Below are 110,148 nucleotides of genomic sequence, written 5' to 3'. Positions count from 1 at the left end.
TTTTGTTTCAACGCATTGAAATCGATTTGGCTATCTGCGAAAGTCTCTGGATTGCCTGTGGATGAAATCCGGATAATTTTCCCACAAAGGAGGTTTCACCAGATAACTCACAAAGCACCGACAACTTGTTCACAGGATTATCGACAGCCTCACCCTTTCAATACTTGCAGCAATACGTGCAGATCGTGGTTCAACTCGTTTTCCTTGATGCGCAGGCTGTCGATGGTCTTCACCGCATGGATGACCGTCGTGTGGTCGCGGCCGCCGAAGGCATCGCCAATTTCCGGGAAGCTGTGCGAAGTCACTTCGCGACACAGCCACATGGCTGCCTGACGCGGTCGGGCGATGGCCCGCGTCCGCTTCTTGGAGAACAGATCGGCAACCTTGATCTTGTAATAGTCGGCGACGGTCTTCTGGATATTGTCGATGCCGACATTGCGCACCGAGCCGATGACATCTTTCAACGCCTCCTTGGCCAGGTCCAACGCAATGGCGCGGCCATGGAAGGACGAATAGGCCAGCACCTTCTTCAGGGCCCCTTCCAGTTCCCGCACGTTGGAGCGCAGATGCTTGGCAATAAAGAAAGCGACTTCGTCGTCTAGCTGGATGCCTTCCGCCTCGGCCTTCTTTTTCAGGATGGCGACGCGCATTTCCAGTTCCGGCGGCTCGATCTGTACGGTCAAGCCCCAGTCGAAACGGGTGACCAGGCGGTCGTCCAGACCGTTGATGTCCTTCGGATAGGTGTCGCAGGTGATGATGATCTGCTTACGCGCTTCGATCAGCGCGTTGAACAGGAAGAAGAACTCTTCCTGCGAACGGTTCTTGCCGTTGAAGAACTGCACGTCGTCGAGTAGCAGCACATCAAGCGAGCGGTACATGCGCTTGAAGGTGTCGAAGGACTTCTGCTGGTAGGCGCGGACAACGTCGGAGTAATAGTCCTCGGCGTGCACGTAACGGACGACCTTTTCCGGGTTTTCCGCCAGGATGGTATTGCCGATGGCGTGGATCAGGTGGGTCTTGCCTAGGCCGGCGCCGCCATAGATGAATAGCGGGTTGTAGGCGCCGCCCGGATTGTGGGCGACCTGTACGGCCGCCGCCCGGGCCAGGTCGTTGGCCTTGCCGACGACCAGGTTGTCGAAGGTGAAGGTCGGGAACAGGCGCGACTTTTCGTAATTGTTCTTGCGGGCACCCGGTTTTTCCTGGGCGCTGCCTTTGCGTTCGACCGGTCCGCTCGCAGTCGGTTTGGCCGGAGCGTTTTCAGCCGGCTCGACGCTGGCCTCGACCCGCGTTGGGGCCACTTTGCCGGCACCGATGACCAGGGCGATGGTGACGGGTCCGGAGAAAAAGGCGCGGCTGTAATCCTCGATGCGCGATAGGTAACGGTCGCGTACCCATTTCAGGATGAAACCGTTGGGCGCGATCAGGCGCAAGCCATTTTCCAGAGCCGTGGTTTCACCTTCAAGCCGCAGCGGCCTGATCCAGGTATTGAATTGCTGCGCGGGCAATTCCTGCTCGAAGCGTTGCAAACAGGATTCCCAAAAACCGGCCATCGACGAAAACACTCCTCCCCGCGCATTCGAACAACTATTCGATGGCGGTTATTAGATATCTGATTTAAATGCTGTTTTTTGAATTCGTCAAAAGCCGGTCAGCCGCTGACGAATCGGCAATTTTACCTGCCAACCAAAAAGTTATCCACAGCTTTACAAAATAATTGATCTTGACAGAACCCCACCTTACAGAGTCTAATCGCGTGTTTTTCTTAGCACATCAAGGGATTACGACATGAAACGCACGTATCAACCGTCGGTCGTGCGCCGCAAGCGCACCCATGGCTTCCTGGTCCGTTCGCGCACCAAGGGCGGCCGTGCCGTTCTCGCCGCTCGCCGCGCCAAGGGCCGCAAGCGTCTGGCTGTTTAAGCCGGAATACGGCGAGGTGAATCAAAGCTTCGCCAGACGCTATCGTTTAACCAAAACGGATGAATTTTCATCCGTTTTTGGTTTCAGGAGGGCGATTCGTGGCAAGTTGCTGATGTTGCACTATCAGCCGCGGCCCGAAGGCATGACCGAAGCAAGGCTGGGTCTGGTCGTCGGCAAGAAGCTGCTCAAGCATGCGGTTGATCGCAACCGGCTCAAGCGCATCGTGCGCGAACAGTTCCGCTTGCGCCGACCTACCCTGCCGGCGATGGATCTGGTCGTCCGGCTGGCCGTCAAGCCGCTGCCGCTCGATGGCAAGCAAATTGCCGAAGATATCGTCGCCCTGTTCGACAAGCTGCAACGGCCCCGGCCGAAACGGGAAGAATGATGAAACGCCTGCTGGTGGGTCTGGTCCGCATCTATCAATATGCGATCAGTCCTTATCTCGGGCGTCGATGCCGGTATTTTCCCAGTTGTTCGGAATATGCCGTCGAAGCAGTACAGAAGTATGGTGCCTGCAAAGGCGGCTGGCTGGGCGTCAAGCGCCTTTGCCGCTGCCATCCCTGGCATCCTGGCGGGTATGATCCTGTACCCTGACTCTAGAATTTTTTCGTAGGCCGTTCATGGACACTCGACGCCTGATCCTGGTTTTGATCTTCACGTTCTCCAGCTTCATGCTGTGGGAAAACTGGCAGAAACATAACCAGCCGAAGCCCGCTGTGGAAGCCGCGGCTACCAGCCAGACCGCCGGTGGCGCACCGACGCCGTCGGCCGGATTGCAGGGCAAGACCGCTCCGGTGGCACCGACTGCTGCCGCTCCGGCGCCGACCGCCGAAACCTTCACGGTCAGCACTGACCTGCTGAAGGCCAGCATTTCGACGCAAGGTGGCGATCTGGTCAGCCTTGAACTGCTGAAATACAAGGAACAGGATCAGAAGGACAAGAATTTCGTCCTCTTCGATGCCAAGCATCATTACCTGGCCCAGGCCGGCCTGATCGGCGAAGGCCTGCCCACCCACCGCACGACTTTCAAGCACGTTGCCGGTCCGACGGAACTGGCCGAAGGCAGCAACGAGCTGAAGGTTCGCCTCGAAGCCGAGCAGAACGGCGTCAAGGTTGCCAAGATCCTGACTTTCAAGCGCGGCTCCTACCTGATCGATATCAGCTGGGAAATCGCCAACGCCAGCGACAAGGCCATCGCGCCGCACGCCTATGTCCAGCTGCAGCGTGACGACGTGGCGCCGGCCGGCGAAAGCAAGATGGTGTCGACCTTCACCGGTCCGGCCGTCTATACCGAAGCCGACAAGTACCAGAAGGTCGATTTCGGCCACATCGCCGACAACAAGGCAAAATTTGCCAAGACGGCCGACAACGGCTGGCTGGCCATGGTCCAGCACTACTTTGTCGCTGCCCTGGTGCCGAAGGATAAGACCCAGCGCGAGTTCTACATGCGCAAGTTGGACGGCGGCAATATCTTCCAGGCCGGCGTGATCGTGCCGGTTGCCGAAATCGCGCCGGGCGCCAAGGGTGAAACTTCCGTCGCCCTGTACGCCGGTCCGCAGGAACAGGCTACCCTCAAGCAGGTCGCCCCCGGCCTCGACCTAGTGGTCGACTACGGCTGGCTGACAGTCGTCGCCTCGCCGATCTTCTGGGCGCTGGAAGCGATCCACAAGGTGGTCGGCAACTGGGGCTGGGCCATCATCGTCCTGACCATCGCGATCAAGGCCGCGTTCTTCCCGCTGTCCGCCGCTTCCTACAAGTCGATGGCCAAGATGAAGGTACTGACGCCGCGTCTGGCCCAGCTGAAGGAGCGTTTCGGCGACGACAAGCAGCGCCTGAACCAGGAAATGATGAAGCTGTACCAGACCGAGAAGGTCAATCCGCTCGGCGGCTGCCTGCCCATCCTGATCCAGATTCCGGTCTTCATCGCGCTGTACTGGGTGCTGCTCGGCGCCGTCGAAATGCGCGGCGCACCGTGGCTGGGCTGGATTACCGACCTCGCCTCGGCCGACCCCTACTTCATCCTGCCGGTCATCATGATGATCTCGATGTTCGTGCAGACCAAGCTGAACCCGACCCCGCCGGACCCGATCCAGGCCAAGGTCATGATGATGATGCCGCTGATCTTCGGTGTGATGTTCTTCTGGTTCCCGGCCGGTCTGGTCCTCTACTGGGTGGTCAACAACGTGCTGTCCATCGCCCAGCAATGGCAGATCACGCGCATGATCGATGCCGGCGGCAAGGCCGCCAACGATGCGAAAGCCTAAGGTGTGAGTGTTGTAAAACGCGAAGGCACCATCGCCGCCATCGCCACGGCCCCCGGCCGTGGTGGTGTCGGTGTGATCCGCATCTCGGGCAGCAATTTGCTGCCCTTTGCTTTTGCATTGACCGGAAAGACGCCCAAGCCGCGCTACGCGACGCTGGCTGACTTCAAGGCCGCCGACGGCAGCACCATCGACAGCGGCCTGCTGATCTATTTTCCGAATCCGCAGTCCTTCACCGGCGAAGATGTCCTCGAACTGCAGGGCCACGGCGGCCCGGTAGTCATGAAGATGCTGCTCGCCCGCTGCCTCGATCTCGGCGCCCGGCTGGCCGAACCCGGCGAATTCAGCCGCCGCGCCTTCCTCAACGGCAAGATGGACCTTGCCCAGGCCGAGGCCGTCGCCGACCTGATCGACGCCGCCACGGCGAGCGCCGCCCGTTCTGCCGTGCGTTCGCTGCAGGGCGAGTTTTCGCGGGCCATCGGCGAACTGAACGACGAGCTGATTAACCTGCGCATGCTGGTCGAAGCGACGCTGGATTTTCCCGAGGAAGACATCGATTTCCTGCAAGCCGCCAATGCCTTCGGTCGCCTCGAACGCTTGCAACTGAAACTGGCCGAAATCTTCGACCGCGCCGGCCAGGGCAAATTGCTGCAATCCGGCCTCCACGTCGTGCTGGCCGGCCAGCCTAATGTCGGCAAGTCTTCGTTGCTCAATCGCCTAGCTGGCGACGATCTGGCCATCGTGACGCCGATTGCCGGCACCACGCGCGACGCCCTGCGCTCGACCATCCAGATCGAGGGTATCCCGCTGCACATCATTGACACCGCCGGCCTGCGCGAAACGGACGATGAAGTAGAGAAAATCGGTATCGAACGTAGCTGGAAGGAAATCGAACGTTCTGATGTCGTTCTTTTGTTGGTCGACGCTCGAACCGGCGTCAGCGATGCCGACCGGGAAATCCTGTCACGGCTGCCGGAAACGCTGCAGCGCATCACCATCTACAACAAGATTGATCTGGCCGGGCGCGCCGCCGAACGCCACGACGAAAGCGACGGCGTAGCCATTTCCTTGTCGGCCAAGGCCAATCAGGGCATGGACCTGCTCCGCCAGGAACTGTTGCGAATCGCCGGCTGGCATCAGGCGGAAGACGTTTTCATTGCCCGCGAGCGCCATTTGCGGGCGCTGGCGCTCGCTCAGGAGCATGTGGCGGCCGCCCGCAGCGTCGTCGAAGGATTTGTTCCGGCACTCGAACTGTTTGCCGAAGAGCTCCGCCTGGCGCAGCAGGCACTGGGCGAAATCACCGGTGAATTTACCGCCGACGACCTGCTCGGCGTCATTTTCAGCCGTTTCTGTATAGGAAAATAGCCGGTCGACTGCTTGTCGATAAACCTGTGTACAAACTGTCGGCGCAATGTGGGGAAGTCCGGTTTTTTCAAAAACCCCGAAACTGTCCAGATTTCATCCACAGGCTATCCAGAAGGATATCGGACGCCAAAATTGCATTTTAATTAATTGAATTTAAATACAAAACATAAGTTATACACAGAGTTGTTGCTAAGGTATTCTCAGTAGTAACTGTGTACACAGTTTTTATATAGAACTGTGCATAGCCCTGAAAAGTCTTTCAGCTGCAGACTGCCTGGCCATGGTCGGCTTCCAGCCGATTGCGCCGAACGATGGCACTGGCGACTTCCCTGCTCAGCGTATCGGCGTCAGGCAAATCGTTGGGGCGATAGACGATCAGTGGAATGCCCAGGCTTTGCAATGCTTGGCGCTTTTGCTCTTCGGGTGAATTTTCGCTTCCTTCATCGGTGGGCCAGGCCAGTTCGATGGCTGCCACGATGGCAAAATCAGCGCCACAAATCACGAAGTCCACGCCACGGCCAAGCATTTGCTTCAAACGACGGGCTTCCTGACGCCCTCTGAGTTGGGCCAGTTGCGCCACACCGACTTGGGCAAATACCCGCATATTGGGCATGGCCTCGCACAGGCGATGAAAAAGGATTTGCTCGGCATCGTTGAGCAGGCGGTATTGCTTGCGCTTGGCGCTTTCGACAAAGCGGGTCTTGGGCTCCGTCTCGATGGTCGATTGCGCCCATTTCTGGGTTCGGCTACGGGCCATGGGCGGCATCAGTGACTGGCCGCCCTTGCCGCCCGGCGTATACCGGTCGCGACCGCGCACCAGTACGAAAGCGAGGATGGCAGTGGCAAGGAGGATGGCGACAATCAATAGGTCCATTACAGCGATGGCGTGGGTTATCGAGCCATTATGATGGCATAAAAATACCGGGAAAATATGACGAATATTAGGGAGTTACCGTTTTTTGCCGGCTGTCGGCAGGAATGGCCGGCTTCCATGGTTCAGATAGCTCGGATCGATGTCCCGAGCCGCTGATCGACGCCTGGCGATAAAGCTTTATTGAACCGGAGCGAAGGGCAATATTTCTAATAAAATTCGGCACTTCGTCTGGGGAAGATTCATGCGCGTCACGCTTGTCCATCCTGCTGGTTTTAATTTCGTGCCGGGACAGCCGGATTTTTCCGTGCTGGCCAATCGGATGCCGCCCATTGGCATCATGCAGTTGGCGTCGTGGCTGGAGAAGTTTGGCCATAGTGTGCAACTGCATGATTGCCTGGGTCCCTATGCGCCGCCAACGACCGCCGAAAATGCCGAGATCGTATTGGCCACGAATCCGGAAATGGTGGGTTTTTCGGCCACAACCTCCGGTTTCATGGACGCCTTCGAAATTGCCGCCTATATCCGCGAGCGCCGGCCTGAGGTCAAAATCGTCTTCGGTAACGTGCATGTCTCGTCGCTCGGGGCGCCTATTCTGGAAAAATTTCCGGAAATTGACTGTCTGGTCATGGGCGAAGGCGAAGGCGCCATGCTCGAACTGGCCGACGGCAAGCCGATGGCCGGCATCGGTAATCTGATCTGGCGCAACGAAACCGGCCGCATCATCGTCAATCCGCGCCGCGACCGCATTCTCGACCTCGACGAACTGCCCTTCCCGGCCTACGAGAAATTGGCCGGTTTTCCGCACGATTACCATCTGCCGCTGTTCGCCTACGCCAAGAAGCATGGCGCGACGATGATCACGTCGCGCGGCTGTCCCTACACCTGCTCGTTCTGCGACCGCACGGTGTTCGAGCGTCAGTACAAGACCAATTCGCCGCAGTACATCTACGATCACATGAAGTACCTGCGCGACAAGTTCGGCGTCTGGCACATCAACATGTACGACGATTTGTTCACCGCCAAGAAACAGCGCGTCATGGATCTGTGCGAACTGCTGATTGCGAACCCTCTCGGCATGCAGTTCAATTGCGCCATCCGCGCTGGCCATACCTCGGACGAGATGTTGGCCAAGCTGAAGAAGGCCGGAGCGCTGATGGTGTCGATCGGCATCGAATCGGCCGATCCCGACATGATGGAGCGCCACAAGGCCGGGGTCACACTGGAGGCCGTGCGCGAGACGGTGCACCAGATCCACGCCGCCGGTCTGCGCGCCAAGGGACTGTTCATTTTCGGCATGCCGGGCGAGACGCCAGAAACGGTGCGCACGACCAGCGATTTCATTCTGTCGCTGGGGCTCGACGAAATGAACATGACCAAGTTCAGCCCCCTGCACGGCGCGCCGATCTGGGAGGAATGCGTCAACGATCCGACCGGCGACTTCGTCGAGGACTGGCGCCTGATGAATTGCCTGAATTTCGTCTATAAGCCGGAAGGCTTTGAGACGCGGGAAGAAATGGACGCGCTGTACAACTGGCACGTCAAACGCTTCTACGACAGCAAGGGCTATCGCCGCCGCTTCGCCAAACGCCTGTGGCAGCACCGCTGGAGCCTGTGGCACGTGCTCAAGCACCTGCCGGAAACCATCGCTGCCGCCCGTTACTTCAGTTCGAACAAGGAACAGTTGGAAAAGGCCAAGCGCGAATTCAAGCTGCATCCGCGCCAGCCGGTCGGCCTCAAGCCGATGTTGTCGACCGACCTGCAGATCGACAATATCGTTTCGATGTCGCCGATCAAATTGACCCGCCGCGAAGCGGCCAAGCAGATTATTCCAGTCGTATACGAAGCTTCGGCGTGCTGCACGCCGCCGGCCGTTCAGGCGGCGGTATAATCGCCGGTCTTTCGTAGCGGGAAGTAGGGGGCCGGTCATGAAGGAATTTGCCAATTTTGCCGGGGTTCGCCTGCTGGCGGCGGTTTGTTGCGCGGCGGTGGCCCTCGGGGCTTGCAAGAGCAACGACAGCAAGCCGGAGGAAGGAAAACCGGCGGCTGCAGCCGAGGCGAAGAAGGAATCCGGCATCCGCAACGGCTACGCCTGCTGCAACCTGCACTATTCCGGCGACTGGATCAGCGATTCGAACCTGGCCCAACTGCCCTTCATCGCCGCCGGGACGCCGATCAGCGTCAAGAAGATCGACGGCTATCGTGCCTACGTGGAAATCGACGGCAAGCCGATGCGCCTCGGCCACGATTACGGCCGGGCCGAGGAAACGACCGAGCAGTGGGTGAGCAAGATCGTCGTCCTCGAGGACCCCAAGCCGAAGATCGCCAAGTTCGCGCCAGCGGTGCGTAACGCCATCGCCAAGGGCCAGTTGATGAAGGGGATGACCAAGGAGCAGGTCATCACGGCGGTCGGCCATCCGCAGACCAACGAAAACCCGAAGCTGGACGGGCCGTACTGGCGTTACTGGTGGTCGAGTTTCGGCCCGTACTACGTGTATTGGGCCAAGGGCTCGGTCAGCAAGATCGATGGCCACTCGGAAACCGTGGGCTATATGACCTACAAGGGTAAATAAAAATTATCGCCACCGCAGAGATCGATAAAGGGTTGTCATGATGGAACAGCAGGCACAGAAGATTGAGCGTCGGCAATGCGACGTGCTGGTGATTGGCGGCGGACCGGCCGGTTCGACCGTGGCCCCGATGCTGGCCGAACAAGGCCACCAGGTGGTGATGTTGGAAAAGGCGCATCACCCGCGCTTCCACATCGGCGAATCGCTGCTGCCGGCCAACCTGCCGCTGTTCGAGCGCATGGGCATCGCCGATGAAGTGAAAGCCATCGGCATGCATAAACCGGGTGCCGAATTCGTTTCGCCGCATCACGACATGTCGTCGGTGTTCTCCTTCGCCGAAGCCTGGGACAAGTCGATGCCCCACGCCTATCAGGTCAAGCGCGACCAGTTCGATACCATCCTGATCCGCAACGCGGCGCGTAAGGGGGTCGAGGTGCATGAAGGCTGCAAGGCCAAGTCGGTCGAATTCCTGCCCGACGATACGGTGCTGGTGCGTGCCCTGCACGACGACGGCAGCGAAAGCGAATGGCAGGCCCGTTTCCTGGTTGATGCCTCGGGGCGCGACACCTTCCTGGCCAACCGCTTCCAGATCAAGCACCGCAATCCCAAGCACAACAGTTCGGCGATCTACGGCCATTTCACCGGCGCCAAGCGTCATGAAGGCCAGGCCGAAGGCAACATCACCATTTTCTGGTTCGAGCACGGCTGGTTCTGGTTCATCCCGATGCAGAACGACATCACCAGCATCGGCATGGTGACCTGGCCGTACTACATGAAGACCAAGGGCGAGCGCAGCCTCGAACAATTTCTGCGCGATGGTTTTGCTCAGTGCCCGAAGTTGACCGATCGCCTGAGCGAAGCGAAGCTGATCAACGAAGTCGAGGCCACCGGCAACTTCTCCTACGTTTCCGAGCGCAACCACGGCAACAACTACGTGATGCTGGGCGACGCTTATGCTTTCATCGACCCGGTTTTTTCGTCCGGCGTGCTGCTCGCCATGAACAGCGGCGTGGTCGCCGCCGAGGCCATCGACACCTGCCTGAAGACCCCGGCCAAGGCCGCCACCGCGCTGAAGAAGTTCGATGCTGCGATGAAGCATGGGCCGAAGGAATTCTCGTGGTTCATCTACCGGGTGACCAATCCGATCATGCGCGATTTCTTCATGGGGCCGCGCAACCTGTTCCGCACCAAGGAAGCCGTGCTGTCCATGCTGGCCGGCGACATTTTCGGCAAGACGCCGATCTGGTCGTCGATCTGGGCCTTCAAGGTGCTCTATTACATCGCCAACATCACCCAGCCGAAGCGCGCTTTCATGGGCTGGAAACGTCGGAAGTTCAATATCCGCAAAGTTGACGAGAACGTCGTATATAACGCCTAGTGTCCCTGCAATTCGTTTCCTCGCTGTCCGCGGTTTCACGTGAAACCAGCGGCGAATTCGGTGGTGCCCTGCTCGGTGAGCCGGCGAGCGGCGCCCTGCCGCCCTGGCCGGTGCAGCGCATCTTCGCCCCGCTGCTCGGGGCCACCACCGCCGCTTTGCATGAAACCTGGCTGACCACTTTGCCGATGCAGTCCGGCCGCGACGAGGCCATCGCCTGGCAACGCACGGACGGCGTGCTCTATGGCGTGCTCGAACTGAGCGAAGCCGACTTCCCGGCGACGCCGGCCTGCTCTTCCCTGCAGGCGGCCAGCGCGGAAGCCTATCGCCGCATTTTCCGGCTGCTCGACGCCCAGGGCATGCCGCACCTGTGGCGGGTGTGGAACTACCTGGCCGACATCAACCTGGAAATGCAGGGCCTGGAGCGCTATCGGCAATTCAATATCGGCCGCCAGGACGCCTTTCTCGAATACCGGCGCGGAGCGGCCGGTAACGTACCGGCCGCCTGCGCAATCGGCCTGTCGGGCGGGGCGCTGAACATCGCTTTCATGGCCGGCATGACGCCGGCCGTGCCGGTCGAGAATCCGCGCCAGATCAGCGCCTACAACTACCCTGCCGACTACGGTCCGCGCAGCCCGACCTTTTCGCGGGCGGCGCTGGTCTATCCGGCAGGTCAGGAAATCCTCTTCATTTCCGGTACGGCGAGTATCGTCGGCCATCAGACCGTGCATCCGGGCGACGTGGTCGGCCAGTGTCAGGAGTCGATGGCCAATATTGCCACCGTGGTTGATGAGGCCAACCGGCAGTGCCGGTCGTCGGCCTTTGCCTTGAATGAATTGGTCTACCGGGTTTATGTCCGCCACGCCGGCGACTTCCCCAAGGTACGCGCTACCCTGAAACCGCTGATCGGCGAGGCCGAGGTGGTTTATGTGCAGGCAGACATCTGCCGGCATGATTTGTTGCTCGAAATCGAGGCCTTTGCCTCGCACGTGCTGGAGAATTGAGATGGCCGGAATGCGGATGACAGGCAAGCTGGGCTTGGTAGCAACGGCACTACTCGGGACGATGAGCGTTGCCCAGGCGGCCGAGGACCAGCCGCTGTGGGAAGTGGGGGCCGGCGTCGCCGCCTTTAGCTTTCCGTCCTATCGCGGCTCGGACCAGACCAACAATTTCCTGCTGCCGGTGCCACATTTCACCTACCACGGCGATTTCCTCAAGGCCGACCGCCAGGGTGTCCGCGGCAGTTTCTTCGATTCCGACCGTATCGAACTGACAGTGTCGGCCGCCCTGTCGCCACCGGCCAACAGCGATGACATTACCGCCCGTAGCGGCATGCCCGACCTCAAGGCGACTTTCGAAATCGGCCCGCAGATCGACCTCACCTTGTGGCGCTCCGAGAACCGCGCCCGCTTCGTCAAGGTGCTGCTGCCGCTGCGCGCCGCCTTTACTGTCGAGGGATCGCCCAAGGATGTCGGCTGGGTTTTCCATCCCAAGCTCAACATGGACGTTACTGACATCCCCGGCATGGCCGGCTGGAATCTCGGTTTGCTCGCCGGCCCGCTGTTCGGCGACAAGCGCCAGCACGCCTACTATTATTCGGTGGCACCGCAATATGCGACCGCCGCCCGCCCGGCCTATGACGCCGGGGCCGGCTATGCCGGCATGCAGTACCTGGCCGCCCTGTCCAAGCGCTTCCCGAAATACTGGGTCGGCGCTTTCGTGCGTTACGACAACCTGAGTGGCGCGACCTTCGAAAACAGCCCGCTGGTTCGCCAGAAGGATTACTTCGCCGGCGGCATCGCCATCAGCTGGATTCTTGGAGAATCGTCGACCCGCGTTAAGGTCGATGACTGATCGTGGCCCTTCCGGCAATCCGCTGTGGATTGTCTATGAATCGCTTGCCATGGTTGTCGGGCTGGGCACGCTGGCCCTTATCTGTCTCGGCTGGCTACCCTTTGCCCTGCTCTTCAAGCCCTTGTTGCCGCGGCGCTGGGCGCAGTGGGTGGGCCGGGGCTTTATTGCCAACGGTTTCCGCTTCTACCTGGGCATCCTGGAAATCTTCTGCGCCTGCCGCTTTGATTTGCAGGAGCTCGATCAACTGCGCGATTCCGGGCCGCTGATCGTCGCCGCCAACCATCCCTCCCTGCTCGATGCGGTGATGATCGTCTCCCGCCTGCCCAATGCGGTGTGCGTCATGAAGGCGTCGTTGATGGACAACCTGCTGTTCGGCGCTGCCGCCCGGCTGGCCCGCTACATCCGCAACGATGCGCCGCTCGAGATGATCCTCAATTCGCGTGAGGCTCTGCAGGACGGTGCCAAACTGGTCATTTTCCCGGAAGGGACGCGCACTGCGAATTTTCCGCTCGATCCGTGCACGCCGAGCACCGGGCTGGTCGCCAACCGGGCCAAGGTGCCGGTGCAGACCGTGCTGATCGAGTTCTCGACGCCTTACCTGGGCAAGGCCTGGCCGCTGTTCCGCCGCCCGGCCTTGCCGTTGAGCTGCCGGGTCCGGCTGGGCCGGCGTTTCGACCCGCCGACCAATGTCCAGGTGTTTACGGCCGAGATCGAAGCCTATTTCCGGGCCGAACTGGGCGAAAATGGCCGGCCTCCAGTTCACGTTCCCGCCTGAAATCCTTGTCCATGTCTGTCCGTTCATCGACCCATCTCGTCCTGATCCCCAGCTACAACCCCGGTCCCGGCGTGCTGGACACGGTGCGGGCGGCGCGGGCGCAATGGGCGCCGGTGTGGGTGGTGGTCGACGGCAGTACCGACGGAACGGCTGAACAATTGCAGGCGCTGGCTGCCGGCGACGACGACCTGACGGTCATCGTGCTGCCCGAGAATCGTGGCAAGGGCGCGGCGGTGCTCGCTGGCATCACACAGGCAGCAGCGCAGGGTTACACCCATGCCCTGACCATGGATTCCGACGGCCAGCATCCGGCCGACCTGATTCCGACTTTCATGGCCGCTTCGCAGGCGGCGCCGGCGAAGATGGTTCTCGGCAAGCCGGTGTTCGGCCCGGAAGCGCCGGCCCTGCGCGTCAATGGGCGCAAGGTGTCGAACGGCTGGGCCAATCTGGAAACGTTGTGGATGGGCATCGGCGATTCGCTGTACGGTTTCCGTGTCTATCCCATCGTCCCGCTCATCAAGATCATGCGCGGCAATCGTTTCATGCGCCGTTTCGATTTCGATCCGGAGGCCGTGGTGCGCCTGTGCTGGGCCGGCGTGCGGCCGATCAACCTCGATGCGCCGGTGCGCTACCTGTCGGCCGAGGAAGGCGGCGTGTCGCATTTCAAGTACCTGCGCGACAACACGCTGCTGACCTGGATGCACACCCGACTATTCATCGGTTTCCTGCTGCGCCTGCCGCTGCTGCTGGTCCGCTACGTGATGGCCTGAGCCGATGGAAGCCCTGCGCCAGTTCGCCCTCCGCTACCTGATCGCCGACGCCGTGCCGCTGTCGGTGCGCGAACGGCGGATCAGCGCGCTGGCCGGCTGCCTGGGCATCCTGCTCATGCAGGGAATCCTCGCCGTGCTGCCGGCTGGCGGCAATGTCAGTTATCTGCTGGCGCCGCTCGGCGCCAGTACGGTGATCCTGTTCGCCTTGCCGCACAGCCCGCTGGCCCAACCCTGGTCGCTGGCCGGCGGCCTGCTTCTGTCGGCCCTGGTCGGCTACATGGCTGGCCTGTGGGTGCAGCCGGCCTGGCTGGCCATCGGGGTCGCCCTCGGCGTGGCCATCTGGCTGACCGCCCTGCTCCGTTGCATCCATCCGCCGGGCGGGGCGATGGCCGTGGTTTTCGCCATTGCCGCCCAGCAGCACACGGTGTCGCTGCTTACTGCGCTGCTCAATGTCGTCGCCGGGCTGATTGCCGTGCTGGCCATCAACAACCTGATGCCAGGCCGGCGTTACCCGCAGTGCGTGCCGGCTCGCCCGACGACGGTCCGCCCGCCGCGGCGCAGCATTCGCCACGAAGACCTGCAGTACGCGCTGGAGAAGCTCGATACCTATCTCGACGTCAGCGAGGACGACCTGGTCAGCATCTACGACCTGGCGACGGCGCACGCTCATCGCCGCCACGAGCGGCGGACCTGCGGCGAAGTGATGTCGTCGCCCGCCCTGGCGGTGACCTTCGCCACCGAATTGAATGAAGCCTGGGCACTGATGCAGGAACATCACTTGCATGGCCTACCGGTGGTGGACCCGGCGCGCCGGGTGATCGGCGTGCTGACCCTGGAGAACTATCTGCGCCATGTCGCCCCGGACAACGGCCAGAGCATAGGCGAGAACATCCGCCGTCTGCTGCGACCAACCCCGACCGCGTATTCCGACAAGCCGGAGGTGGTCGGCCAGATCATGAGCCAGCGTTTCATCACCGCATCGCTGACGGCGCCGCTCGGCGACATGCTGGCCCTGCTGTCTAGCCAGGATCATCCGGCCATCGTGCCGGTGGTCGATGAAGACCGGCGTCTGGCCGGCGTATTAACCCAGACCGATCTGCTGGCGGCGGTTTACCACCGTCAGGCGGCATCGGCGGCCCGTCATTGAGGATCGAATGAACACAACAGAAATCTTCCTGATCGCGATGACGATCATCTTCACAGTGCCCTACCTTATCTGGCGGCTCGGCAAGACCGACTATCACGCGCCGCTGGTCGTCGTCCAGATCATCACCGGCATCCTGCTCGGGCCGGGCATCCTCGGCAAGATTTTCCCCGACTACTACAGCTTCGTATTCAACCCGGCTGTGATTCAGTCGCTGAACGGCATCGCGTGGTGGGCGGTCATGCTGTTCGTGATGATCGCCGGGGTCGAACTCGATCTTAAGAAAGCCTGGGCGCATCGCCGGGAGAGCGGCATCACGGCCGGCCTGGCGCTCGGCGTGCCGCTGGTCTTCGGTTGCGTGGCGGCAGCATTCATGCTCGGTTTCGAGGGCTGGATGGGGAGCAAGGCGTTGACCTGGCAGTTCGTCGTCGGCGTCGGCATGGCCTGCGCGGTGACCGCCTTGCCCATCCTGATCCTGCTCATGGAAAAGCTCGACGTGCTGCGCCAGCCCATCGGTCAGCGTATCCTGCGCTACGCCAGCCTGGACGACATCGCCATTTGGGGCGTGCTGGCCCTGATCCTGATGGACTGGGAGCGCATCGGCCGGCAAGGCGCCTTCCTATTCGGCTTTGGCGTGGCCGCCTGGCTGTTCCACCATCTGATGATCCGCTTGGCCGAGCGCGATCGCTGGTACGTCGCGCTGATCTGGCTGGCCGCCGTTTCCTTCGGCGCCGACTGGGCCGGGCTGCATTTCATGGTCGGCGCCTTCCTGGCCGGAGCGAGCATGGAAGCCGAGTGGTTCAATCAGGAAAAGATGGACATGCTGCGCCATCACGTCCTGCTCGCCGTGATGCCGGTATTTTTCCTATCCACCGGCCTGCGTACCAACTGGGATGTCGGCGGGGCCGCCGTCTTCCTCGCCGCCGGCCTGCTCCTGCTCGCTTCGATCGGCGGTAAGCTGATCGGCGTGCGCATCGCCGGCCGCATCCTTAAGTGGGCCCCGGGCGAAGCCAGCATCATCGGCTGGCTGCTACAGACCAAGGCGTTGATCATGATCATTTTCGCCAACATCCTGCTCGACAAGCAGATCATCACCAGCGAAACCTTCACGGCTCTGCTGCTGATGGCCATCGCCAGCACCATGCTGACCGTGCCCATCGTCGCGCCCAAGCTGGCGCAGCTCAAGTCGCTGATCCTGCGCGTGGCCTGAGGCGAAGCGTATGGCTTACCTACCGACCTACAGCGAAGATGCCCCGGCGCGGGACGAGATCGACGCCCTGCCCGGGCTCCTCCTGCTTGAATTCGGGACCAACTGGTGCGGCCATTGCCAGGCCGCCCAGCCGGCTATTGCGGCGGCGATGGCGGACTATCCGGCGCTGCGCCACATCAAGGTCGAGGACGGTCCGGGACGCCGCCTGGGGCGCAGTTATCGGGTCAAGCTGTGGCCGACGCTGATTTTCCTGCGCGATGGCCAGGAAATCAGGCGCCTGGTCCGGCCGACCGACAAGGCGGACATCGCCGCCACCCTCGCCCGTCTGGCCACGGCCTGAAGATCAGGCCGGCTGGCGCCGCTTCTGCCAGGCGTCCAGTTCGCCACGGTCGATGAAGGTTTCCAGCCGGTTGATGTTGCCCGGCAACTGCTTGCCTTCCCACTGCTCGGTCGCCCAGCGCTTCACATTGGCGCGCAGTTCGCCATGTTCGATGGCCTGGGCCAGGGCAAACTCGGCGTCGTGCACGGCGTCCGGCGAACTGGCTAGGGAGAGTGCCGCTTCATGCAGATTGAGGGGGCTTATTTCGCTCATGGGGATCTCCGTGATCGGGTCGGTGAGGCTAACTGGCTATTTGGACAGGGCGGCACCCCGTCCGGAGAATTCATCGCTCATCCGGTACAGCGCATCGGCAAACGATGCCTTCGGATTCGCCCGGCAGTAGCGGTCGGCATACTGCTCTATCGTGCCATTCGATACGTCGGTCACCTGCTGGCGCTGATTGGCGTAGTTGTGGCCGCTGAGAAAGCCACGCGCCCAGGCCAGATACGGCTGGCGCTCGTCGGGATTGGCTTTGGTATTAGCCCAGGCCGGGCAGGACATGTCGTCGAGGCCGAGCAGCTTGGGCGGCGCAGCGTCGGCACCGAATGCCAACACGGCGATCAATGCTCCCAAAATCCACTTGCCTGACTGGCGACTGCGCATCTGATGCTCCTGTGACGGGCCTGGCTAACAGAATGCCATAGCCAGCAGGGCCGGGTCATCCAGAAGATTGAGCAGGCAGTACACGGCGAGACGGTTGGCGTACTCCCACAGGCGCGGCGCCACCACGGAAAAGTCGAGACTGAAGCTCAGATCATCCCGCCATTGATCGAAATGATCTGCCCGGAGATGTAGGCGGCGCTGCCCGAGGCGAGGAAGGCGACGAGGTCGGCGACTTCTTCTGGCTGGCCGGCGCGCTTCATCGGCACCAGTTGTTTGATGGTATCGGCGTCGAAGGCGCCGTCGATCATGTCGGTGGCGATGATGCCGGGGGCTACGGCGTTGACCGTGATGCCGCGACTGGCCAGTTCCAGCGCCAGCGATTTGGTCGCCGCATGCAGCGCGCCCTTGGCGGCGGAGTAATTGACCTGGCCACGGTTGCCGGTGATGCCGGCGACCGACGAAATGGTGACGATGCGGCCCCAGCGGGTGCGGATCATCGGCATGGTCAGCGGCTGCGTGACGTTGTAGAAGCCATTCAGCGACACGGCAATGACCGAATCCCACTGCTCGCCGGACATGCCGGGGAACACGGCATCGGCGTGGATGCCGGCGTTGTTGACCAGGATCTGGATGGCACCGGCCTCGAGCAGCTTGTCCAGTGCGGCGGCTGTGGCGGTGCGGTCGGTGACGTCGAAAGCGATGGCCTCGGCGCTGCCGCCGGTTTCCCGGATGGTGGCGACGACGGTTTCGGCCTTGTCCAGGCTGCGGTTGGCGTGCACGATGACGTGGTGACCGTCGGCGGCGAGGCGCCGACAGATGGCGGCACCGATGCCGCCGCTGCCGCCGGTGACGAGGGCCCGTTTCATGACTGTTCCTTGCTCAGGGTGCTGGCATCCAAGACCACGGCGGCGCGGCCTTCGAGCAGGCAGCGGTCGGCGTGGTGGAGGGAAAACTGGTAGAGGATGTTGTTGGCGTCGCCGGACAGGCGCTCGGCGCGGACGAGCAATTCGCCCGGAAGGTCGTCGAGGCGGGCGACATGCAGGGTCACGCCGCGCACGCTGGTCAGATAGCCCTGGCGCGGTTGTCCATCATTGCCTGCGAGCAAGGCGCCGTGAATGGCCATGGCCTGGGCGGCGTATTCGATGCCGTTGGCGGCGCCCAGGCGCCCCCCGGCGCACAGCGGGTTGGCCGGGGCGCTGTGGCTGCTGGCGACGCAGCTTATGGCCTCAGGTGACCAGTCCGTCACGGCATCGAGCAGGCACATGTTGCCCTGATGCGGGATGTGGGCGGCGATCCAGGCGCGGTCTAGCACGGCTGGATGGCGACGCTCAATTGCATCGGCGGCAGGTAGTCGAGGTAGACTTCACCGCCCTCGACCAGCGCCAGCTTGCGCAGCAGCGGCAGGGCGCGCAAGGCCGGGATGGCGGTGCGCAGGGTTTCCGGCCCGTCATCGGCCAGCATGTCGGCATTGGCGGTGCTCGGCGTGACGGTGATCTGCGCCAGCGAGCGTTCGCTGCGCTGCGGCGTCAGGAGCAGGCCGATCCCCGCCACGTCAGGCACCGGGCGCTTGGCGAACAGCGGTTCCGGGTATTCGCTGTCGTAGGCGATGAGCAAGGTCGTTTGTTGGTCCAGAACGACCTGGCCGAGAGCGTCGATCAAACCAGCGCCAAAGCTGGCGTCGTAGGCGCAGAGGACCTGGCACGGGGCCATGGCGCCGGTGGCGATGCCCCAGTAGCCGGCGGCGGCGTTATGTACCGAATTGTGGAAGCGGGTCGGCGAAATCTGGCGGTCCTCGCTGGCCAGCTGCTCGCACAGGGCGTGGCAGTTGTGGCCGTCGGCGCCGGAAGCGGAAAACACCGTAGCCAGCAGGGCGACATCGGCGCCGGCGTGGGTGGCGGCTTCGAGGCCGACGGCCAAGGTCAGTTTGACGACACGGCTAGCGCGGCGGCGTTCGGCCGGCGGCAGGATGGCCGGGGCGGGCAGCACGGAAGGCGCATTTTCATAGGCCTGTTCGCCACGCAGCACGGCACGGGCGGTCGGCCAGTCCGGCAGGCCGGGCGCCAGGAAGCCGATGCCTTCGATCCAGGCGGTCAGTGGTTTGCTCATGGCGCGACTCCGAGGATCAGGCTGCAGTTGCTGCCGCCGAAGCCGAAGGAATTGGTCAGGGCATGGCGTACGGTGCCGGCCCGGCCGTGCAGCAGGTAATCGACCGGGATGGCGGGGTCGAGGCTTTGTGTCCCCGGGCTGCCAGGCAGGAAGCTGTCGGTCAGCGCCAGCGCGCAGATCACCGCTTCGACGGCGCCAGCAGCGCCCAGCGTGTGGCCGGTGGCGCCCTTGGTCGAACTGCACGGCACGCGGTCTCCGAACAGCGCGGCGACGGCCTTGCCCTCGGCGGCATCGTTGGCCGGCGTCGAGGTGCCGTGCAGGTTAATGTAGCCGATGTCAGCCGTGCTCAGGCCGGCCGAGCGCAGCGCGGCCTCCATGGCCAGCTTGGCGCCCAGTCCCTCCGGGTGCGGCGAGGACATGTGGTAGGCGTCGCTCGATTCGCCGGTGCCGAGCAGCAGCATGGCGCCAGGAGGCGGGTGGTCGGCCCGTTCGAGCAGCGCGAAGGCAGCGCCCTCGCCGATCGAGATGCCGTTGCGCTCGCCGTCATAGGGGCGGCACGGCCGAGTCGAGGTCAGTTGCAGCGAGGCGAAGCCATAGAGCGTGGTCAGGCACAGCGTATCGACGCCGCCGACGATGGCTGCGTCTATGGTCCCGAGTTCCAACTGGCGGGCGGCGGCAGCGAAGACCTTGGCGCTCGACGAGCAGGCCGTCGAAATGGCCATGGCCATGCCTGCCAGCCCGAAGTAGTCGCGGGTGAATTCTGCCAGCGAGAAAGAGTTGTGTGTCGTGCGGTAGTGGAAATCGTCGGGCAGTGCACCGGTCTCCGCATCGCGCCGGCGGTAGGCCAGTTCTGTCTGCAGGATGCCGGCCGTACTGGTGCCGAGGAAAACGCCGACCCGCGTCTTGCCGTAGCGGGCGATGGCTTCCCGGACACGGTCGGCGAAGCCGTCGGTTTCCAGGCCCATCTGCGTCAGGCGGTTGTTGCGGCAGTCGTAGGCCGCCAGGGCGGCGGGCAGCGTTTCGGCATCGACGGCCGGTACTTCGCCGATCCAGGTGTCGAGCTGCACCGTCTCGAAGGCGCACGGCGCCAGTCCGCTGCGTCCTGCACGCAAGGCTGCGCGCGTCGCATCGAGGCCCCGTCCGAGACAGGTCGTGGCGGTGTAGGCGGAAAGAAGCAGCGGAGTCACGATGGCACTCAAATTGAATTTTCGCGGATTTTAGCAGAGGGGATGCCTTGCCCGCCGGATGGCAAGGCCCGCACCGTATTCCCTGGCCTTCCGGCGCCCAGCCGTTTTGCTATAGTTTCCGTGACCCATACCCTCGCCATGCACTATCGTTTTTGGGAGTGAGCGTCATGTTCAACATCGACCCCAATTACCTCGGTCCTCTGGTTTCGTCCGTGGCCGCCTGCGCATCCTGGCTGGCGTACTGGTTCAGCCGGCGCATGCAGCCCATCGCCCAGGCGTCGAAGCTGATGGACCGGATGTATGAACTCGATAAACTGGTTCTCCAGTATCCCGGCGAGTTCGCCGCCTTCATGGCCGAGGCAGGCCGGCAGACGCCATATTTCGGGGATATCACCATCCCGCGCGACAAGTGCTATTTCCGCCTGAAAAGCATTGTCTATTTCCATCTGAACGCCTTTGAAGAGATCTACCTGGCCACGCTGGATCCGCAGTTGAACATCCAGTTCGAAGGCGAGCATTGGCACTCCTATATTCTGGGCAGGATGCGGCACCCCTTGCTCAAGGAAATTTTTCGCCGGGAAGGCTATCGGATCTACAAGGGGAAATTCGCCGATTTCATTGAAAAACACGCGGATGAGATAGCCCGACCCTGCGATCCGGATGGCTGGTAGCCCGCTCGAATTGCCTGATATCCTGGTGGGCATGGCGAGGTCCGACCTTTAGGAGAGCCGACATGCGCTACGTTTTCTGCCTTTCGCTGATTATTGCGCTCTTTGGTGGCGCCCAGGCCGCCTGCCCCAGCCCGGAAAGTGTGGCTGCCCTTGCCAGCCAGTGGCGGGACATGCAGCCGATCAGCGGGCTGGACAAGGACATGAGCCCGACCGATGCCGCCTGCGCCCGGCAACTGCTGGTTGGCGAACTGGTCCGGAGCGAGGGCCGGATCGTCGGCTACAAGGCCGGGCTGACCAATGCCGCCGTGCAGAAACGCTTCGGTACTGACGCCCCGGTGCGCGGCATCCTGTTCGAGAAAATGCTGCTCGCCGACGGCGCCGAACTGCCCGCCAAGTTCGGCACCCGGCCGGTGTTCGAAGCCGATCTCGTCGTCGAGGTGAAGGATGAAGGCATCAACCAGGCGCGGACGCCGGCCGAAGTCCTGCCTCACCTCAGCGCGCTCATTCCCTTCATCGAACTGCCAGATCTGCTGCTCGACCCCGGGGAAACCCCCAACAGCGCCACGCTGACCGCCATCAACGCCGGCGCCCGCCTCGGCATTCTCGGCCGGCGGATAGCCCCGATGCCTGCCCACCTCGACACCCTGGCCAGCATGTCGGTCGTTGTCCGCGACGTCGCCGATGGCAACAGGGAACTCGCTCGCGGCCCGGGCAGCGCCATCCTCGAGCACCCGCTGAACGCCGTGATCTGGCTGGCCCGCGACCTTGCCCGCAACGGCCGCCAACTGAAGGCCGGCGACCTGCTCAGCCTGGGCTCTTTCATGCCCCTGATGCCGCCCAAGCCGGGCATGAACATTCGGGTCAGCTATGAAGGGCTACCCGGAATGCCGGGTGTGGGGGTCAAGTTCAAGTAGGCCGAGCGTGGTTTGTCTATGCGAATGAGCTAGACTTGCTCTGGTTGCTTCCCTGTATTTACAACATGATAGAACCCGTCCTGCCGGCCAGTTCAGCAGCATCGTTATTGAAATACCTGCTGCAGTGGCTACGCAGCCTGAGTCGGGCTTCCGACGAAAGGAAGGCCGCTTGCATCCACGCAATCGAAAGCGTGATTACCGGCGTCAGAAGGACTGAGCGGTATTGCCGGGAGCGCGATCAAGGCAAAGTCGATCCAGCCACCGAAGCCGAACTGGCCGCCATGTGGACCGAGTTGGGATTTCAACTTGAAGCGCTCGGTGTGAAGAAACTCGCCAAACGCTGCAACGTCAATGGCCAGTACTGGGCGTCACCGCAGAAATTCTCGGATGAATGGTGGGAGCAGGCGGACATCGGTCTCGAGTCAGTCGACAAACTGGCTCGCCGAATCAAGGCGGAAATCCAGGTAAATGGCGCTCCCCAGCCCTAATACAGGCCAGCAGCGCAGTGGTCCGATTTGTAATTTTGAACGTCGTCTAACTTCAACGCCTAGTCCCATGAACCTCAAAAAATTTCTGCTCACGACCTGCACTCTCCTCGCTACCCTGCCCGCTATCGCCGGCCCCGACGCAGCGGCGCTGACCAGTTGCCTGACAGACAACACCAGTGGCAAGGATCGCAAGGACCTCGCCAAGTGGGTCTTTGCGGCGATGGCGAGCCATCCCGAGATTCGCGAATTCGCCAACGTGGCGGACAAGGTGCGTGATCAGACGTCGAATACCATGGGCGTGCTGGTTACCCGCCTACTCAGCGAGGACTGCGCGAAACAGACGCAGGCGGCGATCAAGAACGAAGGTGCGACGGCCATGCAGACTGCGTTCCGGGCGCTGGGCGGGCTGGCCATGCAGGAATTGATGTCCAATCCGGACGTCAATGCCTCGTTCAGCACCTTCGAGAAATACCTGGACCGCAAGAAGATCGAGGCGGCCATTCCGGCCAAGTGATGGCTGGACCGCGGCGTTGCGGCGCGCTTAGGTGATACCGCGCGCCAGGCAGGTCTTGTAGCGGCCTTCGACCCGGCGGGCGAACCATTCGGTGGTCAGCCTGCGGGTGATCTTCGGGCTTTTCAGGTCGATCTGCGGCATGGCCTGGCGGGGCATGGGCTTGCCCAGCTTGTCGGCCATTTCGAAGACGCGGGTGAACAGCGGACTGCGGCTGAAGGCGGCGGTCTTTTCGAGCAGCAGGTCGCGGCGAATCTGCGGGCGGCTCATGTCCAGCTTGTAGGCAATGCCCAGCGCGGCATCCTCGACGCTGCTGGCGACATTGGCCGGCAGGCCGTTCTCGTAGCGCAGCAGGTCACCGTCCGGCGCCAGCGGTTTGCCGCTGAGCTTGCCGAGCGCCAGCTGGAAGGCGGCATTGCGGCTGCTGTAGCGGCCGGCGTTGAAATCGGCGAAGCGATAGACGATCTGGTCGTAGGGCACTTCGTAGTCGAGCAGGATGGCGCTGCCGAAATAGAGTCCGCCGCGCCGGGTGAATACCTCGTTGCGCAGCTTCCTGGCGATCGGGTACGGGTAGCTGCGTTCCTTGACGTGCTGGGCGGCAAATTCGACGCTGACCTGCATCGGGCCGCCGGTGCGCACCGGGTTGTAGTCGGCAAACAGCTGCCGGCCGAAGGGTAGCTCGCCGATCATGTCCTCGAACAGGTCGTTGAGCTGGGTTTCGGTCTTCAGCGCGTCGATGCGCTCGTTGTAGCTCTTGCCGGTCGGCGAGTTCTTGCTCAGCGCGGCGGTGACGATCAGCGACGGCACGCCGTAACGTCCGGCCCGCATTTCCAGCTCCTTGCGCACGATGTTGGGCAGGCCGGGCACCACCGGGTCGGCCTGGAAGCTCGATTCCTGCTCGATGACGGCCATCGCCGCGCAATAGGTCTGCGTGGCGTGCGGCACTTCCAGCGCCTTGAACGCGGTGTGCAGGTCTTCGGCCCACCCGGCCCTGTCCTTGACGGTGCCGGGCAGCAGGCGGGCGATGCGCTTCCTGACTTCGGTCTCGCCCAACGAAGTCGGCCAGGCGGTGGCCGTCCGGCCGTCGGCACGCCGCGCCATGTCGGGCGGCAGCGCCGGACCTTCGCCCTCGCCTTCCTCGAAAGTCGAACAGCCGGCCAGCAGGACGGCGATCATCAAGGCGGGAAGAACGGTACGGCGCATCGAAACGGGCGGATCAGGCGGCAGCCGGGACGCGGCAGACCAGCATGATGTTGGCGAAAGGCTTGCCTTCGTTCATCGGGTCGGTCTCGACGCTGAAGCCGAGGCTTTGCAGCAAGGCGACCCACTCGGCCAGCGGCCGGCAGTAGAGGCGTGGCAGGCGATGGCCGCGGACGAAGGTGACGGCGTGGTCGACCCAGTTGCACAGGTGGTAGGGCAGCCCGGCCGAGGCGTCGCCGACGCGGGTAAGGAACAGGCCGCCGGGCGGCAGTGCGGCGCGGATACGCTTCAGCACGTCCTTCTGGTGGGCATGGTCGAAATAATGCAGGGCGTCGAGGATGGTGACGACATCGGCCTTGCCGAAATCGGCCTTGGTCATGTCGCCCTGCTCGATACGGACGACCGGGTGGTCGGCCCCGAAGGCGCGGGCGGCACGGTCCACGTCCTTCTGCATCAGTTCGATGCCGTGCAGGTGCTGTGGCTTCGGCGCGGCCGGCCAGTCCTTCGGCCAATGGCCGGCTTCGTACAGCTTGCGGGCGGCGAGCAGCCAGGCGAACAGGCTGCCCTGGCCGCAACCGAGGTCGAGGTAGCGCCCTTCGGCGGGGAACAGGCCGCGCTTGAGGATTTCGCGGAAGATGCTGTCGGAGGACAGCTTGCCGCGTGAATAGTGGTAGGCGAAATGGCCGTTGCCGTTGAAGGGGCGGCTGGCTTCGTCGAGCAGGGAGCGCAGGAAACGCTTGGTCATGATGTGGCGTCGTTCAGCGTGACGGGGTTGAGTTGTTGGTCGCGCAGCGTGGCGAGCAGGCGCGGCAGCACGGCGAGGATGACCGGCTGGCCATCCGCCGTGCGGGCGGCATGGCCGTCGTGCAGGAGCAGGATGTCGCCCGGGCCGAGGTCGCGGCTCAGGCGCTCGAACACCGTGTCCGGGTCGCCGCAGCGCGTGTCGTAGGGGCGGCGCGTCCAGGCGGCGAGCTTGATGCCGAGCCGGTGCAGCACCGGGTCGAGGAAGGGATTGCGCAAGCCGGCGGTGGCGCGGAAGTAGCGCGGCGTGCGGCCGGTGATGTCGGCCAGCGTTGCCTGCCCGGCGGCAATGTCGGTGCGCATGCGGCCGGGACCGAAGAAGGCGAAGACCTTGGAATGGCTGTCGCCGTGGTTCTCCACCTGATGGCCGCGGGCGACGATGTCGCGGCACAGCGCCGGATTTTCGCGGGCCCGCCAGCCGATGCAGAAGAAGGTGGCCTTGGCGCCGGCGGCGTCCAGAATGTCGAGGACTTGCGGCGTGACCTCGGGGTCGGGGCCGTCGTCGATGGTGATTGCCACTTCGCGGTGAGCGATGGCGGCAGCCGGCAGGCGGGTCAGGTTCGGTCCGAGCAGCGTCGAGCGCGGCAGCAGGCCGGCGGTGGTGATCACCGCATGGTTGATGACCAGGGCACCGAGCGCCCACGGCCAGACGGCCGGCGCGAACAGGCAGCCGATGGCGGCGCCGGCGTGGATGGCCAGCGTGGCGCGGATGGCGGGGGTCGGTTTCCAGGGGGTCGGCATGCTCAGGCAGTAAAGTGGCCGCGGTCGAGAAAATCTTCCCACAAATTGCGCCAGGCCGGCCAATCGTGGTCGCCAGCGACAACCTGGCGCGAGCCGGCCGGGAAGCGTTCGGCGATGGCCTGCATGCCGGCGGCGAAACGGTCGTCGCGGCCGTGGCCGACGAAGACCGGCAATTCGGCCGGCGGGGCTTTAAGCCAGCGATAGACACGGAATTCCGGGTCGGTCAATTCCTCGGCCGTCGGTTGCCAGGCGTCGAGGCCACCGGCGCGGGCGATGGCATTGGTGGTCAGCCGACTGCCCGGGTAGGGCGCGATCAGGCACAGGCCATCGATGGCGCCCGGATGGTCGGCGTTCAGGCTGAGCGCCAGCAGGCCGCCAAGCGAAATACCGGCCAGCCAGATGCGCCGGTAGGTGTGGCGGGCCGGCCGGAGAATCTGCTCGACCAAGGCGGGAATCGCCTCGCCGGCGGACACCGCGTCGAGGCCGAGATCGACGGCCAGCAGGTCAAGCGGCAGACCTTCGGCGGCGGGAAAGAAATGCTCGGCGTAGTGCTCGGGCGTCATGTAGGCACCGGGCAGCAGGACGAGCAGCGTGTCGGCGCCGCCTAGCCGGGATGCGGCCTGTGCTACGGTGCGCAGGCTCATGGCGTGGTTCCACGTGAAACGCCGGGGCTCATGTCGGCTGCCCGGCTGGAGCCTTGTTGCCGACGAAACAGGCGGAGAGCAGCAGGGCGAGCACGGCACCCGGCCCAACCGTGGCGCCGACGGCGTGCAGCACCGGCACGTTGGACAGGGCGAGCGTGCCGAAGCCGATGGCGGTGGTCAGGTTGGCGATGGCCATCGAGACCAGCGTCGTGTCGTCCATGTCCACCGCGTTGCCCGGCTGGTCGAAGAACAGGACGTAATTGGAGCCAACGGCGACGATGAGCAGCATGCCGATCAGGTGCAGCAGGTGCAGCTGTTCGCCGGCGAGGTGCAGGCCGGCGATGACCAGAATGACGGCGATGAGCAGCGGCAGCAGCACGGTGCCCAGGCGGCGCAGCGAGCGCCGGGTGACGGCGAGCAGGCCGACGATGGCGACGAAACCGGCCAGCGACAGCACGGTCGCTTCGTGCAGATAGTCGTTGTACAGCGTGTCGAATTCGTTCTTCATGTCGATGAACAAGGCGCCGGAGCCGGCCAGCGCGGCGCGTACCGGTTCGATGGCGATATCGACGCCCTTCTCGCCGCCGGGCGGGCGCAGCGGCAGCAGCACGCTCCAGCCGTTCGGGCGTTGCATCAGCAAGGAATCGACGGCCAGCGCCAGGCCGGTGCCGTTCAGGGATTCGCGGCTGACGCTGCCCTGGGTACGGGTCTTTTCGACATCGGCGAGGAAGCCGGCCAGCTTGTTGGCGGCGAGCGGCGAATCGGCCAGTGCGGCCTGCAGGCGCAGTTGCAGCTCAGCCGTTTCCGGCAGCGCGGCACGGCGGCTGGCCTGCATGGCCTGACTGGGCAGGAAGCGGGCCGGGTTGTCGTAGCCGCCGATGACGCCGGCGGCGATCAGGGCGTCGAGCTTCTGCCCTGCCCGCTCGGCGGCCTGCAGCGCGGCTTCGCGGTCGGGTGCGCTGATCACCGCCATGTAGCGGGCGTCGGGGGCCGAGATGTCGGCGCGCAAGGCCTGGTCGACGGCGCCGTCGGCGGCGCTGACCGTGCTCAGGGCCGACAGGTTGGGATGCCACAGATGATCGCGATTGACCGCGAGCAAGGCGGCCGCCGCCACGGCGAGCAGCAATACCGGCCAGCGCAGGCCTTGGAGCACGGCGATGCAACGTTTGAGGCGGGGCGCCAAATGGCTGAGATCGCGCATGGCGAAATTGTTGCCGGCCAATGGCGGCAGGATGAAACGGGTAACCAGCGCGGCGGCCAGCACGCCGCTCAGCGAATAGAGTCCGAGCTGGGCGAGGCCGGGGAAGCCGGAGAAGAGCAGCGCCGCGAAGCCGCAGGCCGAGGTCAGCACGCCGAGGCGGATGGTCGGCCAGAAACGGTCGCGCCAATGGTCGGCGCCAAGCCGGTTGGCCTGCACGAAGTAGTAGATCGAGTAATCGACCGCCTCGCCGATCAGCGCCGAGCCGAAGCCGACGGTGATGCCGAACACCGTGCCGTAGGCCAGGCTGACGGCGACGACGCCGGCCAGCGCGCCGCTGACCACCGGCAGAAGGCCAAGGGTCATCAGGCGTAGCGAGCGGTAGACGAAGAAGAGGACGGCGACGATGGCGACGGTGCTGATGGTGGACAGGCGGCTGACTTCGCTCTTGATGGTGGCCCGTGCCTTGACCGCGAACAGGCCGGGGCCGGACAGCTGCAGGCTGAGCGTGGCGCCCGGCGCGGCGGCGGCGAATTCGCTACGGATCAGGCCGATGGCCGTTTCCTGGCCGTCGGTGTCGGAACCGAGCGCCGCGGTCTGGATGAGCAGCATGGCCCGTTCGCCGTCGCGCGAAGCCCACACGCCGTCGCGGGCATTGGGCTGGGCGCCGGCGTCGAGGCCGGAAACCAGTTCGACCAGTTCGCCGGTCGGGTCGCGCGGCAGCAGCGGTTTTAGCATCATGCCGGCCGGCGAGGCGAGCAGGTCGATGCTGTTGGCGACGGCCTCGCGCAGGCCATCCACAGCGAAGCGTTCTGGCTTGACGGCCGGGCTGAGCAGATAGCGGTGGTCGAACAGGAAGTCGCGGTCGGCATTCATGCTGCCGGCCTCGCCGTTCTGCACCGAGGCGAACTCGGGCCGTTTTTCCAGCCGGCTGCGCAAGCCGCGCGAGGCGGCGGCGCGCTGGGCCGAATCGCCGCCGGCAATGGCGACCATCAACAGGCGGGAGACGACGCCCTCCTTCAGCTGGTCGACCAGCACCTGCTGCTCGGCGCTCGGCTTGGCCGGCAGGAAGAAGGACATGTCGGCCGCGAAATGGCTGTTCCAGACGACGAGCGCCCCGGCCAGCATGGCGAGCAGCCAGATTGCGAGGGCGCGGCCGGCCTGACGGGTCATTTGCCGTCGACCGGATCGATATTCAGCACCGAGCGGTCGCCGTCGGCCTGCAGATATTCGATGATGCGCACCTGGTTCTTGCTGCCGGTGACCGTGATGCGCTGGACCATGCTGGCGATTTTCTGGTCGCTGGGCAGCAGGGTCAGCACCCACTTGTCCGAATTGCCCGACAGGTAAAGCGCGTAGTTTTTCTCCAGCGCCGCCCGGTTGCCGGACAGCGTGCCGCGGATGCTGTCGACGAAGGCCAGCGCCTCCGGCTGGTTGGCGAGGTTGATCGACAGTTTCTGCTTGTCGCGTTCGATGGACAGGATGTCCTTGTCGAGCAGCAAGGTCTCGACCTTGGGGGTCAAGGTGCGCTTTTCCAGGCGGTCGGGCGGGGTGTAGGTCATTTCGCCGGTGGACACCACCGGCTTGTCGAGGATGGCGAGGTATTTCTTCTCGACGAACTTGGCCTTGCCGCCCTTATGCTGGGCCAGATCGCCCATCAGTTGGCCGATGTCGAAGGCGGCGCTGGCCGGCAGCGTGACGGCGAACAGGAGACAGCCGAGCAGGCGTTTGATCATTTTTTCTGCCAGAAGTCGAAGAAATTGAACCAGTTGTACGGGGCCAGACGGCAATAATGCGTCAGGCGATCGGCATAGTGTTGCATGGCGGCGCGGATCTCCGCATCGCGTTCCTCGCGCGGGGTGTGCGAAAAATCGGCCAGCGGTTCGAAATGCAGCCGGTAGCGGTTGCCGCCGAGGTAGAGCCCGGTCATGAAGAAGACCGGGCGGCGCAGCATGGCGGCCATGCGCCACGGACCGGTCGGAAACGGCGCCATTTCGTCGAGGAAACGGCAATCGACGGTGGCGTCGTCCTTCAGGCTGCGGTCGGCCAGCATGCCCACCGCGTAGCCGGCGTCGAGCATGTCGCGGGCGTGCAGCATCGAATCCATGCGGCCGAGCGGGATGATGTCGCGGCTGGCCGCTGGGTTGATCGCTTCCAGGGTGGTGTTGATCTTGCGGGCGTTTTCCTCGTACATCAGCATGGCCACCTTCAGCCCGGCCTGGCTGCGGCCGACCGCGCGCAGCACTTCGAAACTGCCGAGATGGGCGCCGATCAGCAAGGCGCCGGGATGGCTGCGCGCCGCTTCATTGACCGCCTCGGCGCCGACCACCTCGATGTCGAACAGGTCGAAACGGTCGTTGAGCAGGTAGATGCGGTCGTGGATGGTGCTCGCGAAGCTGAACACATGGCGATAGCCGTCCGACCATTCGGCCCAGCGATCCAGCGCCCGGTGCAGGTAATTGCGGCTGAAGCGGCGGGCCTTGGGCGAAAAGAGCACGAAATAGCCGGCGATGCCGTAGAGGACGAGGCGGCCGATGCTGCGCCCGAAAGTCAGCGAAATCCACACCATCAGCTTGAGGATGGCCAGATTGCTGCGCTCCTGCTGGCGCAGCCAATCGGCTTCCGAGGTTTTTTCCTGGCTCATGGCGCGGGCGGCGTCAGGCTGCCGGCGGCGACTTCGCGCCCTGCCCCGCGTACGGTGAAGGCGATGGCGCCGCTGGGTTTTTGCGCCAAGGAGAAAGTGAGCGTTTCCTCCGGTCCGACCGGGCTGAAGAATTTGGCATTGCCGACCTGCCAGTTCAGCCCCGGACGGCCGAGCATTTCCTCGGCAAACCGGATGGCGCAGTCGAGCAGGACGACGCCGGGCACGATGGGGCGGCCGGGAAAATGGCCGGCAAAAGCCGGATGATCGGCCGGCACGGTCCAGTGAAATTCAGCTTCGGCCATGCCCTACCTTTTCGGCGTACAGCGCCTGCAGGCCGCTGCGCGGTAACTTGCCGGTGCTGTTGCGCGGCAGTGCGTCGAGCAGCACCAGCGGTCGCGGCAGGAAAATGGCTTCGATCCGCTCGCGCAGCGCCACGGTGATCTGGCGGGCAGTCAGGCCAGGCGCGACGACGAAGGCGGTCAGCCGGGTGATGCCGTCCGGGTCTTCCTCGTCGGGCAGGAAGAAGGCGCCATCGACGACGCCGGGCACGGCGCCGAGCTGGTGGTTCAGGTAGGCCAGCGAAGTGCGCTTGCCGGCGATGTTGATCAGGTCGGCGTGGCGGCCGTGCAGCAGGAAGCGCTGGTCTGGCAGCAGTTCGATGATGTCGGACAGCGCGATACGGCCTTCGACATGGCCGTCGCAGGCCACCGTGTCGTCGCCGTCCTGCTCCAGGCGCACGTCGGGCAGCAGGGTCCACGCCGCGCCGTCGGTGGTACGCCGGCTGGCCAGTTGGCCGGACTCGGTCGAGCCGTAGATTTCGAGAACCGGCGCGCCGGTGCGCGCCTCCGCCTCGGCGGCCAGCCCGGTGGACAGCGGCGCGGTGGCCGAGAGCAGGATGTCGATGGCCGGCAGGTCGATGCCGGACGCGAGCAGCGCCGACAGATGGAAAGGGGTGGTGACCAGCAGCCGGGGCTGCGGTACGGTGGCCAGCGCGGCGGCGATGTCCTGCGGGTAGAACGGCTTGCCGGCCCAGAAGGCGCAGCCGCCGTGCAGCGCGAGCAGGAAGGTCGATTCGAAGCCGTAGCTGTGCTGGACCGGGACAGTGCCGACCAGGACGTGCAGCTTGGCGTCCAGCCCGAGCGCGACGGCTTCGGCCCGGCCGTTGCGGACCAGCTTGCCCCAGGTCTTGCGCTGCGCCTGCGGCAGGCCGGTCGACCCGGAGGTGAACAGAATGGCGGCCAGCTGGTCGGCCGGAATGTGCGGAATGGCCGTGCCGGGCGGCGATTTGCGCTGGCCGGTTTGATCGGGGAAATCGAAGCGGTGCAGGTCCAGCGTATCGGCCGTGCCGTCGCACAGGGCGATCAGATCCGGATAGTCGGCCTGCAGGCGGCGGAAGGTTTCCGGCGATTGCGACGACGGCTGCAGGCTGGTCATGCCGCGCAGCAGCCCGGCGGCGAAGCCGACGGCGAAGCGGTAGCGGTCGTGGCACAGGTTGAGCAGGTGGCCGGTGGCCGGCAACTGTTCGGCCAGGGCGTGCACGTCGGCCAGATAGGCGCCGACGCTGACCGGGCCCGTCGGGCGCCAGGCGAAGATGGCGCTCAGGTCGCCATGGGTGAGCAGCGGTATGGTGTTCATGACGGATTGGCCGGCGGTATCTGCTTGCCGTGCATGCGATAGGCCCGGGCGACCTGGGCGATGCTCGGCCTTTCCTCTGGCGGCAGCACGCACCGTCGCCACAGATACTCGGCGACGAACATGCCGATGAGCAGCGGCAGCGACAGCAGGTTGGCGAAAACCGACCAGACCGACTGCGGCGCCAGCAGCCACAGGATGGCCGAAACCAATGCGTTGGCCAGGAAGAACAGCGCCCACGCCAGGGTGGCCTGCTGGGTGTAGCGCCGTTTGCGTTCGGAAATCTTGCCGTGATAAATGGCGCGTGCCATCTGGGTGATCAGCGCCTCGCCGCCGCCGAGCAGGCTGCGCCCGAACAGCGTGGCGAGCGCCAGGTTGGTGCCGAGGTGCTGGATGAAAAAAACCAGCGGCACGTTCTGGCGCAGGGTGGGCCACAGCCAGATCAGGCCGCCGAGCAACAGCAGGTTGCCGCCGCCGGCGAGCAGCGGATGCCGGGTGCGCCACAGCAGCAAGCCGACCGCCGCGATGATGGGCGACACGCCGAGCAGTACCGACAGATCGGGCGAACTGTCGCCGGCGGTGCCGTAATGGGCGAGCAGCGCCCAGGCGACGAGGAAGACGGCCACGGCCAGGCCGCGCAGCAGCTGGGCCAGGCGTCGGGTCATTTGGTTCGCTGGCTGGCGATGTAGGTGGTCAGGGCGCGCAGCGACGCGAAGATGCGGATGTTGTCTTCGTTGTCCGACTTGAGCTGCAGGCCGTAGCGCTTGGAAATGACCAGGGCGATTTCGAGCACGTCGATGGAATCCAGACCGAGTCCTTCGCCGAACAGCGGTGCGCCGGCTTCGATTTCCTGCGGCGCCAGGTCGAGATTGAGGGCCGAAACGATCAGTTCGGCGACTTCCGGCAACAGGGCTTCGATGGCTTGCGACATGACGGGACTTCCGGGGAGTTACGGGGCGACGGCGCGGAAAGCGAGAACCGCATTGCTGCCGCCAAAGGCGAAGGAATTGGACAGCGCGGCACGCAGCGCCTGTTGGCGGCGGCCGGTGGTCACGTGATCGACGCCGGCGCAGTCCGGGTCGAGGTTGGCCTGCAGGTTGGCGGTCGGCGGGACGACCTGCTCGCGCAGGGCGAGCACCGTGGCGATGGCCTCGATGGCGCCGGCGGCGCCGAGCAGATGGCCGTGCATGGACTTGGTGGCGCTGACCGGCAGTTGCCCGGCGCGCTCGCCGAAGACCGCCTTCAGGGCGCCGACCTCGACCGGGTCGCCTTCGGCGGTGGCGGTGCCGTGGGCGTTGATGTAGTCGATGTCGTCGGGCGTCAGGCCGGCATCGGCCAGGGTCAGATGCAGGGCACGGACCTGGCCTTCGACTTCCGGACGGACCAGATGGCTGTGGTCGCAACTGGTGCCGTAGCCGATCATTTCGCCATGGATGCGGGCGCCGCGGGCGACGGCATGCTCCCAGTCCTCGAGGACCAGGGCGGCACCACCCTCGCCCAGCACCAGGCCGCGGCGGTCGGCGGCAAACGGCCGGCAGGCGAAGGGCGAGGTTTCGCCATCGCCGGGGGCCATGACGCGCAGCGCTTCCCAGGCCCGGGCGACGCCGTAGGCCTGCGGCACGTCGGAACCGCCGGTGACCATGATGGTCGCTTCGCCCGAACGGACGCGGCGGAAGGCCTCGCCGATGGCGATGGCCGACGAGGCGCAGGCCACCGTGTGGCTCATGCTGATGCCGCCGAGGCCGAGCTGAATCGAAATGTGGGCGTTGGCCGCGTTGTTCATGCCGAGCACGACGGCCAGCGGCGACAGGCGTTCGCGCCCCTTCTGCCACAGTTCGCGGTAGCCCTTTTCGTAGGCCAGCGTGCCGCCCAGCGCGGTGCCCCACGACACGCCCCAGCTATCGCGCGATTCGCCGTCCGCCTGGCGCGGCAGGCCGGCATCGTCCCAGGCGCCGAAAGCGGCGGCCATGCCGAGCTGGGCGAAGCGGTCCATCATCGAGGCCAGCGGCTTGCCGAGGACGGCATCCGGATTGAAGGCGGGGCAACTGACGAAGGGAATGGACAGCGGACGCGGCAGATCGTCGGTCAGCAGGTAACGGATGGCTGATTCGCCGGCGCTCAGCCGGGCGAAGAAATCGGCCAGGTCGCCGCCATACGGACTGACCAGCCCGAGGCCAGTGATTGCAACCCGCCGCAGACTCATCGCTCAGCTCTTCTGGCTGGCGATCAGCCCATCCATCGTCGACACCATTTCGCCGACGGTCTGGGGGGTTTTCAGGTCGCTGGACAGCTTGATGTTGAAGCGATCTTCGAATTCGAACATCAGTTCAAGCATCATCAGGGAGTCGACGCCGAGGTCAGCCAAAGGCGCTTCCGGGACGACCGTTTCCGGTTCGACGCCAAGGCGGTCTTTGAGAAATTCGCGAATCAGGCCAATGGAATCCATAGGTCGGCGATTTTAGCCGAAAGCCCATGTTTTCCAAAGACTTGCCCGGGCCCCGTTGCATCGGGGCGACGAATATGCGCGGCGGAGGTTCGATTTGCTACCATGTCGCCGCATTTTTCCTTTTCCGTCAGCCGCAGAGCCATCGATGCACCCGTCCCACGAATCGCCCTGGTATCGCCAGATAGCCGCCCGGATGTATACCGTCTGGCCGCTCAAGGCGCTGGGCACGGCGGCGTTCATGATGCTTTTCTTCTCGGCCTATTTCGCGGTCCTGCGCAATCCGCTATTTCCGGTCACCGTGATGCCACTGACCTGGCTCGATCGGGCGATTCCCATCACCTCGCTGGCTTTTCCGTTCTACGCCTCGCTGTGGGTCTATGCCTCACTGCCGGTCGCCTTCATGAAGGATATCCGGGCCATGCTACGGTTCGGGGCCTGGATGGCGGCGATGTGCCTACTTTGTCTGGGTATTTTCTGGTTGCTGCCGACCGGCGTGCCGTCGGCCGGTGTCGATTGGCGGCTGTATCCGGAAATGGCCGTCATCAAGGATGTCGATGCCGGCGGCAATGCCTGCCCTTCCCTGCATGTCGCCTCGGCGCTGTTTGCCGCCATCTGGCTGGCGCGGATTTTCGAACAGATCGGAACCCCGGCGGCAGTGCGCTGGCTGAATTGGCTGCACTGCTTAGCCATCCTGTGGTCCACCGTCGCTACCCGCCAGCATGTGGTGCTCGATGTGCTGGCCGGGGCGACGGTCGGCTTGCTGTTTGGTCTGGCGGGTTTGCGCCACACGCTGCAGCGCACCCCGGAACAGAAGATCTAGCCGGCAGCGCCGGTTTTCTGCAGCGTCTTGGCGAATTGCGCGGCGTCCTGGAAGCCGACGACGCGTACTGACTTGATTTCCTGGCCCTTGGGGTCGAAGAAAATGATGCCGGGCGGGCCGAATAGGCCGAAGCGGGCGAGCAAGGCCTTGTCGTCGGCCGAATTAGCGGTCACGTCGGCCTGCAGCAGCGTGTAAGCGGCCAGCCTGGCCTGGATGCCACGGTCGGCGAAGGTGAATTTTTCCATTTCCTTGCACGACACGCACCAGTCGGCATAGAAATCGAGCATTACCGGCTTGCCGGCTGCAGCGACCTTCGCTTCCAGTTCGGCTACCGATGCCACGCGTTCGAAGGGCAGGCGTTGTGCTTCCGGGGCGGCGGCCGTACCGCGCAGGCCGGCCAGCGGCTGCAGCGGATCGCGGCTGCCGGACAGGGCGCCGATGAGCAAGGCCGCGCCGGTGAGCAGCATGACGATGCCGATGCCTTTCCAGAAGCGCTGCCAGCCCTTGGCATGTGGCGGCAGCGGGTCGAGGGCATGGAGGTAGATGGCCGGCACGATGAGCAGCAGCGCCCAGGCGAGCATGGCGGCGACCGGCGGCACGACCGGCGAGACCAGCCAGACGGCAGTGGCGAGCAGCAGCACGCCGAAGGCTTTCTTGACCCCTTCCATCCACGGCCCAGTCTTCGGCAGCAGCGAGCCGCCAGCCACGCCGACCGCGATCAGCGGGGCGCCCATGCCGAGCGCCATGACGAACAGCGCCGTGCCGCCGAGTACCGCATCGCCGGTCTGGCCGATGTAGAGCAGCGCGCCGGCCAGCGGGGCGGCGACGCAGGGCCCGACGATCAGCGCCGACAGGGCGCCCATCAGGAAGACGCCGATGCCGCGCCCGCCCTGCAGGTGGCCGGATTCCTCCGACAGCTTGCTCTGCAGCGCGATGGGCAATTGCAGTTCGTAGAAACCGAACATCGAAAAGGAGAGGACGACGAAGACCAGCGCGAAACTGCCGAGCACCCAGGAGTTCTGCAGGGCACTGGAGACCAGCGTGCCGGTCAGGCCGGCGGCGACGCCGGCGGCGGCGTAGGTGACCGCCATGCCGAGTACGTAGGCCAGCGCCAGGGCGAAGCCGCGGGCATGCGAAGCCTTGTGCCCCTGGCCGGCGATGATGCCGGACAGGATGGGAATCATCGGGAAGACGCAGGGAGTCAGCGACAGGCCGAGGCCGGCGACGAAGAAGAAGGCGAGAATAGCCCAGAAGCCGGCGTTCTTCAGCGTGGCGGCGATCATGCCGCTTTCGTCGCCCTCGCCTGCGGCCGAGGCGCTCGGCGTGGTCGCCGGGTCGGGCAGCGTGACGCTGACCGGCTGCATCTGTGGCGGATAGCAGACGCCGGCGTCGGCACAGCCCTGGGCCGTGACCTTGAGGTTCAGCGCCAGCGGCCCCGAGGCATTGCGTTCGACCGGCAAGCGGATGGCGACCGACTTGTAATAGACCTCGACCTTGCCGAAGTTGTCGTCGTTCTTTTCCTTGCCCTTGGGGTAGGAGGCCGTGCCCAATGCGACAGCATCACCGTCGACGGCAAAGCGGAACTTGTCGCGGTACAGGTAGTAGCCCTTGGCGATCTCGTAGCTGACTTCGAGGGTCTGGCCATCGAGGGCGCGCACGGATGGCTTAAAGGCAACTGCCGGATCGAGGAATTCGTCGGCGTGGGCGAGCGAAACGAGCAGGGAAAAGAGGAAAAGCAGGATGCGCATGGTCATTGGAGAGTTTCAGCCGCCACCCAGTTCAGGTAGGCCGGCAAGCCGCGGGCGATGGGGAGGGCGATGATTTCGGGCACGTCGTAGGGATGCAGGGCTGCGATCCGGGCCTCGAGGGCAGCGTAATTGCGGCCGGTCGTCTTGATCAGCAGCGGGATTTCGGCCGCCGATTCGACGCTGCCCTGCCAGCGGTAGACGGACTGCACGCGGGGCAGGATATTGACGCAGGCGGCGAGCTTTTCCTCGACGACGGCCAGCGCGATGGCGTTGGCGGTTTCCTCGTCGGGGCAGTTGGTAAGGACGAGCAGGGTTTCCATCAGTGATCTGCTTCGTAATTGGCCGGACAGGATGAAAGCGCCGGATTTTTGTCTCTGGCTAGGCGCGAACCGGAGCGATAGCTGACGCTATCGCGAGGATGAGCAACAACGCCAGGGGCGCAAAGACAAGTTTTCATGTTCGGTTAATTGCGAAGCAGACCACCTGATTCTACTTGAGCAGGCGGCGGCGGGTCAGGTGCAGGGCGATGGCGAAGGCTACGCCGGCGGTCGCGAGCAGCGCCATGATGTGGATCAGGGCATCGGCCGGTACCTCGCCGGCCAGCAAGGGACGGACCAGTGCCACGCCCTGCGCCAGCGGCAGCCAGCCGCCGATCGCCGCCAGCCAGCCGGGCAACTGCTCAGTCGGGAAGAAGACGCCGGAAATCAGCGTCATCGGCGTGATGAACAGCGTGAAGTAGTACATGAAGAAATCGTAGCTGGGCGCCAGCGCATTCCAGATCAGGCCCAGCGCGGCAAAGGCCAGCCCGGTCAGCACGACGGCCGGCAGCGCCCACAGCATCAGCGGCCCGTGCGTCAGGCCCATGCCGGTGATGACGACGAGGATGGCGGCACCGGAAAACAGCGACTTGGTGGCTGCCCAGAACAGTTCGCCGGCGACCACGTCGGTCAGGCCGAGCGGGGTGTTGAGGATGGCGTCCCAAGTCTTCTGCACGTGCATGCGGGAAAAGGCCGAGTACAGCGCCTCGAACGTAGCGGCGTTCATGGTCGAGGCGCACACCGTGCCGGCGGCCAGGAAGGCGACATAGGGCTGGCCGCCGACGCTGGGCAGCATGGCGCCCAAGCCATAGCCGAGGCCGAGCATGTAGATCAGCGGATCGGCCAGGTTGCCGAGGATGGACGGCAAGGCCAACTTGCGCCAGACGAGGAAATTGCGCCGCCACACCGGCAGGAAGCCGGGCCGGTTAAAACGGGAGAGGGAAAGCGTGGCGCTCATGGCGGCAGGAAATTTGGCGGATCGGGATTGAACAGCCATTTTAGAGCCTCTTTGGCGCCGACTGTTCCTGGCGTGTGCGCTGCGGCTGCTACCAAACGGATCAGCTTGGGGAGATCGGGATGATCAAATTTGTGGCCGGCAGACGGTTCGCCGTGGGCGATGGGAAAATCGTGGCTTAGTCGCGCAGTTCGCGACCAGTCAGCTTGATGAACACGTCTTCCAGGTTGGAGGCGCGGTGCACGTAGCGCAGGCCGTCGGCCTCGGCCAGCCGGGCCAGTAGCGGCCGCGGATCGCGGCAGTAGAAGAAGGCAGTTTCGCCGCTGGTTTCGACGCGTTCGGCCAGAGCGCGGTGTGCCTCGACGAAGGGTGCCAGTTGGCCCCGTGTTTCGTCGAAGACTTCGATCACCTGCGGTTCGATCTGCTCGGCGATCAGGGCACGCGGGCTGCCCTCGGCGATCTTGCGCCCATGGTCGATGACGATCAGCGCGTCGCACAGGCGTTCCGCCTCGTCCATGAAGTGGGTGGTCAGGATCAGCGTCTTGCCGGCTGATTTCAGCTGCTTCAGCCGGTCCCAGATCAGGTGCCGGGCCTGCGGGTCGAGGCCGGTGGTCGGCTCGTCGAGAAAGACGATATCCGGGTCGTTGACCAGTGCCCGGGCCAGCGTCAGGCGGCGCTTCATGCCGCCGGACAGCGTCGCGATGCGGGCATCGGCCTTGCTGGCCAGACCGGCAAAGTCGAGCAGCTGCGGGATACGGCTGCGGATGTCGGCATCCGCGATGCCGAAATAGCGGCCGAAGACCAGCAGGTTCTCGGCGCAGGTGAAATCCGGGTCGAGATTGTCGAACTGCGGCACGACGCCGACCCGTGCCCTCGCCTGCTGGGCGGCGGCCGGAATGGCGCAGCCGTTGAGCACGATCGCGCCGCTGTTCGGGGCGGTCAGGCCGAGGCAGAGGCGCAGCGTGGTCGTCTTGCCGGCGCCGTTCGGGCCGAGCAGGCCGAAGCAGGTGCCCGGTTCGACGGCAAAAGACAGGCCGGCGACCACCTCCTGGTCGCCGTAAGTCTTGCGCAGCGCGCTGGCGCTTAGTGTCGCCACGCTCGGGTGATGATGTCGCGGATGACGTGCAGCCGGCGATGGAAGAAATGGTCCGCGCCGGGCACGACGACGACCGGCAGGTCGAGCGGCAGCGCCCAGGCAAAGACATTGCTCATCGGTACCAGCGTGTCGTCCGAGCCATGGATGACGATGGTGTCGTGCGGCACGGCCTCGGTGTCGTAGTGACGGGTGCTTTCGACATAGCCGGCGGCAGTGCCGACCAGGACCAGGCGCTGCGCCGGATGGCCGGCTTCCTGCAGGCGCTTGGCAACGCGGGTCTGGCAATAGGCGCCGAAGGAGAAGCCGGCGAGCACGACCGGGATGTCGCCGCAGCGGCACTTGGCATCGGCCAGCACGGCGAGCAGGTCTTCGGTTTCGCCGACGCCCTCGTCATGCACGCCCTCGGTTTCGCCGACACCACGGAAATTCGGGCGGAAGGCCGCGTAGCCGAGACCGACGAAGCAGCGGGCCAGCGTGTAGGCGACCTTGTTGGTATTGGCGCCGCCGCCGAGCGGATGCGGGTGAGCGATCAGCGCGATGCCTTTCGGGGCATCCGGGCGCTCCATGATGACCTCGATCTTGCCAACCGGGCCGTCGATCAGAATTTTTTCTTCGGGTGCTTTCATGGCCTCAGATCTTCAAGCGTTCGACGATCTTGCCGCCGATCAGGTGTTCCTGAATGATTTCCTCGACGTCTTCCTTGTCGACATAGGTGTACCAGACGGCTTCCGGATAGACGACCATCACCGGGCCCTCATCGCAGCGGTCCAGGCAGCCGGCCTTGTTGATCCGCACCTTGCCCTGTCCCTTCATCTTGAGCTGGCCGATGCGGTCCTTGGCGTAAGCCTGCATTTCGCTGGCGCCCAGGGCGTTGCAGCAAGTTTCACCGGGTTCGCGCTGATTGCAGCAAAAAAAGACGTGGTGTTTGAAATAGCTCATGCGGTTCTCCTGTACAGAAGCGCATTATAGAGGGTGGCGTTTCGCGTGGAACGCCTGACGTCAGGGAGCGGTTCCGGGCGGCTATTACCCGGTTCGGCTAAGCCGCTTCTCCACGCCGACAATCAGCGAACAGAGCAGCGCCACAGCGACGATTTCTTCCCACTCCTCCACCCCAATCGGTGCCGTCTGGAACAGCCGGTTCATCACCGGCAGGTAGGTCATGGCCATCTGCAGGCCGAGCATGAAGCCGGTGCCAGCCCATAGCCACGGATTGGAGAACAGTCCCTGCTTCCAGAACCCCTGGCGCAGCGAGCGGCAGTTGAAGAGGTAGGCGGCCTCCACCATCACGAACACATTGACGGCGACGGTGCGGGCTTCTGCCAGGGTATGGCCCTGTGCCAGTTCACGCAGGAAGAGGCCGAATGAGCCGGCAAGCAGCAGGATGGAGACGAGCACGATGCGGCGGACCAGGGCCGCGTCGAGTACCGGCTGATCGAGCCGGCGGGGTGGACGGCGCATGATGCCGCGCTCGATGGGTTCGAAGGCGAGCGGCAGGCCAAGCAGCACGGCCGTGGTCATGTTGATCCACAGTATCTGCAGCGGCGTGATCGGTAGCGTGGTGCCGGCCAGGATGGCGGCGACGATGACCAGCCCTTCGCCGAAATTGGTTGGCAGCGTCCAGGTGATGAACTTGACCAGGTTGTCCCACACCCCCCTGCCCTCCTCGACCGCCGCCTCGATACTGGCGAAATTGTCATCGGTGAGCACCATGGCCGCCGCTTCCTTGGCTACTTCCGTTCCCGCCAGTCCCATGGCGACGCCGATGTCGGCCTGCTTGAGGGCAGGCGCGTCGTTCACCCCGTCGCCGGTCATGGCCACCACTTCGCCACGGGTTTGCAGGGCACGGACCAGGCGCAGCTTCTGTTCGGGTTCGACGCGGGCGAAGACGTCGGTTGTGTGGGCGATGTCGGCCAGGGCAGCGTCGTCGAGCGCGGCCAGCTCGCGGCCGGTCACTGCCCGACTGGCATCGATGCCGATCTGGTGGGCGATGGCGAGGGCGGTGACGGCGTGGTCGCCGGTGATCATCTTGACCCGGACGCCAGCCGCATGACAGTTGTGGATGGCGCCGATCACCGCCTTGCGCGGCGGGTCGATCATGCCGACCAGGCCAATCAGCGTCAGCCGGTCGACGGCCGCGTCATCCAAGCCGGCATCGCCAGCCAGGTCGCGCCGGGCGACGATGAGGACGCGCATGCCCTGCTCGGCGTAAGCCCGCGCCGCTAGCTCTACCGCAACGGGATCAAGGGGCCAGCTACCGCCATCATCGGCTGTCTGGTCGATGCAGCGCGGCAGCAGTTTTTCCAGAGCGCCTTTGACGTACAGAATATGGCCCCCGTCGGCAGCATGGCTGGTGGCCATGTATTGCCGGCCGGCGTCGAAAGGCAGTTCGTCGCGGCGCGGATAGAGGGCACGCAGCGTGTGCTCGTCCAGCCCGGCTTTGCGGGCGGCGACGAGCAGCGCCGCCTCGGTCGGGTCGCCGGTGATCAGCCAGCAGTCATGTTCCTGACACAGCGAGGCATCGTTGCACAGCGCGCCGGCGAGCAGGCACTCGCGCAGGGCTCCGGCGACGGCGGCCGGCATTTCGTCGTGGCGGATGTCGCCTTCCGGGGCATAACCCTGGCCGCTCACGGCGTAGCCCTCGCCGGCGCACCACAGGACGCGTACGGTCATGGCGTTTTCGGTCAGCGTGCCGGTCTTGTCGGAACAGATCACCGTCGTGCTGCCCAGGGTCTCGACCGCCGGCAGGTGGCGGATGATGGCCTTGCGCTTCGCCATGCGGGCGACGCCGATGGCCAGGGTGACCGTGACGGCGGCAGGCAGGCCCTCCGGGATGGCGCCGACGGCGAGGGCGACGGCCGCCATGAACATGTCGAATGCCGTTTCGCCGCGCGCCAGACCGACGGCGAAGGTCAGTCCGGCCAGCCCGCCAATGGCCCACAGCAGCCAGTTGGAGAAGCGCGCCATCTTGCGCGTCAGCGGCGTGATCAGTTCGGGCGCGGCGGCAATCAGGCCGGCGATGCGCCCGGTTTCCGTTGCATCGCCGGTGGCGACGACCAGCCCGCAGCCCTGCCCCATGACCACTTTGCTGCCCGCCCAGGCCATGTTGGCGCGGTCGGCCGGGGCGGTATCGGCGGGCAAGGGATCGGTGTGCTTGCCGACCGCCTGCGACTCGCCGGTGAGCAGCGAGTCATCGGTATGCAGTTCGCGCTGGTGCAGCAGGCGCAGGTCGGCCGGAATGCGGTCGCCGGCGGCGAGCATGACGATGTCGCCGGGGACCAGCCGGGAAGCGTCGATTTGCCGACGATGGCTGCCGCGACGCACGGTGACCGGTGTTGCCACGCTGCGCGCCAGGGCTGCGAGCGCCCCCTCGGCCTTGGCCTCCTGCCAGTAGCCGATAAGGGCATTGACGAGGACTACGCCGAGGATGACGCCGGCCTCCACCATCTCGCCGAGCATGGCGGTGACCGCACCGGCGGCGATCAGCACGATGACCAGCGGCTGGGCGAGTTGCGCGGCGAAGCGGCGCCAGGCCGGCTTGCCCGGGCGCTCGGTCAACCGATTGGGGCCGTGGCTGTCCAGCCGACGAGCGGCTTCCGCATCGGACAGGCCATCACTGCTGTCGACGTCCAGATGCCGGCTGGCCGACTCCACGCTATGGGCATGCCAGGCAGTTTGACGTGAGGCAGGCGCTGCGGGATCTTGCATCGATGTCTTGTCCACGAAGGTCTCGCTTGCGCTAGTCGCGGCTTAAGTCCTTCGGGCGGTCAGCAGCAGGAAGGGCAAGGTCAGGAAGGGCCATGCCGTGGCGACCAGGCGGGTCAGGCCGTTGAAATTGAGGAAGTGTCCCTGCCGCCAGGTCGCCAGCGCGGCGGCCGAATAGGGGTTGGGTGGGGCCAGATTGACCAGCACCGCGCCGGCCATCAGCGACAGGGCGGCGATCATCAGCCGCGGCGTCGGCGGCAGCGCGATGGCCAGGGCAAGGATGGTCATGCCGACCACCAGGCCGAGGCGGGAACCCGGCGTCAGCCAGGCCAGGGCATCGGCGGGGCTGATCAGGATGGCGGCGGCCAGCGTCGCCACGGTCAGGCTGAGGAGCAGGAAAAGTGGCACGATGGCGTAGGCGACGACCAGCCGGGCGCACAGCATGCGGACGATCAGGCCGACGGCGACCGCATTGAAGGCGGTGATGCTGGCTTCGATCATGACGAAGCTTTCGGCGGCGAACGGCATGGCGCCGGTCAGGCCGAAAATCTGGCGCAGGTCGCCGGCGCCGAACAGCAGGGTTTCCGGTGACAGCGGCACGAGCAGCCACAGGCCGAGCAGGGTCAGACCGAGTTCGGCATGCGGGATGGGGGCGATCAGCCGATGCTCGAGGGCCACGATGCGGGCAAAGATGCGCGGCCCGACTGCCCTGGCCCACACCGCTCCGATGAGGCCGCCCAGGCTGTTGCAGGCGAGATCGAGATTGGACGGCACGCGCGACGGCAGCCAGGTCTGCACGGTTTCCAGGCCGAAGCTGACACTGCCGGCGAGCAGCGTGGCGACGACCATGGCCGTATAGCGTCCCGGCAGGCGGCTCAGGGCCAAGGTCAGAAAGAAGCCGAGCGGCAGATAGACGGCGATATTGACGGCCAGGTCGAAAACGGTCCAGTAGCGCGGCCAGCCGCCTTCGAGAAAAGCAATCGGCGAGACGCCGGTATCCCGCCAGCCGGTGAACGGATGCAGGCTGCCATAGACCACCAGCCCGCACCAGGCGAGGGCCAGATAGCTGGCTAAGCGGAGAGGACCGAGACCGTGTTGGGGCATACCCCATTCTATCCGTTTGCGCCGACCGGCTGGCCGCGCCGTGACATGGGGGAGCGCAGCCGGCGCGGCTGAGCCGAACGGCGCAACGGCATTCGGCATGCCGCAACACGCTGCCTGACGACACTGCGTATCGGGATTTCCGGCAAGGAGACAATCATGGAAGCACTGAAGATAACCGTCACCGTATCGCTGCTGCTCGTCGCGGCGGCAGTACAAGGCGAGCCGGGCAAAGCGCCGAGCGACCAGGCGCTGATCGCCAGTGCACTGTCGGCGGCGCCGCCCGGTGTGGCACGCGGCGCGACCATCGTCGTGTCCGGCGCGGACGGCCAGATGCGTACCCTGCGCAGCGGCAGCAACGGCTTCACCTGCATGCCGGACAACCCGGCGACCCCGGGCAAGGATCCGATGTGCATGGACCGCAATGCGCTGGCCTGGGCCAGCGCCTGGATGGAGCATCGCCCTCCGCCGACCGGCCAGGTCGGCTTCATGTACATGCTGTCCGGCGGCACCGACGCCAGCAATACCGACCCCTACGCCGAACGGCCCGATTCCGGCAATCACTGGATCAAGACCGGCCCGCACGTGATGATCGTCGGGGCCGATGCGGCCTTCTATGCGCTGTACCCGAAGCAGGCTGACCCGGATACCTCGGCACCCTACGTGATGTGGCCGGACACCCCCTATCAGCACCTGATGGCGCCGATCAAATAGGCGGCCGGCCCGGCTTCACGGTTGGTTGGCGTGGTGCGTTTCGGCGGCGGCGCGGTGGTGCAGCGCCTCGTGGATGTCTTCGGCCGGCAGCTTGTGGCCGACCCATTGCGGCAGCAGCGAACCGGCCACCATGCCGACCATGCTGACGGCGAGGCCGATCAGCTGCGGCGGGACCAGGCTGGCCTCGCCGATCAGCGTTTCGACCAGCAGCCACGAAGCCAGTCCGCCGAAAATGGCCGCCAGCGCTCCCTGCGTCGTCGCTCGTTTCCAGAAGGCGCCGAAGAACAGGGGCACGAAGGCGCCGGCCAGCGTCACCTTGTAGGCGTTTTCCACCATCTTGAAGATGCTGGCGTTGGAATACAGCGCGAACCCGAGCACCACGACGGCAAAGCCGACGATGGAGGCACGCATGACCTTGAGGAACTGGTGGTCGCCCATGTGCGGGAAGAAGCCACGCACGATGTTTTCCGAAAAGGCGACCGACGGCGCCAGCAGCGTCGCCGACGAGCAACTCATGATCGCTGACAGCACGGCACCGAAGAAGATGGCCTGGGCGAAGACCGGGGTGTGCTGGAGAACCAGGGTCGGCAGCACCAGTTGCGAGTCGGTTTCGAGCAGGCCCTTGAACAGCTCGGGATCGATCAGGGTCGCCGAGTAGGCGATGAACATCGGCACAAAAGTGAAGCAGAAATAGATCGAGGCACCGAGGATGGAACCCCCCAGCGCGATTTTCTGCGTCTTGGCCGAGGTGATGCGTTGGAAGACGTCCTGCTGCGGGATGGAGCCGAGCATCATGGTGACCCAGGCACCGAGGAAGGTCAGCCATTTCCACGGATCGGCCTCGGGAAAGAAGTCCAGCTTGCCGGCAGCCGAGGCATGCTGGATGACCGTTTCGACGCCACCCGCCGGTACTGCGACGACGCTGGCGATGTACAGCATCCCGCCCATGATGACGCCCATCTGCACGAAATCGAGGATGGCCACCGACAGCATGCCGCCGAAGGTGGTGTAGGTCAGCACGATGGCGGCGCCGAGGATCATGCCGGCCGTCTGGCTGACGAAATCGTTGGTCACGACGTTGAAAACCAGGCCGAGCGCCTTGATCTGGGCCGATACCCAGCCCAGGTAGGAGGCGACAATGCACAGCGTGGTCAGGACTTCGACGCTGCGGCTGTAGCGCAGGCGGAAATAGTCCCCCAGGGTCAGGATGTTCAGCTTGTACAGTTTGCTGGCGAAGAAGAAGCCAGCGATGATCAGGCACATCGACGAGCCGAAGGGATCGGCGACGACGCCGCCCAGGCCCTCCTTGACGAAGGTGGCGGAAACCCCGAACACGGCCTCGGCGCCGAACCAGGTGGCGAACACGGTGGCGGTGACCACCGGCAGCGGCAGATGGCGGCCGGCGACAGCGAAGTCCTTGGCGCTATGCACGCGGGTCGCCGCATAGAGGCCGATGCCGATGGAAACGAGCAGGTAGAGGACGACGAACCAGATCAGCATGGGCGCGCAACCGACGGCTAAGGGGTTGAAATTGCGCGGATTATAAGGTTATTGCGCGTTTTTCGCCGTCAGAACGGCGGCTCGCTGTGAAAATCCATCCGCTCCCCGGTTGCCGGATGCATAAAGCCCAGATCCATCGCGTGCAGCAGCAGGCGATCGGCCATTTTTTCGGCCGGGCCGCCGTACAAGTCGTCGCCGAGGATGGGGTGCTGCAGCGACATCATATGCACCCGCAGTTGGTGCGAGCGGCCGGTGACCGGTTCCAGCGCGACGCGGGTGGTTTGCTTGTCGGTATCGCGGCTGAGCACGCGGAAGCGGGTCTGCGAGGGGCGGCCCTCATCGAAATCGACTTTCTGCCTCGGGCGGTTCGGCCAGTCTACGATCAGCGGCAGGTCCACGCCGCCCTCGTCGTAGGGCAGCAGGCCGGCCAGCACGGCGCAGTAGAGTTTGTCGACCTGGCGGTCCTGGAACATCTTCGACAGCCGGCGGTGCATGTCCGCGCCACGGGCGAAGACGAGCAGGCCGGAGGTCGACATGTCCAGCCGATGCACGGTCAGCGCATCCGGGTATTCCTGTTGTACGCGGCTGAGCAGGCAGTCGGCCTTGTGTTCGCCGCGGCCGGGTACCGACAGCAGGCCACAGGGCTTTTCGGCAATGATCAGGGAGTCGTCGGCAAAGACGACCGGCGAGGCGCCGGGCGGGGGAGGTAGATAGGCGGTCATCATGGTTCGAAGCGAATTCGGCAGCGGGCGTCCTTGAAAGCTACCGGTTCCTGATGCCATCCCGGTCCCGGCGAGGTCTGCCGGCAGATGCGGGCGTCGTCGGTCCGGCTCGCCCACCAGTACCACGGCGCCGGTCCGCCTACGGCAGCGGAGCTGGCGAGCAGCAGCATGATGGCGGGTAAGCATCTGATCGGCATGAAGAATTAGCTTGCCAAGGAATGGTTGGTCAATGTACTGTATTTATACACAGTATCCGGTGGTCGGACGCGGCGAGGAATATACCGCGTTTGGGCCGGGCCGGAGAACCGGCGTTCCAGCAATTTCTATTCCATCTTTGGCCCCTGTGCCATAATCCGCTCAAATTTTCGAGGTCACCCCATGGACGACAACAAGGCAAAGGCACTCGCCGCCGCACTGCAACAAATCGAAAAGCAATTCGGCAAAGGCTCCATCATGAAGATGGGCGATGCCGAAATCGACGAAGGCATCCAGGTCGTGTCGACCGGTTCGCTCGGTCTGGACATCGCCCTCGGCGTCGGCGGCCTGCCGCGTGGCCGCGTCGTCGAAATCTACGGCCCGGAATCGTCCGGCAAGACCACCCTCTGTCTGCAGGTCGTCGCCGAAATGCAGAAGCTGGGCGGTACCGCCGCCTTCATCGACGCCGAACACGCGCTCGATCCGCAGTACGCCCAGAAACTCGGCGTCAATGTCTCGGACCTCTTGATCTCGCAGCCGGATACCGGCGAACAGGCCCTGGAAATCGCCGACATGCTGGTCCGTTCCGGCTCGGTGGACATCATCATCGTCGACTCGGTCGCCGCCCTAACCCCGCGTGCCGAAATCGAAGGCGAAATGGGCGACCAGATGGTCGGCCTGCACGCCCGCCTGATGAGCCAGGCCCTGCGCAAGCTAACCGCCAACATCAAAAAGACCAACACCCTGGTCATCTTCATCAACCAGATCCGCATGAAGATCGGCGTCATGTTCGGCTCGCCGGAAACCACCACCGGCGGCAATGCGCTGAAGTTCTACGCTTCCGTGCGGCTCGACATCCGCCGCATCGGCTCGATCAAGAAGGGCGACGAGGTCATCGGCAGCGAAACCAAGGTCAAGGTCGTCAAGAACAAGGTTTCCCCGCCTTTCCGCGAAGCGATTTTCGACATCCTGTACGGTGAAGGTATTTCCCGCCAGGGTGAAGTGGTCGAAATGGGCGTTGCCCACAAGCTGGTCGACAAGTCCGGTGCCTGGTATGCCTACAAGGGCGAGAAGATTGGCCAGGGCAAGGACAACGCCCGCGAATTCCTCAAGGCCAATCCGGAAATCGCCGCCGAAATCGAAGCCGGCATCCGTGAGGCGGCCAGCACCACCGTTATCAAGCCGACCAAAGCCAAGGCTGATGCCTGATCAGTATGGCTGATCTGCGCGTGCGAGCCCTGCAACTGCTGACCCGGCGTGACTACAGCCGGGTCGAGCTGAAAGGCAAGCTCGCCGCGCATGCCGAATCCGAGGAAGAACTCGACGCCGTGCTCGATACCCTGCAAAGCGAACGCCTGTTGTCCGATGAACGCTACGCCGCCCAGCGCGTCGTGGCGCGCGCCGGGCGTTACGGCAATGCGCGGCTGAAGCAGGAGTTGCGGCAAAAAGGCGTCGCCGACGACGACATCGCTGCCGCCCTGCCCGAAGGCGGTGACGAGACCGAACGCTGCCGCAGCGTATGGCAACGCAAGTTCAGGGAATTGCCGCAATCGCCGGAAGAGCGTGCCAAACAGCAGCGTTTCCTGCAATATCGCGGTTTTTCCAGTGAAGCCATCCGTCGCGTCCTGCGCGGAGTCGAGCAATGAATACACCTGCCGCCAAACTGACTGCCAATAACCTGAAGAAGCGCTACAAGGCGCGGACTGTGGTCGAGGATGTTTCCTTCGAGGTCAAGTCCGGCGAGGTGGTCGGCCTGCTCGGCCCGAACGGCGCTGGCAAGACGACCTGCTTCTACATGATCGTCGGCCTGGTGGCGGCCGATGGCGGCGAAGTCCACATCGACGACACCCGCCTGACCCATCAGCCGATGCATAGCCGGGCCCGCCTCGGCCTGTCCTACCTGCCGCAGGAAGCTTCCGTCTTTCGCAAGCTGAACGTCGAAGAAAACATCCGCGCCGTCCTTGAACTGCAAAAGCTGCCCGAGGCCGAACTGAACGACCGGCTGGAGGGCTTGCTCAAGGAATTGCACGTCGACCATGTGCGCCACGTCAATGCGGCTGCGTTGTCCGGCGGCGAGCGGCGCCGCGTCGAAATCGCCCGGGCGCTGGCCACCAGCCCGCGCTTCATCCTGCTCGACGAACCCTTCGCCGGCGTCGATCCGATTGCCGTGCTGGAAATCCAGAAAATCATCCGCTTCTTGAAGGAACGCGGTATCGGCGTGCTGATCACCGATCACAATGTGCGCGAAACGTTGGGCATCTGCGACCACGCCTACATCATCAATGCCGGGAATGTACTTGCTGCTGGACGGCCGGCCGAAATCGTGGAGAATGAAAGCGTGCGCAGGGTTTATCTTGGCGAGCATTTCAAGCTCTGACCTCATGGCGCCCGATCCGAACCGATGAAGCCGGCACTCCAACTAAAACTATCCCAGCATCTGGCGCTGACGCCACAGCTCCAGCAGTCGATCAAGCTGCTGCAGTTGTCGACCATCGAAATGCAGCAGGAAATCGAGCGGTACCTGCTCGAAAATCCCATGCTCGAACGCGAGGACGAGGGGCCGGAATCGTTTGCCAATGCGCAGCAATTTGATTCGCCGCGCAACGAGGAATCGCGCAGCGAAAGCAATGAAGAGCGCGAGCCGCGCGAGGAACGCGAAGGCGAACTGCCCTCCTCGCCCTCCGAAGTCGATGACGATCGCTGGACTTCCGATGCCGGCACCTTCACCGGCGCGGGGCGAGATGAAGATGACGACAGCGACAGCCACGACATTCACGCCGCCAACGTCAGCCTGCGCGAGCATCTCGGCTGGCAACTGGGCATGACCCAACTGAGCGAGCGCGACCGCAGCTTGGTCCGCTTCCTGATCGAGGCGCTCGACGACGACGGTTACCTGTCCGCACCGCTGCAGGAACTATGGGAAACCCTGCCGCCGGAATACGAAATCGAGCTGGAAGAGCTCGAAATCGCCCTGCGCCACATCCAGAATTTCGACCCGACCGGTATCGGCGCGCGCAATCTGCAGGAATGCCTGTGTCTGCAATTGAAGGCCATGGACGATGAGTATGACCGCAACGTCGCCTTGCTCATTGTGGAAAAGCACCTCGAATTGCTGGCTGCCCGCGATTTTGCCAAGCTGCGTCGCGTCACCGGCTACGACGACGAAGACCTGAAGGCCGCGCAATCCCTGATCACCAGCCTGAATCCGCGTCCGGCCGCCGGTTATGCGCAGATCGAAGCCCGCTACATCACGCCCGACGTGATCGTGAAGAAGCTCAAGGGCAAGTGGACCGCCTACATCAATCCAGACGCCTACCCGCGCCTGCGCATCAATCGCCTGTATGCCGAGATTCTCGCCAAGCAGCGGCGCGGCAACGGCAACCTGTCTACCCAGTTGCAGGAAGCGCGCTGGCTGATCAAGAACGTCCAGCAGCGTTTCGACACCATTCATCGCGTCACGCAGGCCATCGTCGATCGCCAGCGCCAGTTCTTCGAGCATGGCGAAGTCGCCATGCGGCCGCTCGTGCTGCGCGAAATCGCCGACATCCTCGGCCTGCACGAATCGACTGTGTCGCGCGTCACCAGCCAGAAATACATGGCTACGCCGCGTGGCATTTTCGAACTGAAATACTTCTTCGGCAGCCATGTCGCCACCGATACCGGTGGGGCCTGTTCTGCCACGGCCATCCGTGCCTTGATCAAGCAATTGATCGGAGCCGAGGACGGCAAGAAGCCCTTGTCGGATAGCCAATTATCCGAAATACTAGGCCAGCAGGGAATCGTAGTTGCCCGACGCACGGTAGCCAAATACCGCGAGTCGCTTAACATCCCACCGGTCAATTTACGTAAGACCCTGTAGAAAGAGGAGAAAAAAGTGAATCTGCAGATCAGTGGTCACCATATCGAAGTTACTCCCGCCCTGCGTGAATACGTCGAAAACAAGCTCGATCCTGTTGTCCGCCATTTCGACAAAGTGACCGGCGTCAACGTAGTTCTGTCGGTCGAAAAGCTTAAGCAGATGGCTGAAGTCACCATTCACGTTCCGGGCAAGGATATCCATGTCGAAGAATCCGGCGATGACCTCTACGCCGCCATCGATGCGATGTTCGACAAGCTGGACCGCCAGGTTCAGAAATACAAGCAGAAGGTCCAGGATCACCACCGCGGTGAAAAGCCCGGCCTGCATGCCGCCGAATAAGCGCTGACTGGCCGCGGCTCAGGCCGCGGCCTTGTTTTACCCATCCCTATGAACCCTCTCAACAATCTTCTCAGCGTCGACCAGGTGTCGCTCAACCTGGAAGCCAGCAGCAAGAAACGTGTTTTCGAGCAAGCCGGCATACTTTTCGAGACCCGCCTCGGATTGGCCCGCTCGACTATTTTCGACAGTCTCTTCGCCCGCGAAAAACTCGGTTCCACCGGTTTGGGGCAAGGCGTCGCCATTCCGCATGGCCGCATCAAGGGACTCAAGCAGGCTGCCGGTGCCTTCATGCGGCTGACCACTCCGGTCCCCTTCGACTCTCCCGACGGCCGGCCTGTGGACCTGTTGTTCGTGCTGCTCGTTCCCGAGCAGGCGACCGAACAACATTTGCAGATTCTGTCCGAGCTTGCCCAGCGTTTTTCCGATCGTGCCTTCCGTGAAAAACTGCAGACCGCCAGCGACCCCGCCGCGATTGTCAGCCTTTTTCAGTCCTGAGTTCCTGCCGTGCGCCACGTAAACCTGGTTCGGCTTTACGAGGACAACCGCGAAAAGCTGCTCTTGAACTGGCACATTGGCCAGGATGCCGACCGCCGCATCGAAATCAAGGGATCGAACAGCTACGGCGCCGACCTCGTCGGCCACATCAACATCATTCACCCCGAGCGGCTGCAGGTGCTCGGCCTGGCTGAAAACGAATGGGCGATGCGCATCGGCGAGCGCCGCTTCGCCCAGATGTTTGCCGACCTGCTCAATGCGCAGCCGCCGGCCGTGATCCTCGCCGACGGTCTGGCGCCGCCGCCGCAGGTGGCTGAAACCTGCGCCCAGACCGGCACGCCACTGATTTTTTCGCCCAAGCCCTGTTCCGCCATCATCGATCTGCTGCGTATCTATCTATCGGCCCGGCTGGCCGATACGATCAGCCTGCACGGTGTGTTTATGGACGTCCTCGGCATGGGCGTGCTGATCACCGGCGATTCCGGGGTCGGCAAATCCGAACTGGCGCTCGAACTGATTTCCCGGGGCCATGGTCTGGTCGCCGACGACGTGGTCGAAATGGCCCGCATCGCGCCGACCACCATCGAAGGGCGCTGTCCCGGCATGCTGCGCGATTTCCTCGAGGTGCGCGGCCTCGGTTTACTCAATATCCGGACCATTTTCGGCGAAACCGCATCGCGCCGCAAAATGAAGCTCAAGCTGATCGTCCATTTGCAGAAAACGGCTGCCGCCACCGATGCGCCGCGCCTGCCGCTCGATGCCCAGACCCAGGAAGTGCTCGGCGTGCCGGTGCGCAAGGTGGTCATTCCGGTAGCTGCCGGCCGCAACCTTGCCGTCCTGCTCGAGGCGGCGGTACGCAATACCATCCTGCAATTGCGCGGCATCGACAGCCTGCAGGACTTCATGGATCGTCAGCAGCGCATGATGCTTGACGATGACGCATGAATGGCTGATAGTGGCTGAGCGTTTTTTCCCATGGAGATATTCCCAATGAAGAAATTGATCGCTCTGCTCCTCGTCGCCTTTTCAGCCAATGCCGTTTATGCCGCTGACGATTGCGCCGCCCGTGCCGCCGAGAAAAAGCTGGCCGGCGCCGCCAAGAACAGCTTCATGAAAAAGTGCCAGGCCGATTCCGGTGCAGCCCCGGAAAACGCCGAGTGCGCCATGAAGGCCAAGGAAAAGAAGCTGGCTGGTGCGGCCAAGAACAGCTTCATGAAGAAGTGTTCGGCTGACGCCGCCGCCAAGTAAGACGGCTTTAGTTGACGCAGATCGGCCATCCGCGGATGGCCGATTGTCGTTTACAACTGCTCGAAATCCGCCAGGTCGGACTGCGGGTCGTTGCTCGAGGTGCCGAAACTGACCCGGCCTTTGCCGTCGAGTTGCATTTCGTGGCGGCGGACCATCACCTCCTGACGGCCGGACAGCGTGATGAAAGTCCCGTTGGTGCTGGTGTCGACCAGATAAAACCCGTCGTTGCGGCGTTCGACCCGGGCGTGCTGGCGGGAAGCCTTGCGATCGTCGATGGTCAGCTTGCAACCGAGGTCGCGGCCAATGGTCAGGACGGGGGTCTTCTCATCGACCAGAAAGGCCTTGCCGCGATAACGCACGCACAGCCGTTCGATGGGTTGCGGCAGATGGCTTTGCGGCCCGAAGGTCGAATTCGGGTACGAAGCCCCGCCCTGCGAGCTGGGCCAGTGGATCTGGAACAGCGAAAAATCGACGCCGTTTTCGGCCACCGTGCCGAGCTTGGGCATGGCATCCGCCGTGATGATGCCGGGTTGGGGCAACTCGTCGACCAGTTCGGAACTGCACAGTATCTGGTCGCGCCGGGCAATACCGGCGATGCGGGCGGCGGTATTGACGGCCGGCCCGCTCAGCTTGTCTTCGCCTTCCGAGACGACGCCGCTGTGCAGGCCGATCCGGATGGTCAGCTTAAGCCCGGAAACCGGCGGCAGGTCGGCGATGCGCTGCTGCATGTCGATGGCCGCCTGACAGGCTTCTTCGGCCGTCTCGAAGCTGGCGAGCAATTCGTCGCCGACGATCTGCACCGTCTTGCCCTTGTAGCCGTCGATTGAACGGTTCATGCGCTTCAGGCAGCGCTCGACGGCATGCATGGCTTCGCGGTCGCCCAGTTTTTCGAAAAGCGCCGTACTGCCGGAAACGTCGGCGAACATGACGGTCAATCTACGTTGCGTGGCGCTCATCGGCTAGCAAAAACCAGAAATAGATAAGTGGCGAAACCCGATTATATGCTGACCAGTCGGCATTACGCATTATGCTTTTAGGCTTACCGGGATGGTGCCGGTCATCATTAGTTCGGGCTCATCGAAGGCGATGTCGCCTTCATCGACCGGCGTGTCGAGCGTCAGGCCGCGGAAGTCGAACAGATCGAGGTCGGCCAAGTGCGAGGGGACGACGTTCTGCATGGCGGTGAACACCGATTCGGTGCGGCCGGGGTAGCGCTTGTCCCAATCCTGCATCATTTCGCGGATTTTCTGCCGCTGCATGTTGTCCTGCGAGCCGCACAGGTTGCACGGGATGATCGGGAATTCCATGCCGCGGGCGAACTTGGCGATATCGGCTTCCGCGCAATAGGCTAGCGGCCGGATGACGACGTGGGCCTTGTCGTCGGTCACTAGCTTGGGCGGCATGGCCTTGATCTTGCCGCCGAACAGCAGGTTCAGGAACAGCGTATGGACCATGTCGTCGCGATGGTGGCCGAGGGCGATCTTGTTGGCACCCAATTCCTTGGCGGTGCGGTAGATGATGCCCCGGCGCAGGCGCGAGCACAGCGAACAGGTCGTCTTGCCCTCGGGGATCTTGTCCTTGACGATGGAGTAGGTGTCCGACTCGATGATGTGGTGCTCAATGCCGATGGACTTAAAGTAGTTGGGCAGCACCTCGGCCGGGAAGCCGGGCTGTTTCTGGTCGAGGTTCATCGCGATCAGGCGGAACTTGACCGGCGCGCGCTGCTGCAGAGCCATCAGCATGGCGAGCAGGGTGTAGGAATCCTTGCCGCCGGAAACGCAGACGAGCACCGTATCGCCATCCTCGATCATGTTGTAGTCGATGATGGCCTTACCGGTACGGCCTTCGAGGAATTTGCGGAGCTTTTGCAGGTTGTTCGAGCTGTTCATGGTCGGTGACGGCCGACGGCCATCTCGCTGATCGGAAAACCCGCAAGTTTACCCTGTGCCGCCCTCCCCGGGCGTACAATTTTCGGCGTTGAATCAGGCAGTTCTGGCGTATGTGGCGAGTTTGGCCTGCAGCTCCCCGGCCTGGATCGGCTTGGCCAGATAGTCGTCCATGCCGGCCGCCAGGCAGGCCTCGCGGTCGCCTTGCATGGCGGCGGCCGTCATGGCGACGATAGGCGTGCGCGGCAGTTGCCGCTGGCGCTCGCCGGCCCTGATCTGTCGGGTGGCCTCGATGCCGCCCATGACCGGCATCTGCATGTCCATCAGGATCAGGTCGAAGCTGCTGGCCTGCAGGATATCGAGCGCTTCCCGGCCATTCCGGGCCAGCGTCGCGTCATGTCCCCATTTATCAAGCAGACCGAGAGTCAGCTTCTGGTTGGTCGGATGGTCTTCGACCAGCAAAATCTTCAATGCCAGCCGGGACTCGCGCAGAGAATGACGGGTCACCAGCGAAACTCCGTCCACGACCGGCTTGGCGGCCGGCGCTGCGAACAGTCGACCCAGCGCGGCGAGCAGTTCGTCGCCGGAGATCGGCTTGGCAAAGAAGCCGCCGATGCCGAGCTCCTCGCAACGTAGCGCGTCGCCGCGCAGGGCACCGGAAGACAGCATCAGCATCGGCGGCAGGTCGGCATGTTCGGCCCGCAGGCGTTGTGCCAGTTCGTAACCGTCCATCCCCGGCATCTGGGCATCGAGCAGGATGCAGTCGAAGCGTTCATGGCCGGCCCGCATCACGGTCAGGGCCGTCTCGGCGCAATCGGCGCCGGTGGAACTGACGTGCAGGGTGGCGAGTACGCCCTGCAGCGTGCGGCGATTGGTGGCGTTGTCGTCGACGATCAGGAGATGCCGGCCGGCGATGTCGGCGAGCGGCGGCGCCGCCGGCTGCGTTCTTTCCGCCAGTTGCAGCGGCAGCGAGAAATGGAAGGTGCTTCCCTTGCCGAGTTCGCTGTGCAGCCACATGCTGCCGCCCATCAGGGCGATCAGGCGGCGGCAGATCGACAGCCCGAGGCCGGTGCCGCCGTACTTGCGGGTGGTGGACGAATCTTCCTGGGCGAAGGCCTCGAAAATCAGTTCCCGTTTGTCGGGCGCGATGCCGATGCCGGTGTCGCTCACGGCGAAATGGAGCGTCGCCAGTCCCTTCTGCACCTGCGTCACGTCGACGTGCAGGGCGATTTCGCCGTGGGCGGTGAACTTGATGGCGTTGCCAATCAGATTGACCAGGATCTGCCGTATTCGCCCCGGATCGCCGCGCACGAAGCGCGGCATGTCCGGTGGCAGGTCGGTGCGCAGCTTGAGATGGCTGGCGTGGGCGCGTACGGCAAGGGGCTTGAGCGTGTCGGAAATCAGGCGCCGCAGATCGAAGGGAATGTCTTCGACCAGCAATTTGCCGGCTTCGATTTTCGAAAAATCGAGAATGTCGTTGATGATGGTCAGCAAGGATTCGGCCGACGACTTGACGATGGTCAGGTATTCGCTCTGCTCGGCACTGAGGTCGGTTTCCAGCGCGAGGTCGGTCATGCCGATGACGCCGTTCATCGGCGTGCGGATTTCATGGCTCATATTGGCCAGAAAATCGCTTTTGGCCCGGTTGGCGGCTTCAGCCGCCTCCTTGGCGCGTATCGTTTCGATTTCGGCCCGCTTGCGGTCGGTGATATCGACGATGGTGCCGAGCAGGCCGAAGACGCTGCCGTCGCGGCGAGTCAGTATGGCCTTGTGGTAAAGCGTGTCATAGGCCCGGCCATCGCGACTATGGACGGTTGCTTCGTACGACTGGGTACCTTTGCGGGCGAACAGTTCGCTATCCCGGTCGGCATGTATCCGTACATCTTCCGGCGGCAGCAGCTCCTGCAGGGTCGCACCGAGTATGCCGTCGCGCTGGACCTGGAAAAAGCTCTCAAAGGCGCGGTTCAGGCGTACATAGTGGCCCGCCGTGTCCTTCAGATAGACCGGCAGCGGAATGGTCTCGATCAACTCCTCGACCAGGTGCAGCTGGTCGGAAAGCTGGGCCTCCATGCGTTTGCGATCGGAAATATCGGTACGGATGGCAATGTAGCGCTCCGGCTTGCCCTGGACGTCGAGCAGCGGGACGATAGTGGCATTGACCCAGTAGGTCCGGCCGTCGCGGGCCTGGTTGCAAATTTCGCCCCGCCAGACCTGCCCGCCGGCGAGGGTTTCCCACATCTCCCGGAAAAAGGCGGGAGAATGGACGCCCGAACTGATGATGCGGTGATTCTGTCCGATCAACTCCTCGTGCCGGAAGCCGTTGATGTCGCAGAAACGGTCGTTGGCATAGAGTATGGTGCCTTCGGTATCGGTAATGCTAACGATGGCGTGCTGGTCGAGCGCAAATTTCTGATTGCTCAGTTCGCGCCGCCCCCCTTCGTTTTCCGCAACGATGGAGGCAATGCGCTGCGACAAGGCGGCGATATCTTCATCGGCCGGCCGCTCGGCCTCACCTTCCGGTGCATCGGGCAGCAGGTCGCGCATCGTGGCACGCAGGGAGCGTAGTGCATTTTCGCGGCCGGCCAGGGACTGGCGCAGCTTGTCGTTGGCGGTGGACAGCTCGGACGACGAGATGTCGAGGCTGCGTGTACGCAGTTCCAGATCGCGTTCGTATTGTTCGTAACTGGCGTCGATGCTGGCCAGCAGCTTGCCAAAGCCCGTGAGCAGTGGCTGCAGCGTCGGATCGGCCTGGGGGGCGGCGGCCTGCAGGTCGTCCAGCAGGGTGGCCAATTCGCTTTCGTCGCTGACGCCGAGACTGCGTTTGAGCTGGCGCAGAAGTAGTTTTTGCATGGGCGCAGTACTCAGGCTTCGCCGAGACAGGTAATGGTCATGGTCTGGTTGTGCAACTTGCACGACGCGCCGGGCGTGAAAGGGCTGATTTCGCCGTAGGAATAGAAGCCGGTGAGAACCTCCTGGTGATTGAATACCTCACCCACGGCTTCGACCTCCTCGTCGACCCGGTCGCCCATCACCAGCTTGCGGCCGACGCAGCTGACCAGCAGGGCGAGCGTTTGGCCGGGCGACTGGAACATTCCGCTGGCCGCCGCGGCGGCCGCCTCGGCGCCATTGACCAGTTTGTCCGTACTGGCGTGCATCAGGCGCAGATAGCCGTCGGGATCGATTTCACCGGCCAGGATCAGGCTCCCTTCGGCCTCGTCGACGCCGAGGATGGTACGGATCAGCCCGCCGGCATTGGAGCCCTCGCCAAGCATAGCAAACGGGAAAAGCAGGCCGGAGGCCGGAAGATTCCGGGCATGGTCGCCGAGGTAGCGCTTGTAGATGTCGAGTGCCGGTTCGCCATCCAGCTCGTAAAGGATATTGCCTTGGCTGCGCGTCACCTTGCGGGCCGGACCGAAAGGCGCCCAGCCACCGAAGGAGCCGTGGCCGAAGCGCAGGCTGTCGCCGTACAGCCCGACGGCGACGACCGTGTTGTTGGCAATGCCGTCCTGGCCGAGGGTAAAAGTCTCGCGAAAGGCGCCGCCATCACCGGCCAGTCCGCCGGTAATCGGGATATCGTTGCCGATGGCGCTGCTGATGCCGTCCACCAGCGCGCTGCCATTGATGCGGACGCCGGGACCGAAGACCAGGACCGCCTTCAGGTCGCGTCCCGCCAACTGCTGCCCGAGGCGCCCGCCGGCCGCGAAGGAGTCATCCATGCCGCGCAGCACGGTGCTGGCCGGGCGCAGGCCGACCTTGCCGAATTCAATGGCGGTGAGCGTGCAGCTTCCATCATCGACCCCGTCGGGCGTGATTTCGCCGGCCGTCGAACAACCCAGCCGGACGACGCCGGGAGGAAGCTGATCGAGCGCTGCAGCCAGTTGCGGCCCGGTGAAGTGATCAATACTGCCGAAGACCAGCAGCAAGCCGTTCTGCATCCCGTGCAGCGAGGCGACGGCAGGCTCCAGCTCGGCTGGTTGGCGGGTGATGGTTTGCGTGATGCGCAAGACGGTCGTTCTCCTAGCGATTCAGCGGAAAAATAGCATACGACGCCGCGCTTGCATGGCCTTGGTCGTAAAATCCCTACTTTTTGCGCCTGCGATGAATAATCTACCGCCTCCTTCGTCCGAAGCGCTCGCCCATAGCGAGCGCCTGCAACAGGCCATCGCCCAGTACATTGCGGCCGCCGGAGGCTGGATTTCGTTCGCCCGCTTCATGGAGCAGGTGCTGTATCGCCCGGGTTTGGGCTATTACGCTGCCGGCGCCCGCAAGTTCGGGGCGGCCGGCGATTTTGTCACCGCTCCGGAATTGACTCCCCTGTTCGGCCGGGCGCTGTCCCGCCAGGTCGCCCAAGTGATGGCGGCATCGGCGCCGACCGTGCTCGAGGTGGGGGCAGGTTCCGGGCGGCTAGCCGCCGATCTGCTACTCGAACTGGAAGGGCTCGGCTGCCTACCCGAGCGCTATTTCATCCTCGACTTGTCGGCCGATCTGCGCGAACGCCAGCAGCAGACTATCGCCGCCGCCGCACCTCATCTGCTCGATCGCGTCGCCTGGCTCGACCGCCTGCCGGAAAGTTTTTCCGGTGCCGTGGTCGCCAATGAATTGCTCGATGCCATGCCGGCGCACATCGTTGCCTGGCGCGAGGACGGCGTCGCCGAGCGGGGCGTCGGGCTGGATGCGGCCGGCGGCTTTGCGTGGAACGAACGGCCGGCGAGTGGTGCGGTGCTCGGTGCGGCCGAGGAAATCGGCCGCCAATGCCAGTTGCCGCCGGGATTCGAGAGCGAAATCAGCCTGGCGGTACGGGCCTGGGCGGCCGAGTGGGGGCGCATCCTGCAGCAGGGCGCCCTCTTACTGATTGACTACGGTTTTCCCCGCCGCGAGTTCTATCACCAGCAACGCGGCCGCGGTACCTTGATGTGCCATTACCGCCATCATGCCCATCCCGATCCCTTCTACCTGCCCGGCCTGCAGGACGTGACGGTGCATGTCGATTTCACGGCGGTGATCGCCGCCGCGCACGGTGCCGGCCTTGACCTGCTGGGCTACACCAGTCAGGGCCAGTTCCTGCTCAACTGCGGCATCCTCGACCTGCTGGCCGCCATTCCCAACGGCACGGCGGACTACATACGGGCGACCGGGGCGGTCAACACCCTGCTGATGCCGCACGAAATGGGCGAACTGTTCAAGGTCATCGCCGTCGGTCGCGGCATCGATGATCCTTTGTCTGGCTTCGTCAGCGGCGATCAGGGCTGGCGACTGTAGAAAGCACTGACACATGCTTCTGGCGTTGTTGTGTCGCCTGGCCGTACTGGCGTACTGTCTGCGGCGACACGCCTAGCCAGGACCGCTGCGCTTCATGTTGTCCGCGCTTTCTAATTAACGCTTGGCCAGTTCCCGGAAACGGTTGGGCTGGCCGAGGACGAGGCGGCCGAAATCGTCGAGCAGGGCCTGATCGATGGCCCGCGGCCGCAAGGTATGCAGGGCGCTGCCCAGGCGTTCCAGATTGCGGGTTTCGAGCGCAATGGTGCCCTGGGCGAAATCGGCCCGCCAGCGCGCACTGACGCTGACTTCGGCACGGATGTCGAATTCGGCGCGTTCGACGTACTGGCGCTCGTTCTTGAATTCCTTGCAGGTGAAGGGCAGGCCGTAATCGAACAGCGTGGTGCGGAAGCGCTCGACCGTGGCGCCGTCGCGCTCGATCAGCAAGGAACCCTTGCCCTTCAGGTGGTAGGAGAAGGTCACCAGTTCGACCAGGGCGCCGGCGCTCTGGCTCTGGGTCCGGTAATCGGCAAAGCCTTCCTGCCAGTCCAGGCAGTTGAGCAGATGCTGCTCGCTCAGCACGTAGTCGCGCGGAATCCCCGGTTTGACGATATTCAGTTGCTGCACCAGTTCGTGCAGGAAAAAGAAAATATGTTTGAGAGCCTGGTCGACGGCTTCGTTGATTGCCGTCCGCTCGGTCAGGGCGCTGTGGATTTCGCGCTGGCGGATTTCGGCTTGCCGGCGCAATTGATCGAGCAGTCCGAGGCTGCCGATTTCCGGCAACGGCACCTCGGCAGCGGCCGGCTCGGGTGCGACCAACTCAGGGACAGGCGGTGGCTCCGGCGTTCTTTCCGCCAGTGGCGCGGCGGGCCGCTGCGGAACGATTTCGGGAAAGACCAGTTCGGGGTCGGCCATGCCGGCCCCGGTATTGGCCAGGTATTCGCGGCGGGCGCGCCGTTCGGCGGCATCCAGGTCGAAGGCCTCGATGTCAGCGATCAGCGCGGCTTCCAAGGCGTCGATGTCCTCGCGCAGGGCGGTGCCCTTGCGTTCGCGCTTGGCGCGTATGGCTTGGCTGATGGCGGAAATCTGGCCGGTCTTCTCGGAATCACTCATTGAACTTGCCGCTGCGTCGACTACACTGACACCATAATGTGTCCGAAACGGAGCGAACGCAAGATGGACATTACCTCGATGGGCAGCCTGAGCGCCGTCCTGGCGCAAACCCAGGCGTCCGACGCCGTCGGTATCGCCGTGCTCAAGAAGGCGCTGGATATTCAGGAACAGACGGCGATGCAGTTGATCCAGGCACTGCCGCAGCCATCCAGCAATCCGCCCAACCTCGGCAACAACGTCGACGTCAAAGCCTGAGGTCTTCCAGCCAGTCGCGCAAGGTGGCCGCCACGAGCGGCCATTCCTTTTCGTGGGTCACGGCATGCCCCATGTGGCGGAAGATGTGGGCATGCAAACCGTAGGTGTTGGCCGTCGTCTGGACCAGGAAGGCGGGAACCAGAACGTCCTCCTCGGCGCCGAGCAGCAGCATCGGTGGCCGGTGCATGGTGAACAGGTTGGGCAGGTTGAACATCGTCATGTCCAGCAGCGCTCGATGCGACTCGTTCTGCATGCGGGTCAGCCAGGCGGCCAGCATGGTTTCGTCCGCCTCACCGGCGAACAGCGCTTCGCGCAAGGTGGCCGTGTCGGTGTATTCGCCGCTCAGGATGCGGTTGAGTTCGAGAAACAGGTGCGGCTTGCTGAGCAGCAGATGGAACTGCGCGGCGATCAGGCCCTGCGGCGGCACCGAACAGACCAGCGCGACGGCGGGTGCCGGCCGGTGTTCGAGGTATTTTTGCACGACAAAGCCACCCATCGAGTGGCCAATCAAGACGGGCGGCGTCTCCAGCCAATCGACCACGGTTTTGACGTCATCGACGTAATCGGCGATGGAGTGCCAGTCCATGTGCTCGTGCCCGGCACTGCCGCCGTGGCCGCGCAGCGACAGCGCGTAGCACGGGTAGCCGGCTTCGGCGAGGAAGGGCATGAAGGTTTCGGTCCACATCCAGCCGCCGGCGAAGGCACCGTGCACGAACAGCAGCGCCGGCTTGCCGCTCTTGCGGCTGGGCAGACAGGAAAAGACTTCGAGACCGGCGATGATTTCGGTTTTTAGCATGGGGTCGGTTGGGGCCGTGTTCTAATGCGGTTTTTGGGGCGAAGCTGGGCAATATGCTGAAGTGGCTATTAACGCTGGTGGTGGCGATTTTTCTGTTGGGCATCATTGCCCCCCATTTGGCTCGCTTCATTCGCTTCGGCCAGTTGCCGGGCGACTTTGCCTTTCGCTTTCGCGGCCGGAATTATGTGTTTCCGGTGGCGACGACGATCATTTTCTCAGTGCTGCTCTGGCTCCTCTCCCGGCTCATTTAAGGCCTGCTTGACGGCGCGGACCCGGGCGGCATGGATGCGCTCCGGGATCTTGCCCGGGTCGGTGCAGGCAGCGGCGATCTCTCCTCCCCTGACGGCATTGACTGCGGCGAGCGCGGTGAGCAGGCGCTGCGGACTGTCGTAGGCCTTGTTTTCCCAGCCCAGGCGGCCGGTGTAGTCGCACAGGCAGGCGTCGAGCAGTTGCCGGAAGCGTTCCGGCCGGCGCAGGGCATCGGTTTTTTCGAACAGCGTGACGACGGTGCTCGCCTTCAGGTCGGCAGCCCGGTGCACATTGCCGTGGTAGCGGGCGGTGAGCAGGGCCAGGTCGCGGCAGTCGTTGGGGACGCGCAGACGCGCACTGAGTTGTTCGGTCAGCCGCACGCTGCGTTCTTCGTGACCGAGGTGGCGTGGCAGGATGTCGGCCGGCGTCTCTCCCTTGCCGAGGTCGTGGGTCAGCGCCGAGAAGCGGACCGGCAGCGGAAAGTTGTGCCGCGCCGACTGGTCGATGACCATCAGGGTATGGATCCCGGTATCGACTTCCGGGTGATAGTCGGCCCGTTGCGGTACGCCGAACAGTTTGTCCACCTCGGGCAGCAGGCGGGCCAACGCGCCGCAGTCGCGCAGGACTTCCAACATGCGCGACGGCCGGTTTTCCATCAAGCCCTTGGCCAGTTCCTGCCAGACGCGCTCGGCAACCAGATGGTCGGCTTCGCCACTGGCCACCATATCGCACATCAGGGCCTGGGTTTCCGGCGCCACCGAAAAATCGCTGAAGCGGGCGGCAAAGCGGGCGATGCGCAGGATGCGTACCGGGTCTTCGGCAAAGGCCGGGCCGACGTGGCGCAGGATTTTGACCTGCAGGTCGTGTTGGCCGTGAAAAGGGTCGATCAGGCTGCCGTCGGCGGCCCGGGCCATGGCGTTGATGGTCAGGTCGCGGCGGGCGAGATCGTCGTCGAGGGTGACATCGGGGGCGGCGTGGAAGGCGAAGCCGTGATAGCCGCGGCCGGTTTTGCGCTCGGTGCGGGCCAGCGCATATTCCTCCTGCGTTTGCGGATGCAGGAAGACCGGGAAATCCTTGCCCACCGGCCGGAAACCCTGCGCCAGCATGGCTTCCGGGGTGGCGCCGACGACCACGTAGTCGCGGTCGTCGTTGGGCCGGCCGAGCAGTTCATCGCGGACGGCGCCGCCGACGACGAAGATCTGCACGGCGGGCGGTGTGGTTTTAGCGGCCGGCGTGATAGCGGAAGCTGTCCAGCTTGCCCTTCGGCGTCTGCAGCGCGATGTAGGTCGGGGCAACGGCTTCCAGCGCGGTCGGGCGCCAGTTGGCCGGCACGTTGCAGCTGCCTGCGCAGATGCTGTCCTTTTCCATCGAGCGCAGATTGTCTGGCGACAGCATCGGTTGCGGTGCCAGCCACATCAGGCCGGCTTGCAGGTAGGCCCAGCCTTCGGACAGCGGGACGATGGTGGCGTCGCTGCCGGTCAGTTCCTTGGCGTAATCGACCAGTTCGCGCAGGGTGTAGATTTTCGGGCCGGCCAATTCATAGGCCTGGCCGTAGGTGTTTACATCGCCCAGGCTATCGACGAAGGCATCTGCCACATCGGCAGCCCATACCGGCTGGAAGCGGGCATGGCCGAAACCGAGCGGGAAGAAGGGCATCTTCTTCAGAACCTTGGCGAACATCGACAGGAAGGAGTCACCCAGACCAAAGATGACCGACGGACGGAAGACGGTGACGTCCAGGTCGCCCTGGGCGGCGAGCACGATGGCTTCGCCGTCGCCCTTGGAGCGCAGGTATTCGGACGGGCCATTGGAATCGGCATTCAGGGCGCTCATATGCACCAGACGGCGAACGCCGGTGGCCTTGCAGGCGGCGATGATCTTTTTCGGCAGTTCGACGTGGGCCTGGGCGAAATCGCGGCTGTAGGGCAGGACGACGTCGCGGCTGTGCAGGATGCCGACCAGGTTGATCACGGCATCGTGGCCGCGCATCAGTTCGGTCAGGGTTTCCTGGCAGTTGATGTCGGCTTCCGGCATCTCGACGCCCGGCTGGATGATCAGCGCCTTGTTGCGTTCGCGGCGGCGTGTCGGGATGGTAAGTTCGATGCCGCGTTGCGACAAGCGATTGGCGATGTAGGTACCGACGAAACCGCTACCCCCCAGCAGCAAGACCTTTTTGATGTCCATTTGGAACCCCGGAAACTTGAATCGTAAAAGTCAGATTTTAAGGCAATTTGGCCGTTTCCGGGCGGCCGAATGGCCGTTGGCTATGTCGATCTCCGGTCGGCTCTTCGTTTGCGTCGTTGGCGCGTTCAGGGAAGGTCGGCATCCTTCGGCGCATCGGCGGTGCGGGCGCCGATGGTGCCGAGACGGGCTTTCAGCGAATCGGGCTTGCCGTTGAAGATGGCCGAATAATAGACCGAGTTGCTCATCACTTTCTTGACGTAGTCGCGAGTTTCGCTGAACGGGATGGTTTCGGCGTAGATGGCGCCTTCCAGCGGGCGGTCGGCACGCCACTTCTTGGCCCGGCCGGGGCCGGCGTTGTAGGCGGCGGAAGCGAGCACCGGATGGTTGTCGAGGTTTTCCATGACCAAGCGCATGTAGGTGGTGCCGAGCAGGACATTGGTTTCGGTATCGTGCACCTTGCCCTGGTGGAAATCGCGCAGGCCGACCTTCTTGGCCACCCACTTGGCGGTGGCCGGCATCAACTGCATCAGTCCGGAGGCGCCGACGTTGGACTTGGCGCTGGTGATGAAGCGGCTTTCCTGGCGCATCAGGCCGTACACCCAGGCATCGTCGAGCGACTGATTGAGGGCGGCCGGACGCACCGTCTCGCCGTAGGGGGCGAGGAAGCGCAACGTGTAGTCGTGTTCGTTCTTGGTCTTGTCCGCCGTGTTGATGGCACGATCCCAGATCTGGTTGCGTTTGGCCAGGTCGGCGGCGGCGAGCAGTTCGCGGTCGTCCATGCCGCGCAGCGACCAGTTCCACTCCTTGACCGCCTCGGTGCGCAGATCGGCGCGGAAAAAGGCCAGCGAACGACGGATTCCCGGATTGTCGCGGGCGGCCTTCTGCTCTTCGGCTGTCGGCGGCTTGGCTTTGGGCGGGGGCACGATCTGGCGGCCCATTTCCTCGTCGGCCAGGTTGCCGTAGAAGTTGGGTTGGCCGGCGATCCTTTCGAACAGGGCGTTTGCTTCCGTGGTCTTGCCGCCCGCTTGCTGGGCACGGCCCAACCAGTAGATCCACTCCGGCAAGGCGGCGAGCCCCGGCGGCATGGCCTGGATGGTGTCGCGGACGACGCCCCATTCTTGGGCGCGCAGCGCGGCGCGCACCTTCCACTGGTAGCCGTCGTCGGACAACAGTGCCTTGCCGGCCCGGGCATACCAGTCGACGCTTTCCGCAAAGTGCTTCTTGGCGCCCTGCAGGGCGATCTGGCTCCACGCCCACTGGCGTTCGCTGTCCTGCAGCTTGCCCTTGATCTTGTCCAGTTCGTCGGCGGCGACGCGCGGGTCGTTGACCGCCAGGCGCTGGATGGCGAAGGCGGCCAGTTCGCGCCCGGCCCGGCCGTTGCCGGTGCCCTGCTTGACCAGATAGCTCATGGCGTTGTTCAGCGCGCTATCGAAGGTGCGGCCGTCCGGGATCTGGCTGTCCGGCAGGTAATTCAGCGTGGTCTTCGCCCAGCCCGGACGGTTGGCCTCGACTTGGCGGCGAACGCGGGCCCAGACATCGTCAGTGCCCATTTTCTGGCTGCTCACCAGCATATCGAGGATGGGACGGCAGGACTCGGGCGGCTCCAGCATGCTCAGCCACATCTTTTCGGCTTCAGCCAGCACGCTGCGATCGTCGCGGGCCAGCCGGGCCTGCTGGCTGTAGCAGGTGATGTCCGCCTCGGGAGCGATCATTTTCGGGAATTCGGCGTCGATTTCATTCCACGCCGAGCGCTTGCCGAGCCAGCGTATCCAGTCGGCGCGCAGTTTTTCGGCGATGTAGCTGCCGTCGTAGCGTTGCAGGAAGTCGCGCAGGCTGCCCGAATCGCCCCGGTCCATCCACATGCGCAAGCGGTAGCTCTCGGCATACGGCGCCAGTTCGTGGTTGCCGAGCTGGCCGATGGCCCGTTCCAGCTTGTTGATGTCGCCGACCCGGAAGGCATCGCGCGCGGTCAGGAAAACGGTATCGCCATCCTGGGCGAAGACGGACAGCGACAGCGCGAGGCCGAGCGCCAAAGGGGCAAAGCGGGCGTGAAACTTCATGCTAGATTACGGTGATGCTAGAAGCGAACGAGAATAACACGGCTTGGCGCCGGGCATTGCGGCGCGATATGGTGGTCCGACGAGCGGCGCTGAGCGATGCCGAGCATGCCGCCTTGTCGGCGCGTATCGTCAGCCATCTGCTGGCTGCCCTACCCGCCCCGCGCATCGTCGCCTTTTGCTGGCCGATCAAGCACGAGCCGGACGTACGCGGCGTGCTTCCCCGCTGGGCCGAAAGTGGCGTGCTGGCGGCCCTGCCGGTGGTGATCGAGGAAAATGCCCCGCTCGCTTTCCGGCTATGGACGCCCGACACGCCGCTGACCGCGGACCGTTATGGCATTCCGACCCCGGTGACCGGCGAATTCGTGCAGCCCGACATGCTGCTGCTGCCGCTCAACGGTTTTGATGGCGACGGTTATCGCCTGGGTTATGGCGGCGGCTATTTCGACCGCACCCTGGCGGCGCTTTCGCCGCGTCCCTTAGCCATCGGCGTCGGTTTCGAGACCAATCGCCTGCCCACCATCCGGCCGGAAAGCCACGACCAGCGCCTGGACTGGCTGGTCACCGAAGCCGGGGCGCTCAGGCTTCCCAGCGCCTGAAACCGTGGATGGCGAAGGCCATCAACAGCGCGGCCAGACCGATCAGCACGGCCTGGCGCAAGTCGTACAGCCCGGTGCGCATCGCCAGTTCGAGCGCGTAGCCGTCGTGCAGGGCGATGAGCATGGTGGCGCCTGCCACCGCCAGCCAGGTGCGGCGCAGTCTGCGATGCTGCTTGGCGCGCAGCACGGCCTCGATGGCCAGTGCGCTGCCCCATATTTGCAGGATGGACGCGACAAGGAGGATGCCGAGGGTCAGCGAGTAGCTGTTCATGCCGCGTGACAAGCTCTGGCAAAACGCTGCAAAGCCGCATCGAGCGTTGCCCGTGGGCAGCCGAAATTGAGGCGCAGCCAGCCCGGAGCGCCGAAATCGGCGCCGTCGGACAGGCCGAGGCCATGCGCTTCGAAATGGGCGGCCGGTTTGGCCAGCTTCAATGCGCGGACATCCAGCCAGGCCAGATAAGTCGCTTCGACGGGCGCCATAGACACGCCGGACAGGCCGGCGACGACTTCGGCCAGCCGGGCGCGGTTGCCGGCCAGGTAGGCGAGCAGTTCGCGGTGCCAGTCGCCGCTGTCGCGATAGGCCGCCTCGCAGGCAGCAAGGCCGAGCACATTCACATGCGGCACGATGCCATGCATGGCCTGTTCGAAGCGGCGGCGCAGGGCGGGGTTAGCGATGACCGCGAAGGCGCAGCCGAGGCCGGGGATGTTGAAGGTTTTCGACGGCGCCATCAGCGTGATGGTGCGCTGGGCGATTTCCGGCGACAGGCTGGCGAAGGGGATGTGGCGCTTGTCGGCGTCGAGGATCAGGCCGCAATGGATTTCGTCGGAGCAGACGACGAGGTCGTTGGCCTCGGCATGTTCGGCCAGGGCGAGCAGTTCGTCGCGATTCCAGCAGCGGCCGACCGGGTTGTGCGGGTGGCAGAGCAGGAACAGTTTGGTCGCGGCACTGGTCGCTTGCTGTAGCGCGCCCATATCCCACTGCCAGCGGTTATCTGTGCAGCTCAGGGCGACGCGGTTGAGCTTGCGGCCGGAGAAATGCGGCGCGGACAGAAAGGGTGGGTAGATCGGCGTCGCCGTCAGCACCTCGCCGTCGACGGCCCGGCATGCGACGTTCAGGCCGCTGACCAGCCCCGGCAGCCAGACCAGCCATTCCGGGGCGATGGTCCAGCCGTATTCGCTTTCAAGGTGAGCGAGTACTGACTCCGTCAGCGACGGCCAGGGGCCGCCGTAGCCGAAGACGCCGTGCTCGATACGGCGGTGCAGCGCGGCGAGCACCGCCGGGGGCGCCGCGAAATCCATGTCGGCGACCCACAGCGGCAGGATGTCGCGGCCGGCGTACTTGCCCCACTTGATGGAGTCAGAGTCGCGCCGGTCGATTGCTGCGGCGAAGAGGCTCACACCTCGAGGTGTTGGTACAGCGCGGTGGACAGGTAGCGCTCGCCGAAGGACGGGATGACGACGACGATCAGCTTGCCGGCGTTTTCCGGCCGCTTGGCCAGTTCGAGCGCCGCCCAGGTCGCGGCACCGGAGGAAATGCCGACCAGCAGGCCCTCTTCCGTCGCCATCCGGCGGGCGACGGCGAAGGCGTCGTCGTTCTTGACGCGGATCACTTCGTCGTAGATGCCGGTATTCAGCACGCCCGGCACGAAGCCGGCACCGATGCCCTGGATCGGGTGCGGCCCCTTCTGGCCACCGGACAGCACCGGCGAGGCATCCGGCTCGACGGCGACGATCTTGACGCCCGGCTTGCGCGCCTTCAGCACTTCGCCGACCCCGGTCACCGTGCCGCCGGTACCGACGCCGGCAACGAAGATGTCGACCTGGCCGTCGGTGTCGCGCCAGACTTCCTCGGCGGTGGTGTTGCGGTGGACTTCCGGATTGGCCGGATTTTCGAACTGCTGCGGGACGAAGTATTTGACGTCGCTTTCGGCCAGCGCCTTGGCCTTGGCGATGGCGCCGCCCATGCCTTCCGGCCCCGGCGTCAGGATCAGGTCGGCGCCGTAGGCCTTGAGCAGCAGCTTGCGCTCGCGGCTCATGGTTTCCGGCATGGTGAACGCGCACTTGATGCCGCGGGCGGCGCAGACCATGGCCAGACCGATACCGGTATTGCCCGAAGTCGGCTCGAGGACGACGGTATCCGGGCCGATTTTGCCGGCGGCCTGGGCGGCGTCGAGCATGGCGACCGCGATGCGGTCCTTGACGCTGTGGCCGGGATTGAAAAATTCCAGTTTGGCGACGACGGTGGCGCCGCTGCCGGCGGTGACGCGGTTGAGCTTGACCAGCGGCGTGTTGCCGACCAGTTCGGTAACGTTATTGGCTATTTTCATGGTGGGCTCCGGAACGGTGACGGTGCATTGTAGGCGACTCTGCCCTTGCCGTGTGTGGGGCGGCAATCGGCCTGCCGCAAGCCGAAAAGGTCGCCCTGCCCCAATACGATGCCGGCAGCGATCGCCTGCTGGTAACTCAGACCGCTGTCTATGCCGACGAGTTCGATGCTGACGCCATCGTCCTGCCAGGCTGCGAGGTGGGCGCAATCGTGGCTCGACGAGACCTGCGCGATGTCTGGAACGAAAGAGGGCGGCCAATTTGCGGATGTGCCATCGGGAGCGCTCAGCGCCAGACGATAGCCGCGCAGGCGGTAGTTGACCAGCGCTTTTCCGAGGCTGGCAGCATCATCCGGCGAATGGCTACCGATGTGCAGCACTATATCCTGTGGCGCCAATCCACAGCGCTTCAGGATGGCTTCATACACCAGGCCGTGCTGATTGAGGATGGCCTGCACGTGACGCGGATGCACTGCCATTTGCAGGTAGCCACCGGCATGACGCTGCTGGGTGAGAAAATTCAGGGCGTGCAGGGTGCGGCACAGGCGGTCGAAATGGACCACCGCTGCCGTCGATTCGCAGGTGGCGTAGGCTTCGGCCGCCCCGAGCGGACGGCCGTCGGCCAGGCTGGCGACGAGTAGCGCCTGGTGGCCGACGATGCGTTCGTCGCGCAGATTGACTATGGGGCGAAAGTGCGACCCCAGGCGCAGCCCGCGATGCCAGGCGGCGGCTCGCCCCTTTTCCTGGTACAGCGTGCTGTCGCCGTCCTGGTCGGCCATATTGAAATAACGGATCAAATCGGTCAGTGGCATGGTGTTTCTTACTTTTTCGGGGAGCCGGTCATTTGGCGGATGAGTGCACTCTAGAGAGACGTGAATATTCCGAAAAAGAATATATTTTCAGATGGATATAAGCATGTGGCACTTGAGACATTGCGGTGATTGTGCTCGGCTCGGGATGAGCATCGGTGCGACCGGCGGGGCGACACGGAACCGCGGTATCGCCTAGGCCGGCCCGGCATTGAGGCGGCTAGCTTGCGTTCAGCCGCCGCGCAGGCAATCGTCGAACAGATCGCACAGTTCCGGATAACCGGCCAGTTCGGCCAGCACCGTGGTGCGGAGCGGACGTATCATGGCGGTCATGGCCGATGGGGCGCGTTCCCAGGCAGTGAGCAGCGCCCACGGATCGTGGTCGATCAGCGCAGCGCCCAGCGCCAGGGACAGCTGGCGTTCCCTCGCCGCCTGTGCCGGCAGGCGGCCGGGTTGGCTGCTCAGGAACAGCGTGTGCCAGACCAGGCGCGCCGCCTGCGGCAGCAGTACCGGGATGCAATGGCCGCCGGCGAGCACGGCGCCGGATTCGGGCGATTCGAGCAGAAATTCATGGAAGGGTTCGCTGCGGGCCGACCACATATCACCGCCAACCCCCACGTCGTTGCCCGCAGCGTCGGCCGGAACCCCGAATTCGATACGCAAGTCGCGCACCCCGGCGAGCCGGGCGACCGTCGTGGTAGCCGGCTCGCTGGCTACCCGGGCAAAAGGCAGCGTGTTGGCCACCGGCGATTGCAGCCAGGCGCGGGATGCCCCGAATTCCAGACCCGGCTGCCGGGCACGCGGCTTGGCTGCTTCCCGGCGCGCCCGGACCTCGATGCCCAGCTCGTTGTGCCATGCCATATGGCCCAAGGTGCCGACCACCACCAGGCCGGCCGAGAAGGCACCCAGATTGTGCAACTCGACGAGAACGCGGGCGCAGGCTTTGTCGGCTACCGAAAAACCCAGTTTGCGCAAGGCGACGACCTGTCGGCCGCTCCATGCCGAGAAGGCAATGCGCTGACGCATGACCGTTTCGGCCGTGCTGTCGTCGTGGCGGCCAACCAGCGTTTCTGCCTGCTTGCCTGGCGTCGGGTAATAGACGCGGTACCAGTAAGCGTAGCCCGTCCCCTGTCGCCTGTGCAGGGTGCCTGGAGCCCCTGGCAGCAAGGCGCCGGCGGTGAGTGTCCGCTCTTTCAATTCCCCGTATTGGGTGCAAAAAGCGGTCTCGTGGCGGCGATATAAGGGGATGGCCTTCATGATTTACCCAATTAAATTGAGTTATATTGGGTAATGATAGCCTGCCTGAATTCATTACCCAATATTATTTTATATCATTGGGTAACAGCGTCGGAATGCTGGTTGCAAGCCGTTTCGGCTAGCATGGCGCTTTGCTTCTTTCCCCGTGGCCCATGGTCGAAGACTCTCCGCGTAGCGAATTCCTGGCCGGTGTGCGCGCCGAGCTGCCCTTGCTGCTCGGGGTGGTTCCCTTCGGCCTGATCTTCGGGGTGCTCGGCTTGGCGGTCGGCATTCCGGACTGGGCGGTGGTGCTCAGTTCCTCGCTGATTTTTGGCGGCTCCTCCCAGGTGGTTTTTGCCCAGCTGTGGGGGGCGGCGACGCCGGCGCCGGTCACGGTGGCCACCGTCGGCGTGGTCAATCTGCGCCATCTGCTGTACAGCGCGGCGGTCGCCGAATACCTGCGCGCTCTGCCCTGGCGCTGGAAATTGCTGCTCGCCTATCTGTTGACCGACGAGGCTTTCGCCGCGGCGATCAAGCGCCTGCGCGACGGGCCGGCGACGCCGCATCGCCACTATTTCCTGCTCGGCACCGGCGCCACGCTATGGACCGGCTGGCAACTGTCCACGCTGGCGGGCGTCCTGGTCGGGGAGGCGATTCCACCGACGTGGTCATTGGATTTCTCGATCGCCCTGACTTTCATTGCCCTGCTCGTGCTGTCGGTCCATCGGCGCAGCGATGCCTGGGCAGCGGTCGCCGCGGCCGGCGCCGTGATCCCGGCGCTGATCCTGCCGCACAAGTTGGGTTTGCTGGCGGCAGCGGCGGTCGGCATCGCCTGCGGCCTGTTCATGGCGCGCTTCGACGGCAAGCCGCAATGAGCACGACCGTCCTGCTGCTGACCATGGCCGCCTGCGGGCTGGCCACCTTCCTGATCCGGCTGTCGTTCATCGCCTTCGGCCATCACCTGCCGGACGGTCCGCGCATTGCGGCGGTGCTGCGCTATGTGCCGCCGGCCATCCTCGGTGCCCTGATCGCGCCGGAAATATTGTCCATAGACGGCGGTATCAGCTTGACGCCGGCCAACCCCCGCCTGTGGGCGGCGCTGGTCGCCCTGGTCGTCGCCCGGCTGACGCGCAGCGTGCTGGCGACCATCGCCGCCGGCATGCTGGCGCTGTGGGCGGTGCAGGCCTGGATGGGTTGAAACGGGCCGGCCGGTCAGCCGAGAAACAACTTGTAGACCGGGTTGTTGCTTTCGTCCCAGTGGGCGTAGCCGAGGTTTTTCAGGAAGGCCTTGAACTCGGTCATTTCGGCTGGCGGCACCTGCATGCCGACCAGCACGCGACCGTAGTCGGCACCGTGGTTGCGGTAGTGGAACAGGCTGATGTTCCAGCCGGCGCTCATCTGGGTCAGGAAATTCATCAGCGCACCCGGCCGCTCCGGGAACTCGAAGCGGTAGATCATTTCGCTCATGCCGTTGTTGCAGACGTGCGGGGCATGGCCGCCGACCATGTGACGGATGTGGTTCTTGGCCATTTCGTCGTCGGTCAGGTCTAGCGTCGGATAGCCATGCTTCTGCAGGCTGTCCACCAGTTTCAGCGACTCCTTGCGATCGGCGACCTGCACGCCGACATAGACGTGGGCTTCGCGCTCGGTGTGATAGCGGTAGTTGAATTCGGTGACGTTGCGGTTGCCGATCAGGGCCAGGAACTTCTTGTAGGCGCCCGGTTTCTCCGGCAGCGTGACGGCGAAGACCGCTTCGCGCCGTTCACCGAATTCGGCGCGCTCGGAAACGAAGCGCAGGCGATCGAAATTCATGTTGGCGCCGGAGGTCACGGCGACCAGGTTCTTGTCCTTCAGCTTGTGCTGGCGGGCGTATTCCTTGGCCCCGGCGACGGCCAGCGCACCCGAAGGTTCGAGGATGGAGCGGGTGTCCTCGAAAACGTCCTTGATCGCGGCGCAGATGGCGTCGGTATCGACCAGGATGACCTCGTCCAGGTACTCCTTGCACAGGCGGAAAGTCTCCTCGCCGACGAACTTGACGGCGGTGCCGTCGGCGAACAGGCCGACCTGGTTGAGGCGTACGCGCTTGCCGGCGGCCAGCGACTGCTTCATCGCATCGGCGTCGAAGGTCTCGACCCCGATGACCTTGATTTCCGGACGCAGGCGCTTGATGTAGGCGGCCACCCCGGCAGCCAGCCCGCCGCCGCCGATGGCGCAGAACACGGCATGGATCGGGCCGTCGTGGCGCGAGTGCTGGCGCAGGATTTCCATCGCCACCGTGCCCTGACCGGCGATCACGTCCGGATCGTCGAAGGGATGGACGAAGGTCAGCTTCTCCGCTTTTTCAAGTTCCAGCGCCTTGGCGTAGGCGTCGTCGTAGGACGAGCCGGCAAGCACCACCTCGCCACCGCGGCGGCGCACCGCGTCGATCTTGATACCCGGCGTCGATTCCGGCATGACGATGACCGCCCGGCAGCCCAGCCTGGCCGCCGACAGGGCGACGCCTTGCGCATGGTTGCCGGCCGAGGCGCAGATCACGCCGCGTTTGAGCTTCTCCGGCGACAGGCTGGCGATCTTGTTGTAGGCGCCGCGCAGCTTGAAGGAAAACACCGGCTGCATGTCCTCGCGCTTGAGCAGTATTCTGTTGCCGACCCGGGTGGAAAGGTTGCCGGCCAGGTCGAGCGGCGTTTCGACGGCCACGTCATAAACCTGTGCGGTGAGAACTTTTTCGAGATAATCCGGGTGCATTGGGCGCAACTCATTCAAGCAAAAGGGAGATTCTACGGGTGGAGTGGCTAAACGTCACGGCGGAAAGCGGCCTGTGGGGCCTGCTGGCTGCCAGTTTTTTGTCGGCGACAGTGCTGCCCGGCGGTTCGGAAGCCCTTCTGTGGGGCTTTCTCAAGCTGCATCCCGGCGAATACGGCCCGGCGCTGGCCTTGGCTACCCTGGGCAATACGGCCGGCGGCATGACCTCATGGTGGTGTGGCTATGCCCTGCCCCGCTGGCGCAAGCTGGAAAACCTGCCGCACAAGGACAAGCTGGAGCGCTGGGGCAGCCCGGCCCTGCTGCTCGCCTGGACGCCCGTCGTCGGTGATGCGCTGTGCCTTGCCGCCGGCTGGCTGCGCCTGCACTGGCTGCCCTGTTGCCTGTTCATGGCGCTCGGAAAATTTGCCCGCTATTGGCTGGTGGCGCAAAGCGCCTTTCCCAACTGAACCCAAGCCCCTGTTTACGGTCTACCGGCCCCGCGTGTTGCGCCGCAATACGCTAAAATCCACTTTTTGATAGACCCCGGCTGCTTCCATGACTGCCCGCCTGCGCGAAATCCCCTATAACTACACCTCGTTTTCCGATCGCGAGATCGTCATTCGCCTGCTTGGCGCCGACAACTGGGCGGTGCTCGACGAACTGCGGGCCGAACGTGTCACCGGCCGCTCGGCGCGCATGTTGTATGAGGTGCTGGGTGATATCTGGGTCGTGCAGCGCAATCCGTATCTGGAAGACGACCTGCTCGACAACCGCGAACGGCGCGATGCGCTGGTCAATGCCCTGCGCCATCGCCTGACCGAAGTCGAAAAGCGTCGCGCCGAAAGCGAGAAGGAAGATCCGGAGCGTTCGGCCAAGGTCAAGCGCCTGGTCGAGGCAGCCCACTTGGCTGTCGACCGTTTTGCCGAGCACTTCGGTGAGACCATCGATCTGCGGCGCAAGGTGCAAAAGATTCTCGGCAAGCACACGCGCAAGGACAATATCGCCTTCGACGGTCTGGCCCGCGTGTCGCACGTCACCGACGCCACCGACTGGCGCGTTGAATACCCCTTCGTCGTCCTCTATCCGGACACCGAGGAGGAAATCGGCCACCTCGTGCGCGGTTGTTTCGAAGCCGGCCTGACCATCATTCCGCGTGGCGGCGGCACCGGCTACACCGGCGGCGCCGTGCCGTTGACCCCGTATTCGGCGGTGATCAATACTGAAAAGCTGATCGATCTGGGGTCGGTCGAGGAAATCGTCCTCCCCGGTCATACCGAACCCTACGCCACCATCCGCACCGGCGCCGGCGTCGTTACCGACCGCGTATCCGAAGCCGCCTCACTGGCCGGCCGCGTCTTCGCCGTCGACCCGACTTCGGCCTCGGCGTCGTGCATCGGCGGCAACATCGCGATGAACGCCGGCGGCAAGAAGGCTGTGCTGTGGGGCACCGCGCTCGACAACCTGGCCTGGTGGAAGATGGTCGACCCGGATGGCAACTGGCTGGAAGTCGAACGCCTGAACCACAATTACGGCAAGATCCACGAGCAGGAAAAGGTCGAGTTCCGCTTGAAGCGCTTCGATCCGAGCGGCAAGAAGCTGCTTGCCGAGGAAATCCTCAGAATGCCGGGTGCCGCCTGCCGCAAGGTCGGCCTCGGCAAGGACGTCACGGACAAGTTCCTCGGCGGCGTACCGGGCGTGCAGAAGGAAGGCACCGACGGCATCATCGTCGCCGCGCGCTGGGTGCTGCACAAGATGCCGCCGATTTCGCGCACCGTCTGTCTGGAGTTTTTTGGCCAGGTCCGCGAAGCCGTGCCGGCCATCGTCGAGATCACCGACTATTTCAAGCCGGGTGGTGCCGGCCACGCCGCGGGCGTCCTGCTCGCCGGCCTCGAGCACCTCGACGAGCGCTATGTGAAGGCCGTCGGCTACGCGACCAAGGCCAAGCGCCATGGGCGGCCGAAGATGGTGCTGATCGGCGACATCGTCGGCCATGACGAGAAGGCGGTGATGGCCGCCGCCTCCGAAGTGGTGCGCATGTGCAACCTGCGCGCCGCCGAGGGTTTCATCGCCGTCGATGCCGAAACGCGCAAGAAATTCTGGCTCGACCGCTCGCGCACCGCGGCCATTTCACGCCATACCAACGCCTTCAAGGTTAACGAAGACGTGGTCATCCCGCTGCCGCGCATGGGTGAATACTGCGACGGCATCGAGCGCATCAACATCGAGCTGTCCACGCAGAACAAGCTGGCCCTGTGCGACGCCTTGAGCGAATTCCTGCAGGGCGAACTGCCGCTGCATGCCGGCGACGCCAACGTCGACAAGGACGTGCTGATCGGCGACCGCCGCCAGGCCGCGCTCGATTACGTGGCAGCTGTCCGCCTGCGCTGGGAATGGCTGCTCGACAACCTCGACCTGCCGCTGGCCGAAGCCGAATCGCGCTTTGCTTCTTATGGCGTGGTGGCGGGCGAGCTGACCAACAAGGCGGCGAATCCGAAACTGTTCCACCGCCTGCAGGACTATTCCGTGCGCACGTCGTGGAAGCAGGAGTTGAAGGCCCGCCTGGCCAAGATTTTCGACGGCGGCGTCTATCGTCCGATCCTCGAACGCATCGAAGGCATCCACAGCGAAGTGCTGCGCGGCCGCGTTTTCGTCGCCCTGCACATGCACGCCGGCGACGGCAACGTGCACACCAACATCCCGGTCAATTCCGACAATTACGAGATGCTGCAGACGGCGCACAAGGCGGTCGAACGCATCATGCACCTCGCCCGCGGCCTGGACGGCGTGATTTCGGGCGAACACGGCATCGGCATCACCAAGCTCGAATTCCTGTCCGACGAGGAAATCGGCCCCTTCCGCGCCTACAAACAGAAGGTGGACCCGGAAGGCCGCTTCAACAAGGGCAAGCTGATGCCGGGCGGCGACATGGGCAATGCCTATACGCCGTCGTTCAGCCTGCTCGGCACCGAATCGCTGATCATGGAACAGTCCGAAATCGGCAAGATTTCGGACATGATCAAGAACTGCCTGCGCTGCGGCAAATGCAAACCCGTGTGCTCGACCCACGTGCCGCGCGCCAACCTGCTCTACAGCCCGCGCAACAAGATTCTCGGCACCTCGTTGCTGGTCGAAGCCTTCCTGTACGAAGAACAGACCCGGCGTGGCATTTCGCTCAAGCACTTCGACGAATTCAACGACGTCGCCGACCACTGCACCATCTGCCACCGCTGCGTGAAACCCTGTCCGGTCGATATCGACTTCGGCGACGTTTCGGTGGCCATGCGCAATTTCCTGCGCAAGCAGAACAAGAAGCGCACCAGCCCCGGCACGCTGGCGGCGATGACCTACCTGAACCTGAAGGACCCGGCGACCATCAAGCTGATGCGGGGCGTCATGATGGACTTCGGCTTCAAGGCGCAGCGCCTGGCCCACAAGGCGGCCAAGGCCGTCGGCCTGATCCAGGACAGCCGGGCACATCCGCCGGCCACCGTCGGTGCGCCGACGGTGAAGACCCAGGTCATTCATTTCCTGAACCGGCCGATGCCGGGCAACCTGCCCAAGCGCACGTCGCGTGCCCTGCTCGACATCGAGGACGACAAGGTCATCCCGGTCATCCGCAATCCGAAGAAGACGACCGAGGAATCGGATGCCGTCTTCTATTTCCCGGGCTGCGGTTCCGAACGCCTGTTCTCGCAGGTCGGCCTGGCCACCCAGGCCATGCTCTACGACATCGGCGCCACCACCGTGCTGCCGCCGGGCTACCTGTGCTGCGGCTACCCGCAGACTGCCTCCGGCGACGACGAGAAGGGCCAGAAGATCACGACCGACAACCGCGTGCTGTTCCACCGCGTGGCGAATACGCTGAACTATCTCGACATCAAGACGGTGATCGTTTCCTGCGGAACCTGCATGGATCAGCTGCAGAAATACCAGTTTGAGAAGATTTTCCCGGGCTGCCGCTTGCTCGACATCCATGAATACCTGATGGAAAAGGGCGTCAAGCTGGAAGGCGTGAGCGGGACGCGCTACATGTACCACGACCCCTGCCACACGCCGATGAAGGCCTACGCCCCGCTGGCCGTGACCAAGACCCTGATGGGCCAAGACGTGCCGCTGACCGACCGCTGCTGCGGAGATTCGGGCTCCTTCGCCTATTCGCGGCCGGATATCGCCACTCAGGTCAAATTCCGCAAGCAGCAGGATATAGAGCAGCGGGCCGAGAAGCTGCGTGCCGATGGCTTCAAGGGTGACGTCAAGATCCTGACTTCCTGCCCGGCCTGCCTGCAGGGCCTGTCGCGCTACGATGACGACGCCGATACCCAGGCCGACTACATCGTCGTCGAACTGGCCAAGCACCTGCTCGGCGACAACTGGATGGCCGATTACGTCGGCAAGGCCAATACCGGCGGCATCGAGCGCGTCCTGCTGTAAACGCTGATCCCGCGGCCATCGGCCGCCGACCGTGAAATAGTTCTTTCGTTTGCGGCGGCGGCCCATGGTATTACACTCCGTGTAGGCCCTTTTTGCTTACCGGAGCGTGATAGCGTGGAAAACGGCAGTCAAACCTGCGAACTGTGTACCCAATCGGGTGGAGCGATACTCTGGCAATCGGCCCGCTGCCGCGTCATTCGGGTTGCCGATCCGCATTATCCTGGTTTCTGCCGCGTGATCTGGACCGCTCATGTGCGCGAAATGACCGACCTCGACTCCGCTTCGAGAAATTACCTGATGCAGGTCGTGTTCGCGGTCGAGAGCGTGGTTCGCCGACTATTTTCCCCCGACAAGATCAATCTGGCCAGCTTCGGCAATGTCGTCCCGCATGTCCATTGGCACGTCATTCCGCGCTGGCAGGATGACCGGCATTTTCCCGAGCCGGTGTGGGGTAGCGTTCGCCGCGAAGGTGACGGACAGCGTCCGTTGGTGAGCGATACGGAGCTGGCGCAAGCTTTGCGCCACGCCCTGGCCGATCTGGGAGGATAGCCATGAATGCCGCCGTTACCGACCTGCCTCTGGTGATTGCTGATTTGCGCAGCGGGACGGACTATCTGGCCCAGCTTCCGCTGACCAATCCGGTATTGGCCGAGCGGCAGCTGATGCATTTTCTCGACAGCCTGCTCGCCGCGCCGCCGGACCCGGCGGTACTGCTCGCCCTGCTCGAGCAGGCGCGCGCCCCGCTCTGCTACGCCGAGGAGGAAATGGCCCGCCGTTATCACAACCGGGCCTTACCGCTGGTCAACGAGGAAGAAGACCACTTCCAGCAAGTCGTTGCCGCCTGGCGCAAGATGGGCAAGGCTTACTCCCTGTGTGCCCGCCTGCAACAGCCGGATGCCGAGAATCCCCAGTACCGGACAATGGTGGCGACCGTCCTGCACCGTTGCCTCTATTACTGCGGGATGGTCATCCTCGAACATTACCGCGCTCGGCGCGAACTGCCGCCGGGAATCTGGCTGGACATGCACGGTTTCTACGAGAGCGCCGAAGAGTGGGGCGTCGCCTATACGCCGGTCGAGGATGTGCTGGAAAGCAGCCTGCAGGCGACGCATTGTGCAGCGGCCTACACCACCCTGCTGCTGGTCGAAATCGCCAGCCCGTATAGCAACAGCGTGCGCAACCTGAATCTGATCCGGCGCTGGGCCGGCATGTGGGCACCGCTCCTGTCCATCCACAAGCTGAACAACGATCTGGAAATGCCGCCCTACATCGTCGAGCTGATGAAGGACGTGCCCTTGCATCCGTCGGCCTGCGCCGAGGAGCCAGGCGAGGACGCCCGCCGCCTCGATACTTCGCGCCTGGCCCTGCAGATCAGTCACATGCTCGGCCAGTTGCGGCAACGCATCACCCCATCGCAACTGGGGCTGGGCGAAGAAACCACGACCCATGTCGTCGCTTTGCTCGAACACCTGTCGCGACCGTGGAGTCAGGCCGCCTCGCCGCGGCGTTTCCGCCGCTTTACTACGGAAGGCATCGCCCATGTGGCCATCGGTTTCGATGCCATGCACTTCTGCGTCACCGGCCGCGAACTCAGCCAGCCGGATTCGGCCGCCGCTTATTCGCGCGGCGAGTTCGAAGAATTGTTCACTTTCCGCGATCAGGTCGAACCGGGCCATGCGCTGAACATCAGACCGCTGGTCAGTTTTCCGGTCGACGAATGGACGGTGATCAATCATTCGGCCAACGGCTTCCGGCTGGCGCGCAGTTGCGCCGGACAGCGGATATTGCACAGCCAGCTGATGGCTGTCCGTCCGCATGACGGGCAGCACTTCCTGCTCGTCCAGGCGACCTGGCTGATGCAGGAGGAGTCCGGCGGGCTGGTCGTCGGGGTGGCGACGCTGCCCGGCATGCCGATCGGCATCGGCGTGCGTATCGCCACGTCCGTGGCCTGTAGCGCCGAGCGTTACGGTGCAGGTTTCCTGCTGCCGGCCGTGCCCTCCATCGGTGAGGAAGCATCGGTAGTGCTGCCGTCCGGGATGTATCACGCCAGTCGCCTGCTCGATTTCTTCATCGACGGCGAGCCTCCCGGTCAGCTGCGTATGAACCATGTCCTGCAGCGTGGAGCCGATTTCGATCGCGTCAGTTATCAGCTAGTTTGACCTGTCTTCGCGCTGCGATCGGGGGAGTGCGCTAAACTATCGCTCTTATTCCCGGAGGACACCATGGCGGGTATAGACCGCGATACGCCGATACCGAGCGAAATCAAGCTGCACCAAAAATCCCGGCGCCTGGAACTGATCTACGACGGAGGCGAGGCGTATTCCCTCGACTTCGAATACCTGCGCGTCTACACCCCTTCAGCCGAGGCCCGCGGCCACGGCCCCGGCCAGGAGACCCTGCAGACCGGCAAACGCAACGTCGACATCGAACGCATCGAGCCGGTCGGCACCTACGCCCTGCGTCTGGTCTTTTCCGACGGCCACGACAGCGGTCTGTATTCGTGGGACCTGCTCTACAACCTGGGCAAGCACCACGACGAACTGTGGCAGGAATACCTGGCGCAGCTCGAGAAACAGGGCCTGTCCCGCGATATCGACACCACCTCACGTCCGGCTGCCGGTGGCAGCTGCGGCCACCACCATTGATGCCATGACCAACGAAAAGACACATTTCGGCTACGAAACCGTTGCCGAGCAGGAAAAAGCCCGGCGCGTCGCCGACGTATTCGATTCCGTCGCCAGCCGCTACGATCTGATGAACGACCTGATGTCGGGCGGCATGCACCGGTTGTGGAAGGCGTTCACCATCCAGCGCAGCGGCGTCCGCGAAGGCTCACGGGTGCTCGACGTGGCCGGCGGTACCGGCGACCTGTCCCTGGCCTTCGCCAAGAAGGTCGGCAAGAGCGGCCAGGTGTGGCTGACGGACATCAACAACGCCATGCTGGCCCATGGCCGCGATCGCCTGCTCGACAAGGGCTACATGCTGCCGGTGGCGCAATGCGATGCCGAAAAGCTGCCCTTCCCCGACAACTGGTTCGATTGCGTTACAGTGGCCTTCGGTCTGCGCAACATGACGCACAAGGATGCAGCGCTGGCCGAAATGCGCCGCGTGCTGCGCCCGGGTGGCCGTTTGCTGGTGCTGGAATTCTCCCAGATCTGGAAGCCGCTGGCCCCGCTCTACGACTTCTATTCTTTCCAGGTCATCCCGCGTGTCGGCAAGCTGGTCACCAACGACGCTGACAGCTACCGCTATCTGTCCGAGTCGATCCGCGTCCATCCCGGTCAGGAAGAGCTGAAATCGATGATGGAGCAAGCCGGTCTGGAAAAGGTCGAATACTTCAACCTGGCCCTCGGCGTGGTCGCCCTGCATCGCGGTTACAAGTTCTAGGGTTTCCGGACGCGATGGACGCCATCAAGCAGGTCGGTGTACGCGGTCTCAATCATCTTGTCCGCAGCGAGAGTTGGGCCCATGAACGTCTTCTCAAGCATTCCGGGGCGCACGTACGGGTCGATGCCGGCCTGTTCAGCCTTGGCCTCGGCATCGATCAGCACGGCTTGTTTCAGCTGGCTGCCGGTGAGCGCAGCCCGGACGTGACGTTGAGCTTGCCGCCGGACTTTGCCGTCCGTGCCCTCTTCGATCGCAGCAAGCTGTTTGCCACCGTCAAGCTGGACGGTTCGGTCGATGTGGCGGAAAGCCTGGCCTTTGTCTTCCGCAATCTGCGCTGGGATGCCGAGGCCGACCTCGCCGGCGTGATCGGCGATATCGCCGCCCACCGGCTGGTCAGGATCGGCCAGTCGCTAGCCAGTGCCCTAAGTAACAGTTTGCGCAATACGGCGGCGAATATTCAGGAATACGTGGTTGAAGAATCCGGAATACTTCCCTCGCCCCGCGAACTGGGTAGTTTTGGCGAGGCAGTCGGTCGTCTGCGCGACGACGTGGCCAGCCTGGAAAAACGCCTGGCGAAGCTGTAACCCGGTTTTTCCGCAGCACAAAATGAAAAAGGCAGCCGAGGCTGCCTTTTTTGTCCGTTGTTTCCGGATCAGTGCGTGTGCTTGCGCAGACGCTGAATTGCTTGCAACTGAGCGACGGCTTGCGCCAGCTCGGCTTCGGCCGCCGCGTAGTCCATTTCGGCGTTCCGGTTGGCCAGAGCCTCCTCGGCACGCTTCTTGGCTTCGAGTGCCTTGGCTTCGTCGAGGTCGTGGGCGCGGATCGCGGTGTCAGCCAACACGGTAATCATGTCGGGCTGAACCTCGAGCATGCCGCCGGACACATACACCAGCTCGAACTCGCTCTGGTCAGGCACCTTCAGACGAATGGTGCCCGGCTTGATGCGGGTCAGCAGCGGCGTGTGACGCGGCAGGATGCCGAGTTCCCCGGATTCCCCGGGGAACACTGCGATTTCCACCAGGCCGGAGAAGATCGATTCTTCGGCACTGACGACATCACAATGAACAGTAATAGGCATTACCAGCTCCTATGCGGACGTTGCTTATTGCAGCGTCTTGGCCTTTTCGATGACTTCCTCGATACCGCCGACCATGTAGAACGCTTGTTCCGGCAGGTGATCGAATTCGCCGGCGCAAATGCCCTTGAAGCCCTTGATCGTGTCCTTGAGGGAAACGAACTTGCCCGGCGAGCCGGTGAAGACTTCAGCAACGTGGAACGGTTGCGAGAGGAAACGCTGGATCTTACGAGCGCGGGACACGGCCAGCTTGTCTTCCGGAGACAGTTCGTCCATACCCAGAATCGCGATGATGTCACGCAGTTCCTTGTAGCGCTGCAGGTTCATCTGCACGGCACGGGCAACGGAGTAGTGCTCTTCACCGACGATCTGCGGGTCGAGCTGGCGGGAGGTGGAGTCGAGCGGATCGACGGCCGGGTAGATACCCAGCGAGGCGATGTCACGCGACAGCACGACCGTGGAGTCCAAGTGCAGGAAGGTGGTGGCGGGAGACGGGTCGGTCAAGTCGTCGGCAGGCACATAAACGGCCTGGATCGAGGTGATCGAGCCAACCTTCGTCGAGGTGATACGCTCTTGCAGACGGCCCATTTCTTCGGCCAGCGTCGGCTGGTAGCCCACGGCGGACGGCATACGGCCCAGCAGTGCGGACACTTCGGTACCGGCCAGGGTGTAACGGTAGATGTTGTCGACGAAGAACAGGATGTCACGACCGTCGTCACGGAAACGCTCGGCCATGGTCAGGCCGGTCAGGGCGACGCGCAGACGGTTGCCCGGCGGCTCGTTCATCTGACCGAACACCATCGCAACCTTGTCGAGAACGTTGGAGTCCTTCATTTCGTGGTAGAAGTCGTTACCTTCACGGGTGCGCTCGCCCACGCCGGCAAACACGGACAGACCGGAGTGCTGCTTCGCGATGTTGTTGATCAGTTCCATCATGTTGACGGTCTTGCCGACGCCGGCGCCACCGAACAGACCGACCTTGCCGCCCTTGGCGAACGGGCAGATCAGGTCGATAACCTTGATGCCGGTTTCCAGCAGGTCGACGGAGGAAGACAGTTCGTCGAACTTCGGAGCCGGCTGGTGAATCACGCGCAGCTCGTTGGAATCGATCGGACCAGCTTCGTCGATCGGGCGACCGAGCACGTCCATGATGCGGCCCAGGGTGCCCATACCGACCGGCACGGAGATGCCGGCGCCGGTGTTGTTCACCTTCATGCCACGACGCAGACCGTCGGAGGAGCCCATGGCGATGGTACGAACGACGCCATCACCCAGTTGTTGTTGCACTTCGAAGGTCAGGCCGTCTTCTGCCATGCCGTTTGCTTCGGAAGCATCCAGCTTGAGGGCGTCGTAGACCTTCGGCATCGCGTCGCGCGGGAAGTGGATGTCCACAACGGCGCCGATACACTGAACGATTGAACCTTGACTCATATTCAAATCCCCAAAAATAAAAATCTACGCGTCACACCGCGGCAGCGCCGCTGACGATTTCCGAGAGTTCCTTGGTAATCGCAGCCTGACGGGCCTTGTTGTAAACCAGCTTCAAATCGCCGATTACGGTCTTGGCGTTGTCCGAAGCAGACTTCATGGCAACCATCCGGGCGGACTGCTCGGAGGCCATGTTTTCTGCGACGGCTTGATAAATCAATGCTTCGACATAGCGGATCAGCAGATCGTCGATGACCGACTTGGCTTCCGGTTCGTACACATAGTCCCACTTGTGCTGGGCACTGCCGACGGAATCGCCGGCCAGCGGGAGCAGTTGTTCGAACACCGGCTCCTGCTTCATCGTGTTGATGAAGCGGGTGTAGCCAATGTACAGCGCGTCAATCTCGCCCTTCATGTAGGCGTCGAGCTGTACCTTGACCGGTCCGATCAGCTTTTCCAGATGGGGCGTGTCGCCCAGGCCGGTCACGTGCGAGACGATCTTGGCGCCGGTGCGCTGCATGAAGCCGAAGCCCTTGTTGCCGATGCAGGTGGCCTGCAGTTTCTTGCCCTGAGACTCGAATTCCTTCATCTTCGCCACGGCGACACGCAGAAGGTTGGAGTTCAGACCGCCGCACAGACCCTTGTCCGAGGTGACCAGGATCAGACCAACGGAGGTCTGTTCGCGGTTCACCAGGAACGGGTGACGGTATTCGGTCAGAGCATGAGACAGGTTGCCTGCAACGCGCCGGATCTTCTCGCCATAGGGACGGGCAGCCCGCATCCGGTCCTGCGCCTTGCGCATTTTGGATGCGGCCACCATTTCCATGGCCTTGGTGATCTTGCGCGTATTTTCGACGCTCTTGATCTTGTTGCGAATTTCCTTGCCGCTAGGCATGGCGTTCTCCTAGATCAGACCCAGCTGCTCTTGAAAGCCTGGATGCCGGCAGCAAGTGCCTTCTCGGAATCGGCGCTCAGATCAGCGGTCGACTCCATGGTCTTCATGAGGTCGGCACAGTTGGTCTTCAGGTAACCGATCATGGCCTTTTCGCATTCCAGAGCACGCTTGACTTCGACATCGTCGAAGTAGCCCTTGTCAGCTGCGTAGAGCGTGACGGCCATTTCGGAGATGCTCATCGGCGAGTACTGCGGCTGCTTCATCAGCTCGGTAACCAGACGGCCACGTTCCAGCTGCTTGCGGGTCGCTTCGTCGAGGTCGGAAGCGAACTGGGCGAAAGCGGCAAGTTCGCGGTACTGGGCGAGGGCCAGACGGACACCGCCGCCGAGCTTCTTGATCAGCTTGGTCTGGGCAGCGCCACCGACGCGGGACACCGAGATACCGGCGTTGATCGCGGGACGGATACCGGCGTTGAAGAGGTCGGTTTCCAGGAAGATCTGGCCGTCGGTGATGGAGATCACGTTGGTCGGAACGAAGGCCGAAACGTCACCGGCTTGGGTTTCGATAACCGGCAGGGCGGTCAGCGAACCGGTCTTGCCCTTGATGGCGCCATTGCTGAGCTTCTCGACCCAGGCGGCGGAGACGCGAGCGGCGCGCTCCAGCAGACGGGAGTGGAGATAGAACACGTCGCCCGGGTAGGCTTCACGGCCCGGCGGACGGCGAAGCAGCAGGGAAACCTGACGGTAGCCCCAAGCTTGCTTGGTCAAGTCGTCGTAAATGATCAGGGCGTCTTCACCGGTGTCGCGGAAGTATTCGCCCATCGTGCAGCCGGCGTAAGGAGCCAGGTACTGCAGAGCGGCGGATTCCGAAGCCGGAGCGGCGACGACGATGGTGTATTCCATCGCGCCATGCTCTTCGAGCTTGCGAACGACGTTGGCGATGGTGGAAGCCTTCTGGCCGATAGCGACATAAACGCAGAACAGGCCTTTGCCCTTCTGGTTGATGATGGCGTCGACGGCGACGGCGGTCTTGCCGGTCTGGCGGTCGCCAATGATCAGCTCGCGCTGGCCACGACCGACCGGAACCATGGAGTCCACACACTTCAGACCGGTTTGCACCGGTTGGGAAACGGACTGACGCCAAATAACGCCCGGCGCGACCTTTTCGATCTTGTCGGTCAGCTTGGCATTGATCGGGCCCTTGCCGTCGATCGGCTGGCCGAGGGAGTTGACCACGCGACCCAGCAGTTCCGGGCCGACGGGGACTTCCAGAATGCGACCGGTGGTCTTGACCACGTCGCCTTCGGAAATGTGCTCGTATTCACCAAGAACAACGGCGCCGACGGAGTCACGCTCGAGGTTGAGCGCCATACCGAAGGTGTTGCCGGGGAATTCCAGCATTTCGCCCTGCATAACGTCTTGCAGGCCGTGCACACGGCAGATACCGTCGGTGACGGACACCACCGTGCCCTGCGTGCGCACTTCCGATGCGCCTTGCAGGTTCTGGATCTTGCTCTTGATCAGTTCAGAAATTTCGGAAGGATTCAACTGCATGAAATTCTCCTAGTTGTTCAGCGCCGTAGCCATGGCGTCAAGCTTGCCGCGGACTGAAGCATCCAGCATCTGGTCGCCAACGATCACCTTGATACCGCCGATCAGGGTCGGGTCAACCGACACTGCGGCTTCGAGCTTGGTCTTGAAGACGGCTTCGAGTTGCGGTACCAGGGCTTTCACCTGGTTATCATCGATCGGGAAGGCCGAAACGATTTCGGCCTGCTTGGTGCCTTCCTCAGCCTGCTTGTAGCTTTCGTACAAGCCGGCGATTTCCGGCAACAGCCCCAGACGGTCGTTGTTGGACAGCAGCTGGATGAAGTTCGCCAGCTCCGTACCTACCGCCGTACCACAGGCAGACCGGAAAAGGTCGACCAGTTGCGGGGCTGCCACGTTCGGATCGCCGACGGCCGCACGGGCTTCGGGATTGGCAGCCACCTGTCCCAGCAGGGCGACCTGCTCGGACCACTTGGCCAGATTGCCGCTTTCCTTGGCTGCGCGGAACAGCGCTTCGGCGTAAGGACGGGCGATAGTGACGGATTCAGCCATTGCTTACAGGTCCTGTTTCAGGGCGCCCAGCATTTCTGCATGTGCGGACGCATTGATTTCCTTGCGCAGGATCTTCTCGGCACCGGCAACCGCCAGTTCGGCGACGCGCTCACGCAATTGCTGCTTGGCACGTTCGACTTCCTGTTCGATTTCTGCCTTGGCGCCGGCGACGATTTTGTCAGCCTCAACCTTGGCATTGCCCTTGGCTTCTTCGACGATCTGTTGCGCACGCTTTTCGGCTTGAGCCACGAATTCCGCGGATTTCTCCTTGGCTTCACGCAGCGCATCAGCGGAACGCTTGGCAGCGAGTTCTTGCTCGTGCTTACCACGTTCGGCTGCAGCCAGGCCTTCAGCGATCTGTGCCTGACGGTCCGCCATTGCTTTTTGCAGCGGCGGCCAGACGTACTTCATCGTGATCCAGATGAAGAGGGCAAACCAGATTGCCTGGCCAATCAGTGTAGCGTTAATGTTCACGCCAACCTCCTGGTTATGAGAGTTTCAGGCGAGATTATTAGTGCAGCAGGGCCAGGAACGGATTGGCGAAGAGCAGGAACAGAGCGATACCAACACCGATCATGGTCACGGCGTCGAGCAGACCGGCGACGATGAACATCTTGACTTGCAGGGTGGGGATCATTTCCGGCTGACGGGCAGCGCCTTCCAGGAAGCGGCCGCCGAGGATACCGAAGCCGATAGCGGTGCCGAGAGCGCCGGCGCCGATCAGGATGGCCACAGCGATAGCGGTGTTGGAGAGAACGGTTGCGAGTTCCATGTTTACTCCTCAGTAGGGTAGGTTTATTGCAGGGTTAAAGTTAAAAACTACGGAAAAACAAAAACTACTTAGTGCGACTCTGCGGCCATCGACATGTACACGATGGTCAGCATCATGAACACGAAGGCTTGCAGGGTAATGATCAGGATGTGGAACAGTTCCCAGGGCAAAGCCAGCGGCAACTGATACAGACCCAGCAGAGCGATCAGGATGAACACCATTTCGCCGGCATACATGTTGCCGAACAGACGCAGAGACAGCGAAATCGGACGGGCGATTTCTTCGACGACGCGGAACAGGAAGTTGACCGGGGCGAGCTTGGCGCCGAACGGGACGGTGAACACTTCGTGCATGAAATGGCCGAGACCCTTGACCTTCAGACCCATGAACAGGGAGATGAAGAAGACGCTGATCGACATGCCGAAGGTCAGGTTGGGGTCGGTGGTCGGCACGAACTTGAACGGCAGGTGCTCGTTGCCGGTAACCTTTTGGGCGACGAAGGGCAGGAAATCGACCGGGATCAAGTCCATGGCGTTCATCACGAACACCCAGACGAAGATGGTGATGGCCAGCGGGGTAACCAGGGCGCTGCGGCCGTGGAAGGTGTCGCGCACCTGCTGGTCGACGAGGCCGACGACCATTTCGACGAAATTCTGACCCTTGGACGGGATGCCGGCGCTGGCCTTGCTGGCCAGCATGGCCATCAGGCCGAAGACGACCAGACCGAGAACCCCGGACACCAGAAGGGTGTCCAGATGGAAGGACCAGAAGCCCTTGCACACACCGTCAACCTTGGCGCTGTCAGCGCAGACGACGAGGTTGGTGAGGTGGTGTTGTATGTAACCTGCGGTACCGCCTTCAGCGCTCATGATTTCTCCAGACCTAGCGTTGCTTCAAGAGTGCCATCCAGAAGATGACCAATGTTGATGCGTAACCAAGGAAGAGCGGAAATACCGACACTTCCTTGAACTTCAAAAACACAAGAGCGAAGCCAATGAGCGTGAGTAGAAACTTGAACCCCTCGCCCGCTGTCTGCGCCCGGTAAGCCTTTACCGGGTCAAGACCGACATTCATCCGCATGGCTCTCAGTACGTAGCCAAGGTTTGCGATGATGCCGATTGATCCCCCGATCAGAACCGAGATACCTGCAATTTCACTAAACATCAGCCATGCCGCGAGGGCGAGAATGATGGTCAATGCCGCCTGGCGACTGAGAATCCAGCTTACCTGCGGGTGCAAGGAATACCTCGATCAAAAACCCCGAGAGTGTAACCAAGTCTTACATAAGAGTCAATTTCTGCGGCGCACAAATTAAGGGTTTTCCCGTAAAGACAGGTGGTTGTGATTAGTGGAATCAATTAAACGGTGAACCGGGAAATCAGGCCGTCGAGCTGTTCCAGGCTGCCGAATTCGATGGTCACCTTGCCGGCCCCCTTCTTGTTGGTGCTGATCAGGACATTGGCCCCGAGGCCGTCGGCGAGTTCTTCCTGCAGGCGCAGCAGATCGCGGTCGACCGGCTTGGCCGCCGGTTTTTTCGGCGGGTTGGTGATCTGCTGGACGAGGCGCTCGGCCTCGCGTACCGACAGGCCATGCTGAACGATGCGCTGGGCGATGGCGACCTGCTGGGCGCCGTTGAGCGGCAGCAGGGCGCGGGCGTGGCCCATGTCCAGCTTGCCTGTCATCAACAGTTCCTGGACCGGGGCGCTCAGCTGCAACAGGCGCAGCAGGTTGCTGGCAGCGGGGCGCGAGCGGCCGACGGCATCGGCGGCCTGCTGGTGGGTCAGGCCGAATTCGTCGATCAGGCGCTGCAGGCCTTGGGCTTCCTCGAGCGGATTGAGGTTCTCGCGCTGGATATTCTCGATCAGCGCCATGGCCAACGCCTGCTCGTCCGGAATGCTGCGCACGAGGACCGGCACTTCGGCGAGGCCGGCCAGCTGTGCGGCGCGCCAGCGACGTTCGCCGGCGACGATTTCGTAGCGCTCGGCGCCCGGCGTGCCGCTGACGGCACGGACGAGGATGGGTTGCATGACGCCCTGGGCCTTGATCGAGGCAGCGAGCTCGGCCAGGGATTCCTGATCCATGTGGGTGCGCGGCTGGTACTTGCCGGGCTTCAGGCGTTCGACCGGCAGGTTGCGCAGTTCGTCGTCGGCCTTGGCGTCGCTGCCGGCGAGCAGGGCGTCGAGGCCGCGGCCGAGTCCTTTCATCTTGATCATGCGGCGCTCCTTTCGAGAATTTCCTTGGCGAGGGCGCTGTAGGCCTGGGCGCCCCTCGAGTTCTTGTCGAAGGCGATTACGGGCTTGCCGTAGGACGGGGCTTCGGCCAGGCGGACATTGCGCGGCACGATGGTCTGGTAGACCTTGTCGCCGAAGTGGCTTTCCAGTTCGTTCGAGACCTGCTGGGTCAGCGTGCTCTGGCCGTTGTACATGGTGCGCAGCAGGCCCTCGATTTCGAGGCGCGAATTGAGGTGATGGCGCACCTTGCGCAAGGTCTCGACCAAGTCGGACAGGCCTTCAAGCGCGTAGTACTCGCACTGCATCGGGATCAACACCGAATCGGCGGCGACCAGCGCATTGACGGTGAGCATGTTGAGTGCCGGCGGACAGTCGATGAGGACGAAGTCGTACTCGGCGTGATTCTGCTGCAGGGCCTGCTTGAGGCGATATTCGCGCTTGTCCAGTTCGATCAGCTCGACCTCGGCGCCGGCCAGTTCGCGGTTGGCGGGCAGCACGTCGAAGGCGAAATCGGTGTTGATGCAGACTTCGACCAGCGTCGCGGCACCGATCAGCAACTGGTAGACGGTGGGCAGCGCTTCCTTCTTGGTGATCCCGGCGCCGGTCGTGGCGTTGCCCTGCGGGTCCATGTCGATGAGCAGGACGCGCTTGCCTTCGGCACCCAGCGAGGCGGCGAGATTGACGGCTGTCGTGGTCTTGCCGACACCGCCTTTCTGGTTGGTAATGGCGAGTACTTTCATGAGCCCGCTTTCAGGATGATGAGATGTCTTTCGGCGTCGAGGCAGGGAACGTGCAGCGGAATGACGGATTCCACGCTGACGTCGGCCGGCAGGGCAGCGATTTCTTCGTCCGGTCGAATGCCCTTCATGGCCAGCCAGCGGCCGCCGGGCGCCAGCAGATGGCGGGTCAGGCTGACGAACAAGCCGATTTCGGCGAAGGCGCGCGAGCTGATCTGGGCGTACTGGCCGCTCATTTCCTCGACGCGGGCATGATGGGCCGTGACGTTTTTCAGGCCCAGCTCGATGGCCGCCTGCTGCAGGAAGGTGGCTTTTTTCTGCACGGTATCGACCATGCTGACGGACAGTTCGGGCTTGGCGATAGCCAGCGGAATGCCGGGCAGGCCGCCGCCGCTGCCGACGTCGAGCAGCGGGCCATCACCGACGTGCGGCAGGATGGCCAGCGAGTCGAGCAGGTGGTGCGAGACGGCCTGGGCCGGATCGCGCAGGGCGGTCAGGTTGTAGGTCTTGTTCCACTTGAGCAGCAGGTCGCGGAAGGCGAGCAGCTTGTGCTGCGCCGCGGCGGGCAACTCGATTCCGAGGTCGGCGAGGCCGGCGGCGAGGGCGTCCTGGCTCATGCGGCAGACCACAGGTTGTAGCGCTTCAGGTGGATCAGCAGCAGCGAAATGGCGGCCGGCGTGATGCCCTGGATGCGCGACGCCTGGCCTATGGTCTGCGGCTTGTGCTGGGTCAGTTTCTGCTTGACCTCGTTGGACAGGCCGGCGACGCTGCCGTAGTCGAGATCGGCCGGCAGCACGGTGTTCTCGTAGCTGGCCGACTTGGCGACTTCCTCAGCCTGGCGGTCGATGTAGCCCTGGTACTTGGCGGAGATTTCCAGTTGCTCGACGACCAGCGGATCGTTTTGCGCCTCGCCGGCGCCGGGCAGGGTGAGCAACTGGGCGTACGACACTTCCGGGCGGCGGAGCAGTTCGAACAGGTTGTATTCGTGCTCGATGGCCTTGCCCAGCACGCGGATGCAGTCTTCGGCCGGGGTGATCTTGGGATTGACCCAGGTCGATTTCAGGCGTTCCTGTTCGCCGGCGATGGCGTCGCGCTTGCGGCAGAAGGCATCCCAGTGGGCATCGTCGACTAGGCCAAGTTGGCGGCCCTGTTCGGTCAGACGCAGGTCGGCGTTGTCTTCGCGCAGGGAGAGGCGGTATTCGGCGCGGCTGGTGAACATCCGGTAGGGATCGGCGACGCCGCGCGTGATCAGGTCGTCGACCAGCACGCCGAGGTAGGCCTCGTTGCGCTTCGGGCACCAGCCGCCCTCGCCGCGCACGTAGCGCACGGCGTTGATGCCGGCGAGCAGACCCTGGGCGGCGGCTTCCTCGTAACCGGTGGTGCCGTTGATCTGGCCGGCGAAGAACAGGCCGTGGATGGCCTTGGTCTCCAGCGTGTCCTTCAGGCCACGGGGGTCGTAGAAGTCGTATTCGATGGCGTAGCCGGGGCGCAGGATGTGCACGTTTTCCATGCCGCGGATGGAGCGCACCAGCGCCAGCTGGATGTCGAAGGGCAGGCTGGTGGACACGCCGTTCGGGTAAATCTCATGCGTGGTCAGGCCTTCCGGTTCGAGGAAGACGTTGTGCTGGTTCTTGTTGGCGAAACGGTGGATCTTGTCTTCGATCGACGGGCAGTAGCGCGGACCGACGCCTTCGATGACGCCGGTGTACATCGGCGAACGGTCCAGCCCGCTGCGGATGATGTCGTGCGTGCGCTCGTTGGTTTCGGTGATCCAGCACGGCAGCTGCTTCGGGTGCTGGGCGGCGTTGCCGAGGAAGGAGAACACCGGCAGCGGGTCGTCCGAGTGCTGCTCTTCCATGACTGAGAAATCGATGGTCTTGCCGTCCAAGCGCGGCGGCGTGCCGGTTTTCAGGCGGCCCTGCGGCAGGTTCAGTTCCTTCAGGCGGGCGGCCAGCGATACCGAGGGTGGATCGCCCATGCGGCCACCGGTGTAGTTTTCCAGCCCGACGTGGATCTTGCCGTTCAGGAAGGTGCCAGCGGTCAGCACCACGGCGTCGGCCATGAAGCGGATGCCGAGCTGGGTCACCGCGCCGCAGACCTTGTCGCCTTCGACGATCAGGTCGTCGCAGGCCTGGGCGAAAATGGTCAGCTTGGGCTGGTTTTCCAGCCGCATGCGGATGGCCTGCTTGTACAGCACGCGGTCGGCCTGGGCGCGGGTGGCGCGAACGGCCGGGCCTTTCGAGGCGTTGAGGATGCGGAACTGGATGCCCGATTCGTCGGTCGCCGCCGCCATGGCGCCGCCCAGCGCATCGACCTCGCGCACCAGATGGCCCTTGCCGATGCCGCCGATCGATGGGTTGCAGCTCATCGCCCCCAGGGTGTCGAGGTTGTGTGTCAGCAACAGCGTGTTTGCACCCGCCCGCGCTGCGGCAAGCGCAGCCTCGGTGCCGGCGTGACCGCCGCCGACGACGATGACATCGAAACGGGTGGGATAGAGCATGGAAGTGGCTTTGTTGCAGCGCAGTAGCGGACCGCGGATTTTACGTCAGGTCGCTGAAAAATCACAGGTTTGCGCTGTCTCTGGCATGCCGTGAACAGCCTGGCGCCACCCCACCGCACGTCGCCGCCGGGCAATACTGCTATCCTGACGGCCCGCATAGCCGGGTGTTCTTCAGGTCTGATAGCGTTCCGCCCTGAAAGTGCATGCCTTATCCACAAAGACCGAAGCGAAGTAGCCCTGCTTTGGCCGCAACAAGTCGTGACCGCCATGCCCCACTGCCCCGCTTTACTCATTGCTGCCCCGGCCTCTGGCCAGGGCAAGACAACCATTACCGCAGCTTTGGCCCGCCTGCATGCCCGCCAGGGCCGCCGGGTCACCGTCTTCAAATGCGGCCCGGATTTTCTCGATCCGCAAATCCACGCCTTCGCCTCGGGGCGCCCCTGCCAGAACCTCGACCTCGGCATGTGTGGCGAGGCCGACGCCCGCTGGCGGCTGGCGCAGGCATCGGCTGATTCCGACCTGATCCTGATCGAAGGCGTCATGGGCCTGTTCGACGGCCAGCCGTCGGCGGCCGACATCGCCGAGCGTTTCGCCATTCCGGTCATGGCCCTGATCGATGCCGGCAAGATGGCGCAGACCTTTGGCGCCGTCGCCCATGGTCTAGCCAGCTACCGGCCCGGCCTGCCCTTCGCTGGTGTGTTGGCCAACCGGGTCGGCAGCCCGCGCCACGCCGACATGCTGAAGGACAGCCTGCCGGCCGGCATGGGTTGGTTCGGCGCCCTGCCCAAAAGCGACGACAGCCTGCCTGAGCGCCACCTCGGTTTGCTGCAGGCGGCGGAAATCGACGATCTCGGCGCACGCCTCGACAAGCTGGCCGATGCGCTGGCCGCCAGCGCCAGCGTCGATCTGCCGGCGGCGGTCGATTTCCCCGCCGCTGACGCGCCGTCCGTGGCGCCGCTGCTCGCTGGCAAAACGGTGGCCATCGCCCACGATGCCGCCTACGGCTTCATCTACCCGGCCAATGTCGACGCCCTGCGCCGTCTCGGCGCCGACCTCGCCTTCTTCTCGCCGGTCGCCGGCGATGCGCTGCCGGCGTGCGATGCGGTATGGCTGCCGGGCGGCTATCCGGAACTGCATGCCGCGGTGATCGGCGACAACCGTGCGCTGTGGCAGCAGTTGCACGCCCACGTTGATGCCGGCAAGCCGCTGCTCGCCGAGTGCGGCGGCATGATGAGCCTGTTCGACGAGGTGGTGGACAAGGCCGGTACCGCCCATCGCTTCGGCGGCCTGCTGCCCGGCCGCTCGGTCATGCAGCAGCGCCTGGCAGCGCTCGGTACGCAGTTCGTCGACCTGCCCGAGGGCCGGCTGTTCGGCCACACCTTTCATTACTCGAAAAGCGAGTCGCCGCTGCAACCGTTGGCCCGGGCACAAACGGCCGATGGGCGCGACGGCGAGGCGATCTTCCGGCGGAACCGGCTGACCGCTTCCTATGTCCACTTTTACTTCCCGTCCAATCCGCTTGCCGTCGCCGGCTTGCTCGGCTGATTCTTCGAAAATACCGAAGAATAACAACTGATATGCCTGTTAATTTTGATCGTGGACTGCGGTTACACTACGCCGGTCGATTCCCACAGATAGGAGACAAAGGATGAAAAACTTCATGATGATGGCCGCGGCGCTGGTGCTCGGTCTTACCCTGCATATCAACGATGCCGAGGCCAAGCGCCTGGGCGGCGGCACCTCGTCGGGCATGCAGCGCCAGTCGGTAGCGCCGAGCAACACGACGCGTCAGGCCACCCCGGCCCAGACGCCGCAACAACAGGCGGCGCCCGCTCCGGCGGCTGCCGGTCAGCCCGCTGCGCAGCCCAAGCGTTCGTGGATGGGCCCGCTCGCCGGCCTGGCCGCCGGTATCGGCCTCGCCGCGCTGGCTTCGCACTTCGGCTTCGGCGCCGAACTGGCCAATTTCATGATGATGGCTCTGCTCGCCATGGTCGTCATCGGCGTGATCGGTTTCTTCATGCGCAAGAAGGCGGCAGCGCAGGGTAACGGCATGCAGTACGCCGGGGCCGGTGCGCCGTATGGCGGCAACGCCCAACAAGACTTCACGCCGGCCGGTGGTTCCGCTGCCGCCTCGACCGCTGCCAACATCCCGGCCGGTTTCGATGTCGAAGGCTTTGTCCGCAACGCCAAGGTCAATTTCATCCGTCTGCAGGCTTCCAACGACGCCGGCAATCTGGACGACATCCGCGAATTCACGTCGCCGGAAATGTTCGCCGAGATCAAGATGGGCATGGCCGAGCGTGGCAACGCCAAGCAGGAAACCGACGTCGTCCAGCTCAACGCCGAAGTGCTCGACGTCGCCGAGGAAACCAATCGCTACATCGTCAGCGTCCGCTTCAACGGCCTGATTCGCGAGGAGAAGGATGCGGCGGCCGCCCCGTTCGACGAAATCTGGCACATGACCAAGCCGACAGACAACAGCCGCGGCTGGGTGCTGGCCGGTATCCAGCAAGTCCAGTAAGCGCACTAGCGCAAACTATCGAAAGCCGGCGGCAAACATCCGCCGGCTTTTTTTCGCCCGGAATTCGGTCAATCGGCGAATTGCCGGGTTCGCTTTGCCCGCTTTTCCCGGAAAGTCAGGCCATGCAAGCACTCGCCCTCGCCGCAATCCGCTTCTATCAGCGGCACCTTTCGCCGCGCAAAGGCTACTGTTGCGCCTATCGCCACCATACTGGCCGGGCCAGCTGCTCCCAGCTCGGCTATCGCGCCATCCGGCGCCTCGGTCTGTGGCGCGGGTTGGCCGCCCTCCGCGTCCGTCTCGGTCACTGCGGCATTGCCCATCGCCGCTACTCACGCCGCGGATTGGCCGTGGGCAGGCAGGCCGGCTTCGGCGATTGTGCCTGCGACCTGCCGTGCGATCTGGATGCCGGCACCGCCTGCGATCTGGCCGGCAACCTGCCTTGCGACTGCGGGCTGGACTGGCCGGGGTCGGAGAAACGGAAGGAAGGCGAGCAGCATGTCCACATCCCGCCAGCTACCGGCCAGGATGCGGTTCACGAGCGGGTGGCGGACGACGGTCGGGTCAGCTCGAACAGCTGACTTCCAGGCCGTTCGCCCAGTCCGGCGGCAGGGCGGCGTAAGCGGCGTATTCCGGCTGTTCGTCGTAGGGCTGGCGCAGGCAGGCGAGCAGGCGCTGCACCTCGGTATAGTCGCCGCTCCGCGCCTTGCGGATAGCGACTTCGGCCAACCAGTTGCGCAGCACGTACTTGGGGTTGGCGGCGCGCATGGCGGCTTGCCGCTCGGCGTCGTCCCACGGCGTCCGGGCCAGGCGTGCCCGCCAGTTCTCCAGCCAGGCATCGCAGGCGGCGCGGTCGACAAACATGTCGCGCAGGGCGGCATCGTTGGCATTCGCCGTGCCCGACAAGCCGGACAGGGTGCGGAAGAACAGCGTGAAATCGGGCCGGTGCTGCTGCAGGAAGCCAAAGGTTTCGCCGATGAAGGTTTCGTCGTCCGGCTGCCCGTCGCGCAGGCCGAGCTTGGCCCTCATCAGCCGCTCGAAGCTGGCCTCGAAGGCGTCGCCGAAGGTTTCATCGATCGCCTGGCGCGCCGGCAAGGCGCCGCCGACTAGGCTGTGCAGCGCGTCGGCCAGGCAATACAGGTTCCATTGCGCGACATGTGGCTGGTTGCGATAGGTGTAGCGGCCGCGATGGTCGGAGTGGTTGCAGATGTGGCCGGCGTCGAAGGCTTCCATGAAACCGAAGGGACCGTAGTCGAGCGTCAGGCCGAGGATGGACATGTTGTCGGTATTCATCACGCCATGCATGAAGCCGACCGCCATCCACTGCGCGATCAGTTCGCCGGTACGCCGGGACACGTCGCGCAGCAGGGCGTCGTACGGGTTGGCCGCGGTTCGGCATTCCGGGCGGAAGGTGTCGATGACGTAGTCGGCCAGCTGGCGGAGTTCGACATCCCGGTCGCGCGACGACCAGTGCTCGAAGGAGCCGAAACGGACGAAGCCCTGGGCGACGCGGGTCACCACGGCGGCGGTCTCGACTTCCTCGCGATAGACCGGATGATCGGCACCGATCACGCACAGGGCCCGCGTCGTCGGAATGCCGAGGCCAGCCATCGCCTCGGAACACAGGAATTCGCGGATCGACGAGCGCAAGACCGCTCGCCCGTCGGCGCCGCGCGAATACGGGGTGCGCCCGGCGCCCTTGAGCTGGATTTCCCAGTGGCCGAGTTCGTTGCGCAGGCCGCCGAGCAGGTGCGCCCGGCCATCGCCGAGTTGCCCGGCCCAGACCCCGAACTGGTGGCCGGAATAGACGGCGGCCAGCGGATCGCTGCCCGGCAGCAGGCGGTTGCCGACAAAAATCTCGGCGAATTGCGGGCTGTCCAAGAGTTCCGCAGGCAGGCCGAGCAGGGCGGCGACATCGTTGCTGACTGCAACGACATAGGGCTCAGGCAATGGGTGCGGCGCCAGGCGGGTGTAGAAGGCGCCGGGTAGGGCGGCAAAGCTGTTGTCGAAGACAGGAAGTTCCGGCAGCGGGGATTCGGGGGCGTTCATTGGGCCTTTGTCGGTTATGCATCACAGGTGAGCATTTCGACAGGGCGCAACAAAAAACGTGCCCGTAAAAAGCAGCTTAAGCTTGACGCGCTACACTGTCGCCATGCGCCACTACCCCGCTTCCTTCCTGATCCTCTCCGGGCTCGGCATCCTGTGCGCCATTCCCGGCGCAATCAGCCTCGCCGGCTTCGGTGCCGCCATTCACCCGGTTCTCGACGATCCGATGGCCGGATTGGCCTTCATCGTCTCGGCCATCGCCCTGATCGGCTCCGGCGCCTTTCCGCTGGTCCTCGAGAAACTGAAGGAAAACGAGGGCGCCTGAACGCCCGCCGACCGACTGTCGCCCGGTCGCTCAGGCTTGGCGCAGCAGCCGCCAGTACTGAAATTTGAGCATGGCCGCGGCCCCGGCGACGATCGCTGCGAAGGTGATGATGGAACCCAACGCCAGGGTCGAGAAGCCGGAGATACCCTGGCCGACCGTGCAGCCCATGGCGACGACGCCACCGAAGCCCATCAGCGCGGCGCCGATCAAGTGGCTGGCGGTATCCTCGACGCTGGCGAAGCCTTCCCAGCGGAAATTTCCGGTCGCGATGCTCCACACGAAGGAGCCGGCCACGACGCCGAGCGCAGTGGCGATGCCGAAACTCACCGTGCGGCTGGTGTCCGACCACAGCATCAGCAATTCCAGCGTATAGGCCAGCGGCGCGACGAAGGAGAGCGCTTCCATGCGCCCGCTGTTGGTGGCGATGAAGGCTTCTTCCAGGGTTTCCGGATGCTCGGCGACGTAACCGATGTGGCCGCTGACATACCAGGCGGCAACCACCAGCAGGCCGGTGCCGAGGCCGCCGAGCAGGCGGTCGAAAGTCCAGAATTCGCGGTTGGCCAGGCAGAAAGCAGTCAGGCCGCCGCCGATGCCGAGCACGGCCAGCCAGAAGGCGGTCTGCGGGGCCAGGCCGGCACCGGTCAGCAAAGCCGGGATGTCCTGGCCGTCAGGCAGGAAGATGGCTGCCTTTTCCAACACATTGACCCGGAAGACGCCGAAGATGCCGCGCAGGGTCATATAGGCGACGAGGCCCAGGGTCAGGAAGACCACCACCGATTTGAGGCTGCCACCGCCGATGCGGATCAGCGTTTTCGAGCCACAGCCCGACGCCAGCACCATGCCGATGCCGAAACAGAAACCGCCGACCAGGTAGGACAGCCAGGTGAAGTTAGGCGTGCGGTAGATGGACTTGGCAAGGTCGATCTGGCCGGTTGCATGCAAGGAGCCGGCGCCCAGAATGGCGATGCCGATGGCCAGCAGCCACATGCGCATGCGGCCCCAGTCGCCCATGTTGACGATGTCGGACACCGCGCCCATGGTGCAGAAACAGGTCTTGCGGCCGATGGCGCCGAACACGAAGGCGACGGCGAAGGCCAGCCACAGCACGGTGTTGGCCGACACGCTCGCCATGCTCAGGCGCGGTACAGGGTGGGGTCGGCCACGCCGGCGGCGGCAAAGCCCTCGGCGCGCAGGCGGCAGGAATCGCAGGCGCCGCAGGCACGGCCCTCGCTGTCGGCCTGGTAGCACGACACGGTGAGGCCGTAATCGACGCCGAGCGCCGTACCGGTGCGGATGATGTCGGCCTTGGACAAGTCGATCAGCGGGGCGTGGATGGTCAGCTTGTGGCCCTCGACACCGAACTTGGTGGCAAGGTTGGCCATTTTTTCGAAGGCGGCGATGTATTCGGGGCGGCAGTCCGGGTAGCCGGAGTAATCGACGGCATTGACCCCGACGAAAATGTCCATGCTGCCCAGCACTTCGGCCCAGGCCAGGGCCAGCGACAGCATGATGGTGTTGCGGGCCGGCACGTAGGTGACCGGGATGCCCGGCTGCACGCCTTCGGTGGGCACGGCGATCGAGGTATCGGTCAGGGCCGAACCGCCGAACTGGGCGAGGCCCAGGCTCAGCACGCGGTGTTCGCGGGCGCCCAGCGCCTGGACCACGCGTTCGGCCGCCTTCAGCTCGGCGTTGTGGCGCTGGCCGTAGTCGAAGGACAGGCAATAGGCATCGAAGCCCTGGCTGCGGGCGATGGCGAGGCAGGTGGCGGAATCGAGACCACCGGAAAGGAGTACGACGGCTGGCTTCATCATGGGGCGCGAATATACCCGAAAATGACTAGAGACCGCGACGGTATCTGCTTGTTCCTGCGCTACAATTTGCCGCTTTAGCCCACCAGCCCGGAGATTTCGATGATGCCTCGCCTGACTGCCCTAGCTGCTGCCCTGCTGCTGGCCGGTTCCGTCCACGCCGCCGACAAGATCAAGGTCGGCCTGGTATCCACCCTGTCCGGCCCCGGCGCCGGTCTCGGCGTCGATATCCGCGACGGTTTCCAGCTCGGCATCAAGCACCTGAACGGCAAGCTGGGCAACCTGCCGGCCGAAGTGATCGTCGCCGACGACCAGCAGAATCCGGACATCGCCAAGCAGGCCGCCGACAAGATGCTGAAGAAGGACAAGGTCGATTTCATGACCGGCATCGTCTTCTCCAACATCATGCTCGCCGTCGGGCCGGCCGTCTTCCAGAACCAGACCTTCTACATTTCGGCCAATGCCGGCCCGTCGCAATACGCCGGCGAGCAGTGCAATCCCTTCTTCTTCAACGTCGCCTGGCAGAACGACAACCTGCACGAGGCGGTAGGCAAGATCGTGCAGGACAAGGGCTACAAGAACGTCGTGATCGTCACGCCAAACTACCCGGGCGGCAAGGATGCGGTGTCCGGCTTCCGTCGCTACTACAAGGGCAACGTCACCGAAGAGATTTACACCAAGCTCGGCCAGCTCGACTACGCCGCTGAACTGGCGCAGATTCGCAGCATCAAGCCGGACGCCCTGTTCTTCTTCCTGCCGGGCGGCATGGGCATCAACTTCGTCAAGCAGTTCGTCTCGGCCGGCCTGTCGCGTGACACTCAGCTCTTCGCTCCCGGCTTCTCGGCCGATGAGGACGTGATCAAGGCGGTCGGCGGCTCGATGCTCGGCATGTTCAACTCGTCGCACTGGGCGCACGACATGGACAATCCGGAGAACAAGCGCTTCGTCGCCGACTTCCAGAAGGAATACGGCCGCCTGCCCTCGCTCTACGCTTCGCAAGGCTACGACGCGGCGCTGATGATGGACGGCGCAGTGCGCGACGTGAAGGGCCATGTCGAAGACAAGAAGGCCCTGCAGAAGGCGCTCGAAGCCAAGCACTTCAAATCGGTGCGCGGCGACTTCAAGTTCAACACCAATCACTACCCGGTGCAGAACTACTATCTGCGCGCCATCGGCAAGGATGCCGGCGGCCGCGTGACCAACAAGACCATGGGCACCATCTTCACCAATCACGCCGATGCCTACGTGGCGCAGTGCAAGATGAAGTAAGCCTGACGGCAGCCGGGCAACCGGCTGCCGCCGTTTGATGACGCAACTGATCCTCGAACAGGCCCTCAACGGCCTGCAACTCGGCCTCATGCTGTTCCTGCTCGCCGCCGGGCTGACGCTCGTCTTCGGCATCATGGACTGCATCAATCTGGCCCACGGCTCGCTGTACATGGTGGGCGCCTATTTCGTCGCCGCCGCCACGCAGGCAGCCGATTCGTTCTGGATCGGGCTGGGTGTCGGCGTCGCCGGAGCGGCCGTGCTCGGCCTGCTGCTTGAACTGGCCCTCTTCCGCCGCCTGTACCAGCGCGACCACCTGTCGCAGGTACTCGCCACCTTCGCGCTGATCCTGATCGCCAACGAGGCAGTGCGCGCCATCTGGGGGCCGGCGGCGCTGATGCTCAATCCGCCCGAGGCGCTGGCCGGGCCGGTCGAGCTGTCGCTTTTCGGCGGCGACTTCTTCTACCCGGCCTACCGGCTGGTCATCATCGCCTTCGGCATCGCCATCGCCGTGGCCCTCTACCTGCTCGTCGCCAAGAGCCGGGTCGGCATGTGGGTGCGCGCCGGCGCCGCCAATCGCGAAATGACCGAAGCGCTGGGCATCAATGTGCGCCGCCTGTTCACCGCCGTTTTTGTCTTCGGCGCCGCCCTCTGCGCGCTGGCTGGCGGCCTGCTCGGCCCGCTGCTCGCCGTCCAGGTCGGCATGGGGGAAAGCGTGCTGATCCTCGCTTTCGTGGTCATCATCATCGGCGGCATCGGCTCGATCCGCGGCGCGCTGGTCGGCAGCCTGATCGTCGGCACGGTCGATACCCTGGGCCGTGCCCTGCTCCCCACTCTGCTGCGCGCCACCCTGCCGGCCGATGCCGCATCGACGCTGGGCCCGGCGCTGGCTTCCATCCTGATCTACCTGCTGATGGCCGGCATCCTGTTCTTCAAGCCGCAAGGCCTGTTTCCGGCGAGGGCATAAATGGCTTTCTATCGTCCCGCCGCCTGGCAGAAGCCGCTTTCGTTTGTGCTGGTCGGCGCCGCGCTGGCCTTGCCGACGGTACTCACCGCCTGCGGACAGGAGTTCTACATCGGGTTCGCCACCCGCGTGCTGATCTTCGCGCTGGCCGCCTCCAGCCTCAACCTGATCCTCGGTTTCGGCGGCATGGTGTCGCTCGGCCACGCCGCCTTCCTCGGTGCCGGCGCCTATGTCGCAGCCATCTGCCAGCAGGCCGGGATCAACGAGGCTTTGATCGCTTTCCCGCTGGCCATGGGCGTCGCCGGGATGTTCGCGCTGGTGGTTGGCGCTATCAGCCTGCGCACGCGCGGCGTCTATTTCATCATGATCACCCTGGCCTTCGCCCAGATGGCCTACTACCTATTCATCTCGGCACGTAGCTGGGGTGGCGACGACGGCCTGCCGCTCAACGGGCGGATGACGCTGGCCGGTTTCGCCCTGGCCGACGATGCCGCCCTGTTCTACGCCGCTCTCGGCCTGCTGGCCGGCACCATGCTGCTCTTCGGCCGGGCGGCCGATTCGCGCTTCGGACGGACCATCCAGGCCATACGCGAAAACGAGACGCGCATGGAAGCGCTCGGCTACCCGGTCTTTCGTTACCGGCTGGTCGCCTTCGCCCTCGGCGGTGCCTTCGCCGGGCTGGCCGGCGCCCTGCTCGCCAACCTGACCGGGCTGGCCAGCCCCAACCTGCTGCAATGGACGCAGTCCGGCACCCTGCTCGTCATGGTCATCATCGGCGGCGTCGGCTACCTGTACGGCGGCGTGCTGGGGGCGGCCGTCCTGCTCCTGCTCGAAGAGACGCTGGTCGGCGTCACCGCGCACTGGCATATCGTGCTCGGCCTGCTCCTGCTCGGCGTGGTGCTCTTCGCGCCGAAGGGTGTCGCCGCCCTGTTCGACCGACCGCGCGAGGCCGATCATGGCTGACGCCCTGCTCGACGTTCGCCAGCTGTCGCGCCGTTTCGCCGCGCTCGATGCGCTGAAAGAGGTCGATTTCCGCGTCGAGGCCGGCGAAATCCACGCCCTGATCGGCCCCAACGGTGCCGGCAAGACGACCTTCATCCACCACGTCTCCGGCGCCCTGCAGCCGGACAGCGGCAGCGTGCATTTCGCCGGCCGCGACGTGACGAAACTAGCCATGCACCAGCGCGTCGCGGCCGGCATGGCGCGCTCCTACCAGATCACCAACGTCTTCCTCGGCCTGTCGGCGCTCGATAACGTGGCGCTGGCCGTACAAGGGCGCAGCGACGCCGGCAGCAGTTTCCGTTTCTGGCGGCCGGTGCGTCGGGAAAAGGCGCTCTTCGACGAGGCGCGGACTTATCTCGAACAGGTCGGTCTGCACGCCAAGAGCGGCGCGCTCGCCGGCACGCTGTCGCACGGCGAACAGCGCGCCCTGGAACTGGCCATGGCGCTGGCCACCCGGCCGCAATTGCTACTCCTCGACGAACCGATGGCCGGCACCGGCCCGGAGGAGTCGGCGCGCATGGTGGACCTGATCGAACACCTGGCCCGCCACGTCACCATCCTGCTCGTCGAACACGACATGAATGCGGTTTTCCGTCTGGCCGACCGCATTTCGGTCCTGGTCAACGGCCAGTTGATCTGCACCGGCACGCCGGACGAGGTGAAGAACGACGCCAGCGTGCGCCGCGCCTACCTGGGAGACCACCTGTGAGCGCCTTGCTCGAAGTGTCCGACCTCGAAGTCGCCTACGGTCCGAGCCAGGTGTTGTTCGGCCTAAACTTCAGCCTGGCCGACGGCGAAGCGGCCACCCTGCTTGGCCGCAACGGCATGGGCAAGACCACCACGCTGCGCGCCATCTGCGGCCTGGAGCCGGTCAAGGCCGGGCGCATCCGCTTTGCCGGCGAGGATATCGCCGGCTGGCGCCCCGACCGCATAGGGCGGGCCGGCATCGCCTTGGTTCCCGAGGGCCGGCAATGCTTCCCCAATCTGACGGTTGATGAACATTTGGTGGCCTTCTTCGCCAATCGCCGCCAGCGTTCCGCGGCGTGGACGCCGGCCCGGGTCTACGAGTTGTTTCCCCGCCTGCTCGAGCGCAAGAAAAACCTCGGCAACCAGCTTTCCGGCGGCGAACAGCAAATGCTGGCCATCGGCCGCGCCCTGGTCACCAATCCGCGCCTGCTCATCCTCGACGAGGCGACGGAAGGTCTGGCGCCGCTCATTCGCGACGAAATCTGGGCCTGCCTGGCCCGGCTGCGCAGCGAAGGGCAGAGTGTGCTGGTCATCGACAAGTACGTGGAAAAGCTGATCGGACTAGCCGACCGCCACACCATCATCGAACGCGGGCACGTGGTCTGGCAGGGCAGTTCAGCACAGCTCGATGCCGATCACGGCATCTGGCACCGCTATCTGGGCATTTAACCCCCAAAGGGGTATCTCCGGCAGTACGACCCCCTGCTGGGGTGCGAACTAACCCGCGAATTTCCCCGGGTGTTGTCTGGGGATTAGTGATGCGCCAGCAGGGCGAATTCGCGTTCGGCGAGCGCTTCGTCGCCGAGGTTCAGGGCGACCAGGCGGCGCAGGTGGGTCACGCTGTCCAGATCGATTTCACGGCAGGCCAGGCCATAGCTGTCGTCGGCCATGTGGTGCACCACCGTTACGCCCATGCGTATGCAGGTTTCGGCGTCGTCGAGACGGATTTTCAGGACGCCGTTGTTGCCCATCGTTACGTACATCGGCCCGGTCGGCGCGATCAGCGCGCCCTGCAGCGACAGGTCGAGCACCGCGACGGCGTGTTCGCCGTCGGGTAGGAACAGGGTGGCTTGGCTTTGGAAAGGTATGCGGGAAAATCTGCGACGATTGGTGTTCACCTGGGTCTCCGTCTTCTATTTTCCCTGCATGTTACCCCAAAGCAGTTTGTGCAGTTGCAGCTGGAAGCGCACGTTCAGGCCGTCCTTGAGGATCCACTCGGCCAGCGACTGCGGTTCGATTAGCCCTTGAGCCGGCGAAAACAGCACCGGGCAGATGCGGTCGAGTTGCCGCTCGCGCAGCACGTCGCGCGCCCACTCGTAGTCGCTGCGCGAGGCGATGACGATCTTGATCTCGTCGCGCGGATTGAGCTGCACCAGGTTTTCCCACAGGTTACGGGCCAGTTCGCCGGAGTCCGGCGCCTTGAGGTCCATGATGCGCGAGACACGCGGATCGACCCCGGCGACGTCGAGGGCGCCCGAGGTTTCCAGCGACACGTCGTAGCCGGCATCGCACAGCGCCGTCAGCAGAGGCAGGCAATCCTTCTGCGACAAGGGCTCGCCGCCGGTCACACAGACCTGGCGGGCCGGATATTTCGCCACTTCGGCGAGCACCGATTCCACCGTGGCTGCTTCGCCGCCGGTGAAGCTGTAGGTGGTGTCGCACCAGGTGCAGCGCAACGGGCAACCGGTCAGGCGGACGAAAACCGTCGGCAAGCCGGCGCGCGAGGCCTCGCCTTGCAGCGAGTAGAAAACTTCGGTGATGCGTAGAGCCAATTATTTCTTCTTCAGTCTTTCGCGGGCCACGTCGGCGGCCGGGGAGCTCGGGTACTTGGCGACGACCGTTTCCAGGGAGCGCTTGGCCCCGTTGGCATTGCCCATTTCCTGCTGGCAGGTAGCCATCGCCAGCCAGGCATCGGCCGCTTTCGGGCTGTCGGCGTACTTGGTGGTTACCACGCTCTGCGCTTCGATGGCGCGCTTGCAGTCGCGCTGGGCATACCAGGCATTACCCAGCCAGTACTGGGCATTGGGCGCCAGCGAGCTGTCCGGGTATTTCTGTACGAAGGCGCCGAAGCCGGCTGCGGCATCCTTGTACTTGGCGGCCTTGAACTGGTTCAGGGCCGATTCGTATTCCTGGCTTTCCTTGGCCGGGTCGCCGGTCGGTTTGGCCGGGGCCGCTGCGGCGGCCGGATCGGCGGTGCCGTTGGCAGCCACCGGGGTCTCGAACTTGCGTAGACGCGTATCGAGGTCGAGGTAGAAATCCTGCTGGCGCTTCTTGGCCGTTTCAAGCTCGTAGCTCAGCGTTTCGATCTGCCCGCGCAGGCGGGCGATCTCTTCGGCCTGGCGCTGGATCTGCGCGGACAGATCCAGCTGGGCCTTGGCCTGCTGGTCGAATCGCGCCTCGGCCTTGATCCGTTGGTCGGCGATCTGGCGACGCGCTTCGTCGTCGTCGAAAACGCCGGCCTGGGCCTGTGCGGCGCCCAGGGCAGCGATCAGGAGGGCGATTCGAACCGGGCGCATGGCTTAGAACTCGCCGCGGCCGTCCGGGGCCTTGTACAGGATGTCGGCGCGACGGTTTTCGGCCCAGGCGGCTTCGTCGTGACCGGCATTCTTCGGCTTCTCTTCGCCCAGGCTGACTGATTCGATCTGGTCATCCTTGACGCCGAGCAGGGTCAGCGAACGCTTGACGGCTTCGGCACGCTTCTGGCCGAGCGACAGGTTGTATTCGCGGCTGCCGCGCTCGTCGGTGTTGCCCTGGAGCAGAACCTTGAAGCCCTTGTTGGCGGTCAGGTACTTGGCGTGGGCGGCGACCAGATCCTTGTACTCGTCCTTGACTTCGTACTTGTCGAGGTCGAAGTAGATGCTGCGCTGCGACAGTTTGCTCTTCGGGTCGGTCAGCTCGCGTGGCAGACCGCTGGCGTCGACGCCGCCGGCGGTCACCGGGGCGACGCCGGTGGAGGACGAGCCGCTACGCGATTCGACCGGGGCGCCGCTGTCTTCCGGCAGCGGGGTGGTGGAACAGGCAGCCAGCAGAGCGGACAGCAGGGCAGGGATCAGCAGTTTTTTCACAAAGTTCTCCGATGTGGATTATTGGTAGTAAGGGCCCCAGGCCGGCTCGCGGACATCGCCGGCAGCAACCGTGAGGCGTTGTTTGATCCTGCCATCGCTGGACACAGCCGATAGTACGCCGCGACCGCCAATTTCAGTGGCAATCAGGATCATGCGGCTGTTTGGTGCGAAACTGGGGGATTCGTCCTTGTTGGAATCGCTCAGCACCTGGACCTGGCGGCTGGCCAGATCCATCACGGCGAGCTGGAAGCGGCCTTCGCGGCGGCTGATGAAGGCCAGGCTCTTGCCGTCCGGCGAGGGACGAGCCGACACGTTGTAGCTGCCTTCGAAGGTGACGCGGCGGGCGTCGCCGCCACCGACACCGACCTGATAGACCTGCGGGCTGCCGCCGCGGTCGGAGGTGAAGTAGATGCTGCTGCCGTCGGCCGAATAGCGCGGCTCGGTATCGATGCCGGAGGACTGGGTGACGCGCTGCAGGCCGCTGCCGTCGGCATTGACCGTGTAAATCTGCGAATTGCCGTCCTTGGACAGCACGACCGCCAGCTTGCGGCCATCCGGCGACCAGGCCGGCGCCGAGTTGGAACCCTTGAAGTTGGCGACGATGATGCGCTGGCCGGAGGACAGCGAATGCACGTAGATCACCGGCTTCTTCTTCTCGAAGGAAACATAGGCCAGCTTGTTGCCGTCCGGCGACCAGACCGGCGAGATGATCGGCTCGGTCGAGGTCAGCGCGGTGGCCGCATTCTGGCCGTCGGAATCAGCGATCTGCAGCAGGAACTGGCCGCGCGCCTTGACGACGTAGGCGATGCGCGTCGAGAAGACGCCCTTTTCGCCGGTCAGCTTTTCGTAGATGTAGTCGGCGATGCGATGCCCGGCGGCGCGCAGTTGGGTATTGCTAGTGACGTACGCGGCACCGCCCAGTGCCACGCCCTTTTGCGTATCGTAAAGGCGGAAACGGGCTTCCATGCGGCCATCGGCGCTGCGCGCGATGCTGCCGGCGGCCAGGGCGTCGGCCCCCTTGCTCTTCCAGTCGGCGTGATTGATCGCGGCGTTCTCGTCGAAGGACAGGCCGTTGTGATCGATCAGCTTGAACAGGCCGCTGCGCTCCAGGTCGCTGCGTACCGTCGTGGTGATGACGCGGGAAGCCGCGAAATCGCCGGGGAAGTCGACGATAGCCACTGGAATGCGGTTGGCGCCGGCGCCGGTGATCTCGATGGACAGTTGCGCCTGGGCCAGACCGGTAGCGAGCACGGCAAAAGCCAGGAAGACACGACGGGAAATTCGGGACATTGCGTTCATTTTCAAAACTTTCGCGCGATTTTACTCTTCAAATGGCCGGTATTTGATTTCCAGAGTCCGTTCGAACAGCGACGGATCATCCGGTTTGGGCAGCGGTGAGGATTTGCGGATTGCTCGCTCGATGGCGGCATCGAGGGCCGGGTTGCCGCTCGAGCGCTTGAGGCGGACTTCAAGGACTTCGCCTGTCGGCAATTGATCCACCACGAAGACAGCTTCCGGATTGCCCTGGATGCTGGGCGGCAAGATGATATTGCCGCGAATCTTGCCGCGGATCTTGTTGGCGTAATCGGCCTTGCCGCGTTTGTTCGACGAGGCCCGCTGTTCCGATTCCGCTGCCGCCGCATTGGCCATCTGCTGCGCCGTGGCAGCCGACTTGGCCGAGGATTTCAGCTGACGCTCTTCGCGCTCCAGCATTTCCTTGAACGGATCGACCTTGGGCTGGGGCTTGGCTTCCGGCTTCGGCGGCTCCGGCTTTTTCGGTTCGGGTTTGGGCGGTTCCGGTTTCTTGGGCTCCGGCTTGGGCGGCTCGGGCTTTTTCTTCTCTTCCTTGACCGCAATGTCCGGCTTCTTCGGGGGCGGCGGCTCGACCTTTGGTTCCGGCTTGGGTTCGGGCTTGGGTTGCGGCTTCACCACCGGTTCAGGCGGGGGCGGCGGCGGTTGGACGACCTGTGCCGGCCGCGGCGTCGGCGACCACAGTTCGACCTCGTAGACCTCCGGCTTGCTGCGCTTCCATTGCACGCCGAAGAACAGGAAGGCGAGCAGCAGCGCATGCACCAGCACGGTGAGCGCTAGCGCATATTTCTTGCCGGGTTCTTCGGGGCGTTCGAGGATCATTGCTTACTTGCTGCTGGTTTCCAGGCCGACCCGCTCGAAACGCATTTTCTTGACCTCATCGAGTACCTCGATGACGTTCTTGTACTGGGTTTCCTTGTCGCCGGCGACCAGCACCGGCATCT

120 protein-coding genes (1 of these 120 running past the window's edge) are annotated in these 110,148 nt (G+C 63.9%); 51 read left to right on the top strand and 69 right to left on the bottom strand.

Translation table 11 applies throughout. The features are described 5' to 3' along the window. Positions 1-149: 149 nt before the first annotated feature. The gene (gene dnaA, locus LZ012_RS02235; RefSeq protein ID WP_275707111.1) at positions 150-1,550 is read right to left on the bottom strand and encodes a chromosomal replication initiator protein DnaA; all 1,401 of its coding nucleotides are present in this window, start codon (positions 1,548-1,550) and stop codon (positions 150-152) included. Between the two features lie 235 nt (positions 1,551-1,785). Here dnaA and rpmH point away from each other — a divergent pair, with 235 nt between their 5' ends. Genes rpmH through mnmE form a run of 5 tightly spaced genes read left to right on the top strand, consistent with a single transcriptional unit; the run spans position 1,786 to position 5,546 of the window. Further along, the gene (gene rpmH, locus LZ012_RS02230) at positions 1,786-1,920 is read left to right on the top strand and encodes a 50S ribosomal protein L34 (protein WP_027457001.1); all 135 of its coding nucleotides are present in this window, start codon (positions 1,786-1,788) and stop codon (positions 1,918-1,920) included. Further along, positions 1,868-2,305 (top strand): ribonuclease P protein component, encoded by a 438-nt coding sequence (gene rnpA / locus LZ012_RS02225; protein ID WP_275707109.1) that lies wholly within the window; start codon positions 1,868-1,870, stop codon positions 2,303-2,305. Before rpmH ends, rnpA begins: the two co-directional genes overlap by 53 nt. Then, positions 2,305-2,514, top strand: coding sequence for a membrane protein insertion efficiency factor YidD (gene yidD, locus LZ012_RS02220; protein ID WP_275707107.1), 210 nt, complete (start codon positions 2,305-2,307; stop codon positions 2,512-2,514). The genes rnpA and yidD (LZ012_RS02220) overlap by 1 nt, the downstream gene beginning before the upstream one ends. 26 nt (positions 2,515-2,540) lie before the next feature. Further along, positions 2,541-4,184 carry a membrane protein insertase YidC gene (gene yidC / locus LZ012_RS02215; RefSeq protein WP_275707104.1) on the top strand — a complete coding sequence of 548 codons (1,644 nt, stop codon included), beginning with the start codon at positions 2,541-2,543 and terminating at the stop codon, positions 4,182-4,184. A gap of 3 nt (positions 4,185-4,187) precedes the next feature. Next, a complete protein-coding gene (gene mnmE / locus LZ012_RS02210) occupies positions 4,188-5,546 on the top strand; it encodes a tRNA uridine-5-carboxymethylaminomethyl(34) synthesis GTPase MnmE (protein WP_275707102.1) in 1,359 nt (452 codons plus the stop codon). Positions 5,547-5,805: 259 nt separating this feature from the next. On the opposite strand, the gene LZ012_RS02205 is transcribed toward mnmE, so the two are convergent. Further along, positions 5,806-6,420: a DUF2726 domain-containing protein gene (locus LZ012_RS02205; RefSeq protein ID WP_275707100.1), complete on the bottom strand. Its 615-nt coding sequence runs from the start codon at positions 6,418-6,420 to the stop codon at positions 5,806-5,808. A gap of 241 nt (positions 6,421-6,661) precedes the next feature. Between LZ012_RS02205 and LZ012_RS02200 the strand changes: the two genes are divergently transcribed. From LZ012_RS02200 to LZ012_RS02155, 10 genes are read left to right on the top strand one after another with little or no spacing between them, the layout of a single operon-like run. Further along, positions 6,662-8,308: a B12-binding domain-containing radical SAM protein gene (locus tag LZ012_RS02200; RefSeq protein ID WP_275707098.1), complete on the top strand. Its 1,647-nt coding sequence runs from the start codon at positions 6,662-6,664 to the stop codon at positions 8,306-8,308. A 37-nt stretch (positions 8,309-8,345) separates the two neighbouring features. Next, entirely contained in the window at positions 8,346-8,990 is a 645-nt protein-coding gene (locus tag LZ012_RS02195; RefSeq protein WP_275707096.1) for a hypothetical protein, read from the top strand. Positions 8,991-9,027: 37 nt separating this feature from the next. Beyond that, positions 9,028-10,365, top strand: a complete 1,338-nt coding sequence (locus tag LZ012_RS02190) for an NAD(P)/FAD-dependent oxidoreductase (protein WP_275707094.1) — start codon at positions 9,028-9,030, stop codon at positions 10,363-10,365. Beyond that, entirely contained in the window at positions 10,365-11,366 is a 1,002-nt protein-coding gene (locus tag LZ012_RS02185) for a chorismate transformation FkbO/Hyg5 family protein (RefSeq protein WP_275707092.1), read from the top strand. The genes LZ012_RS02190 and LZ012_RS02185 overlap by 1 nt, the downstream gene beginning before the upstream one ends. A 16-nt stretch (positions 11,367-11,382) precedes the next feature. Continuing rightward, entirely contained in the window at positions 11,383-12,216 is an 834-nt protein-coding gene (locus LZ012_RS02180) for a MipA/OmpV family protein (RefSeq protein WP_275707090.1), read from the top strand. Beyond that, on the top strand, positions 12,209-12,991 hold the full coding sequence (locus tag LZ012_RS02175) for a lysophospholipid acyltransferase family protein (protein WP_275707088.1): 783 nt from the start codon (positions 12,209-12,211) through the stop codon (positions 12,989-12,991). Before LZ012_RS02180 ends, LZ012_RS02175 begins: the two co-directional genes overlap by 8 nt. Before the next feature lie 11 nt (positions 12,992-13,002). Next, positions 13,003-13,761, top strand: a complete 759-nt coding sequence (locus LZ012_RS02170; RefSeq protein WP_275707086.1) for a glycosyltransferase family 2 protein — start codon at positions 13,003-13,005, stop codon at positions 13,759-13,761. A gap of 4 nt (positions 13,762-13,765) precedes the next feature. Continuing rightward, positions 13,766-14,908: an HPP family protein gene (locus LZ012_RS02165; protein ID WP_275707084.1), complete on the top strand. Its 1,143-nt coding sequence runs from the start codon at positions 13,766-13,768 to the stop codon at positions 14,906-14,908. 7 nt (positions 14,909-14,915) lie between these two features. Next, a complete protein-coding gene (locus LZ012_RS02160; protein WP_275707081.1) occupies positions 14,916-16,115 on the top strand; it encodes a cation:proton antiporter in 1,200 nt (399 codons plus the stop codon). A gap of 10 nt (positions 16,116-16,125) precedes the next feature. Then, positions 16,126-16,455, top strand: a complete 330-nt coding sequence (locus LZ012_RS02155; RefSeq protein WP_275707078.1) for a thioredoxin family protein — start codon at positions 16,126-16,128, stop codon at positions 16,453-16,455. A gap of 3 nt (positions 16,456-16,458) precedes the next feature. On the opposite strand, the gene LZ012_RS02150 is transcribed toward LZ012_RS02155, so the two are convergent. The 6 genes from LZ012_RS02150 to LZ012_RS02125 all read right to left on the bottom strand — a co-directional run bounded on the left by LZ012_RS02150 (position 16,459) and on the right by LZ012_RS02125 (position 20,390). Next, complete coding sequence (locus tag LZ012_RS02150; protein WP_275707075.1) at positions 16,459-16,707, bottom strand: hypothetical protein; 249 nt, start codon at positions 16,705-16,707, stop codon at positions 16,459-16,461. A gap of 36 nt (positions 16,708-16,743) precedes the next feature. Continuing rightward, entirely contained in the window at positions 16,744-17,097 is a 354-nt protein-coding gene (locus LZ012_RS02145; RefSeq protein ID WP_275707072.1) for an HdeA/HdeB family chaperone, read from the bottom strand. 146 nt (positions 17,098-17,243) lie between these two features. Continuing rightward, on the bottom strand, positions 17,244-17,963 hold the full coding sequence (fabG, locus tag LZ012_RS02140) for a 3-oxoacyl-ACP reductase FabG (RefSeq protein WP_275707070.1): 720 nt from the start codon (positions 17,961-17,963) through the stop codon (positions 17,244-17,246). Beyond that, entirely contained in the window at positions 17,960-18,409 is a 450-nt protein-coding gene (locus tag LZ012_RS02135; RefSeq protein ID WP_275707067.1) for a hotdog family protein, read from the bottom strand. The genes fabG and LZ012_RS02135 overlap by 4 nt, the downstream gene beginning before the upstream one ends. After that, on the bottom strand, positions 18,403-19,203 hold the full coding sequence (locus tag LZ012_RS02130; RefSeq protein WP_275707063.1) for a beta-ketoacyl synthase chain length factor: 801 nt from the start codon (positions 19,201-19,203) through the stop codon (positions 18,403-18,405). Before LZ012_RS02130 ends, LZ012_RS02135 begins: the two co-directional genes overlap by 7 nt. Beyond that, entirely contained in the window at positions 19,200-20,390 is a 1,191-nt protein-coding gene (locus LZ012_RS02125; protein WP_275707060.1) for a beta-ketoacyl-[acyl-carrier-protein] synthase family protein, read from the bottom strand. The genes LZ012_RS02130 and LZ012_RS02125 overlap by 4 nt, the downstream gene beginning before the upstream one ends. A gap of 47 nt (positions 20,391-20,437) precedes the next feature. Between LZ012_RS02125 and LZ012_RS02120 the strand changes: the two genes are divergently transcribed. The 4 genes from LZ012_RS02120 (at position 20,438) to LZ012_RS02105 (ending at position 22,977) form a co-directional block, all read left to right on the top strand. After that, on the top strand, positions 20,438-21,061 hold the full coding sequence (locus tag LZ012_RS02120; protein ID WP_275707057.1) for a hypothetical protein: 624 nt from the start codon (positions 20,438-20,440) through the stop codon (positions 21,059-21,061). 62 nt (positions 21,062-21,123) lie between these two features. Continuing rightward, positions 21,124-21,975, top strand: coding sequence for a 2-keto-4-pentenoate hydratase (locus tag LZ012_RS02115; RefSeq protein WP_275707055.1), 852 nt, complete (start codon positions 21,124-21,126; stop codon positions 21,973-21,975). 65 nt (positions 21,976-22,040) lie between these two features. Further along, positions 22,041-22,463, top strand: a complete 423-nt coding sequence (locus LZ012_RS02110; RefSeq protein ID WP_275707052.1) for a hypothetical protein — start codon at positions 22,041-22,043, stop codon at positions 22,461-22,463. 67 nt (positions 22,464-22,530) lie between these two features. Then, a complete protein-coding gene (locus LZ012_RS02105) occupies positions 22,531-22,977 on the top strand; it encodes a hypothetical protein (protein ID WP_275707050.1) in 447 nt (148 codons plus the stop codon). 27 nt (positions 22,978-23,004) lie between these two features. On the opposite strand, the gene LZ012_RS02100 is transcribed toward LZ012_RS02105, so the two are convergent. Genes LZ012_RS02100 through LZ012_RS02040 form a run of 13 tightly spaced genes read right to left on the bottom strand, consistent with a single transcriptional unit; the run spans position 23,005 to position 34,280 of the window. Then, on the bottom strand, positions 23,005-24,177 hold the full coding sequence (locus LZ012_RS02100; RefSeq protein ID WP_275707048.1) for a DUF1615 domain-containing protein: 1,173 nt from the start codon (positions 24,175-24,177) through the stop codon (positions 23,005-23,007). A 13-nt stretch (positions 24,178-24,190) separates the two neighbouring features. Then, positions 24,191-24,919 carry a class I SAM-dependent methyltransferase gene (locus LZ012_RS02095; protein WP_275707046.1) on the bottom strand — a complete coding sequence of 243 codons (729 nt, stop codon included), beginning with the start codon at positions 24,917-24,919 and terminating at the stop codon, positions 24,191-24,193. Further along, positions 24,916-25,716 carry a polysaccharide deacetylase family protein gene (locus tag LZ012_RS02090; protein WP_275707043.1) on the bottom strand — a complete coding sequence of 267 codons (801 nt, stop codon included), beginning with the start codon at positions 25,714-25,716 and terminating at the stop codon, positions 24,916-24,918. Before LZ012_RS02090 ends, LZ012_RS02095 begins: the two co-directional genes overlap by 4 nt. 2 nt (positions 25,717-25,718) lie before the next feature. Further along, positions 25,719-26,360 (bottom strand): hypothetical protein, encoded by a 642-nt coding sequence (locus tag LZ012_RS02085; RefSeq protein WP_275707040.1) that lies wholly within the window; start codon positions 26,358-26,360, stop codon positions 25,719-25,721. A 28-nt stretch (positions 26,361-26,388) separates the two neighbouring features. After that, positions 26,389-28,731, bottom strand: a complete 2,343-nt coding sequence (locus LZ012_RS02080) for an MMPL family transporter (RefSeq protein WP_275707038.1) — start codon at positions 28,729-28,731, stop codon at positions 26,389-26,391. After that, the gene (locus LZ012_RS02075; protein WP_275707036.1) at positions 28,728-29,294 is read right to left on the bottom strand and encodes a LolA-related protein; all 567 of its coding nucleotides are present in this window, start codon (positions 29,292-29,294) and stop codon (positions 28,728-28,730) included. Before LZ012_RS02075 ends, LZ012_RS02080 begins: the two co-directional genes overlap by 4 nt. Beyond that, positions 29,291-30,202, bottom strand: a complete 912-nt coding sequence (locus LZ012_RS02070) for an LpxL/LpxP family acyltransferase (protein ID WP_275707034.1) — start codon at positions 30,200-30,202, stop codon at positions 29,291-29,293. The genes LZ012_RS02075 and LZ012_RS02070 overlap by 4 nt, the downstream gene beginning before the upstream one ends. Continuing rightward, positions 30,199-30,504 carry an ApeI family dehydratase gene (locus LZ012_RS02065; RefSeq protein ID WP_275707032.1) on the bottom strand — a complete coding sequence of 102 codons (306 nt, stop codon included), beginning with the start codon at positions 30,502-30,504 and terminating at the stop codon, positions 30,199-30,201. Before LZ012_RS02065 ends, LZ012_RS02070 begins: the two co-directional genes overlap by 4 nt. Then, a complete protein-coding gene (locus tag LZ012_RS02060; RefSeq protein ID WP_275707030.1) occupies positions 30,491-31,837 on the bottom strand; it encodes an AMP-binding protein in 1,347 nt (448 codons plus the stop codon). Before LZ012_RS02060 ends, LZ012_RS02065 begins: the two co-directional genes overlap by 14 nt. Beyond that, positions 31,834-32,499: a COG4648 family protein gene (locus tag LZ012_RS02055; RefSeq protein ID WP_275707027.1), complete on the bottom strand. Its 666-nt coding sequence runs from the start codon at positions 32,497-32,499 to the stop codon at positions 31,834-31,836. Before LZ012_RS02055 ends, LZ012_RS02060 begins: the two co-directional genes overlap by 4 nt. Next, a complete protein-coding gene (locus tag LZ012_RS02050) occupies positions 32,496-32,765 on the bottom strand; it encodes a phosphopantetheine-binding protein (protein WP_275707024.1) in 270 nt (89 codons plus the stop codon). The genes LZ012_RS02055 and LZ012_RS02050 overlap by 4 nt, the downstream gene beginning before the upstream one ends. 18 nt (positions 32,766-32,783) lie before the next feature. Then, on the bottom strand, positions 32,784-34,037 hold the full coding sequence (locus LZ012_RS02045; protein WP_275707022.1) for a beta-ketoacyl-[acyl-carrier-protein] synthase family protein: 1,254 nt from the start codon (positions 34,035-34,037) through the stop codon (positions 32,784-32,786). A gap of 3 nt (positions 34,038-34,040) precedes the next feature. Next, positions 34,041-34,280: an acyl carrier protein gene (locus LZ012_RS02040; RefSeq protein ID WP_275707020.1), complete on the bottom strand. Its 240-nt coding sequence runs from the start codon at positions 34,278-34,280 to the stop codon at positions 34,041-34,043. 145 nt (positions 34,281-34,425) lie between these two features. Here LZ012_RS02040 and LZ012_RS02035 point away from each other — a divergent pair, with 145 nt between their 5' ends. After that, the gene (locus LZ012_RS02035; protein ID WP_275707018.1) at positions 34,426-35,100 is read left to right on the top strand and encodes a phosphatase PAP2 family protein; all 675 of its coding nucleotides are present in this window, start codon (positions 34,426-34,428) and stop codon (positions 35,098-35,100) included. Here LZ012_RS02035 and dsbD read toward each other — a convergent pair. The 8 genes from dsbD to LZ012_RS01995 form a co-directional block, all read right to left on the bottom strand. After that, positions 35,097-36,848, bottom strand: coding sequence for a protein-disulfide reductase DsbD (dsbD, locus tag LZ012_RS02030; RefSeq protein WP_275709601.1), 1,752 nt, complete (start codon positions 36,846-36,848; stop codon positions 35,097-35,099). The genes LZ012_RS02035 and dsbD overlap by 4 nt on opposite strands. Before the next feature lie 2 nt (positions 36,849-36,850). Beyond that, positions 36,851-37,168, bottom strand: a complete 318-nt coding sequence (gene cutA / locus LZ012_RS02025; RefSeq protein WP_275707015.1) for a divalent-cation tolerance protein CutA — start codon at positions 37,166-37,168, stop codon at positions 36,851-36,853. A gap of 169 nt (positions 37,169-37,337) precedes the next feature. Next, positions 37,338-38,162, bottom strand: coding sequence for an ABC transporter permease (locus LZ012_RS02020; protein WP_338033130.1), 825 nt, complete (start codon positions 38,160-38,162; stop codon positions 37,338-37,340). Positions 38,163-38,298: 136 nt separating this feature from the next. Continuing rightward, positions 38,299-39,216: an ATP-binding cassette domain-containing protein gene (locus LZ012_RS02015; RefSeq protein ID WP_275707012.1), complete on the bottom strand. Its 918-nt coding sequence runs from the start codon at positions 39,214-39,216 to the stop codon at positions 38,299-38,301. Then, positions 39,204-39,842, bottom strand: a complete 639-nt coding sequence (locus LZ012_RS02010) for an alpha/beta hydrolase (RefSeq protein ID WP_275707010.1) — start codon at positions 39,840-39,842, stop codon at positions 39,204-39,206. Before LZ012_RS02010 ends, LZ012_RS02015 begins: the two co-directional genes overlap by 13 nt. Positions 39,843-39,846: 4 nt before the next feature. Next, positions 39,847-40,155 (bottom strand): (2Fe-2S) ferredoxin domain-containing protein, encoded by a 309-nt coding sequence (locus LZ012_RS02005; RefSeq protein WP_275707008.1) that lies wholly within the window; start codon positions 40,153-40,155, stop codon positions 39,847-39,849. A gap of 84 nt (positions 40,156-40,239) precedes the next feature. Beyond that, positions 40,240-42,921: a cation-translocating P-type ATPase gene (locus LZ012_RS02000; protein WP_275707006.1), complete on the bottom strand. Its 2,682-nt coding sequence runs from the start codon at positions 42,919-42,921 to the stop codon at positions 40,240-40,242. 42 nt (positions 42,922-42,963) lie between these two features. Beyond that, on the bottom strand, positions 42,964-44,022 hold the full coding sequence (locus tag LZ012_RS01995) for a VanZ family protein (RefSeq protein ID WP_275707004.1): 1,059 nt from the start codon (positions 44,020-44,022) through the stop codon (positions 42,964-42,966). A gap of 156 nt (positions 44,023-44,178) precedes the next feature. On the opposite strand from LZ012_RS01995, the gene LZ012_RS01990 reads away from it, so the two are divergent. Next, on the top strand, positions 44,179-44,733 hold the full coding sequence (locus tag LZ012_RS01990; protein WP_275707002.1) for a hypothetical protein: 555 nt from the start codon (positions 44,179-44,181) through the stop codon (positions 44,731-44,733). A gap of 15 nt (positions 44,734-44,748) precedes the next feature. Here LZ012_RS01990 and LZ012_RS01985 read toward each other — a convergent pair whose 3' ends face one another. Together LZ012_RS01985 and LZ012_RS01980 are read right to left on the bottom strand one after the other, a co-directional pair. Further along, entirely contained in the window at positions 44,749-46,233 is a 1,485-nt protein-coding gene (locus LZ012_RS01985; RefSeq protein ID WP_275707000.1) for a high affinity choline transporter 1, read from the bottom strand. Positions 46,234-46,301: 68 nt separating this feature from the next. Next, a complete protein-coding gene (locus tag LZ012_RS01980; RefSeq protein WP_275706998.1) occupies positions 46,302-46,958 on the bottom strand; it encodes an RluA family pseudouridine synthase in 657 nt (218 codons plus the stop codon). 375 nt (positions 46,959-47,333) lie between these two features. Between LZ012_RS01980 and recA the strand changes: the two genes are divergently transcribed. Genes recA through LZ012_RS01940 form a run of 8 tightly spaced genes read left to right on the top strand, consistent with a single transcriptional unit; the run spans position 47,334 to position 53,091 of the window. After that, entirely contained in the window at positions 47,334-48,359 is a 1,026-nt protein-coding gene (recA, locus tag LZ012_RS01975) for a recombinase RecA (RefSeq protein WP_150428393.1), read from the top strand. Between the two features lie 5 nt (positions 48,360-48,364). Continuing rightward, entirely contained in the window at positions 48,365-48,796 is a 432-nt protein-coding gene (gene recX, locus LZ012_RS01970) for a recombination regulator RecX (RefSeq protein ID WP_275706996.1), read from the top strand. Next, positions 48,793-49,527 (top strand): LPS export ABC transporter ATP-binding protein, encoded by a 735-nt coding sequence (gene lptB, locus LZ012_RS01965; protein ID WP_275706993.1) that lies wholly within the window; start codon positions 48,793-48,795, stop codon positions 49,525-49,527. The genes recX and lptB overlap by 4 nt, the downstream gene beginning before the upstream one ends. A gap of 24 nt (positions 49,528-49,551) precedes the next feature. Further along, positions 49,552-51,009 carry an RNA polymerase factor sigma-54 gene (locus LZ012_RS01960; RefSeq protein WP_275706991.1) on the top strand — a complete coding sequence of 486 codons (1,458 nt, stop codon included), beginning with the start codon at positions 49,552-49,554 and terminating at the stop codon, positions 51,007-51,009. Positions 51,010-51,024: 15 nt separating this feature from the next. Continuing rightward, on the top strand, positions 51,025-51,348 hold the full coding sequence (gene hpf, locus LZ012_RS01955; protein ID WP_275706989.1) for a ribosome hibernation-promoting factor, HPF/YfiA family: 324 nt from the start codon (positions 51,025-51,027) through the stop codon (positions 51,346-51,348). A gap of 48 nt (positions 51,349-51,396) precedes the next feature. Further along, positions 51,397-51,843, top strand: coding sequence for a PTS IIA-like nitrogen regulatory protein PtsN (ptsN, locus tag LZ012_RS01950; protein WP_275706987.1), 447 nt, complete (start codon positions 51,397-51,399; stop codon positions 51,841-51,843). Positions 51,844-51,852: 9 nt separating this feature from the next. Then, complete coding sequence (gene hprK, locus LZ012_RS01945) at positions 51,853-52,788, top strand: HPr(Ser) kinase/phosphatase (protein ID WP_275706985.1); 936 nt, start codon at positions 51,853-51,855, stop codon at positions 52,786-52,788. Positions 52,789-52,833: 45 nt separating this feature from the next. Further along, positions 52,834-53,091: a hypothetical protein gene (locus LZ012_RS01940; protein ID WP_275706983.1), complete on the top strand. Its 258-nt coding sequence runs from the start codon at positions 52,834-52,836 to the stop codon at positions 53,089-53,091. Positions 53,092-53,141: 50 nt separating this feature from the next. Here LZ012_RS01940 and LZ012_RS01935 read toward each other — a convergent pair whose 3' ends face one another. The 4 genes from LZ012_RS01935 to LZ012_RS01920 form a co-directional block, all read right to left on the bottom strand. Further along, positions 53,142-54,047 carry an adenylate/guanylate cyclase domain-containing protein gene (locus tag LZ012_RS01935; protein ID WP_275706980.1) on the bottom strand — a complete coding sequence of 302 codons (906 nt, stop codon included), beginning with the start codon at positions 54,045-54,047 and terminating at the stop codon, positions 53,142-53,144. 69 nt (positions 54,048-54,116) lie between these two features. Next, a complete protein-coding gene (gene ttcA / locus LZ012_RS01930) occupies positions 54,117-54,980 on the bottom strand; it encodes a tRNA 2-thiocytidine(32) synthetase TtcA (RefSeq protein WP_275706977.1) in 864 nt (287 codons plus the stop codon). A gap of 93 nt (positions 54,981-55,073) precedes the next feature. Beyond that, the gene (locus tag LZ012_RS01925) at positions 55,074-57,827 is read right to left on the bottom strand and encodes a response regulator (RefSeq protein ID WP_275706975.1); all 2,754 of its coding nucleotides are present in this window, start codon (positions 57,825-57,827) and stop codon (positions 55,074-55,076) included. 11 nt (positions 57,828-57,838) lie between these two features. Then, entirely contained in the window at positions 57,839-58,981 is a 1,143-nt protein-coding gene (locus LZ012_RS01920) for an FIST signal transduction protein (RefSeq protein ID WP_275706973.1), read from the bottom strand. Positions 58,982-59,075: 94 nt separating this feature from the next. Between LZ012_RS01920 and LZ012_RS01915 the strand changes: the two genes are divergently transcribed. Continuing rightward, positions 59,076-60,236, top strand: coding sequence for a class I SAM-dependent methyltransferase (locus LZ012_RS01915; protein WP_275706971.1), 1,161 nt, complete (start codon positions 59,076-59,078; stop codon positions 60,234-60,236). Between the two features lie 114 nt (positions 60,237-60,350). On the opposite strand, the gene LZ012_RS01910 is transcribed toward LZ012_RS01915, so the two are convergent. After that, the gene (locus LZ012_RS01910) at positions 60,351-61,346 is read right to left on the bottom strand and encodes a hypothetical protein (protein ID WP_275706969.1); all 996 of its coding nucleotides are present in this window, start codon (positions 61,344-61,346) and stop codon (positions 60,351-60,353) included. 36 nt (positions 61,347-61,382) lie between these two features. Between LZ012_RS01910 and LZ012_RS01905 the strand changes: the two genes are divergently transcribed. Beyond that, positions 61,383-61,601, top strand: a complete 219-nt coding sequence (locus LZ012_RS01905; RefSeq protein ID WP_275706967.1) for a YjfB family protein — start codon at positions 61,383-61,385, stop codon at positions 61,599-61,601. Here the strand turns inward: LZ012_RS01905 and LZ012_RS01900 are convergent. After that, a complete protein-coding gene (locus tag LZ012_RS01900) occupies positions 61,591-62,397 on the bottom strand; it encodes an alpha/beta hydrolase (RefSeq protein ID WP_275706964.1) in 807 nt (268 codons plus the stop codon). The genes LZ012_RS01905 and LZ012_RS01900 overlap by 11 nt on opposite strands. A 53-nt stretch (positions 62,398-62,450) precedes the next feature. Between LZ012_RS01900 and LZ012_RS01895 the strand changes: the two genes are divergently transcribed. Continuing rightward, entirely contained in the window at positions 62,451-62,648 is a 198-nt protein-coding gene (locus tag LZ012_RS01895) for a DUF2905 domain-containing protein (RefSeq protein ID WP_275706962.1), read from the top strand. Here LZ012_RS01895 and LZ012_RS01890 read toward each other — a convergent pair. The 3 genes from LZ012_RS01890 to LZ012_RS01880 form a co-directional block, all read right to left on the bottom strand. Continuing rightward, positions 62,613-63,851 carry a multifunctional CCA addition/repair protein gene (locus LZ012_RS01890; RefSeq protein ID WP_275706960.1) on the bottom strand — a complete coding sequence of 413 codons (1,239 nt, stop codon included), beginning with the start codon at positions 63,849-63,851 and terminating at the stop codon, positions 62,613-62,615. The genes LZ012_RS01895 and LZ012_RS01890 overlap by 36 nt on opposite strands. A gap of 16 nt (positions 63,852-63,867) precedes the next feature. Further along, positions 63,868-64,830, bottom strand: a complete 963-nt coding sequence (locus LZ012_RS01885; RefSeq protein ID WP_275706958.1) for a complex I NDUFA9 subunit family protein — start codon at positions 64,828-64,830, stop codon at positions 63,868-63,870. Between the two features lie 125 nt (positions 64,831-64,955). After that, positions 64,956-66,890, bottom strand: coding sequence for a lytic transglycosylase domain-containing protein (locus tag LZ012_RS01880; RefSeq protein ID WP_275706956.1), 1,935 nt, complete (start codon positions 66,888-66,890; stop codon positions 64,956-64,958). Between the two features lie 14 nt (positions 66,891-66,904). Between LZ012_RS01880 and LZ012_RS01875 the strand changes: the two genes are divergently transcribed. Then, on the top strand, positions 66,905-67,486 hold the full coding sequence (locus LZ012_RS01875) for a 5-formyltetrahydrofolate cyclo-ligase (RefSeq protein WP_275706954.1): 582 nt from the start codon (positions 66,905-66,907) through the stop codon (positions 67,484-67,486). Here the strand turns inward: LZ012_RS01875 and LZ012_RS01870 are convergent. The 5 genes from LZ012_RS01870 to LZ012_RS01850 all read right to left on the bottom strand — a co-directional run bounded on the left by LZ012_RS01870 (position 67,467) and on the right by LZ012_RS01850 (position 71,876). Further along, positions 67,467-67,757 (bottom strand): hypothetical protein, encoded by a 291-nt coding sequence (locus tag LZ012_RS01870; RefSeq protein WP_275706952.1) that lies wholly within the window; start codon positions 67,755-67,757, stop codon positions 67,467-67,469. The genes LZ012_RS01875 and LZ012_RS01870 overlap by 20 nt on opposite strands. Then, positions 67,754-68,884, bottom strand: coding sequence for a MalY/PatB family protein (locus LZ012_RS01865; RefSeq protein WP_275706950.1), 1,131 nt, complete (start codon positions 68,882-68,884; stop codon positions 67,754-67,756). The genes LZ012_RS01870 and LZ012_RS01865 overlap by 4 nt, the downstream gene beginning before the upstream one ends. Then, positions 68,881-69,813, bottom strand: coding sequence for a cysteine synthase A (cysK, locus tag LZ012_RS01860; RefSeq protein WP_275706948.1), 933 nt, complete (start codon positions 69,811-69,813; stop codon positions 68,881-68,883). The genes LZ012_RS01865 and cysK overlap by 4 nt, the downstream gene beginning before the upstream one ends. Next, positions 69,810-70,622, bottom strand: a complete 813-nt coding sequence (locus LZ012_RS01855) for an EAL domain-containing protein (RefSeq protein WP_275706945.1) — start codon at positions 70,620-70,622, stop codon at positions 69,810-69,812. The genes cysK and LZ012_RS01855 overlap by 4 nt, the downstream gene beginning before the upstream one ends. 228 nt (positions 70,623-70,850) lie before the next feature. Then, complete coding sequence (locus LZ012_RS01850; RefSeq protein WP_275706942.1) at positions 70,851-71,876, bottom strand: nucleotidyltransferase family protein; 1,026 nt, start codon at positions 71,874-71,876, stop codon at positions 70,851-70,853. A 152-nt stretch (positions 71,877-72,028) separates the two neighbouring features. Here LZ012_RS01850 and LZ012_RS01845 point away from each other — a divergent pair, with 152 nt between their 5' ends. Together LZ012_RS01845 and LZ012_RS01840 are read left to right on the top strand one after the other, a co-directional pair. Beyond that, complete coding sequence (locus LZ012_RS01845; protein WP_275706940.1) at positions 72,029-72,730, top strand: AzlC family ABC transporter permease; 702 nt, start codon at positions 72,029-72,031, stop codon at positions 72,728-72,730. Next, positions 72,727-73,053 carry an AzlD domain-containing protein gene (locus LZ012_RS01840; RefSeq protein ID WP_275706938.1) on the top strand — a complete coding sequence of 109 codons (327 nt, stop codon included), beginning with the start codon at positions 72,727-72,729 and terminating at the stop codon, positions 73,051-73,053. Before LZ012_RS01845 ends, LZ012_RS01840 begins: the two co-directional genes overlap by 4 nt. 14 nt (positions 73,054-73,067) lie before the next feature. Here LZ012_RS01840 and ilvA read toward each other — a convergent pair whose 3' ends face one another. Next, a complete protein-coding gene (gene ilvA / locus LZ012_RS01835; protein ID WP_275706936.1) occupies positions 73,068-74,600 on the bottom strand; it encodes a threonine ammonia-lyase, biosynthetic in 1,533 nt (510 codons plus the stop codon). A 38-nt stretch (positions 74,601-74,638) separates the two neighbouring features. Between ilvA and LZ012_RS01830 the strand changes: the two genes are divergently transcribed. From LZ012_RS01830 to LZ012_RS01800, 7 genes are all read left to right on the top strand, one after another. Further along, positions 74,639-75,064, top strand: a complete 426-nt coding sequence (locus tag LZ012_RS01830; RefSeq protein ID WP_275706934.1) for a YqaA family protein — start codon at positions 74,639-74,641, stop codon at positions 75,062-75,064. An 88-nt stretch (positions 75,065-75,152) separates the two neighbouring features. Further along, positions 75,153-79,028 (top strand): DUF3683 domain-containing protein, encoded by a 3,876-nt coding sequence (locus LZ012_RS01825; protein WP_275706932.1) that lies wholly within the window; start codon positions 75,153-75,155, stop codon positions 79,026-79,028. A gap of 114 nt (positions 79,029-79,142) precedes the next feature. After that, on the top strand, positions 79,143-79,577 hold the full coding sequence (locus LZ012_RS01820) for an HIT family protein (protein ID WP_275706930.1): 435 nt from the start codon (positions 79,143-79,145) through the stop codon (positions 79,575-79,577). Positions 79,578-79,579: 2 nt separating this feature from the next. Beyond that, positions 79,580-81,187, top strand: coding sequence for a hypothetical protein (locus LZ012_RS01815; RefSeq protein ID WP_275706927.1), 1,608 nt, complete (start codon positions 79,580-79,582; stop codon positions 81,185-81,187). A 63-nt stretch (positions 81,188-81,250) separates the two neighbouring features. Continuing rightward, positions 81,251-81,673, top strand: a complete 423-nt coding sequence (locus LZ012_RS01810; RefSeq protein WP_275706925.1) for a gamma-butyrobetaine hydroxylase family protein — start codon at positions 81,251-81,253, stop codon at positions 81,671-81,673. Between the two features lie 4 nt (positions 81,674-81,677). Then, positions 81,678-82,415: a bifunctional demethylmenaquinone methyltransferase/2-methoxy-6-polyprenyl-1,4-benzoquinol methylase UbiE gene (ubiE, locus tag LZ012_RS01805; RefSeq protein WP_338033127.1), complete on the top strand. Its 738-nt coding sequence runs from the start codon at positions 81,678-81,680 to the stop codon at positions 82,413-82,415. A 14-nt stretch (positions 82,416-82,429) separates the two neighbouring features. Next, positions 82,430-82,999 carry a ubiquinone biosynthesis accessory factor UbiJ gene (locus LZ012_RS01800; protein ID WP_275706923.1) on the top strand — a complete coding sequence of 190 codons (570 nt, stop codon included), beginning with the start codon at positions 82,430-82,432 and terminating at the stop codon, positions 82,997-82,999. A 68-nt stretch (positions 83,000-83,067) separates the two neighbouring features. On the opposite strand, the gene LZ012_RS01795 is transcribed toward LZ012_RS01800, so the two are convergent. The 13 genes from LZ012_RS01795 to mnmG all read right to left on the bottom strand — a co-directional run bounded on the left by LZ012_RS01795 (position 83,068) and on the right by mnmG (position 94,152). After that, on the bottom strand, positions 83,068-83,493 hold the full coding sequence (locus LZ012_RS01795) for a F0F1 ATP synthase subunit epsilon (RefSeq protein WP_275706921.1): 426 nt from the start codon (positions 83,491-83,493) through the stop codon (positions 83,068-83,070). 24 nt (positions 83,494-83,517) lie between these two features. Next, the gene (atpD, locus tag LZ012_RS01790) at positions 83,518-84,921 is read right to left on the bottom strand and encodes a F0F1 ATP synthase subunit beta (RefSeq protein WP_275706919.1); all 1,404 of its coding nucleotides are present in this window, start codon (positions 84,919-84,921) and stop codon (positions 83,518-83,520) included. Between the two features lie 31 nt (positions 84,922-84,952). Continuing rightward, positions 84,953-85,813, bottom strand: coding sequence for a F0F1 ATP synthase subunit gamma (gene atpG, locus LZ012_RS01785; RefSeq protein ID WP_275706917.1), 861 nt, complete (start codon positions 85,811-85,813; stop codon positions 84,953-84,955). Positions 85,814-85,827: 14 nt separating this feature from the next. Further along, positions 85,828-87,366 carry a F0F1 ATP synthase subunit alpha gene (gene atpA / locus LZ012_RS01780; protein WP_150428351.1) on the bottom strand — a complete coding sequence of 513 codons (1,539 nt, stop codon included), beginning with the start codon at positions 87,364-87,366 and terminating at the stop codon, positions 85,828-85,830. A gap of 9 nt (positions 87,367-87,375) precedes the next feature. After that, the gene (locus tag LZ012_RS01775) at positions 87,376-87,912 is read right to left on the bottom strand and encodes a F0F1 ATP synthase subunit delta (RefSeq protein ID WP_275706915.1); all 537 of its coding nucleotides are present in this window, start codon (positions 87,910-87,912) and stop codon (positions 87,376-87,378) included. 3 nt (positions 87,913-87,915) lie between these two features. Further along, complete coding sequence (locus LZ012_RS01770) at positions 87,916-88,386, bottom strand: F0F1 ATP synthase subunit B (protein WP_275706913.1); 471 nt, start codon at positions 88,384-88,386, stop codon at positions 87,916-87,918. A gap of 37 nt (positions 88,387-88,423) precedes the next feature. Then, the gene (atpE, locus tag LZ012_RS01765; protein WP_011289829.1) at positions 88,424-88,684 is read right to left on the bottom strand and encodes a F0F1 ATP synthase subunit C; all 261 of its coding nucleotides are present in this window, start codon (positions 88,682-88,684) and stop codon (positions 88,424-88,426) included. 68 nt (positions 88,685-88,752) lie between these two features. Further along, positions 88,753-89,553: a F0F1 ATP synthase subunit A gene (gene atpB, locus LZ012_RS01760; RefSeq protein ID WP_275706911.1), complete on the bottom strand. Its 801-nt coding sequence runs from the start codon at positions 89,551-89,553 to the stop codon at positions 88,753-88,755. Between the two features lie 13 nt (positions 89,554-89,566). Next, the gene (locus tag LZ012_RS01755) at positions 89,567-89,923 is read right to left on the bottom strand and encodes an ATP synthase subunit I (protein ID WP_275706908.1); all 357 of its coding nucleotides are present in this window, start codon (positions 89,921-89,923) and stop codon (positions 89,567-89,569) included. A 119-nt stretch (positions 89,924-90,042) separates the two neighbouring features. Further along, complete coding sequence (locus tag LZ012_RS01750; protein WP_275706906.1) at positions 90,043-90,897, bottom strand: ParB/RepB/Spo0J family partition protein; 855 nt, start codon at positions 90,895-90,897, stop codon at positions 90,043-90,045. Then, complete coding sequence (locus LZ012_RS01745; protein ID WP_275706904.1) at positions 90,894-91,655, bottom strand: ParA family protein; 762 nt, start codon at positions 91,653-91,655, stop codon at positions 90,894-90,896. Before LZ012_RS01745 ends, LZ012_RS01750 begins: the two co-directional genes overlap by 4 nt. Beyond that, positions 91,652-92,269, bottom strand: coding sequence for a 16S rRNA (guanine(527)-N(7))-methyltransferase RsmG (gene rsmG / locus LZ012_RS01740; protein WP_275706902.1), 618 nt, complete (start codon positions 92,267-92,269; stop codon positions 91,652-91,654). The genes LZ012_RS01745 and rsmG overlap by 4 nt, the downstream gene beginning before the upstream one ends. Continuing rightward, on the bottom strand, positions 92,266-94,152 hold the full coding sequence (gene mnmG, locus LZ012_RS01735) for a tRNA uridine-5-carboxymethylaminomethyl(34) synthesis enzyme MnmG (RefSeq protein ID WP_275706900.1): 1,887 nt from the start codon (positions 94,150-94,152) through the stop codon (positions 92,266-92,268). Before mnmG ends, rsmG begins: the two co-directional genes overlap by 4 nt. Positions 94,153-94,419: 267 nt before the next feature. Here mnmG and LZ012_RS01730 point away from each other — a divergent pair, with 267 nt between their 5' ends. From LZ012_RS01730 to yidD (LZ012_RS01720), 3 genes are all read left to right on the top strand, one after another. Next, entirely contained in the window at positions 94,420-95,697 is a 1,278-nt protein-coding gene (locus LZ012_RS01730) for a cobyrinic acid a,c-diamide synthase CobB (RefSeq protein ID WP_275706898.1), read from the top strand. A 103-nt stretch (positions 95,698-95,800) separates the two neighbouring features. Then, positions 95,801-96,673 carry a Tim44 domain-containing protein gene (locus LZ012_RS01725; RefSeq protein ID WP_275706897.1) on the top strand — a complete coding sequence of 291 codons (873 nt, stop codon included), beginning with the start codon at positions 95,801-95,803 and terminating at the stop codon, positions 96,671-96,673. Positions 96,674-96,795: 122 nt separating this feature from the next. Then, positions 96,796-97,251: a membrane protein insertion efficiency factor YidD gene (gene yidD, locus LZ012_RS01720; RefSeq protein WP_275706894.1), complete on the top strand. Its 456-nt coding sequence runs from the start codon at positions 96,796-96,798 to the stop codon at positions 97,249-97,251. Here the strand turns inward: yidD (LZ012_RS01720) and LZ012_RS01715 are convergent. Then, a complete protein-coding gene (locus LZ012_RS01715; RefSeq protein WP_275706892.1) occupies positions 97,235-98,719 on the bottom strand; it encodes a protein adenylyltransferase SelO in 1,485 nt (494 codons plus the stop codon). The genes yidD (LZ012_RS01720) and LZ012_RS01715 overlap by 17 nt on opposite strands. Before the next feature lie 82 nt (positions 98,720-98,801). Here LZ012_RS01715 and LZ012_RS01710 point away from each other — a divergent pair, with 82 nt between their 5' ends. After that, complete coding sequence (locus LZ012_RS01710) at positions 98,802-99,041, top strand: hypothetical protein (RefSeq protein WP_420839457.1); 240 nt, start codon at positions 98,802-98,804, stop codon at positions 99,039-99,041. A gap of 30 nt (positions 99,042-99,071) precedes the next feature. On the opposite strand, the gene LZ012_RS01705 is transcribed toward LZ012_RS01710, so the two are convergent. Both LZ012_RS01705 and queC read right to left on the bottom strand, forming a co-directional pair. After that, entirely contained in the window at positions 99,072-100,172 is a 1,101-nt protein-coding gene (locus tag LZ012_RS01705) for a YeeE/YedE family protein (RefSeq protein ID WP_275706890.1), read from the bottom strand. A 2-nt stretch (positions 100,173-100,174) separates the two neighbouring features. Further along, a complete protein-coding gene (gene queC / locus LZ012_RS01700) occupies positions 100,175-100,852 on the bottom strand; it encodes a 7-cyano-7-deazaguanine synthase QueC (protein WP_275706888.1) in 678 nt (225 codons plus the stop codon). A gap of 99 nt (positions 100,853-100,951) precedes the next feature. Between queC and LZ012_RS01695 the strand changes: the two genes are divergently transcribed. Genes LZ012_RS01695 through LZ012_RS01675 form a run of 5 tightly spaced genes read left to right on the top strand, consistent with a single transcriptional unit; the run spans position 100,952 to position 105,497 of the window. Further along, on the top strand, positions 100,952-102,118 hold the full coding sequence (locus tag LZ012_RS01695) for an ABC transporter substrate-binding protein (RefSeq protein WP_275706886.1): 1,167 nt from the start codon (positions 100,952-100,954) through the stop codon (positions 102,116-102,118). Between the two features lie 37 nt (positions 102,119-102,155). Further along, positions 102,156-103,082, top strand: coding sequence for a branched-chain amino acid ABC transporter permease (locus LZ012_RS01690; RefSeq protein WP_275706884.1), 927 nt, complete (start codon positions 102,156-102,158; stop codon positions 103,080-103,082). Further along, entirely contained in the window at positions 103,083-104,042 is a 960-nt protein-coding gene (locus tag LZ012_RS01685) for a branched-chain amino acid ABC transporter permease (protein WP_275706882.1), read from the top strand. After that, positions 104,035-104,790: an ABC transporter ATP-binding protein gene (locus LZ012_RS01680; protein WP_275706880.1), complete on the top strand. Its 756-nt coding sequence runs from the start codon at positions 104,035-104,037 to the stop codon at positions 104,788-104,790. Before LZ012_RS01685 ends, LZ012_RS01680 begins: the two co-directional genes overlap by 8 nt. After that, entirely contained in the window at positions 104,787-105,497 is a 711-nt protein-coding gene (locus tag LZ012_RS01675; protein ID WP_275706878.1) for an ABC transporter ATP-binding protein, read from the top strand. The genes LZ012_RS01680 and LZ012_RS01675 overlap by 4 nt, the downstream gene beginning before the upstream one ends. Before the next feature lie 83 nt (positions 105,498-105,580). Here the strand turns inward: LZ012_RS01675 and LZ012_RS01670 are convergent, their stop codons facing one another. The 7 genes in view from LZ012_RS01670 to LZ012_RS01640 are tightly spaced (at most 30 nt apart) and all read right to left on the bottom strand, a layout consistent with a single transcriptional unit that may run on beyond the window. After that, a complete protein-coding gene (locus tag LZ012_RS01670; protein ID WP_275706876.1) occupies positions 105,581-105,946 on the bottom strand; it encodes a PilZ domain-containing protein in 366 nt (121 codons plus the stop codon). A gap of 15 nt (positions 105,947-105,961) precedes the next feature. After that, on the bottom strand, positions 105,962-106,600 hold the full coding sequence (gene queE, locus LZ012_RS01665; protein ID WP_275706874.1) for a 7-carboxy-7-deazaguanine synthase QueE: 639 nt from the start codon (positions 106,598-106,600) through the stop codon (positions 105,962-105,964). After that, the gene (gene ybgF, locus LZ012_RS01660) at positions 106,601-107,344 is read right to left on the bottom strand and encodes a tol-pal system protein YbgF (protein WP_275706872.1); all 744 of its coding nucleotides are present in this window, start codon (positions 107,342-107,344) and stop codon (positions 106,601-106,603) included. Positions 107,345-107,347: 3 nt separating this feature from the next. Beyond that, the gene (gene pal, locus LZ012_RS01655) at positions 107,348-107,893 is read right to left on the bottom strand and encodes a peptidoglycan-associated lipoprotein Pal (protein WP_275706869.1); all 546 of its coding nucleotides are present in this window, start codon (positions 107,891-107,893) and stop codon (positions 107,348-107,350) included. A gap of 18 nt (positions 107,894-107,911) precedes the next feature. Further along, positions 107,912-109,183 (bottom strand): Tol-Pal system beta propeller repeat protein TolB, encoded by a 1,272-nt coding sequence (gene tolB / locus LZ012_RS01650; protein WP_275706867.1) that lies wholly within the window; start codon positions 109,181-109,183, stop codon positions 107,912-107,914. A gap of 30 nt (positions 109,184-109,213) precedes the next feature. Next, on the bottom strand, positions 109,214-110,026 hold the full coding sequence (locus tag LZ012_RS01645; RefSeq protein WP_275706865.1) for an energy transducer TonB: 813 nt from the start codon (positions 110,024-110,026) through the stop codon (positions 109,214-109,216). Between the two features lie 3 nt (positions 110,027-110,029). Next, positions 110,030-110,148, bottom strand: partial view of an ExbD/TolR family protein gene (locus tag LZ012_RS01640; protein WP_275706862.1) — the 3' portion only. It continues 283 nt past the right edge of the window; only the last 119 of its 402 coding nucleotides appear in the window; its start codon lies off the right edge, out of view — the gene reads right to left on this strand; its stop codon occupies positions 110,030-110,032.

It is taken from the genome of Dechloromonas hankyongensis, from assembly GCF_022012295.1.
Lineage (GTDB): Bacteria > Pseudomonadota > Gammaproteobacteria > Burkholderiales > Rhodocyclaceae > Azonexus > Azonexus hankyongensis.
This window is presented reverse-complemented; position numbering and strand designations above follow the sequence as displayed.

Excerpts from the sequence above, each read along its gene's own strand:
- dnaA (WP_275707111.1), bottom strand. The coding sequence starts at position 1,550 with ATGGCCGGTTTTTGGGAATCCTGTTTGCAACGCTTCGAGCAGGAATTG.
- rpmH (WP_027457001.1), top strand. The coding sequence starts at position 1,786 with ATGAAACGCACGTATCAACCGTCGGTCGTGCGCCGCAAGCGCACCCAT.
- yidD (WP_275707107.1), top strand. The coding sequence starts at position 2,305 with ATGAAACGCCTGCTGGTGGGTCTGGTCCGCATCTATCAATATGCGATC.
- yidC (WP_275707104.1), top strand. The coding sequence starts at position 2,541 with ATGGACACTCGACGCCTGATCCTGGTTTTGATCTTCACGTTCTCCAGC.
- LZ012_RS02205 (WP_275707100.1), bottom strand. The coding sequence starts at position 6,420 with ATGGACCTATTGATTGTCGCCATCCTCCTTGCCACTGCCATCCTCGCT.
- LZ012_RS02200 (WP_275707098.1), top strand. The coding sequence starts at position 6,662 with ATGCGCGTCACGCTTGTCCATCCTGCTGGTTTTAATTTCGTGCCGGGA.
- LZ012_RS02195 (WP_275707096.1), top strand. The coding sequence starts at position 8,346 with ATGAAGGAATTTGCCAATTTTGCCGGGGTTCGCCTGCTGGCGGCGGTT.
- LZ012_RS02190 (WP_275707094.1), top strand. The coding sequence starts at position 9,028 with ATGATGGAACAGCAGGCACAGAAGATTGAGCGTCGGCAATGCGACGTG.
- LZ012_RS02180 (WP_275707090.1), top strand. The coding sequence starts at position 11,383 with ATGACAGGCAAGCTGGGCTTGGTAGCAACGGCACTACTCGGGACGATG.
- LZ012_RS02175 (WP_275707088.1), top strand. The coding sequence starts at position 12,209 with ATGACTGATCGTGGCCCTTCCGGCAATCCGCTGTGGATTGTCTATGAA.
- LZ012_RS02170 (WP_275707086.1), top strand. The coding sequence starts at position 13,003 with ATGTCTGTCCGTTCATCGACCCATCTCGTCCTGATCCCCAGCTACAAC.
- LZ012_RS02165 (WP_275707084.1), top strand. The coding sequence starts at position 13,766 with ATGGAAGCCCTGCGCCAGTTCGCCCTCCGCTACCTGATCGCCGACGCC.
- LZ012_RS02160 (WP_275707081.1), top strand. The coding sequence starts at position 14,916 with ATGAACACAACAGAAATCTTCCTGATCGCGATGACGATCATCTTCACA.
- LZ012_RS02155 (WP_275707078.1), top strand. The coding sequence starts at position 16,126 with ATGGCTTACCTACCGACCTACAGCGAAGATGCCCCGGCGCGGGACGAG.
- LZ012_RS02150 (WP_275707075.1), bottom strand. The coding sequence starts at position 16,707 with ATGAGCGAAATAAGCCCCCTCAATCTGCATGAAGCGGCACTCTCCCTA.
- LZ012_RS02145 (WP_275707072.1), bottom strand. The coding sequence starts at position 17,097 with ATGCGCAGTCGCCAGTCAGGCAAGTGGATTTTGGGAGCATTGATCGCC.
- fabG (WP_275707070.1), bottom strand. The coding sequence starts at position 17,963 with ATGAAACGGGCCCTCGTCACCGGCGGCAGCGGCGGCATCGGTGCCGCC.
- LZ012_RS02130 (WP_275707063.1), bottom strand. The coding sequence starts at position 19,203 with ATGAGCAAACCACTGACCGCCTGGATCGAAGGCATCGGCTTCCTGGCG.
- LZ012_RS02115 (WP_275707055.1), top strand. The coding sequence starts at position 21,124 with ATGCGCTACGTTTTCTGCCTTTCGCTGATTATTGCGCTCTTTGGTGGC.
- LZ012_RS02110 (WP_275707052.1), top strand. The coding sequence starts at position 22,041 with ATGATAGAACCCGTCCTGCCGGCCAGTTCAGCAGCATCGTTATTGAAA.
- LZ012_RS02105 (WP_275707050.1), top strand. The coding sequence starts at position 22,531 with ATGAACCTCAAAAAATTTCTGCTCACGACCTGCACTCTCCTCGCTACC.
- LZ012_RS02100 (WP_275707048.1), bottom strand. The coding sequence starts at position 24,177 with ATGCGCCGTACCGTTCTTCCCGCCTTGATGATCGCCGTCCTGCTGGCC.
- LZ012_RS02095 (WP_275707046.1), bottom strand. The coding sequence starts at position 24,919 with ATGACCAAGCGTTTCCTGCGCTCCCTGCTCGACGAAGCCAGCCGCCCC.
- LZ012_RS02090 (WP_275707043.1), bottom strand. The coding sequence starts at position 25,716 with ATGCCGACCCCCTGGAAACCGACCCCCGCCATCCGCGCCACGCTGGCC.
- LZ012_RS02085 (WP_275707040.1), bottom strand. The coding sequence starts at position 26,360 with ATGAGCCTGCGCACCGTAGCACAGGCCGCATCCCGGCTAGGCGGCGCC.
- LZ012_RS02080 (WP_275707038.1), bottom strand. The coding sequence starts at position 28,731 with ATGACCCGTCAGGCCGGCCGCGCCCTCGCAATCTGGCTGCTCGCCATG.
- LZ012_RS02075 (WP_275707036.1), bottom strand. The coding sequence starts at position 29,294 with ATGATCAAACGCCTGCTCGGCTGTCTCCTGTTCGCCGTCACGCTGCCG.
- LZ012_RS02070 (WP_275707034.1), bottom strand. The coding sequence starts at position 30,202 with ATGAGCCAGGAAAAAACCTCGGAAGCCGATTGGCTGCGCCAGCAGGAG.
- LZ012_RS02065 (WP_275707032.1), bottom strand. The coding sequence starts at position 30,504 with ATGGCCGAAGCTGAATTTCACTGGACCGTGCCGGCCGATCATCCGGCT.
- LZ012_RS02060 (WP_275707030.1), bottom strand. The coding sequence starts at position 31,837 with ATGAACACCATACCGCTGCTCACCCATGGCGACCTGAGCGCCATCTTC.
- LZ012_RS02055 (WP_275707027.1), bottom strand. The coding sequence starts at position 32,499 with ATGACCCGACGCCTGGCCCAGCTGCTGCGCGGCCTGGCCGTGGCCGTC.
- LZ012_RS02050 (WP_275707024.1), bottom strand. The coding sequence starts at position 32,765 with ATGTCGCAAGCCATCGAAGCCCTGTTGCCGGAAGTCGCCGAACTGATC.
- LZ012_RS02045 (WP_275707022.1), bottom strand. The coding sequence starts at position 34,037 with ATGAGTCTGCGGCGGGTTGCAATCACTGGCCTCGGGCTGGTCAGTCCG.
- LZ012_RS02040 (WP_275707020.1), bottom strand. The coding sequence starts at position 34,280 with ATGGATTCCATTGGCCTGATTCGCGAATTTCTCAAAGACCGCCTTGGC.
- LZ012_RS02035 (WP_275707018.1), top strand. The coding sequence starts at position 34,426 with ATGCACCCGTCCCACGAATCGCCCTGGTATCGCCAGATAGCCGCCCGG.
- dsbD (WP_275709601.1), bottom strand. The coding sequence starts at position 36,848 with ATGCGCATCCTGCTTTTCCTCTTTTCCCTGCTCGTTTCGCTCGCCCAC.
- cutA (WP_275707015.1), bottom strand. The coding sequence starts at position 37,168 with ATGGAAACCCTGCTCGTCCTTACCAACTGCCCCGACGAGGAAACCGCC.
- LZ012_RS02020 (WP_338033130.1), bottom strand. The coding sequence starts at position 38,162 with ATGGCTGTTCAATCCCGATCCGCCAAATTTCCTGCCGCCATGAGCGCC.
- LZ012_RS02010 (WP_275707010.1), bottom strand. The coding sequence starts at position 39,842 with ATGAAAGCACCCGAAGAAAAAATTCTGATCGACGGCCCGGTTGGCAAG.
- LZ012_RS02005 (WP_275707008.1), bottom strand. The coding sequence starts at position 40,155 with ATGAGCTATTTCAAACACCACGTCTTTTTTTGCTGCAATCAGCGCGAA.
- LZ012_RS02000 (WP_275707006.1), bottom strand. The coding sequence starts at position 42,921 with ATGCAAGATCCCGCAGCGCCTGCCTCACGTCAAACTGCCTGGCATGCC.
- LZ012_RS01995 (WP_275707004.1), bottom strand. The coding sequence starts at position 44,022 with ATGCCCCAACACGGTCTCGGTCCTCTCCGCTTAGCCAGCTATCTGGCC.
- LZ012_RS01990 (WP_275707002.1), top strand. The coding sequence starts at position 44,179 with ATGGAAGCACTGAAGATAACCGTCACCGTATCGCTGCTGCTCGTCGCG.
- LZ012_RS01985 (WP_275707000.1), bottom strand. The coding sequence starts at position 46,233 with ATGCTGATCTGGTTCGTCGTCCTCTACCTGCTCGTTTCCATCGGCATC.
- LZ012_RS01980 (WP_275706998.1), bottom strand. The coding sequence starts at position 46,958 with ATGATGACCGCCTATCTACCTCCCCCGCCCGGCGCCTCGCCGGTCGTC.
- recA (WP_150428393.1), top strand. The coding sequence starts at position 47,334 with ATGGACGACAACAAGGCAAAGGCACTCGCCGCCGCACTGCAACAAATC.
- recX (WP_275706996.1), top strand. The coding sequence starts at position 48,365 with ATGGCTGATCTGCGCGTGCGAGCCCTGCAACTGCTGACCCGGCGTGAC.
- lptB (WP_275706993.1), top strand. The coding sequence starts at position 48,793 with ATGAATACACCTGCCGCCAAACTGACTGCCAATAACCTGAAGAAGCGC.
- LZ012_RS01960 (WP_275706991.1), top strand. The coding sequence starts at position 49,552 with ATGAAGCCGGCACTCCAACTAAAACTATCCCAGCATCTGGCGCTGACG.
- ptsN (WP_275706987.1), top strand. The coding sequence starts at position 51,397 with ATGAACCCTCTCAACAATCTTCTCAGCGTCGACCAGGTGTCGCTCAAC.
- LZ012_RS01940 (WP_275706983.1), top strand. The coding sequence starts at position 52,834 with ATGAAGAAATTGATCGCTCTGCTCCTCGTCGCCTTTTCAGCCAATGCC.
- LZ012_RS01935 (WP_275706980.1), bottom strand. The coding sequence starts at position 54,047 with ATGAGCGCCACGCAACGTAGATTGACCGTCATGTTCGCCGACGTTTCC.
- ttcA (WP_275706977.1), bottom strand. The coding sequence starts at position 54,980 with ATGAACAGCTCGAACAACCTGCAAAAGCTCCGCAAATTCCTCGAAGGC.
- LZ012_RS01925 (WP_275706975.1), bottom strand. The coding sequence starts at position 57,827 with ATGCAAAAACTACTTCTGCGCCAGCTCAAACGCAGTCTCGGCGTCAGC.
- LZ012_RS01915 (WP_275706971.1), top strand. The coding sequence starts at position 59,076 with ATGAATAATCTACCGCCTCCTTCGTCCGAAGCGCTCGCCCATAGCGAG.
- LZ012_RS01910 (WP_275706969.1), bottom strand. The coding sequence starts at position 61,346 with ATGAGTGATTCCGAGAAGACCGGCCAGATTTCCGCCATCAGCCAAGCC.
- LZ012_RS01905 (WP_275706967.1), top strand. The coding sequence starts at position 61,383 with ATGTGTCCGAAACGGAGCGAACGCAAGATGGACATTACCTCGATGGGC.
- LZ012_RS01900 (WP_275706964.1), bottom strand. The coding sequence starts at position 62,397 with ATGCTAAAAACCGAAATCATCGCCGGTCTCGAAGTCTTTTCCTGTCTG.
- LZ012_RS01895 (WP_275706962.1), top strand. The coding sequence starts at position 62,451 with ATGCTGAAGTGGCTATTAACGCTGGTGGTGGCGATTTTTCTGTTGGGC.
- LZ012_RS01885 (WP_275706958.1), bottom strand. The coding sequence starts at position 64,830 with ATGGACATCAAAAAGGTCTTGCTGCTGGGGGGTAGCGGTTTCGTCGGT.
- LZ012_RS01880 (WP_275706956.1), bottom strand. The coding sequence starts at position 66,890 with ATGAAGTTTCACGCCCGCTTTGCCCCTTTGGCGCTCGGCCTCGCGCTG.
- LZ012_RS01875 (WP_275706954.1), top strand. The coding sequence starts at position 66,905 with ATGCTAGAAGCGAACGAGAATAACACGGCTTGGCGCCGGGCATTGCGG.
- LZ012_RS01870 (WP_275706952.1), bottom strand. The coding sequence starts at position 67,757 with ATGAACAGCTACTCGCTGACCCTCGGCATCCTCCTTGTCGCGTCCATC.
- cysK (WP_275706948.1), bottom strand. The coding sequence starts at position 69,813 with ATGAAAATAGCCAATAACGTTACCGAACTGGTCGGCAACACGCCGCTG.
- LZ012_RS01855 (WP_275706945.1), bottom strand. The coding sequence starts at position 70,622 with ATGCCACTGACCGATTTGATCCGTTATTTCAATATGGCCGACCAGGAC.
- LZ012_RS01850 (WP_275706942.1), bottom strand. The coding sequence starts at position 71,876 with ATGAAGGCCATCCCCTTATATCGCCGCCACGAGACCGCTTTTTGCACC.
- LZ012_RS01845 (WP_275706940.1), top strand. The coding sequence starts at position 72,029 with ATGGTCGAAGACTCTCCGCGTAGCGAATTCCTGGCCGGTGTGCGCGCC.
- LZ012_RS01840 (WP_275706938.1), top strand. The coding sequence starts at position 72,727 with ATGAGCACGACCGTCCTGCTGCTGACCATGGCCGCCTGCGGGCTGGCC.
- ilvA (WP_275706936.1), bottom strand. The coding sequence starts at position 74,600 with ATGCACCCGGATTATCTCGAAAAAGTTCTCACCGCACAGGTTTATGAC.
- LZ012_RS01825 (WP_275706932.1), top strand. The coding sequence starts at position 75,153 with ATGACTGCCCGCCTGCGCGAAATCCCCTATAACTACACCTCGTTTTCC.
- LZ012_RS01815 (WP_275706927.1), top strand. The coding sequence starts at position 79,580 with ATGAATGCCGCCGTTACCGACCTGCCTCTGGTGATTGCTGATTTGCGC.
- LZ012_RS01810 (WP_275706925.1), top strand. The coding sequence starts at position 81,251 with ATGGCGGGTATAGACCGCGATACGCCGATACCGAGCGAAATCAAGCTG.
- ubiE (WP_338033127.1), top strand. The coding sequence starts at position 81,678 with ATGACCAACGAAAAGACACATTTCGGCTACGAAACCGTTGCCGAGCAG.
- LZ012_RS01800 (WP_275706923.1), top strand. The coding sequence starts at position 82,430 with ATGGACGCCATCAAGCAGGTCGGTGTACGCGGTCTCAATCATCTTGTC.
- LZ012_RS01795 (WP_275706921.1), bottom strand. The coding sequence starts at position 83,493 with ATGCCTATTACTGTTCATTGTGATGTCGTCAGTGCCGAAGAATCGATC.
- atpD (WP_275706919.1), bottom strand. The coding sequence starts at position 84,921 with ATGAGTCAAGGTTCAATCGTTCAGTGTATCGGCGCCGTTGTGGACATC.
- atpG (WP_275706917.1), bottom strand. The coding sequence starts at position 85,813 with ATGCCTAGCGGCAAGGAAATTCGCAACAAGATCAAGAGCGTCGAAAAT.
- atpA (WP_150428351.1), bottom strand. The coding sequence starts at position 87,366 with ATGCAGTTGAATCCTTCCGAAATTTCTGAACTGATCAAGAGCAAGATC.
- LZ012_RS01775 (WP_275706915.1), bottom strand. The coding sequence starts at position 87,912 with ATGGCTGAATCCGTCACTATCGCCCGTCCTTACGCCGAAGCGCTGTTC.
- atpE (WP_011289829.1), bottom strand. The coding sequence starts at position 88,684 with ATGGAACTCGCAACCGTTCTCTCCAACACCGCTATCGCTGTGGCCATC.
- atpB (WP_275706911.1), bottom strand. The coding sequence starts at position 89,553 with ATGAGCGCTGAAGGCGGTACCGCAGGTTACATACAACACCACCTCACC.
- LZ012_RS01750 (WP_275706906.1), bottom strand. The coding sequence starts at position 90,897 with ATGATCAAGATGAAAGGACTCGGCCGCGGCCTCGACGCCCTGCTCGCC.
- LZ012_RS01745 (WP_275706904.1), bottom strand. The coding sequence starts at position 91,655 with ATGAAAGTACTCGCCATTACCAACCAGAAAGGCGGTGTCGGCAAGACC.
- rsmG (WP_275706902.1), bottom strand. The coding sequence starts at position 92,269 with ATGAGCCAGGACGCCCTCGCCGCCGGCCTCGCCGACCTCGGAATCGAG.
- mnmG (WP_275706900.1), bottom strand. The coding sequence starts at position 94,152 with ATGCTCTATCCCACCCGTTTCGATGTCATCGTCGTCGGCGGCGGTCAC.
- LZ012_RS01730 (WP_275706898.1), top strand. The coding sequence starts at position 94,420 with ATGCCCCACTGCCCCGCTTTACTCATTGCTGCCCCGGCCTCTGGCCAG.
- LZ012_RS01725 (WP_275706897.1), top strand. The coding sequence starts at position 95,801 with ATGAAAAACTTCATGATGATGGCCGCGGCGCTGGTGCTCGGTCTTACC.
- yidD (WP_275706894.1), top strand. The coding sequence starts at position 96,796 with ATGCAAGCACTCGCCCTCGCCGCAATCCGCTTCTATCAGCGGCACCTT.
- LZ012_RS01715 (WP_275706892.1), bottom strand. The coding sequence starts at position 98,719 with ATGAACGCCCCCGAATCCCCGCTGCCGGAACTTCCTGTCTTCGACAAC.
- LZ012_RS01705 (WP_275706890.1), bottom strand. The coding sequence starts at position 100,172 with ATGGCGAGCGTGTCGGCCAACACCGTGCTGTGGCTGGCCTTCGCCGTC.
- queC (WP_275706888.1), bottom strand. The coding sequence starts at position 100,852 with ATGATGAAGCCAGCCGTCGTACTCCTTTCCGGTGGTCTCGATTCCGCC.
- LZ012_RS01695 (WP_275706886.1), top strand. The coding sequence starts at position 100,952 with ATGATGCCTCGCCTGACTGCCCTAGCTGCTGCCCTGCTGCTGGCCGGT.
- LZ012_RS01690 (WP_275706884.1), top strand. The coding sequence starts at position 102,156 with ATGACGCAACTGATCCTCGAACAGGCCCTCAACGGCCTGCAACTCGGC.
- LZ012_RS01685 (WP_275706882.1), top strand. The coding sequence starts at position 103,083 with ATGGCTTTCTATCGTCCCGCCGCCTGGCAGAAGCCGCTTTCGTTTGTG.
- LZ012_RS01680 (WP_275706880.1), top strand. The coding sequence starts at position 104,035 with ATGGCTGACGCCCTGCTCGACGTTCGCCAGCTGTCGCGCCGTTTCGCC.
- ybgF (WP_275706872.1), bottom strand. The coding sequence starts at position 107,344 with ATGCGCCCGGTTCGAATCGCCCTCCTGATCGCTGCCCTGGGCGCCGCA.
- tolB (WP_275706867.1), bottom strand. The coding sequence starts at position 109,183 with ATGTCCCGAATTTCCCGTCGTGTCTTCCTGGCTTTTGCCGTGCTCGCT.
- LZ012_RS01645 (WP_275706865.1), bottom strand. The coding sequence starts at position 110,026 with ATGATCCTCGAACGCCCCGAAGAACCCGGCAAGAAATATGCGCTAGCG.